78 protein-coding genes and 1 pseudogene are annotated in these 84,745 nt (G+C 66.2%); 26 read left to right on the top strand and 53 right to left on the bottom strand.

Annotated features, from left to right (window positions below; translation table 11 throughout):
- Together AC5Y5Z_RS19570 and AC5Y5Z_RS19565 are read right to left on the bottom strand one after the other, a co-directional pair.
- A partial coding sequence (locus AC5Y5Z_RS19570) for an RNA replicase (protein ID WP_499926960.1) occupies positions 1-931 on the bottom strand: 931 nt, incomplete at its 3' end.
- Between the two features lie 727 nt (positions 932-1,658).
- Positions 1,659-1,997 carry a hypothetical protein gene (locus AC5Y5Z_RS19565; RefSeq protein WP_205879616.1) on the bottom strand — a complete coding sequence of 113 codons (339 nt, stop codon included), beginning with the start codon at positions 1,995-1,997 and terminating at the stop codon, positions 1,659-1,661.
- A gap of 151 nt (positions 1,998-2,148) precedes the next feature.
- Between AC5Y5Z_RS19565 and AC5Y5Z_RS19560 the strand changes: the two genes are divergently transcribed.
- The 3 genes from AC5Y5Z_RS19560 to AC5Y5Z_RS19550 all read left to right on the top strand — a co-directional run bounded on the left by AC5Y5Z_RS19560 (position 2,149) and on the right by AC5Y5Z_RS19550 (position 4,969).
- Positions 2,149-2,715 (top strand): hypothetical protein, encoded by a 567-nt coding sequence (locus AC5Y5Z_RS19560; protein ID WP_133449276.1) that lies wholly within the window; start codon positions 2,149-2,151, stop codon positions 2,713-2,715.
- A gap of 587 nt (positions 2,716-3,302) precedes the next feature.
- Positions 3,303-4,235: a ParA family protein gene (locus AC5Y5Z_RS19555; RefSeq protein ID WP_133449275.1), complete on the top strand. Its 933-nt coding sequence runs from the start codon at positions 3,303-3,305 to the stop codon at positions 4,233-4,235.
- Positions 4,232-4,969, top strand: coding sequence for a hypothetical protein (locus tag AC5Y5Z_RS19550; RefSeq protein ID WP_499919588.1), 738 nt, complete (start codon positions 4,232-4,234; stop codon positions 4,967-4,969). The genes AC5Y5Z_RS19555 and AC5Y5Z_RS19550 overlap by 4 nt, the downstream gene beginning before the upstream one ends.
- A 16-nt stretch (positions 4,970-4,985) precedes the next feature.
- On the opposite strand, the gene AC5Y5Z_RS19545 is transcribed toward AC5Y5Z_RS19550, so the two are convergent.
- The 3 genes from AC5Y5Z_RS19545 to AC5Y5Z_RS19535 all read right to left on the bottom strand — a co-directional run bounded on the left by AC5Y5Z_RS19545 (position 4,986) and on the right by AC5Y5Z_RS19535 (position 7,687).
- Entirely contained in the window at positions 4,986-5,237 is a 252-nt protein-coding gene (locus AC5Y5Z_RS19545) for a 50S ribosomal protein L7ae (protein WP_205879839.1), read from the bottom strand.
- Complete coding sequence (locus AC5Y5Z_RS19540) at positions 5,230-6,099, bottom strand: ParA family protein (protein WP_133449273.1); 870 nt, start codon at positions 6,097-6,099, stop codon at positions 5,230-5,232. Before AC5Y5Z_RS19540 ends, AC5Y5Z_RS19545 begins: the two co-directional genes overlap by 8 nt.
- Before the next feature lie 130 nt (positions 6,100-6,229).
- Positions 6,230-7,687 carry a ParB/RepB/Spo0J family partition protein gene (locus tag AC5Y5Z_RS19535; protein WP_499919586.1) on the bottom strand — a complete coding sequence of 486 codons (1,458 nt, stop codon included), beginning with the start codon at positions 7,685-7,687 and terminating at the stop codon, positions 6,230-6,232.
- A 951-nt stretch (positions 7,688-8,638) separates the two neighbouring features.
- Here AC5Y5Z_RS19535 and AC5Y5Z_RS19530 point away from each other — a divergent pair.
- From AC5Y5Z_RS19530 to AC5Y5Z_RS19505, 6 genes are all read left to right on the top strand, one after another.
- Entirely contained in the window at positions 8,639-8,869 is a 231-nt protein-coding gene (locus tag AC5Y5Z_RS19530) for a hypothetical protein (protein ID WP_287035362.1), read from the top strand.
- A gap of 16 nt (positions 8,870-8,885) precedes the next feature.
- Positions 8,886-9,692, top strand: a complete 807-nt coding sequence (locus tag AC5Y5Z_RS19525; protein WP_499919583.1) for an ESX secretion-associated protein EspG — start codon at positions 8,886-8,888, stop codon at positions 9,690-9,692.
- 675 nt (positions 9,693-10,367) lie between these two features.
- A complete protein-coding gene (locus AC5Y5Z_RS19520; RefSeq protein ID WP_133437213.1) occupies positions 10,368-11,243 on the top strand; it encodes a MinD/ParA family ATP-binding protein in 876 nt (291 codons plus the stop codon).
- 3 nt (positions 11,244-11,246) lie between these two features.
- Positions 11,247-12,656, top strand: coding sequence for a type VII secretion integral membrane protein EccD (gene eccD, locus AC5Y5Z_RS19515; protein ID WP_499919581.1), 1,410 nt, complete (start codon positions 11,247-11,249; stop codon positions 12,654-12,656).
- Positions 12,656-14,035 (top strand): type VII secretion-associated serine protease mycosin, encoded by a 1,380-nt coding sequence (gene mycP / locus AC5Y5Z_RS19510; protein ID WP_133449270.1) that lies wholly within the window; start codon positions 12,656-12,658, stop codon positions 14,033-14,035. Before eccD ends, mycP begins: the two co-directional genes overlap by 1 nt.
- Before the next feature lie 55 nt (positions 14,036-14,090).
- Entirely contained in the window at positions 14,091-15,629 is a 1,539-nt protein-coding gene (locus tag AC5Y5Z_RS19505; RefSeq protein ID WP_133449309.1) for a hypothetical protein, read from the top strand.
- Positions 15,630-15,908: 279 nt separating this feature from the next.
- Here the strand turns inward: AC5Y5Z_RS19505 and AC5Y5Z_RS19500 are convergent, their stop codons facing one another.
- The 7 genes from AC5Y5Z_RS19500 to AC5Y5Z_RS19470 all read right to left on the bottom strand — a co-directional run bounded on the left by AC5Y5Z_RS19500 (position 15,909) and on the right by AC5Y5Z_RS19470 (position 24,130).
- Positions 15,909-16,727 (bottom strand): abortive infection family protein, encoded by an 819-nt coding sequence (locus tag AC5Y5Z_RS19500; protein ID WP_069432808.1) that lies wholly within the window; start codon positions 16,725-16,727, stop codon positions 15,909-15,911.
- Complete coding sequence (locus AC5Y5Z_RS19495; protein ID WP_443677828.1) at positions 16,724-17,326, bottom strand: recombinase family protein; 603 nt, start codon at positions 17,324-17,326, stop codon at positions 16,724-16,726. The genes AC5Y5Z_RS19500 and AC5Y5Z_RS19495 overlap by 4 nt, the downstream gene beginning before the upstream one ends.
- Before the next feature lie 678 nt (positions 17,327-18,004).
- Entirely contained in the window at positions 18,005-18,268 is a 264-nt protein-coding gene (locus AC5Y5Z_RS19490) for a hypothetical protein (protein ID WP_306238313.1), read from the bottom strand.
- A gap of 477 nt (positions 18,269-18,745) precedes the next feature.
- Entirely contained in the window at positions 18,746-19,972 is a 1,227-nt protein-coding gene (locus AC5Y5Z_RS19485) for a L,D-transpeptidase (protein ID WP_133449269.1), read from the bottom strand.
- Between the two features lie 1,035 nt (positions 19,973-21,007).
- Positions 21,008-21,961 (bottom strand): alpha/beta hydrolase, encoded by a 954-nt coding sequence (locus AC5Y5Z_RS19480; RefSeq protein ID WP_166460412.1) that lies wholly within the window; start codon positions 21,959-21,961, stop codon positions 21,008-21,010.
- Positions 21,962-22,607: 646 nt separating this feature from the next.
- Positions 22,608-22,736, bottom strand: coding sequence for a hypothetical protein (locus AC5Y5Z_RS19475; RefSeq protein WP_264916121.1), 129 nt, complete (start codon positions 22,734-22,736; stop codon positions 22,608-22,610).
- Positions 22,737-23,905: 1,169 nt separating this feature from the next.
- Complete coding sequence (locus AC5Y5Z_RS19470) at positions 23,906-24,130, bottom strand: hypothetical protein (RefSeq protein ID WP_133449267.1); 225 nt, start codon at positions 24,128-24,130, stop codon at positions 23,906-23,908.
- 158 nt (positions 24,131-24,288) lie between these two features.
- Here AC5Y5Z_RS19470 and AC5Y5Z_RS19465 point away from each other — a divergent pair, with 158 nt between their 5' ends.
- A complete protein-coding gene (locus tag AC5Y5Z_RS19465; protein ID WP_085087443.1) occupies positions 24,289-24,621 on the top strand; it encodes a four-helix bundle copper-binding protein in 333 nt (110 codons plus the stop codon).
- A gap of 535 nt (positions 24,622-25,156) precedes the next feature.
- The gene (locus AC5Y5Z_RS19460) at positions 25,157-25,744 is read left to right on the top strand and encodes an LOG family protein (protein WP_238306295.1); all 588 of its coding nucleotides are present in this window, start codon (positions 25,157-25,159) and stop codon (positions 25,742-25,744) included.
- Between the two features lie 216 nt (positions 25,745-25,960).
- On the opposite strand, the gene AC5Y5Z_RS19455 is transcribed toward AC5Y5Z_RS19460, so the two are convergent.
- The 4 genes from AC5Y5Z_RS19455 to lpqS all read right to left on the bottom strand — a co-directional run bounded on the left by AC5Y5Z_RS19455 (position 25,961) and on the right by lpqS (position 30,492).
- Positions 25,961-27,478, bottom strand: a complete 1,518-nt coding sequence (locus AC5Y5Z_RS19455; RefSeq protein WP_085087446.1) for a multicopper oxidase family protein — start codon at positions 27,476-27,478, stop codon at positions 25,961-25,963.
- Between the two features lie 82 nt (positions 27,479-27,560).
- Positions 27,561-28,862, bottom strand: a complete 1,302-nt coding sequence (locus AC5Y5Z_RS19450; protein ID WP_085087449.1) for an MFS transporter — start codon at positions 28,860-28,862, stop codon at positions 27,561-27,563.
- Positions 28,862-30,031 carry a PLP-dependent cysteine synthase family protein gene (locus AC5Y5Z_RS19445; protein ID WP_133449266.1) on the bottom strand — a complete coding sequence of 390 codons (1,170 nt, stop codon included), beginning with the start codon at positions 30,029-30,031 and terminating at the stop codon, positions 28,862-28,864. The genes AC5Y5Z_RS19450 and AC5Y5Z_RS19445 overlap by 1 nt, the downstream gene beginning before the upstream one ends.
- Before the next feature lie 101 nt (positions 30,032-30,132).
- On the bottom strand, positions 30,133-30,492 hold the full coding sequence (gene lpqS / locus AC5Y5Z_RS19440; RefSeq protein ID WP_238306298.1) for a putative copper homeostasis (lipo)protein LpqS: 360 nt from the start codon (positions 30,490-30,492) through the stop codon (positions 30,133-30,135).
- A 306-nt stretch (positions 30,493-30,798) separates the two neighbouring features.
- On the opposite strand from lpqS, the pseudogene AC5Y5Z_RS19435 reads away from it, so the two are divergent.
- Positions 30,799-32,216, top strand: a pseudogene (locus AC5Y5Z_RS19435) (IS4 family transposase).
- A gap of 351 nt (positions 32,217-32,567) precedes the next feature.
- Entirely contained in the window at positions 32,568-32,966 is a 399-nt protein-coding gene (locus AC5Y5Z_RS19430; RefSeq protein ID WP_133449265.1) for a hypothetical protein, read from the top strand.
- Between the two features lie 191 nt (positions 32,967-33,157).
- Here the strand turns inward: AC5Y5Z_RS19430 and AC5Y5Z_RS19425 are convergent, their stop codons facing one another.
- Both AC5Y5Z_RS19425 and AC5Y5Z_RS19420 read right to left on the bottom strand, forming a co-directional pair.
- Positions 33,158-34,039, bottom strand: coding sequence for an alpha/beta fold hydrolase (locus tag AC5Y5Z_RS19425; RefSeq protein WP_085087457.1), 882 nt, complete (start codon positions 34,037-34,039; stop codon positions 33,158-33,160).
- A gap of 1,615 nt (positions 34,040-35,654) precedes the next feature.
- Positions 35,655-36,107, bottom strand: a complete 453-nt coding sequence (locus AC5Y5Z_RS19420; protein ID WP_085087468.1) for an STAS domain-containing protein — start codon at positions 36,105-36,107, stop codon at positions 35,655-35,657.
- 443 nt (positions 36,108-36,550) lie between these two features.
- On the opposite strand from AC5Y5Z_RS19420, the gene AC5Y5Z_RS19415 reads away from it, so the two are divergent.
- Positions 36,551-39,583, top strand: coding sequence for a Tn3 family transposase (locus tag AC5Y5Z_RS19415; RefSeq protein ID WP_069432800.1), 3,033 nt, complete (start codon positions 36,551-36,553; stop codon positions 39,581-39,583).
- A gap of 270 nt (positions 39,584-39,853) precedes the next feature.
- Here AC5Y5Z_RS19415 and AC5Y5Z_RS19410 read toward each other — a convergent pair whose 3' ends face one another.
- The 26 genes from AC5Y5Z_RS19410 to AC5Y5Z_RS19285 form a co-directional block, all read right to left on the bottom strand.
- Positions 39,854-40,039, bottom strand: coding sequence for a YegP family protein (locus AC5Y5Z_RS19410; protein WP_133449257.1), 186 nt, complete (start codon positions 40,037-40,039; stop codon positions 39,854-39,856).
- A gap of 166 nt (positions 40,040-40,205) precedes the next feature.
- Positions 40,206-40,493 (bottom strand): WXG100 family type VII secretion target, encoded by a 288-nt coding sequence (locus AC5Y5Z_RS19405; RefSeq protein WP_133437124.1) that lies wholly within the window; start codon positions 40,491-40,493, stop codon positions 40,206-40,208.
- A gap of 58 nt (positions 40,494-40,551) precedes the next feature.
- The gene (locus tag AC5Y5Z_RS19400) at positions 40,552-40,872 is read right to left on the bottom strand and encodes a WXG100 family type VII secretion target (RefSeq protein ID WP_240743952.1); all 321 of its coding nucleotides are present in this window, start codon (positions 40,870-40,872) and stop codon (positions 40,552-40,554) included.
- Positions 40,873-40,924: 52 nt separating this feature from the next.
- Positions 40,925-42,241 (bottom strand): PPE family protein, encoded by a 1,317-nt coding sequence (locus AC5Y5Z_RS19395; RefSeq protein ID WP_133449256.1) that lies wholly within the window; start codon positions 42,239-42,241, stop codon positions 40,925-40,927.
- Between the two features lie 23 nt (positions 42,242-42,264).
- A complete protein-coding gene (locus tag AC5Y5Z_RS19390) occupies positions 42,265-42,582 on the bottom strand; it encodes a PE family protein (protein WP_133437126.1) in 318 nt (105 codons plus the stop codon).
- Between the two features lie 181 nt (positions 42,583-42,763).
- Positions 42,764-46,981, bottom strand: coding sequence for a type VII secretion protein EccCa (gene eccCa / locus AC5Y5Z_RS19385; RefSeq protein ID WP_499919680.1), 4,218 nt, complete (start codon positions 46,979-46,981; stop codon positions 42,764-42,766).
- Positions 46,982-46,999: 18 nt separating this feature from the next.
- Positions 47,000-48,511 (bottom strand): type VII secretion protein EccB, encoded by a 1,512-nt coding sequence (eccB, locus tag AC5Y5Z_RS19380; RefSeq protein WP_499919682.1) that lies wholly within the window; start codon positions 48,509-48,511, stop codon positions 47,000-47,002.
- Positions 48,508-50,352 carry a type VII secretion AAA-ATPase EccA gene (gene eccA / locus AC5Y5Z_RS19375; RefSeq protein ID WP_499919683.1) on the bottom strand — a complete coding sequence of 615 codons (1,845 nt, stop codon included), beginning with the start codon at positions 50,350-50,352 and terminating at the stop codon, positions 48,508-48,510. Before eccA ends, eccB begins: the two co-directional genes overlap by 4 nt.
- On the bottom strand, positions 50,349-50,663 hold the full coding sequence (locus tag AC5Y5Z_RS19370; protein WP_287035351.1) for a hypothetical protein: 315 nt from the start codon (positions 50,661-50,663) through the stop codon (positions 50,349-50,351). Before AC5Y5Z_RS19370 ends, eccA begins: the two co-directional genes overlap by 4 nt.
- A gap of 158 nt (positions 50,664-50,821) precedes the next feature.
- Positions 50,822-52,408 (bottom strand): Fis family transcriptional regulator, encoded by a 1,587-nt coding sequence (locus AC5Y5Z_RS19365; protein ID WP_499919684.1) that lies wholly within the window; start codon positions 52,406-52,408, stop codon positions 50,822-50,824.
- 31 nt (positions 52,409-52,439) lie between these two features.
- Entirely contained in the window at positions 52,440-52,913 is a 474-nt protein-coding gene (locus tag AC5Y5Z_RS19360; RefSeq protein WP_499919686.1) for a hypothetical protein, read from the bottom strand.
- Positions 52,914-52,981: 68 nt separating this feature from the next.
- Positions 52,982-53,221: a hypothetical protein gene (locus AC5Y5Z_RS19355; RefSeq protein ID WP_133437133.1), complete on the bottom strand. Its 240-nt coding sequence runs from the start codon at positions 53,219-53,221 to the stop codon at positions 52,982-52,984.
- Positions 53,222-53,230: 9 nt separating this feature from the next.
- Complete coding sequence (locus tag AC5Y5Z_RS19350; RefSeq protein ID WP_499919688.1) at positions 53,231-55,135, bottom strand: bacterial transcriptional activator domain-containing protein; 1,905 nt, start codon at positions 55,133-55,135, stop codon at positions 53,231-53,233.
- 20 nt (positions 55,136-55,155) lie between these two features.
- Positions 55,156-56,013: a hypothetical protein gene (locus AC5Y5Z_RS19345; protein WP_499919689.1), complete on the bottom strand. Its 858-nt coding sequence runs from the start codon at positions 56,011-56,013 to the stop codon at positions 55,156-55,158.
- Positions 56,010-56,204, bottom strand: a complete 195-nt coding sequence (locus AC5Y5Z_RS19340) for a hypothetical protein (protein WP_133437136.1) — start codon at positions 56,202-56,204, stop codon at positions 56,010-56,012. Before AC5Y5Z_RS19340 ends, AC5Y5Z_RS19345 begins: the two co-directional genes overlap by 4 nt.
- The gene (locus AC5Y5Z_RS19335; RefSeq protein ID WP_499926946.1) at positions 56,201-56,611 is read right to left on the bottom strand and encodes a hypothetical protein; all 411 of its coding nucleotides are present in this window, start codon (positions 56,609-56,611) and stop codon (positions 56,201-56,203) included. Before AC5Y5Z_RS19335 ends, AC5Y5Z_RS19340 begins: the two co-directional genes overlap by 4 nt.
- A gap of 10 nt (positions 56,612-56,621) precedes the next feature.
- On the bottom strand, positions 56,622-59,378 hold the full coding sequence (locus AC5Y5Z_RS19330; RefSeq protein ID WP_499919648.1) for an FtsK/SpoIIIE domain-containing protein: 2,757 nt from the start codon (positions 59,376-59,378) through the stop codon (positions 56,622-56,624).
- On the bottom strand, positions 59,378-60,004 hold the full coding sequence (locus tag AC5Y5Z_RS19325; protein ID WP_499919649.1) for a hypothetical protein: 627 nt from the start codon (positions 60,002-60,004) through the stop codon (positions 59,378-59,380). The genes AC5Y5Z_RS19330 and AC5Y5Z_RS19325 overlap by 1 nt, the downstream gene beginning before the upstream one ends.
- Before the next feature lie 22 nt (positions 60,005-60,026).
- Positions 60,027-61,163, bottom strand: coding sequence for a C40 family peptidase (locus tag AC5Y5Z_RS19320; protein ID WP_306255841.1), 1,137 nt, complete (start codon positions 61,161-61,163; stop codon positions 60,027-60,029).
- Between the two features lie 16 nt (positions 61,164-61,179).
- A complete protein-coding gene (locus tag AC5Y5Z_RS19315) occupies positions 61,180-62,973 on the bottom strand; it encodes a hypothetical protein (protein WP_240743949.1) in 1,794 nt (597 codons plus the stop codon).
- A complete protein-coding gene (locus tag AC5Y5Z_RS19310; RefSeq protein WP_499919651.1) occupies positions 62,970-63,578 on the bottom strand; it encodes a hypothetical protein in 609 nt (202 codons plus the stop codon). The genes AC5Y5Z_RS19315 and AC5Y5Z_RS19310 overlap by 4 nt, the downstream gene beginning before the upstream one ends.
- A gap of 19 nt (positions 63,579-63,597) precedes the next feature.
- A complete protein-coding gene (locus AC5Y5Z_RS19305; protein WP_133449242.1) occupies positions 63,598-66,096 on the bottom strand; it encodes an ATP-binding protein in 2,499 nt (832 codons plus the stop codon).
- A 38-nt stretch (positions 66,097-66,134) separates the two neighbouring features.
- Positions 66,135-66,644 carry a hypothetical protein gene (locus tag AC5Y5Z_RS19300; protein WP_133449241.1) on the bottom strand — a complete coding sequence of 170 codons (510 nt, stop codon included), beginning with the start codon at positions 66,642-66,644 and terminating at the stop codon, positions 66,135-66,137.
- Positions 66,645-66,652: 8 nt separating this feature from the next.
- Positions 66,653-66,967 carry a hypothetical protein gene (locus AC5Y5Z_RS19295; RefSeq protein WP_133437145.1) on the bottom strand — a complete coding sequence of 105 codons (315 nt, stop codon included), beginning with the start codon at positions 66,965-66,967 and terminating at the stop codon, positions 66,653-66,655.
- Entirely contained in the window at positions 66,964-67,989 is a 1,026-nt protein-coding gene (locus tag AC5Y5Z_RS19290) for a hypothetical protein (protein WP_499919652.1), read from the bottom strand. Before AC5Y5Z_RS19290 ends, AC5Y5Z_RS19295 begins: the two co-directional genes overlap by 4 nt.
- Positions 67,983-68,180, bottom strand: coding sequence for a hypothetical protein (locus AC5Y5Z_RS19285; RefSeq protein ID WP_133449239.1), 198 nt, complete (start codon positions 68,178-68,180; stop codon positions 67,983-67,985). The genes AC5Y5Z_RS19290 and AC5Y5Z_RS19285 overlap by 7 nt, the downstream gene beginning before the upstream one ends.
- A gap of 603 nt (positions 68,181-68,783) precedes the next feature.
- Here AC5Y5Z_RS19285 and AC5Y5Z_RS19280 point away from each other — a divergent pair.
- From AC5Y5Z_RS19280 to AC5Y5Z_RS19260, 5 genes are all read left to right on the top strand, one after another.
- On the top strand, positions 68,784-69,503 hold the full coding sequence (locus AC5Y5Z_RS19280) for a hypothetical protein (protein WP_133437148.1): 720 nt from the start codon (positions 68,784-68,786) through the stop codon (positions 69,501-69,503).
- Complete coding sequence (locus AC5Y5Z_RS19275; RefSeq protein ID WP_499919654.1) at positions 69,500-70,867, top strand: cutinase family protein; 1,368 nt, start codon at positions 69,500-69,502, stop codon at positions 70,865-70,867. Before AC5Y5Z_RS19280 ends, AC5Y5Z_RS19275 begins: the two co-directional genes overlap by 4 nt.
- A gap of 71 nt (positions 70,868-70,938) precedes the next feature.
- Positions 70,939-71,214 carry a hypothetical protein gene (locus AC5Y5Z_RS19270; RefSeq protein WP_499919655.1) on the top strand — a complete coding sequence of 92 codons (276 nt, stop codon included), beginning with the start codon at positions 70,939-70,941 and terminating at the stop codon, positions 71,212-71,214.
- A 148-nt stretch (positions 71,215-71,362) separates the two neighbouring features.
- Entirely contained in the window at positions 71,363-71,716 is a 354-nt protein-coding gene (locus tag AC5Y5Z_RS19265) for a hypothetical protein (RefSeq protein ID WP_499919656.1), read from the top strand.
- Positions 71,713-72,630: a discoidin domain-containing protein gene (locus AC5Y5Z_RS19260; RefSeq protein WP_499919658.1), complete on the top strand. Its 918-nt coding sequence runs from the start codon at positions 71,713-71,715 to the stop codon at positions 72,628-72,630. Before AC5Y5Z_RS19265 ends, AC5Y5Z_RS19260 begins: the two co-directional genes overlap by 4 nt.
- Before the next feature lie 31 nt (positions 72,631-72,661).
- Here AC5Y5Z_RS19260 and AC5Y5Z_RS19255 read toward each other — a convergent pair whose 3' ends face one another.
- The 7 genes from AC5Y5Z_RS19255 to AC5Y5Z_RS19225 form a co-directional block, all read right to left on the bottom strand.
- The gene (locus AC5Y5Z_RS19255; protein ID WP_499919659.1) at positions 72,662-72,862 is read right to left on the bottom strand and encodes a hypothetical protein; all 201 of its coding nucleotides are present in this window, start codon (positions 72,860-72,862) and stop codon (positions 72,662-72,664) included.
- Between the two features lie 5 nt (positions 72,863-72,867).
- A complete protein-coding gene (locus AC5Y5Z_RS19250) occupies positions 72,868-74,118 on the bottom strand; it encodes an RNA-guided endonuclease InsQ/TnpB family protein (RefSeq protein WP_499919660.1) in 1,251 nt (416 codons plus the stop codon).
- Between the two features lie 3 nt (positions 74,119-74,121).
- Positions 74,122-74,520, bottom strand: coding sequence for an IS200/IS605 family transposase (tnpA, locus tag AC5Y5Z_RS19245; RefSeq protein WP_499919662.1), 399 nt, complete (start codon positions 74,518-74,520; stop codon positions 74,122-74,124).
- Between the two features lie 131 nt (positions 74,521-74,651).
- Positions 74,652-74,921, bottom strand: a complete 270-nt coding sequence (locus AC5Y5Z_RS19240; protein ID WP_499919663.1) for a hypothetical protein — start codon at positions 74,919-74,921, stop codon at positions 74,652-74,654.
- A complete protein-coding gene (locus tag AC5Y5Z_RS19235; protein ID WP_499919664.1) occupies positions 74,918-75,508 on the bottom strand; it encodes an ArsR family transcriptional regulator in 591 nt (196 codons plus the stop codon). The genes AC5Y5Z_RS19240 and AC5Y5Z_RS19235 overlap by 4 nt, the downstream gene beginning before the upstream one ends.
- A gap of 113 nt (positions 75,509-75,621) precedes the next feature.
- Positions 75,622-76,344 (bottom strand): WXG100 family type VII secretion target, encoded by a 723-nt coding sequence (locus AC5Y5Z_RS19230; protein WP_499926939.1) that lies wholly within the window; start codon positions 76,342-76,344, stop codon positions 75,622-75,624.
- Between the two features lie 177 nt (positions 76,345-76,521).
- Positions 76,522-76,833, bottom strand: coding sequence for a hypothetical protein (locus tag AC5Y5Z_RS19225; protein WP_499919347.1), 312 nt, complete (start codon positions 76,831-76,833; stop codon positions 76,522-76,524).
- A 29-nt stretch (positions 76,834-76,862) separates the two neighbouring features.
- Between AC5Y5Z_RS19225 and AC5Y5Z_RS19220 the strand changes: the two genes are divergently transcribed.
- From AC5Y5Z_RS19220 to AC5Y5Z_RS19190, 7 genes are all read left to right on the top strand, one after another.
- The gene (locus tag AC5Y5Z_RS19220; RefSeq protein WP_499919348.1) at positions 76,863-77,225 is read left to right on the top strand and encodes a hypothetical protein; all 363 of its coding nucleotides are present in this window, start codon (positions 76,863-76,865) and stop codon (positions 77,223-77,225) included.
- Positions 77,226-77,240: 15 nt separating this feature from the next.
- Entirely contained in the window at positions 77,241-77,846 is a 606-nt protein-coding gene (locus tag AC5Y5Z_RS19215; RefSeq protein ID WP_499919349.1) for a hypothetical protein, read from the top strand.
- 104 nt (positions 77,847-77,950) lie between these two features.
- Complete coding sequence (locus AC5Y5Z_RS19210; protein ID WP_499919350.1) at positions 77,951-78,484, top strand: hypothetical protein; 534 nt, start codon at positions 77,951-77,953, stop codon at positions 78,482-78,484.
- A 41-nt stretch (positions 78,485-78,525) separates the two neighbouring features.
- Positions 78,526-80,859 (top strand): hypothetical protein, encoded by a 2,334-nt coding sequence (locus tag AC5Y5Z_RS19205; RefSeq protein WP_499919351.1) that lies wholly within the window; start codon positions 78,526-78,528, stop codon positions 80,857-80,859.
- A gap of 15 nt (positions 80,860-80,874) precedes the next feature.
- Positions 80,875-81,687, top strand: coding sequence for a hypothetical protein (locus AC5Y5Z_RS19200; RefSeq protein ID WP_499919353.1), 813 nt, complete (start codon positions 80,875-80,877; stop codon positions 81,685-81,687).
- A 277-nt stretch (positions 81,688-81,964) separates the two neighbouring features.
- Complete coding sequence (locus AC5Y5Z_RS19195; RefSeq protein WP_499919354.1) at positions 81,965-83,080, top strand: hypothetical protein; 1,116 nt, start codon at positions 81,965-81,967, stop codon at positions 83,078-83,080.
- Positions 83,081-83,610: 530 nt separating this feature from the next.
- Complete coding sequence (locus AC5Y5Z_RS19190; protein WP_499919355.1) at positions 83,611-83,979, top strand: helix-turn-helix domain-containing protein; 369 nt, start codon at positions 83,611-83,613, stop codon at positions 83,977-83,979.
- Between the two features lie 52 nt (positions 83,980-84,031).
- Here AC5Y5Z_RS19190 and AC5Y5Z_RS19185 read toward each other — a convergent pair whose 3' ends face one another.
- Complete coding sequence (locus tag AC5Y5Z_RS19185; protein WP_499919356.1) at positions 84,032-84,292, bottom strand: hypothetical protein; 261 nt, start codon at positions 84,290-84,292, stop codon at positions 84,032-84,034.
- Positions 84,293-84,520, bottom strand: a complete 228-nt coding sequence (locus AC5Y5Z_RS19180) for a hypothetical protein (RefSeq protein ID WP_499919358.1) — start codon at positions 84,518-84,520, stop codon at positions 84,293-84,295. It abuts the gene before it with no gap.
- Positions 84,521-84,745: the final 225 nt, after the last annotated feature.

Raw genomic sequence — 84,745 nt, 5'->3', positions numbered from 1 at the left:
TGGCGGCGGTGACCTGGTCGTACCAGCGTTGGGTGTCGGTGTGGGCGGTGGTGGTGGCGGTGTTTTGGGTGCTGGGCTGAGCCTGGTGGGCCTGGCTGTTGGCCGGGGTTGTGGTGTCGGGGTTGGGGGTGGTGGCGCCGCTGCTCTGGGTCGGCCCGGTGGGCCGGTCGGGCAGGGCGCGCAGGCGTGAGGCGAGGAAGGCGCCGGGGCGGTCGATGTGGTCGGGCCAGGTGTAGCCGGTGGTGCGCATGTGGGTGTTGAGGGCGTCGGTGAGTTGGTGGGCGGTCCAGTGGGTGGGGTCGATGCCGGTGGTGATCAGTGCGTCGCAGATGGCGCCGATGTGGCCGTGGGCTAGGCCGTGGCACAGGGGTGTGCGGCCGTAGCGGTTGCCGGTGAGTTGGTCGGCGAGGCGTTGGATGGCAAGGGGTCGCGGCGCGCGTAGCGGGCGCCGCGGGGGTGCGTGTCGAGGAGTACCTGATGGGGGGTGCGGCGCGCGCTTGCGCGCCCTTGGTGAGGAAGTTCTTTCCAGAGATAACCGCCTATCACTACGTGATGGCGGTAGGTCGCAAACAGTGCTGTTGCGCACAGGCTGTTTGCGACTGATGAGGTGCCACACGGAGGGGCGACGGCGGTGCGAAGGTGTCCTGGGCGAGCCGGTGCCCCGGTACGCCTCGATCGCCCAACCGGCGGCGGCAAGGACTCGGCGGGCGGTAGTGACGCTGCGAGGCGAGCAGCCTGCTGCGGCGGCGACGGTGGCATTGGTCGCGGCGCAGTGCCGGCCGGTGCGGTGATCTGCGCTTACCGCCATCGCCTCGGCGACGCGCAGGAGCAGTTGAGCGCGTAGGTTGGCCGCGGTCAGCGCCGCGACCCCTTCATCAGCCGTCGTCCATGCGGCCAACCCGTCGAGCCATCCACGCCTACTGGTCCACATCGGCGTGCTGGTGGTTGTTACTGCCGCCGCCAGAATCCAGTGGCGACGGCTGTCGCGCAGGCGTTTTCGATGGGCGCGGGTGGTGCGTGGTGGATGAGCGTGTCGATCGTGATCATAAAGTAGCGCGCCTTCTGGTCCTGCTTGGGCGCATAAGCTACCGTGGTACCTGTCCATCGCGACAAGTCCCTTCGGGGATGGGTGCGAACCCACCGAGTCGAGGGCCAACTCGACTCGAACACTTCAGATACGAAGCCCTCGGTTGCCGCCGGGGGCTTCGTTGGTGTAGGCGGTGGATCCGGACCGATATTCAGCTGTGAATGTCGCCTGGCCGCGAAAAATGGCTCAACGCTTGGCGTTTGGGTGCTGCGGCCTGCGCGAGTGGTGCAGGGGTGGGAACCTCCTCCCGGTGCGCGTGGTTTCAGGGGTTATGGGTCAGGGCACGTCAAACAGACCCGAGTCATGTCAGAAGACACGGGCGATGACGAGTCAGGTTTCGCGGTAGCGAATTCGGTCGCGACTGTTGTGCGACGCGGAAAAGGATGGCGCGCGATGCGGTATTCGCGCTTCGGGTAGGCAACGTTATGGACCGTGCGGGCGCATGGCGACCTCCAGACTGTTAATGGTGTGCCTGGAGGGATCGTCGCACGAGACGCGCGGGTGTCCGCGCAGCGACACGCGGGCACCCGCGCGTCGCTCTCATCTCACTGTCGAACGACAGCGATGCCTGTTAGCAGGCCACCGGTGCCGATGAAGTCAGCGCACGCAGCAGTAGTGCCTGTGCTTCGGAAATTCCGTGTGCGCGCGCGAGGTCCTGCAGGGCGTCGCGATCGGCGGCCAAGGCGTCGAGCGCGCCGGGAGACATCAGGGGCTGGCACACATCGACGATCAGCGCCTGGACGCTCTTCATGTCGAACTGCGAGGCGACGGCCTCGGCGACCTCTTGCTCTTGCGGCAGCAGTCGCAACGTCATGTGCTTGGTACGCCGCCGGGTCTCGGTGCCGCGCCGACTCTTGCGGGCGGATTCGCCTGCGACAGGGGCCTGTGCGGTGTCCAAACCGGTTGTCATGGTGGTTCCCTCTCGCTGGTGCGCGGACATCCGCGCGCTATAGCGATACGGTAGCGCACAATGCGCCATGATGAGTGATATGTCTTCGCCCGGTTAGTGGTGTGTCGCAGAATGCGCCATTAAGCGTGAGGTGAGCTAGTAGATTGTGGGCATGACGACGCACGATGGCGCTTTCGACGCCGTCGACCCCGACGGGTGGCTGACCGCCGAGCAAGTCGCGGAGCTGTCCGGCGGCCGGGCAAAGGCGAACACGGTCCGTAGTTGGTGGAATGCGGGAACACTCGCTTTCAAGGTGTTCCCGGAACTCGGCGCCAAGTCGAACAAGAGGTCAAAGCGTGAGGATGCGGAGCGTTTTCTCAGCCGCAAGTTCGGTATCACGCCCACCACTCCCCTACCCGCCCCGCAGGCTGGGCGCCCCGCGCAGCCGGATCAGCGTCGGGTAACCGAGCTGCTCGACACGCTCACGTCCTTGAAGGCTGCGGCCGACGCCGCGATGCAGGCGCTTCTCGCAGAAGCTGAGCATCATGCCCAGACAGCCGCCGCGCAGGCAGCCATTTCGCGCGCCCAGGCCGACGCTGATGCCATTCGTGCCCAGGCCGATGCGAAACGCGTGGAGACACTGCGACACTTGCAGACGATGTTCCGCGGCTACGACTCAGCGCTGACGACGTTCCTGCAGCCCAGCACGCCTGAAGCTGCGTTTCTTCACGCAGACTGAACCGGAGCAAGGCACAAGACTCCCCCGCTTCCAGCGCGCGCGGCCCCCCTTTAGTTTCCGCCCTCTGCCACGATGGCGTTTTGTGCGGGCACGCTGCGGTGCCATGCCCAGTGACCTGCGATGTACGGATCAACGGCGGGGCTTTCACGGGCAACCGACAACCCGTTGCCGGATCAGTCGCGGGGTGACGACCCGTCGGTGTGACGGATGTTCGTGAGTCCTTCCGACGGAGAATGGCCTGCAGCATCGACGGGCGGTCGTCGGACGGCGTCACGGCCCACTGCCCGTGCTGGCGTACGGGCGAATGACGTACGAGCGATCGCGCGTGTCGCCGCGTGCCCGCTCGCACGTGCGCGCGGTCGGCGAGACGTCCAGGGCGCCGGCACGCGGCACGTCCGGGGGGCGGGACGGTGTTGCGGGAGTGGCACCGCCTACTCCGACGCCGGGTGCCACTCGCGGCTGTGTGGACGGTGGGACGGGCGGGACGCCGATTTACCGCACGTCCCAACAGCCACTTGTGTAACAGTTCAGTTTCACGTCAGTGTGCCGACGCGGATGCGAGTTCGCGTGCACTTACGTTGCAACGCGTGACAATGACTGGACCGACCCGAGTAATTCTCGTGGCTAATCAGAAGGGCGGCGTCGGCAAGTCGACGACCGTCGCGGCCGTCGCCGAGATGATCGCGACGGCAGGCAAGCGCGGACGCAGAGTGCTGGTGGTCGACGGGGACCCGCAGGCCAACGTCACCGTGGAGGATCTCGGCGTAGCGGGTGACCGCGGACAGTCACTGGCAGCGACCCTGCAGTTCGGGACGCCGTTGGTCCCGGTCCGCAATGTCCGCGACCATCTCGACGTCGTCGCGGGGGGACCACAGTTGGCGGTTGCCGGCGCGGCCGCTCACCTGATGGTCGACAACGGCATCGACATGGCAGCCAACCTGCAGAGCCAGCTCAGCGCGCTCTGCGACGCCGAAGGCTACGACGTCGTGCTCATCGACTCCGGCCCGGGCGACGTCCCCCTGCTGGACACCTACCTGTCGGTCGCCAACTATCTGCTCATTCCGACCCGCGACGATCAGGCCAGCCTCGGCGGCGTCGAACGGCTGGCCCGCCGCTTCTGGCGGGCCCGCAAGCACGGGGCTTCGATTCAGTTGCTGGGCGTGCTGCTGTTCGATGTCAACCCCCGCGCGACTAAGCGCAACGAGGAAGTTTTTGCCCAGGTCAACGACATGCTGGAGGGCAGCGGCACGACCCCCTTCGACATCACGATCCGCTCGGCATCTGCGGCTGCTGTCGACATGCGCACGATGCACAAAACGGCCGGCGAACTGGTCGCCCTGGCGCACGACGCGCGGCGCAGCAGGCTGTCGAAGTTACGGGACAAGCAAAGTCCCGAGCGCGCAATGTGGGCCAGCGATCCGTCTGGCCTGGCCGCGGATTACCAGGAGCTGGTGCGCCAGATCGTGGCGCGTCTGCTGCGCTACGAGGCGGCGGCGCCGAGCGCGGAGCGTGCCGGATGAGCACCAGTCGGCAAAAGCGCAAGGCCGTCTTCGATCCGTCGGCCCTCGACGACGAGATGGATGAGATGTGGCCGGCGCGGAGCAGTGCTGTGGCGAACCCGACCCAGACACCAATTGCGCCGCCGGCCACGCCTGCGCGGGAAGTGTCGCCCGCCACGCCTTCACCGAGACCGTCGACGCCGGCTGAACAACGGCAGCCGCACTCGGCGCCGCTGCAGCTGGTCGCCGAATCAGAGCCCGGACACCAGCGCGCGCACGCCCCGGTGCACACGGAGCTTGAGGTCGATCACCGGCGTCTACGTCCGACCGCCTCACCCGGTTCCGGTGGGGCGGCGAAGCGCGTCAGACCTCCGGAGGTGTTGCTGTCGGCCGAGGTGTATGACGAGCTGTATCGCGTGCAGATCGGCGAGAAGAAGCTGCGCCGGGGTCTGGCACGACCCATGGGCACGATCGTGATGGATGCGATCGAGGCGCACGCGCCGAGGTTGGCGACCACCTGGTCCACGGTCGCGTCGTCGACGATGGGGGAGGGGCAGCTGTTTGAGCGGCCATCGTCGAATGCGGTGCCGCGGCGAAGGCGTCATGTGACCGCTCCGCGCACGGTGGTCCTGTCCGGAGTGTCGGCCGCAAACGGTCAGCGGCTCGACAATCTGGTGTTGGCGTGGGGCGCGGGTACCCGGAGCGCCCTGGTCGAGCAGGCGCTGCGGTACGAGTTCGGCCTGCTCGGGGCCTGACGGTCCGAGGCCAAGATCACCGGCGTCCCGGTTCGAGCGGCTCGGTGTCGGGAACGATGGCGCGTCCGCTGTTGTAGTCGCGCGCGATAACGGTCAGCTGCGCGACGAATGCTTCGCGGACAAACTGCGCGAAGGTGTACCGGCGTCCGGTCACCCGTTCAACCAGCCGGACCGCGGCGCGCGCTTGCTGATGAAGGTCGATGGGAATATTGACCTTGCTGTTCTTGGTCGTCTCGCCGTGCCGTGCAGTGTCGTTCGAGTTAGGCATTGATGGGTACGGAGCAGAACATACCGAGGCGCTTCATGTGGCTAAGCACATTCTTGTAATCAGCGGTGATGTCCTTGGCCCGGTATCCATACAGCGGTACGGGGCGATAGTTGGTGTAGGCCTCGTCGACGATTGAGCTGCGCCGAATCGCCGGGGTCACCTTGTCGCCGAAGCCCTCCTGCAAGTACTCCATCTGCTGCTGGTACACCGCGCCGCTGGCGGGCACCGCGCAGGGGACGATCGCGAGCAGCGGGATGTCGATGCGGAAGGTCTTCTTGACGATGGCGAGTTCCCGAAGCAGGGCCTGGATGCCCTCCGATTCCTTTCCAGCGGGCTTGGTGCAGGTGATCAGGCCCCACGACCCCGGTGGCGCTGCCTCGTCAACTGACGAAGCGATGAGCGCAGTTGTGACCAGGGCGCTGTTCGAGCCGGGGGAGTCGATCAAGGTGACGTCAACCGGGGCAGCATTTTCGAGCGCGTCGCGCAGACGCATGACGCCGCCAACCACGGCCGGCAACTCGACCATGAGTTTGTCCAGTGTCGAGCGGGCGGCGGGCACGATGGTGAGGTTCTCGATACGCGCCTCGGGGGCGTCGCTGAGGAGGAGTTCGCCGTCGTCGGTGTAGTCGATGGTGCGGGCGGGGCGTTCGATGTCGTCGATCGTGGCGTCGAGGCGCAAGACGTCGGCGATCGTGGTGCCGGCGATGTCCGGATAGCCCAGCCAGGTACTGGCGTTGGCTTGCGGATCCAGGTCGATGACCCGGACGCGCAGGCCGGAGGCGGCCAAGAGTATGGCGGCGGTGACGACGGTAGTCGTCTTGCCGACGCTTCCGGACATGTTGGCGACGGTGTAGGTAGGCATGGCTGGCGGGTCTCCTATCGCGGGCGAGGTAATTGGGCGGTGATGCAGGCTGCATCACGGTGGTGGGGCGTGAGCGGTGATGCAGCCTGCATCACGCAATGTGGGGGAAGTCCGGACGTGCACGGTGACATCACCCTCGGGCCATCGATATCTGCTGGCTTTCCCAGTCCGTCGGCCGGTAACCAACCCGTTCAACGAGCACATCGAGGTGAGCCACGGCGTCGTCGTCGAAGCCTTCTTTGAGAGACGCGGTGTGCAGCTCGGCGGCGGCGATCGCATGGTGCCACGCGCGTGTGCAGCGAGCCTTCTCGCCGGTGCCGACAACCGTAGCGTCCCAGTCGCGCAGAAGAGCCTTGACTGCGGATGTCTGGCTGCGTGCGGCGACGCCGGACAGATATTGGCGGACCAGGAGTTTGAGCAGTTCGGCATTCGAGGGCTGATGGCCGATCAGCGTCGCGCACGCCTGCCGGCGCAGCGTCTGCGACGAGGCGGCGGCTCGCTGCTGCTCCGCGATCTCGGCGGCCACGGCGTCCGCCCCTGGATCAAGGTGTGCATCGCTGCCCTGAGCGCCGGCGCTGGCGGGGCCAACATCATCATCGGTATCCGGCCGGTGCGGGGGGACAGGATAAGGCGCGTCGTGCTCTGTATAGGCCGCTTCGGGTGCGGGGTCGGGTCGCGGCCGCGCGTAAAGGTCTAGGTGGCCGGTGTTGGGGTTCACCGCGCCCACGACCTGGGTGCCCGGGGACAGCTCGTCTCGGCCGATGCGGTGGTCGGTGTAGTGCTCGCCCACCTCGCTGCGCGGATCATCGGTGAGCGTGATACCTAGAGCGGCGGCCTCCGCGCGCGCGTCCCGCTCGGCGATGATGCGTTCGGCCGCGCGGGATGCCGACCAGTGGTGGCGCAGGATCAGTTGCTGGGCCGCCACCTGCTCGGCGCGGCGCAGCGCGGAATTCTGGTCCCGATCTCGCCCTTTCTGCCATCGCCGATGCGGCCCGTACGGCAGCTTGCCGGCCAGGGCTGCGGCCTCCGCGCTGGGCAGGCTTCCGGTCGCGACCGAGTCCCGAACCTCCGGTGCGAGCAGCAGCAGCGCTAACCGACGTGACACGGTGGCCTGGTCGACGCCAAGGCGTTCGGCGATCGCGCGCTGGGAAAGACCGATGTCCGCGTAGCGGGCGAACAGGTCCGCTTCGGCAAGGTCGGAGAGGTCCTCGCGGCCAAGATTCTCAGCCGCCATCGCATCGAGGTCGCCATCATCGGCCATGATCGAGTCGTCGACGACAGCTGGCACGGTGGCACGGCCGGCAGCAAGGGCTGCGGCTCGCCGACGGTGCCCGTAGACGAGGACGTAGCGGGCGTCGGCTGAGATCTGCTGCTCGGCTGACGGCCTGGCCGCGAGGAAGGCATCTCGCGGCACGGCAAGCACGGGCAGGCGGACCCCGCTGACGCGTACTGCGTTGAGCAATTCTTCCCACTTCGGCTCGCCGGGTTGGGGGGTGGAGCGCGACGAATCGTTGAAGGGGTGCGCGGCGATCTCGGCGACCGGGAGGTCGACGACGCGGTGGGCCTCGTCCGCGGCGACGGCGGTCATCCCGGCGATCAGACCGTTTTCGTCGGCCGTGTCGCCGGCGGGGGAGTGGGATTGGCCGGGTTCGGTGTCGCCGCCCGCGAGTCTGGCGAAGCGATTGGCGGTCTTGCGCTTGCCGGCGGCTTTGACTGGCCGGCGGGAGGTCCTGGTGGACGTGTCTGTCATGACGCAACTCCTTCTCAATACCGGTATTAGAGTATTAGGCCGGGGGGACACGAGCAACAACAGCGCGTTGCCGCAGGGCCGTCGGCTAGCGGGGTAACGGCGGCGGGGTCGATCGTGGCGGTCGTCGTCGCGGTGATGCACGCTGCATCACCGTTAGTCCAGAGTTGTGGCGTCCCACCAGGCATTCCTTGACTTTCGTCACGTGACGTATTTGGCGAGGGTAGATGGGTGGCGCAGTTGTAGGGCAGCGATGCGCGAAATGTCTTGCTCAGCGGGCTTGCTATCGCACGGATGTCCGTGGGCCGCGGTTGACCGATGTGCGGCAACTCGTGCTGCGCTCCACGAGCAGACCTATGTCTCGACCAACCCCCTCATGGTACCGGCGGCCAGGGACGCGACGGCGCAACCATGGCCGTCACCAACTGCTCGACCCTGGTCTCGCGACCTGTCAGTGCTGCTGGCCGCCGTTCGATATTCCACCTTTCGCCAGTACGTTGCGACAGGGCGCCGGTCCGTTCTCCGTGCGCGCGATCCGCAGTGGTTACGCCGAGTTCTGATGACATCGTGGTGTATGCCGTATGCGCATATGCGATGATGCGCGTCGCGCATCGCATCGTGTTCGGCAATTCCCTGAGGTGTGCTGCTGGTGTGTCTGCGGGCAGTACGTCTCCTACACTCACCGGCTTGCATCATGCGCTACGGCGGTAAGCAATCTATTTGCCGTGTCCACTTCGTGTGCTCTACTGCGAGCACGCACGGCAAGGATCCGGGTTTGGAGGGAAACCGTCGATGACTGAATCGAAGTTGGTGGACGAGCTCAGCGCTCGTCTGCTCAAGCAAGACGAGAAAGTCCCGACCACGATCCGCTTGAGCCGGCGGCTCCTCAAACGGCTGCGTGACCAGGAGAGACGCTGGTCGACGTCGATGTCGTTCATTGTCGAAAAAGCCCTAGAGCCCGTCCTTGCCGAACTAGAGCAAGCCAAACCACCAACTGAGGGTGCCGCCGATGACAGCGACTAAGCACCCGGCCATCGAGGTGACCGCGCAGCAGGCGTGGTTCCTCGCTGATCACCTCCGGGCCGGTACCTATCCGTGGATGTTGGCGATCACCGCCCCCTACGTCGACGCGGGGGAGCGGGCCCCTTTCAATCAACGCTGCAGGGACGAACTCACCGAATCCGGCGTTCTCGATGATCGGGGGCAGCTCAACTCGTCCGTCGCTGAGGCTATCCGGACCGCGTGCCATCCACGTCAGTGGCTGGAGTGGCTCACCATCCTTGGCCCGGACCAGATCTTGCGTGGAGTCTTGGCCCGCACTGAACCCGTACAGGCTGTGGCCGTGTTGCGCTACGCGCAGATGGTGACGTTCACCCCGCTGGAGCTCACTGACAGCGAAGCGATCGTGCCGATCGTCACTGCCGGACTGCCCCCTGACCAGCGGGCGGCGCGCTTCGAGGAGTTCTCGCTGTCGATGGACCTCGGCAAAGCGATCGATGCCCGGATAGGCCGCGGCGCAGATGTGTTCGAGACTCTCACCGACCTGGGTGTGGACGAACAGGCAGCCGAGATCATGACACTGGCTCGTGGTGGTGACCGCACGATCGTGGAGCTGACCGCCCATGAATCCACAGGCGGCGGCCACCACCACACTGACGTCAGCGTCAACGTCATCAGCACCGATATCGGGCTCATACTGGTCAGCCCGCCAGCTGGTGAGCCGCGAAAGGGCGGAAGGTCGGTGTTCGCCCCTGGTGATGCGTTCGCAGTGGCGATGGCCGTGCGTGACCTCACCGCCCGATTACCCTCTGGCACTTGGTTTCCCAATGAGAACTACAGCATCTGACATCTCCGATTCGAAAGTGAGACCGCATCGATGAGCGCTCCATCTGACTTCTCCGCCGCTGACAACGCCGCCGGCAACCTGCCAGCGCAGCGGCCGATCGAGACCCCGGCTGCCCCGCCGGACCCGTACCGTCCTCCCGGCCAGGCCGACACAGGGCCCCAGCGCCGCATCCAGTGGCCATTGCAGCAGGGCGTGGGACCGGGCGATGGGCAGCAGGACCCTCGCGCGGCGGCGCCGCTTCCCGCGACGGCACCCCGGCCGCCGGCACCCCCGCAACACGCCTCGGGTTCCGGCCGCCCTCAGTTCATCCCACCAGCTCCTCTGCGCCCCTCCTCCGTCGACCCGCAGAACCAGCAAGCCTTCAGGCCGCCGGGCCAGCCTGGCGAGCGCCCCACACCGCCCCCGCCGGCCTCGCACGCCGCCCCTGAGCCAGCCCCAGCAGTGCCCAACCTCCCCAGTTTCGGGGGATTCTTCGACGACACAGACCCATCTGATAGCGCGCCGCACACCGGGTGGGCGCCTGAACCCAATACCGCGGCGCCGCCACCGGCCAGCCACGTTGCGCGCGGTCACGACAGCTTCGCTGGCGCGGCCCCGCTGACTCAGGACAACCAGCGGGTCGTCACGACACGGCGACGCGCCAGCGGCACTGGCTGGCGCAAAGTCGTGGCGAAGATGACATTCGGGTTGATCACGCCGGGCCCCAGCGCCAAGCAAGAGCAGGCCGACGAGCTGAGCAGGCGGATCAAGAGCGCCCTGCTCGGTGTCCATGTCGTGGCTTTCGTCAACGCCAAAGGCGGGGTAGGCAAGACCACGATGACCGTCGCCGCGGGCAGCGCGATCGCCCGCGAACGCGGCGACCGCGTCATCGCCGTCGATGTCGACACCGACCTGGGCACCCTGTCGTCGCGCTTCGAACAGCAAGGCGGCGCCAAGGCGAACATCGAGGCACTCTCAGCACTGCAAGACGCCAGCAGCTACCCCAATGTCCAGGTATTCACCGTGCAGAACAACGATCGGCTGGAAATGCTTGGCTCCCAGAATGATCCGCGATCGTCCTACATCCTGAACAGCGCCGACTTCGAGGCCGCGATGAAGATCCTGAAGCTGCACTACAACATCATTCTGTTGGACTGCGGCACGGCGATCACCTCACCGCTGTTCGCCACCATCGCCGCCCACGTCGACAGCCTGGTAGTGGTCGCATCTCAAGATCCGCTCGGCATCAATGGTGCGTGGGCGACCGTAGAGTGGCTGCAATCCCACGGTTTCAGCCGGTTGCTACCCCGTACCGTGGTCGCGCTCAACGCCACCGCCAAAGGCAGACCACTGGTTGACGTCACTGACGCCGAGACACGGTTTCGTGAGCGCATTCCCGGCGTTGTGAAGGTGCCCTACGACGTGCACCTGGCCGAAGGCGGCGACATCGCGTTCGACGAGCTCAAACCACGGACCCGCAAAGCACTCATGAACGTGGCCGGGGCAGTGGCCGAGCACTATCCGGTCCGGCAACCACAGCAACACCGCCGCGATGTGGGCGGGAGTTTCTAAGCGATGGATCCCGCTGCTGCAACCGGACAAATCCGTGTCGCCGTCATCGGCGAAGACACCGCCGCGGATCTGGCATTGCCGACCAGTTTGGCAATCAGGGAACTGATCCCGCGCATCCGAGCCACGCTGGCCTCCAAACGCGACGACGACGACATCGTTGCCGACGCCGGCGACACAATGCGCCCGTATTCGCTTGCCCCACTGGGTGGTACACCATTTAGCCTCGATGCCACCCTGGGCACGCTGGCGATCGACGACGGCGAGCAGCTCTTGCTGTGCCGGCTACCACCGGGCCCGGCCGCGCCCCCAGTCGTCGAGGACATCGCTGATGCGTCGGCGATCCACTCGGCCAGCCAGTTCAAACCGTTCGAGCACCCGATGCTGCGCACCGCCGCTCAGGTCACGGTGCTGGTGTTCGCCACACTGGTCTGCGGCCTAGCTGTCTACGGATGGTGGCGCGGCTATCGCGGATGGGCCTCGGTGGGTTGCGGGGTGCTGGCCGTGACCCTCCTCGCCGCCACCGTGTGGCTGCACCGCCGCGGATCCACCGATGTCTCGACACGATTGGGTATCGCCGTCACGGTGCCGCTGGGGTTGGCCGCGGCCGCCGCATTGCCCGGTGACGCCAGCGCCCCGCGGCTGTTCTTGTCCGCAGCGCTGCTGCTGGCGTGGTCATTGCTGCTGTTGGCGCTGACCGACCGCTGGGCCGGCGTGCACGCCGCCACCCTGGCGATCAGTACCACCGTCGCGCTCGCAGCCGCAGTGCGCATTGTGTGGCATCTGCCCTTTCTGACGATCGGCTGCGGAGTCCTTGCGATCTCGCTGCTGCTGGCCAGCAACGCCCCGACGATCTCGGCTATGTGGGCACGGTTCCCGTTGCCCAATGTTCCGGCGCCGGGTGAGCCGACCCCCGCACCGTCCTCGCTCGCTGAGATCGAGGACCTGCCACGCAAGACCGCGGCGTGCAACGCCTATCAGAGTGGTTTGGTCGCCGCCTCGGTCATCCTGTCGGTCCTGGGCTCGGTGCTGGTCGTGTGGCTACCCGCAACGCCGTCGCTGCTGGCGTGGTGGCTGGTGGTCGTCATCACCACTGTCACCGTCCTGCGGATGCGGATCTGGGATTCCGCAGTTCCCGCCTTCTGGTTTTTGGCCACGCCGCTGCTGACCGCGGTCGCACTGAGCGTGTCCTTCGCCGCCACCGGACACCTGGTCGCCAGTATGTACGCTCTGGCCGTCGTCGCGGCGCTGACCGCGACCATTCTGATCGCGGCGGCGGTGCGGCCCAAAGAACTGTCGATCCCGCAGCGCCGCTGGCTCGATCTGGCCGAAAACACCCTGCTGGTCACGATCCCACCAGCCATGTTGTGGCTGATCGGATTGATCAGCATGATCCGTAACCGAGGAGCGTTGTGATGATGCGGCGACTGGCTCCCATCGCGGCGACGGCTGCGTTGTTGATGGTATGCACTCCCGCGCCGCCCGCTGCGGCACTGGCCTTTCCGATTGTCGATCCCGTGGCGCTGCCACCCGACGGGCCACCGACACCGGAGCAGGACATGCGCCAGAACGGGACGTGCGCGTTCTTCGGCGCGATGCCCGGGTTCGATCCAGCCGCGGTACCTCCAAGCCAGGCCATGTTGAACCTTCCCGAAGCGTGGAAAACCTCGCGGGGCAGGGGAGTGGTGGTCGCGGTCATCGACTCCGGTGTCACCCCTGGGCCACGGCTGCCCAACCTCACCGCGGGTGGCGACTACATCGATCCGCCCGCCGGCGGCCTGGTGGACTGCGATGGCCACGGTTCCGCGGTGGCCGGCCTCATCGCCGGCCAGCCCGGCCCCGACGGATTCTCCGGTGTGGCCCCAGAAGCGGCGCTGGTCTCCATCCGCCAAAGTTCCGCGCAGTGGTCCCCCAAGACCCCCTCGGGCCAAGATCCCCAACAAGCCAAGACAGCCGGTGATGTCGCCACGCTGGCGCGGGCGGTGCGTCACGCCGCCGACATCCCGGGAGTGCGGGTCATCAACATCTCGCTCACCGATTGCATCCCCACCTACAAGCAGGTCGAGCAAGCGGCCCTCGGTGCGGCGCTGCGATACGCAGCGATCGACAAGGACATCGTGGTGGTCGCCGCAGCCGGCAACACCGGAGAAAGTAACTGCACCAGCAACGCGCTGGCCGATCCCAATCGGCCCGATGACCCGCGCAACTGGGCGGGCGCCACGACCATCTCCACCCCGTCGTACTGGCAGCCCTACGTACTTTCCGTCGCCTCGCTGACTCCCGAGGGCCAACCCTCCAATTTCACAATGGCCGGTCCCTGGGTGAGTGTCGCGGGACCCGGTGAACAGATCGTCTCGCTGGGCAACGCCCCGAACTCGGGTCTGGTCAACGGCCAACCCTCGAGCAAGGAACCTCTGGTTGCCATCAACGGGACCAGTTTCGCCAGCGCGTATGTCTCTGGCGCCGCGGCGTTAGTGCGCTCGAAATTCCCCACCTTGACCGCCCGCCAGGTGGTGAACCGGTTGGTGTCCTCGGCGCACAATGCTGCGCGCGCCCCGTCGAACGTGGTGGGGGCCGGGGTCATCGACCCCGTCGCAGCCCTGACCTGGGACATTCCCAGCGGCGAGGCGCTGCCGACGCAGATGCCGGTGGTGCGTGTCGCCCCGCCAGCACCTCCCGCACCGGATCACCGACTCCCGCGCTTCATCGCCTTCGGCGTCGGAATCCTCGCCGTAACGCTGGCCATCATCTTCGTGACCGTGATTGGAATGCGCCGTGACCGCCGCGACAGCTAGCCGCCAAACTCGCTTCTCCCCAGCCCGGGCGAGCTGGCGGCGGCTCACCGTCTTCGTGACCCTGTTGGTGCTGGGGTGGGCGCTGGCCGTTCCCGTAGGGCACACGCCCCGCTGGTGGCACTACCTCGTGGGGGCGGCGCTCGCCCTGGCGCTTGTGGGGTCGTGGCACGGCCAGCACGTCTCCACCACGATGGCTCGCTGGACGCCGATGGTGTGGCGCAACCAGCGCCTGCGGTCACGCGGGTCCGGCGAACCCGTCCGCCGGCGGCACCGCACACCCCACAGCCCAGGGCCTGCCGGTTCCACAGCCCGGCTCCACGCTCAGATCGTGGTGCACGTGCGCCCACAGCCGCACGCCTTGATCACCACCGATGACGACGATGACCAGCTGCCGTGGGAGTTCGTCACCGCCTGGCTGGACCGCTATGGGATCCGCACCGATACTTTGACGGTGTGCTCCGTGACCCGCACACCACCGGCCAGTGGGCTGCGCAGCGACGCGGCGACCCTGCTGGGCGGGCGCCGCACTCAGCACCACGACACATGGTTGACCTACACCGTGAGCGCACACAGCAACGTCGGCGCACTCGTGGCGCGCCACGGTCCCAGCACCACGAGCACCCTGCGAGCCGGGGACACCGACGCTGACGCGGACGGCCGCGCCACGACGCCCGGGCTGGCGTCGTTGGCCGACACCACCGCGCGCAGACTCATCGCCGAATTGCGGGAGAGAGGGTGGCTTGCCACCGTCGCTGATCAGACCCAGCTTCCCCAGTTCGTGCCGGCGTCAGTGACAGCGCGCCGCCACACCTGGACGGGCACAGAGTATTCCGACGGTTACCGCGCCGTATACGCCGTGGACCCCGCCGCGCTGGCAGACGTCGCCGAGGCCCTTCCCGCGCTGCCCACCAAATCCACCTGGTTGTCGCTGACCGTGCGGTCTCAGGGCCGTCAACCGGCCACCATCAGCGCCGTGGTCGGCACACTGACCACCACACGGCCCGCCCGGTGCCCGCTGAGCGGACTGCACGGGTTCCACGGATTGCACCACCAGGTTGCGCCAACGCTCACCGCGACCCACTTTGCCGCGCACACGCAACTTCCCCGCGGCCCCCTGGCGGCGAACGACCTGACGGCACTACGGTGGCCGACGACCGCGGCCGGTATACCGATCGGGTTCAACCGCGCGCGACAGCCGGTGTATCTGGGTTTGGCGTCCCCCGAGCCAGTGCGGATCACCGTCACCGGCACTCCACAGTTCCAAGTAGGAATCACCGCGCGGCTCGCGCTGTCAGGACTGACCCTCGCGCTCTACACCGCCGACCCGGCCCGCTGGGCTGCATTGGCCAATCATGCTGGGCCACAACAGTTCACGATCCAGCCCACCAGCGTTTCCCCTGAAGCAATCGTGGTCAGCGACGGCAGCTGCGATACGCCCGCCGGCGCGGGGATCACTGTGACACTGCGCCAGCCGCAGTTTACGCAGGCGCCGGCCACGACAGTTGTGATCACTCAGGATGACCGTCATCCCGACCTTTTCTACATCACCACTCCGCACGGCCGGCAATGGCTCAGCAGCCGACTTTCGGAATGAGCCCGCAGGTCATCGCTGCTGGAAAGCAGTGCATGCCCCTACCGTCAGGTGGCATTGGGCCGGACGATGTTCGGGTTTGACGGCTGGCTCACTGAACACCGAGCCCGGCGTCGTGGATACGGCGTCGGATTTGCTTGAGGCTGATCAGACGGTGGAAGTCGTCGCCTGCAAGGTTCGCCCATTCCTGCCAACCTTCGAGGGCTTCATTGACGGCGACCAGTAGGGGTCGCCTTAGTAACGGAACGAAACTGGTTGTTTTCGTGGTCGTTTGGCCGCGGCTTACGAATGACCTTTGCGCCAGGGCGCTTCGGGGTCGGCGAGGGTGTCGAGCATCAGTTGGCACCAGGTGAGCGCCGCGTTGACCGCGAGTTGTGCGTGCCGGACGCCGAGACCAACGCGTGCGGTTGCCGGACCGTGTCCGGTGCCCATCCCGCGGTTGCGCAGCTCGGCAAGTCCATTGGCGATGGTTGTGACCGCGCCCAGGATGCGCTTAACACCTTCGCTGCCATCCGGTCCGGAACCGTTCGAGGGGTCCAGTCCGAGCGAAAGCTGTGCTGCGCGCGCTAGTTTAGGTAGGTCGGACTTGTCGTCGAACGGCTGGCCACGTTCGCTGAGGACAATTTTGGCGGTGCTTTCGATCAGTTCCTTGGCGCTGCCGACCGCGAGCGCGGGATCGTCGCTGATCGCACGCCTGATGCGCTCGAAGCCCTCGCGGATGGCTGACGGGTCCGCGAGCCTTGCGATTGATTCGATCGAGAGTTGCGGCCCGACCGGCGTGATCTGGGCGGTCTGCTCATCGACCTGGTAGCCGTCGCGGCGTAGCGATTGGTGAAACTGGCTCAGGCCCTGAGGTTCCCAGCCATTGAATAATCGTTCGGCGACCCGGAGAAATCGGCCGACGTGTCGTGGGTCGGTCCAGTCGACCGCATCCAGGTACGACTGCGTCGTCTGGCGACGTACGCTGCTGTCTTCGTAGCGGCAGTCAGGGTCGGGCGCGAACCCTTCGTCCTGGAATGCAGTGCTGATCGCGCTGACCGTGCTGTCAGTCATCAAGTCGCGGAAGATGCCGCGCGTGGTACTTCCTACCAGATCGGTCATCGTGTTGGGCTCTGTGTTGTCGTCCCCATCGCTCGCCCACCCGCGCGCGCGACCGCCCGGTAGATTGTCGAGCGGGTGACCGGGAACAGTTCCTCGAGCTCGCCGATGGTGTGGGTTCCGGCGCGGTAGAGCTCGACGAGGTGCGCCTCCTGCCGTGGACTGAGCTTGGGCTGTTTGCCGCGCAGCCGCCCCTTGGCCCGGGCGACGGCCATGCCCTCCCGCGTCCGGGCGCGAGCAAGGTCGGCTTCAAACTCGGCGATCATGCTCAGCGTGGTGAACAGCAGCCGGCCGATCGGGTCTGTCGGATCGTGCACCGAGCCGCCAATGTTGAGACGCACGCCGTTGGCGGTGAGTTCGTCGACGATGTTGCGTGCGTCTGGAACGGAGCGGGCGAGGCGGTCGAGCTTTGTCACGACGAGCGTGTCGCCGTTGCGGCAGGCGGCGAGCGCTTGGCGTAATCCGGGTCGGTCTCGGTTCGTGCCAGTGAGGCCGTGGTCGACATAGATTCGCTTCGGGTCGACGCCGAGCGCCGCCAGCGCCTCCCGCTGCGCCGTGAGGTCTTGATCGACTGTCGATACCCGGGCGTAGCCGATCTTCAGCTCAGCCATGTAATAAGTATGCCGGTTAGCCCCCCTTTACCGGGAGGGACCACCGAACCAGTCTTACGGGACGTCGGCACTCCGGGCCGGCGGAGCCGCGCTCCCTTGGTGTCGGTGTGCCGTTGAGGGTTCGGCTATCGAGACCTCCTGCCCGGCATGACATCGCCTCCGGTGTCTTCGGAGACACCCTGACCTTTGGCCATTTAATCGATGAAACCAAGCACGCGGACTATCTGGTGGTGGCCGCCGTCGTGGTTGCGGGCGATTTGGGCGCCATTTAGAAGGATGTGGACGAGCTACTGCTACCGGGCCAGCAGCGTCTCCACATGAAAGCCGAAAAGGCTAACAGACTCAGACCGCAAGTCATGACCCAGCGAGGTCATTTGGGCGTGCGCCGGGTGAGAGACCGCCCCCGCATACGGCGCCTGGCCGAGCTCGAGCGGGATCGCCGCGACAACCGCCGCTTCGGATCGCCGGCTGAAGCAGTTTCTGCTTTCTGCCGCTGCCCGGAGGCAAGCCGCAGCGACCAACCTGATACCTCTAGCAATGTCAAGCACTGCAGACGTGGTGCGCGCGGCGATCAGGGTGGTGCGGGGCAAGAAGCGAGACACCACGAGCTGGGCTGCCGCCGCTCCTGGTGGACGCGATCATGGCTTCGGCGCGTCCCTTCCTTCACTTTCAGCAGCGTGTCCGCCACCGGGGTGTGATCCGTCGGGCCGGACGTGGTGGTGGGGCAGGCCTGCGCTCGTGACCCGGCAGGCTGTGGGAGTCGTCAAAGGCGTGGGTGGCGTCGTTGCTATCGATGTCGGTGATCAGTTGCTGGATCTGGTGGCGCGCTTCCTGCATGGTGCGCGCCACCGAGGCTGGAAATTTCGCTGCGCGGGCGGCGTTCTTCCGGTGTTGCGGGCAGCGGAGGATGCGGGCGGTACAGCGGTCAAGCATGCGCAGAACTCCTTGGTGGTGATGCTCACAGAGTTAGCGGCGCGAACGGCGCTATCCGCCGCGGACGGTAACTCTTTGATTGCAGCTCCTGTGTGCAGCCAGCGTGGGCTCAGCCGGGCACTGCACGCGCCGAACCGGCCACGCGGATGCGAAAACACCCAGAACAACCCGGTTCGGCCTTCCGCCAGTGTACCGGCGTGGGCAGGCGGGAAGGACGTTGTGGTGGCCAGCGGTGTCGTTGGCTGCGACCAGGTAGTCGGCGGTAACGTCGGCGCCGGGTACGACCGGCACGGATGAAGAAACCTTGGGCGCGGACCGCCAACCTAAACGGCCCGGTGCGACGGGATCGGATTCTTCTTGTTTCTCGACTCAAAGGAGACAGCGGAAGAGAAAGCTGTGAGTTCGTGGTGACCCCAGCCTTGCCGTCAATCACCCGGGCACCGCAAGGCGTGGGCCTTCGATTGTTTGCGGCTCAGGCTAGGGCAAAGCTCTCAGGGCGCTTCCGGCCCGCCATTGCGTCCACGGCACACTCCAGTCACCGTTGTTGCGCAACGACAGTGGCGGGCCGCCGGTGTTGCGGATCTCGACGATATCGCCGGGTTGAGAAAAGCCGAAGAACCATCGGGCGTTGTCGCCATTGAGGTTCAGACAGCCATGGGAAGTATCGGTGTTGCCTTGGGCCCACACCGTGCTGTCGAGTTGGTGAAGATAGATGCCGTCGGGGCTGATGCGGGTGGCGTAGTTGATGGTCTCGCGGTAGCCGAGGCGGGAATTGACGGGCAAGCCGTAGGTAGACGAATCCATCACGACCGGATTGGCCTTATCCATCACTGTGTAAACGCCGGGCGGGGTCCAAAACGTGAGGGTCTGGCCCGCGACGGTCTGGGTGCCGCCCATGCCCATGGAGGTGGGCATGGTGCGCACCAGAACGCCGTTGTTGTACACGTTGACCTGTTTGGTGCTGTCGTCGGCGATAGACACGTGCGCATCACCGATGCTGAAGGATGCCTGCTTGTCCTCATTGCCGTACAGCCCGCTGCCCAGCGGCGCACCATAAATGTTGGCCGCCACGGTGATTTTCGTGCCCGCTGCGTAGTAGTGCTCAGGGCGCCAATGGGCGTTTTGGTCATCGACCCAATACCAGGAGCCTTCGACGGCCGGAGCGGTCGTCACGGTCAGTCGGCGCTGCGCGGCCGCGCGATCGGTGATGGCCTCGTCGAAGTGGGCGACAATGACCGTTCCCACCCCGTAGGTGCCGCCGTCGTGCAGCGCCGCCCCCGAGGTGGTGGTCAGCGACACCGCGGCCTGATTGCTCGGTGTGAGCGTGGTGAACCTGGACATCTGCGACGCGGGGGTTCCCGTGGGCCCGCGACTGCCCACGGTGAGGGTGTAGGTGCGGCCGTAACCCAGCGGCACGCGGGGCTTCCACACCAGATGATCGGGAGTCATGACACCCGGGATCGGCGTGTTCTGGTCGTTGACCAGCTGTACGTCGGTCAGGATGCCGTTGGCCGCGCTCACCGTGACCGCGCCGAGCGGGTCGACGTTCACCGCGTCAGGACCTGGGGTGACGGTGATGATCGCGGGCGTTTCACGGAGCGGAGCCGACTCGGTGGGCAGCACACCGTTATGGCCATCGCCTCGCCCGATCACCACCACGGCGACCACCACCACACTGATCACGGCGACCGCCATGAGGCCCATGCGAGTTCGTCGACCGATAGGCACCAGACGCCTCCTGTCCTTTCTCCACCTTCGTTATCACCGCCGCCAACTCCATGTGGCCGGCAACCAGACCAGCAACACCGTGGCACCGAGTCGAGCAAAGCGGTCCGCGAACCTAGCGCCACTGTCGTCTATTCAAAGTGTTAGGGTATTCCGTCCGCTCGAGTGACTGCTCATCGTGATCGCCGGAGCGTTGACTGCGGCGACGGCCCGACAGCACGATTGACCTCGGCCTGCTGTTCGACACTCTGGTCGTCCGCTCCATGGCGCCATTCTAGCTGGGGCGGCCCCGCCTGGGGCGCTGGTCGCTGGCCGGCGCCGATCTCCGAGCCCGGCATGAACTTTCGCAACGGCTCGTCGACCGCGCCAAAGCCGAGGTGGACCGGGGACGGCTGCTCGATGGGCCAGCCGGCGCATCTCGGAGAGCGCCCACGGCGAGTGCTCGCGAGGCGGGCGGTGAAGCGCGCCATAACCTGGTCAAGTCCGGCCTGGGCGATAAGTTCGGCGGCGCTGCTGTTCTCGATCAGCGTTTGGGCCGGACCGGAGGCTGCGGGCAACAAATTCCAGCAATAACGCCTCGGTGCCGCGCTCGTGTTTGGTGCGGTAGCGCTGCCCTTGCTGGGATCGGCCGGTGGCTGTGGCCATCGGGAACGGGCAGAATCCGCATGCTGATTTGGGGATCGCTTCACCCAGGATGTCGAGCACGAAACGATGGCAATCAGCCCTCGTCCAGCCCCACTGCAGCAGCGGATACCAGCCGGTGCGGGTAGCGGTATGGTAGGTGCTTTGTGCGGCCCGCCGTGAGGACTGCGCGTTGCGCCAGGCGTGCCAGATGTCGGGGTGTAGGCGGCCCCGGTCGGGCACGGCCAGAGCGGTTGAGCATGTTCATGTGCGCACCTTGGCGGTCGACGGTGATGCGGCGTCCGGCGCGGTCGCGGTTTCGGTGGCCTCGACTGGAATGCCAACGCGATCAACGATGGCCGGTGACTAAGCGTAGGTAGTCTCATCGCGCTTTTATGGCATTTGCGGGTCGTGCAAAGCATCGCGCACAATGGCGTGAACATCGGTATGGGCCTGTGCGGCACTGGGCATGTGGTCGGGCAGGTTGAAGAAGCCGTGAAACATGCCGGGGTAGCGCCGCGCGGTGGCGGGCACCCCGGCGCTTCGCAGCAAGTGCGCGAACTGTTCGCCTTGGTCGCGTAATGGGTCGTTCTGCGCGGTGACGATGTGCGCGGCAGGCAACCCGGCCGGATCGGCCAGCAGCGGTGAGACACTCGGCTGGAGTCGAGTACTTTCAGGGCCGAGATAGTGGTCGCTGAACCATCCGAGCTGCTCGATGGTGACCACGTCGCGTGCCGAGCGGGCGGGGGCGGTCGCGGCGGGGATGCGCTGATCGAGGACCGGATAGATCAGCAGTTGAAAGGCGATCGGTGGGTGCTGGTGATCGCGCGCACGCAGGCACACAGCCGCGGCGAGGTTACCGCCGGCGCCTTCTCCGGCCACCGCCAGGCGAGTGGGATCGCCACCAAGCACATCGGCGTGGGCGGCCACCCACAGGGTTGCCGCCCACGCATCGTCGAGGGCGGCGGGAAAGCGGTGCTGCGGTGCCAGGCGGTAATCGACGGAGACCACCACCGCGCCGACCCCGTTGGCAAGCCGCCGGCAACACGCCTCACACGATTCTTCGTCGCGCAGCACAAAGCCACCGCCATGCAGATACACCATCAGCGGAATGCGTGCGGGCCTGCCCACCGCAGTAGGCAGCCAGGGCTGATAAATTCGCAGCCGGATTTCGCCGTGCCCGCCCGCGCCGGGCATACCGCAGGTATGCACCCGTGCCAGTGGTTCGCGGCGCGGCGGCGGGCAGCGACCGCGCAGATTGCGGCGCAGCTGCAGCGCATCGGCGCTGGTGTCGAACATCTTCGTCCAGTACTGTTTCGTCTGCTGCACAAAGGCTTGGTCGGCCACTCGGCAGGCATCCTGGGATCGGCTCATCGCGGTCGTGCGGTGCAGCGCCGGCCACACCGGACAGTGACAGTAACGCCGGGTGTCAACACTTTGGCGGCGGCCTGCACGGCATCAGCCCGAGGACGCGGCGCTGTGCTGGGTGTCCGACGCCGCGAGTCAGGCACTGTTGCCCTTGGGCAGGCGCGGGCCCGGAGATCGATACGACCGGTGAGCTGCTGAGGGCCGGCGCCGGGCCAAAAGCTGTTGTAGCCTAAGCCGTCAGGTGTCCGCTCCGCGGCCGGTATTCGTGTCGTCCCCGCGACAATCACACCCCTGCACATCGGCCCCTCCGTTGAACTCTCAGCGCACCTGCCGCCCTAACTGCAGCTACCCACTGCAGACCCGAGCGTAGCGCCGCCATCTGCGGGAGGTTCAGGGTTTAACGGAAACTGTTCGCCGCAGGTGCTGACATCGCTGCGACGCGAACTGCAACCCTGTGCACACCACCGGGACCAGCGGCTTGCTCGACCCTCACGGGTACACAGCATTTCACTGCTATTTGCTGATGGGTGTGTGCGACGGGCGCCGACACGGTCTTGGAATGACCGTCGGTAAACGATCTGCGGGGTCGCTGAGAGGATGCCGGGCAACGACCGCGCTGCGGGGCTTAGGCGGGTTGGATCGCCGCGAGCAGAGCCCGCAGTCGCGGCTCTTCGGGACTGCCCACGTAGTGATTCAGCCAGGTGTTCAGCGTGTCCAGCAGCGCGGCGGGCAGCGGTATGCGGTGATCACCCATCCCGTCAGGATGCGTTGGACCGCAAGATGGTTATCGCCGGCATCTAAGTCGATGAAAACCTGGGTGCGTTCCTCTGCGATCAGGTCAGGTTCTGCGGCGTCGGCGAGCAGCCAGGCTACCTGCGCGTCGCAGTCCACTACCGGGTCTTCACCGTGGCCGGGCAACGCCGCCGAAGCCGTGACCAGCAGCCCTCATCGCCGGCGACCTGCACCCGACACCGCACGCGTGGGCTCGTTGCGTGATCAAGGTGGCGGCGTCGGGCGACCGGCGGCTCGAGGCGAGCACCAGATCGGGCCGCGCGCACCGGCACACTGACTACCGGAGTCGTGCTGCGATAACTTTCTCGGTGCTGTGTGAGCATTCTGGGTCGACCGCGGGCTGGTGTGCCTAGAACCATTTTCGGGCGTGTGTTGAATTGGGCCCGATCGCCCGCTGACTTTTGTTGACCGCGCCCGGTCGAGGGCGCCGGCAGCCAACGCTGGCCGGGCCGGCCGGCGTGGCGGCTGCGGTCGGCGGCATCGAGCGCCCGAATCGGGCAGTGCCGAGGCCGGCGCTGGACGCCGCGGTTTACAACTCCTCGCCCAGCCCGGCCCACGTCGCAACCCCGCCCGGCAGTTCCCGCGCGGCCCGGGACCGGCGTGGCGGTTGGCCGAATTGATTTTCGGGGCGACAGCAGCGGAATCCATGACATGGGCCTTGGCCTGCTCACACTGCGGTCACCGCGTTGCGGCGGGGCCATCGACCGATCCCACCCGGCGGCCCGTAAGAGAGGGGTCCACGACGTGACGTCAACCGCTGCCATCGCCGCCGGCAGGATGACAATGGTGTATCTGCATGGCGGTGGTTGTGCGCTGACCGGCATCGCAGACCTCCAATCCATGCGCGACGTCGCATCGCAGCTGCAGGTTCTGACCATTGCTCCCCTTGTCATGACTCTTTTCTCGAGGTCTGCTGAAGGAGGGCGATTCGCCGGACGTGATCATGGGACCGTCCCGTGTCGTTCGCGCCGACTCCCCCCAGCCGCGGCTCACCGCCCAACCGTGAGGACGCCGGCCTGCCCGCCTGGCGCCGGCGTGCGGAAGACCCCACGCATCAGCTGTTGATCAGCCCGGGTTCCTCACCCCCACTCTTACCGTTGTAAGCCTCCGTCGATCAATGGCGAATTCCGCTCACCTCGGGTCCGGCGGCGCGTGGCCGCCCCAAACACCATGCGGCGCCAGGAAAAACCCCGCGAAAAAGATCAGGGTCACGATGAGCACGAGGCCAGCGATGATGCCCACCAGCGCCAGCAGAACATCCACCCTCGTCAGCTCATCACCGCGGTTTTCGGCCCCGGCCTGGCCGGTCGAGCGCGGGTCGTGGTTTTGGGGTCTCGCAGCGGCGGGCTCATCCATCACCGAATTATTCCATTTTTATACCCAACACCGGTAGGGTTCCTTGACACGATCGACTAGGGTCGAGGGTGCCCGCGGCTCAAGCCGGTGCGGCGGCGCGAAACGCGGGCATGTTGTGTGGTGATTTTCAACAACGATGCCGCGAAGGAGTAAAAGTCATGGCAGCAGAGACCGTGTTGAAGGAAAACCAGGGCTGTGTGGATGCCTGCACCGAGTGTCAGCAGGCGTGCGAAGCGTGCGCCCGCAACTGCGCTCAGGACGCCCACATGGCCGAATGCACGCGGCTGTGTCTGGATTGCGCGACGATCTGCGCGGCCTGTGTGACCCTGTTGTCACGCGGATCGCAGTGGGCCGCCCAGCTGTGCCAGCTGTGCGCTGAGGTATGTGAGGCGTGTGCAGCCGAATGTGACAAGCACGACAACCCGCATTGCCGCCAGTGCGCCCAGGCCTGCCGGCGCTGCGCTGAGCAGTGCCGGGCAATGGCCGGCTAAGCCTGTATTTGTGAACCGAGGCCAAGACCTGCCCGCGTAGCGGCACGTCGTGGCCGTTTACCGCGTGCCGGCCGCCTTGGGGGTCAGCGACTCTAGGCCCCGGGTGGTCGTTTGCCTGGCGCCTGATTTAGCCAGTCGTCGGAGGTGGTGGGTGCGTGGCCCGGTCAGACGGCGCCAGCCCCCGGTGCTGCTGTCACATCTCGTGTGAGTGCCGACAAGGGGGCTTTACGGCGTCATTATCTGGGGGCTGATCCGGCCCGACGGGGTCGGGGCCACCGTCCGCGGCTACTGGTCGGCCGCTGAAAGTTAGCCCCCGGTGCAGGTTTGGGGTACGGCATTGTCCGCCCCGGCGCGGATGTGCCCGACCACCTGGTGCAGGGAGATGACGGTGAGACCTCAATCCAGTCCGGGACCGCCGGTGACTTGTGATGAGGAGTTGTTGTGTTGCCTGGGGCCCGATTTCCCGCCGTTGGGGGGCACGGATCCCGAGCGGGTGGCCCGGATTCGTGATGAGGTAGCGCGTGGGTTTGCCGCGTTGAGCGACGTCGCGCAGGCCGTGACGATTTTCGGCTCGGCACGCACCCCAGCGGATCATCGGTATTACCGGCTGGCCCGGGTGTTGGCCGCGCGGCTGGGGGCACAGCGGTTCGACATCATCACCGGTGGCGGAGCAGGAATTATGGAGGCCGCCAACCGGGGTGCTCGCGACGCCGGGGTGCGCTCGATCGGGTTGGGCATCGAGCTTCCTTTTGAACAGACCACCAATCCGTATGTGGATGTGTCGCTGCGGTTCAACTATTTTTTTGCCCGCAAACTGATGTTCATCCGCTACGCGTCGGCGTTTGTGGTCTTTCCTGGGGGTTTTGGCACCCTCGATGAGCTGTTTGAGGCGTTGACGCTGATCCAGACCGGGAAAACGCCGCACTTCCCGGTCGTCTTGGCTGTATCGGAACACTGGAAAGGCTTGGAGCAGTGGATTCGTGCCCGGCTGCTGGAGTCACAGCTGGTGGCCGCCGATGACTTGAAACTGCTGGTCCTCGCTGATGATCCCGATCAGATCGTGCAGATCATCGAGGCGGGACGCGATCAGCAACGGCGCACCTACCGGACAACGCCATTATGAGCACGGTGACGCTCGCGGGAACGCCGCGCCCAAGATTGACCGCCGAAGGGTCCTGATGGTTTATAACCACCCGAGGGGATCATCGCGATCGTTTCTTCGAGCAACCACGTTTTTTCGACCTGCCCGTAGCGAGCGGATTGCGAACAGATGATTGGCCCACTCCGCTATCAACTGTTCTGGCAGATACTTCCAGCCGTCATCTGCCTTCGAACTGTGTCAGGTTGAGTATGAGGTGTAGTTGAGCATGGTCATCATGCCGGCTTCTAGGTGGTAGCCGTGGTGGCAGTGGATCATCCAGGTGCCTGGGTTATCGGCGATCAGCACAGCGTTGAGTTTCTGGTTGGGCAACACGATGACGGTGTCTTTGCGGGCGCCTAGTCGGCCGTCGGGTTTGATGACCTGGAAGGTGTGGCCGTGCAGGTGCATGGGGTGGTACATCGCCGTCGAGTTGGTGAAGGCCAGGGTGGCTCGTTGGCCCTGTTTGACGGTCACCGGCGTGCTGTCCGGATAGGGCTTCCCGTTGATCGCCCAGTCGTACTTCGCCATGGAGCCGGTGAGTTCCAGGGCCAGGTTCGCATCCGATTGCACTGACCCCAAGCTGGCGGACGATGGGGCGGTGAACGTGTCGACGGTGCCGATTCTGCCGTTGAGTTCGGGAGGCGCGAAGTTGACGTCGGGTGGGCTGCCGTCGGCGGTCTTCAGCAGTGCGCGCCCGGGTGTCGCCGGTTTGCCTTCAGGCATTGCTACCAGCGGGAAGACCCCGTCGCCGGCGGTGACGACGACGTCATAGCGTTCGGCCATGCCGACCAGCAAAGCGTCGGTATCGGTTGGCGCAACCGGGAAACCATCGGTGTGGGTGACCGTCATGACGTGGCCTGCCAAAGCGACGCGGAAGGCGGTGTCGGCGCCTGCGTTGATGATGCGGATGCGAATGCGCTGGCCCGGCTTAGCGTCAAAGGTGGTTGCCGCTGCCGCAACCCGTCCGTTGACCAGATAGAAGGGGTAATCGATGTCGCCGGAATCACCACCAAGTAATGCACTGCTACCCACGGCGGACATTCCGGGCATCTGCTGCTGGCTGGGCCCGTGGGCCGGCATCTGGGAGCCCTTGAGCTCATCGAAAATCTGTTGAGGATTTTTCCCGACGCCGTCGGTCCAGTCGTCGAGGACCACGATCCATTCGGCGTCGTAGCGGCCGGGGTCCGCGGGGTCGTCGATGATCACCGGCAGGTAGAGCCCGTAGTCGGTCTGCATTCCGACGTGTGGGTGGGCCCAGTAGGTGCCGGGGTGCGGTGAGGAGAACCGGTAGGTGAAGTCACTGTTGGCGCCGATATTGGGGGTGGAAGGGAAGACACCGTCCATGTCGTTACGCAGCGCGATGCCGTGCCAGTGCACCGAAGTGGCGTCGCCGAGCCGGTTTCTGACCGTGACGGCCAGTTCGTCGCCGACGTTGGCGCGGATCAGCGGGCCGGGCAAGGCGTCGCCATAGGCCAGTGTTCTCGCGACCGGACCGCCGAGGTCTAGGGACGCCGGTTGGGCGGTAAGGGTGGCGGTGACGGTCCGTCCCGTGTGTGGTCGGGCTTTTTCCGCGGCGTCAATGGCCTGCTGCAGGTTGGGTGCACGATCGCTTCGCCCGCATGACCCGAGCGCAAGCCCGGCCGCGCCGGCGATTGAAGCGGTGACGAACGTGCGCCGATTGAGTGAGATGTGATTCCGCACTGCCTGCACTACCATCCTTCGTCAGTCGGTTGCCGCGGGCGCTGCCGCGGGTTAATTCGTGGCTACTGACCCCGCGGTGTGGCGAGGCGTCGTGCTCTCAGGATCGTCCCCGCTGAACTTCAGGGGATTGCCCAGCGCCGGTTGATCCGGTGGGGCAGTGTTGAGTAGCGCGCGGCTGCAGGTGCTGGTGGCGGTCAAGGACGCGCAGAGCCAAAGCCGCGAAGACACCGATGATGAACAGCCCGGCCCATACCAATTCGTCGGCTCCGGCCTGCCGCGCTGCGCCCATTGCCCAACCGGTAGCCAGGTTGCCGGCGAGGATTCCCACTCCGACGATCGTGTTGTAAAAGCCGTAATGCGTAGCCACGAGCCGGCCTCCGGCCAGAGCCATGACGGTGTCCATTTCGAACGGGAAGACCGCGGCCGAGCCGACGGCCAGCATGGCGGCTGTCGCCAGCAGCGCGGCGGCAGCCGCGACGATCCCGAGTCGAGAGCCGTCGGGGACGGCTATCAGCGGCAAGAACGAGGCCGCCAGGACACCCAACCCGATGGCCAGGCTGCGCCCCGGGCCCCACCGCGCGGCGAACCAACGGGTGATGCGCAGCTGTCCGGCGACCGCCACCAGACCTGAAACAACGAAGATCGCCGCCACCAGTAGCGTTTGGTAGCGCTTGGTCAACTGCGCCGCCTGCAGCGGCAGGGCGAGGTAGACCTGGAAGGACAACACGTAGGAGCCGATCATCGCCGCCGCGAACAGCAGGAAGGAACGGTTCCCGAGGACCACTCGCCAGTCATCGAGTATCGATGTTTTCTCCGGCGCCGGATCGGCGCTGTGCTGCGGCAGCGCCAGCAACTGCGCGACCGTCAGTACCGCAAAGACCACCGCCGCGCCTGCTGCGGTGATGCGGAAGTCGATGGCTACCAGCATGACTCCGACCAGCGGGCCCAGCAGAATCCCAGCCTGATAGAAGATGTTGAACACCGCGAATGCTTCCACACGGCGCTCACGTGAATCGGCGGCCAGGTACGCGCGCACCGCGGGGTTGAACAACGCTCCGGCGAAGCCGGTGGCAGCGGAGGCGATCAACACGACCGGTAATGAGTGAGCGAAGATCAGCAACGCGAAGCCGCCCGTTCGAAGCAGGCAGCCGGCCACGATCAACGGTTTGTAGCCGATCCGGTCTGCCAGCGTGCCGCCGACAATGAACATGCCCTGTTGGGAGAAGTTGCGGACACCCAAAACCAGCCCAACAGCCCACCCCGCCAGCCCGAGTGGGCCGGCGAGGTAGGCAGCCAGGTACGGCATCAACATGTAGAAACCGAGGTTGATGCCGAACTGGTTGATCATCAGCATCCGGCTGGGCCGGTCGAAGCTGCGAAATTGCGTCAGCAATTCCATTACTGCATCGCTCCGGTGGGATCCACGACGGTGGCGCACCGGGTCCAGGACTGCACGACCAGCTCGTCGGGGTGGGCGATGACGGCTGGCCCTTCGGGGGGAAGGTGGTCGAGCAGGCCGTGCTCGCGGCAGTAGTCGTCGTTGTAGATGGTGTCGAAATAGCGTTGCGGACCGTCGGGAAAGACCGCGGCGATGGTGGTCCCGGCGGGCATGGTCCGCGCGGCCCACCCGGCCACCAGGCCGACGGCACCCACGCTCCAGCCGCCGCTGGCGTGGTGGGTGGCCGCCAGCGCGCGCGCGGCCCAGACCGCCTCGGCGGGTGCCACCCAGTGCACCTCGTCAAACGCCGCATAGTCGACGTTGCGAGGGTAGATGCTCGATCCCAGACCGCGCATCAACCGGGTGGCCGCGGGTTGACCGAAGATCGTCGAGCCCACGGTGTCCACCCCGATCACCTTCAGATCCGAGTTCGCCTCGCGCAGCACCCGTGCCACTCCCGCCGAGTGCCCGCCGGTGCCCACCGAGCACACCAACACATCGATGCGACCAAGCTGGTCGAGCAGCTCCAGGGCCAGCGGACGGTAGGCGTCCACGTTCTCGGGGTTGTTGTACTGGTTGGGGCACCACGCGTCGGGGTCAGCGGCCAGCAGCTGTGCAATGCGGTCCTTGCGGGCCTGTTGCCATCCGCCGACCGGGTGGGGCTCGGTGACCAGGTCGACCTCGGCGCCGTAGGCGCGCAACATGTTCTGCACGATGGGCTCCATGCCTGGGTCGGTGACCACCGTGACCGGGTGCCGGTACACCATGCCGGCCAGCGCCAGCCCCAGGCCCAGGGATCCGCTGGTGGATTCCACGATGCGGGCCCCCGGACGCAGTTCACCGCGGGCCCGGGCGCGTTCAACCATGTGCACTGCGGGCCGGTCCTTCATGCTGCCGCCGGGATTGAAGCCTTCCAATTTGGCCCAGAAGCCGCGGTCTGCGGCAGTTAGCGGTTCTGAGATCAGCAGTACCGGGGTGTTGCCCACCAGCCCGGCCGGCTGACGGTGGCTTCCCGGCACGGGCGGGCATTGTGCGGGGCTGAGAGGCCGGTCCACCAACGTCAGCGACCGGGAACTGCAGGGCAGACGGGATTCCAGAGAGTTCGAGGAACGAGCAGAGTTGTTGTTCATGCGATCGTCGCTTTCTAGCAAGAGGCCGCTGGCGCAGCCAGTGACAAGGGAAGCGGCCACCGGCCGTCGTGACAGTGCACAGACGACCTGGCGCTACCCAGTCAGCGACGAGAAGAGCACAACCGCGTCAAGAGCTCTTGACCGGTCAATACAGCACCGATGCTACGCGGCGGACCACGACCGCCCAAGATCACATGCCGCCCGAACAACCCCACCGCGCCGATCACCGCTACCACCACGCTCAGAGCCGCCACGGTAGTGACCGGGGCGTTAGGCAGCACGGCGGTCATGAACGCCTCGTGATGGGCAACTGACGGAGTTCCGATGTGCGCGTGATTGCTGCTGATTGTGAATTCGCCACCCAGCGAACTCACCAGAACATGAGCGGGATGGGGTGCAGCAGGCTCATGCCGCACCTCGGCGTGTCCGAGAATGAGGATCCACACCGCGACCGCGGTCACCGCAGCAGCCAAGGCCGCGGTGAATTGCCACCACGGCCGCGGGCATGCGTTCGATCCGCTCACAGTACTTACAGCGTACCAACGGGATCGGGATAGCGTCGACGACAGGCGGCCATGCTGGGACATCACGTCCGCCTCCACCGTTCCGTACCCCATACCCCCTGAGGGTACAGGCGAGCGGAGTGGGTGGCAAGGGGCGACAAGGTCACGAAAAAACTGTCGAACAACAGTGCTCCTCAGCGGTTAGAGGCAATGCCGCGCAGTTAGGCGTGTGACTCGTGATGCAAATGTGACACGCCGTGTGGGGTGCGGGTAGGGCAGCGGAACTCCCGGTATCGATGGATTGTCCGTGCAAAGACACCATCTCACCGGGGAGTTCCGCTGTCTGTTCAGTCTGTCATCTGTCCTGCTGGCTCGGCCCATGAGGGTTCGTTCGCGCCGGGCCATCTGGGCGAGTTGACCCGGATCGTGTCCGCCGATCTCGTTGATGCGGCGCTGGAGAGCACCGGCCGCGTGCAACGCCGAATTCGGGTGCTGCCCGCGCGGGTGGTGGTCTACCTGCTCCTGGCCGGGGCATTGTTCGCCGAGATCGGTTACCAGCAGGTCTGGGCGCGGCTGGTCGCCGGTCTGGACCCGACCGCGGTGGCCTCGCCGGGTTCCTCGGCATTGTCACAAGCCTTGCGCCGTGTCGGGGTCGCTCCGCTGCGCGAATTGTTCACCTTGGTACGGGGCCCGGCTGTCGGGGCCGCACGCTGGCATGGGCTGTTGGTCTGCGCGATCGACGGCACCTCGATGTTCGTGCCCAACAGCGCCGCCAACGCCGCAGCATTCGGGCGCCAAACCGGCCGCCCCGCCGCCGAGTCCGGGTATCCGATGCTGCGGTTGTTGACCATCGTGGCGTGTGGCACCCGTACCGTCGTCGATGCCGTGTTCGGCGCCTACCGTGTCGGGGAAACCACCTATGCACCAGACCTTTTGCGCTGCCTGAGACCCGGGATGCTGCTGTTGGCCGACCGCAACTTCGCCGTCACCGCCCTGGTCGAACAGATCGCCTCGACCCACGCCGCACTGCTGATCCGGTGCAAGGACGCCCGCGTGCTGCCCCGGTCAAGACGCTGCCGGACCGGACGTGGCTGGCTCGGATGGGAGCGGTGACCGTGCGGGTGATCGACGCAGCGATCACCGTGCGCCTCGACGGCGGCACAACCCGCTGTGGCCACTACCGTCTGGTCACTACCCTGCTCAACGAAAAGCACTACCCCGCAGACGAACTGGTTAATCTTTCCCATCAACGCTGGCAGATCGAAACCAGCTACCTGGAACTGAAATCGACCATTCTGGGTGGCCGCGTCCTGCGAGCAGCCACCCCCGCCGGCATCACCCAAGAGGTCTACGCACTGCTGATCACCTACCAGGCCTTGCGCATCGCCATCGCCGATACCAGCCTGGCCAACCCCACGATTAGCCCCGACAGGCTCAGCTTCACCGTCGCCCTGCACGCCGCCCGCGACCAAGTCGTTCACGCCGCCGCGGCCATCACCGAGACAACCACCGACCTGATCGGCCGCATCGGAGCCGCTGTCCTCAACCAGCCGCTACCAGCGCGGCGATCGCGCTCAAGTCCCCGAGTGGTCAAACGCGCCATCTCCAAACACCGCGCCAAAGGCACCATCGACCGCAGCAACCACACCACCACCATCACCATCGAAATCCTCGATGGTTGACAACACGCCACCGACGCTAACTGCGCGGCATTGCGGTTTGAGGAGGGCCGGCCGCCGGCTGGGTTGGTGTCAAAGTTGTATGCCAGTGCGTATCTCGAAGACTTGATCGATGTCCTCCAGATTGATTCGGCTGGCTGATGATCGAGCCATTCCACCACAGCTGGGTCCGGGCGAACTCGCCGATCAGCGTCGGGCCGCAGTGCGCCACGGTGTCGGCCTCGATCACCCCCGGCGCCTCGGGTGCTTCGTCGGCGCAGGTGCGGATGGTGGTCGAATTCCACAGATGTAACTTATTTCTGGCGCGGGACACTAGGCTAGCTAGCTAACAACGCCAACGACATGGAAGGGCCCGTGGATTCGCTTCCGGGTGTCCTCAACTTCGTCGGCAGCCAGCTCACGACGCACCAGTACAACGTCGCCGCAGGCGATTCGTTCCTGCAGCAGCAGCAGGTCTCCCTGATCCAGAACTCCACGGCATGGAACACGGCGGGTCAGCGCGACGCGATCATCATCACCTGGGACGAGAACTTCAACAATCTCGGACTGGGCATCGGCAACGAGGGCAACCACGTTCCGATGATCGTCATCCCCAACCAGGGCGCCATCACATCGGGCGGGAACGGTTTCAGCCCGCACCCTGGTATCTTGCAACGATTTGGACGGAGTGGGTGGCGACACGACGCACCAAGACGAGCCGCCCCCAGTTGGCGTTGGTCAGCCGCTCGACATCGCGCACTTCGCCAAGCATGAGGCAGTTCATGTGCAGATTCTCGTCGACCTGAGCTCGGCTTCTCACCCAAACTTCGACGGTGCGGAACATGTTGTCGCTCATCGCTGTGACCAGCTGCTACCGATGAAGTCTGATTGTCCCCGCATCCACGGCTGCCGCAACCCGACAACCTGGCCAGCAGAAGCGGGACGCGGCTTCCCGCGGGCAGACCCTAATGTGAACCGGCTCGCAGCACGTCACGGATCGCCTTAACAATGACATCGGGGCGTTCGACTGGCAGCCACGAGTGGCTTGTGCCGTCGGCGAATATTAGTTCGCCTCGCGGAAACCGTTTGACCAGAGCACGATTGGCGGCGTCCATTTTCGCATACGCAGCGCGCCGACGGGTCGGCGACCGCGGCATAATTATCCGCGTCGGCACGTCTGGCAGCGGCACACGTTCGAGTGCTCGCTTCATTTCCCGCAGATAACCAGCATGACGCGGCACAAGCCGTGCCGTCTGCAATCCCGCCCAAGGATGATTGTCGAGATAGCGGTAAAGCCAGCGCAAATTCGACTTCGTGACATCGTTGGGAGCCATACGTCGCACCATATGTCGGCCCATGCTTGTGCGGTGAAGCCTCAGCAGCTGGGCAGTCCCCATGATGAAAAGCCCTCCAGCCCCCATGGCCATCCCCAGCAACTCGAGCAGTCGTGATTCAGTGACCGGCGCAGAGGGATCGAGCAAAACCAACCCGGCCACTTCGTCTGGATGACGTAAGGAGAACATCTGAGCAACCAAACCGCCCGACGACCATCCCACCACGACCGCCGGTGTGGCGCAATGCAATTGCTGGATTACACCATGGAGATCATCAGCCATTTCAGCAACGCTGCGGCGGGGCGGACCTTCCGAGCCGCCACTACCAGCGCGGTCGTAGGTCAAGACGGTGGCAAAGGAGGCAATCCACTGTTCCAACAAACCACCGAACGCGTCCGTCGTTGCTTCACCTGCCCCGCCGGCTTCAAGGACCACCGTGGGCCCCCGACCAAGGACACGTGTACGAATGACCCGGTCGCCGAGGGAGACCGGCGTGGTGGTTTGCGTCGGCACCTATTTTCCACTCTCGTCCAGGGGCACATCGCCGCTTGTCGCTGCGGGGGCACCCGCACTGAGCGAGAAACCGCTTGCGCACACTCTAATCTGGCGCAGTGCTGTCGATGATCCGGTTGGTCCGGCTCGCCCGCAACGCCAGCGAGCGTGATGTGCGCCGATTCTCGCCGACCACCAATTGCCCCGCCGGAGTCGCAGGGGCATCACGCTGGTGCATATGGTCAGTCACAGAGCGGGCTGGTTGTGGCGACTGCATGCGGTACACCACAGCGTGAAACGGTTCGGGCACCTCGGGATCCGGACGTTGCGTTGCATCGTCAGCCACCCGACCAGGATCTTTCATCCCGGCCGCACAGGCCAACGTCGTCACCTTACTAGTCATTTCGTGGAATCTCTCCATCCCCACCCTCGGGTCACAAATTGTCAGGGAGCGGGTGCCTCAACCCAGGTTGACAGAGAGGGCGATGACGAGGGATTCGCGGGCGGCGTCGACGACTTCGCTTGTGACGGTAATGAGTTAGTTGATTTCCATGACGCGATGAATCTGAGCCATCAGTCGGGCGGTGGGCCGGAAATTGCCGCCAGTAATGCGAATGATGGCGGCGCGGTGGCGTGTTCCCCGTGATTGAGACCAGGCGACTCAATTCAGTGGGAACACGCCGGCACCGCGGCTTTCGGCCGCTAAGGCATTCCCGACTTCAGCGATAGCCGCCGACAACCACTGCGCTGCCTACGTTTTGGTGTCCCCACCTGCACACACCGACCTCACGAAGCACTCGTTAGACGTCAAAGCAGGAAACTCTTGCGCGGTGATCAGACGCTCACGATCGGCGGGGTACTCGCGGCTTCGTACCGGATGTCGAACCCACGACCAGGCGAGCCGCGCAATCCGCGACCGCGGTAGTGGCGTCAACTTACCCGTGCTCCGACGTCCCCTCACCGCATCACCGCGCTGGTCAGCAACTGGCGAGATCCGCTCACCACGGCCTTGCTCGACTGTTTTCGCCCGTGGGCCTCGTCGTGGTGCGTCTCGCCTTCTTCTTCCGCGCGCATGCATACTGCTCCGTTCTCTTTCCGGTATCAACCCGAGCCGTTCGGCAGCAAGTGCCGGTTGACCGCCAGCCCTGGAAGCCGCGCTCATCGCAGGGGTCCCCGCGCGGATCGGCCTCACCCCCGTCACCTACCCGCTCGCGCGGAGGATCAAAACGTCCTCTAGCAACGCGCGCATTCGCCCCCTAGAGACGAGGCGCCGTGGCGGACCTGCTTCGCGGCACGACTCCAGCCCACCGCCCGCCGCCTGCTGACAGTGCCTATATAACAGGCAGATCAGCGTGGCTCAGCTGATCCGGGCACAACAGCCAGACACCACCAACCAGCGCGGCGGCACCCACTTCCCCCCGAGCGGATTGGGTCTTCCATTCCGTCTCTGGCCAGCGCCAGCCCACCCGTGGAAACCCACCTGATATGCGGCATCCGCCGGCGGAAGACTGCTCGCCCAAAACCGCAGCGCGATAACAAGAGATAAGCGGCTCCGAGCTACCTACAGCCAGCCACTCTGCGTCAGACAATGCCGTAACCGACATCTGTTCCTCGACATCAGGCCGTTTGCAGCACATCATGAACTGCGCGGCGCGCGCAACAGCAACACTTCCAGCGCCGCACCGATCGATCCGCTCACCGGAAGAAAGTGATCACCAGCACCGACCCGCACCAGCAAACGGCGCAGCACCACATTAGCCGCCAAAGCCCATTGCGCGCCGACCCCGCCGCAGGCCGAATCCAATGCCATCAGTTGATGCATGCCGCGCGCCCCCAGAAACGTCACCGCGGTCAAATCGACTATCATAGGACGCGTCACACATACTACGCTGCGCAAATACCGCCCCACCGCCTCGGCGTTGGCGGCGTCGATCTCACCACAGATTGTCACCACCGCCACCGTGCTCCATACGGCATCAATTTGCACCCGCTTGGTATGCCCCCGGGCACCAAACCACAGCACCCACTCACTGACATCAGAATCATCCCGAGCTGTGGGTAAACCAGACGGTTGCCGATGAGTGTCCATTGGACCACCGAACTTTCAGGCGACCTGGTTCGACCGCCAATGCCACCAGAACCCCCGCCAAAAGCGGCCGCTGCCGAGGATATGACTACGCGCGAGTTGACCCGAAACTCCATCGTAAAGCCACCGGGGGCTCCATGAGTCGGATTACTGATTACTGCTCAATATCCAGCGTGGGAACCACAACCCTGCCCGCAGCAAATGTCGCACGGTTTGAAGTTGAGCAAACGGCGCACTAGGCGCGAGCGCAAGCGCGCCTGGGATGCACCACCTGCGCACCAGGCGGGCCCTCGTTGTGTCGTGCTCGGCATCCCCTGCACGCTGCCTATGGCGTGACCGTAGAGGGATCCCCATACGGGCGGTGCGCCGCGGCCCTTGCGGCCTCCACTGACCGTGGCTAGCGTCCTTGCGATGACGGCCTGAACCGCGGGCCGTTCGGAGGTCAGATGCCGGTCCGCTACCTGTCTGATCCCGAGCTTGCCCGGCTGAGCAGTTGGCCGGACGAGCTCGCAGTCGAGGATGCGGTCACCTACTTCACCCTGTCAGCCGACGATCTCTCGTGGCTGGCGGGCTTCAACCGCCAGCAGAACCGTCTCGGTGTCGCCGTTCAACTGTCGACGCTGCCGTGGCTGGGCTGGATTCCCGACGACCTGGCCGGTTGCCCGTCGCTCGCACTGGATCGGCTCAGGCAGGCTTTAGGTGTTGCGCCGGATATCTCGTCGGCATTGCTGGCGGGGTACGGCGGCTGGCAGGGACGAACCCGCCGGGAACACCGCGCACAGGTGCTGGCTCGGCTGGGTTGGCGGTTGTGCGCCGCCGGCGAACGCAAGCTGCTCGACGAGTTCCTGCTAGCGCGGGCGCTCGAACACGATGCTCCCGGCGTCCTATTGCAGCTGGCTTGTGACTGGCTGCGCGCCGAACGGATTGTCCGCCCACCAGTCGACAGCCTGACTCGTCGGGTGGCCGCGGCCCGCGACGCGGCTCGCGCCGAGACCTACCACCGGCTTGGGCCGCTGCTACAACCACCGCGGCCGATGCAGCTGGACGGCCTGCTCGATGTCGACCCCGACCTCGGCTTGACTCGCCTGGCTTGGCTGCGCCGCGGGGCCACCGTTGCAACGCCCGAGTTGCTCAAGGCCGAGCTGGACAAGCTGGAATTCCTGCGACGCCACGGCGCCGATCGCCTCGACTTGTCCCGGCTCCCGGTTGGGCGGCGACGCATGCTCGCCGAGATCGGCCGCCGCTCAACCAATCAGGCGTTGCAGCGCGCCGCGGTCGACCGGCGTCACCCGGTCCTGTTGGCAACACTGGCCGAAACCTACGTCGAGGTGCTCGACGAGCTGGTGCAGCTGCTCGACCAAGCGCTGGCCGGCGCGGATTCCCGAGCCCGGCATGAACTTTCACGGCGGCTCGTCGACCGCGCCAAAGCCGAGGTGGACCGGGGCCAGCTGCTCGACGAGATCCTCGATGTGCTCGCCGACCCGACCGTCCCCGACGAGCAGGCCGGGCGGGCTGTCCGCCAGCGGATCGGCATGCAACGCCTGATCGCCGCCCGCCGCCCACCTGAAGATCGCGGGCAGCGCGACCATGGTCACTTTGACCTGCTGGCCGCCCGCTACAAGTACCTGCGCACGTTCACCCCTGTGGTGATCGCCGCGCTTCCTCTGACCGGCAACACCGGCAGCCCGTCGGTCACGGCCCTGCTCACTGCCGTCGAGGTGCTGCGCGAGCTCAACACCGCCGCCCGCACCGCGGTCCCGGACGAGGCAACCACCGCCGCGGCGACGGTGTTTGTGCCGGCGCGCTGGCGTGGCTATCTCGACGCCGCGCGTGGTCAAGGCCGCGGCGCCGCCTACCGCCACTACTGGGAACTGAGCGTCCTCTACGGGGTGCAGGCCGGGCTGCGCTCCGGCGACCTATGGGTGCCCGGTTCACGCCGCTACACCGACCCGTCCACCCTGCTGCTACCGCCGGATCGGTGGACCGGGCACCGTGACGACTTCTGCACCGTCACCCGCACCGAGCCCGGCGCGTCCCGGCAACTCGAGCGCCTCGAGCATGAACTGCACGCGGCAGTCGCGGTATTGGAGACAGTCTTGACGGACCAAGGCGCCGAGAGACTCGCACGTCTCGGTGATGACGGTGAGCTGATCGTGTCGCCGCTACCTGCCGAACAGCTTCCGGCCGAAGCGGATACGCTCGCCGACGCCACGTCGGCCCGGCTGCCGCGCGTGCAATTACCGGCGCTGCTGATTGAGGTCGATGAGTTGACCGGGTTCAGCGAAGAGTTCACCCACGCCGGCGGCGCTCAACCACGCAACCCCGACCTCACCCGCAACCTGTACGCATCGCTGATCGCCTACGCTTGCAACCTCGGCTACGCCGGGATGGCCGACGCTTCGGGCATCTCCGAAGACGCCCTGGCCTGGACGTCGCAGTGGTACCTGCGCCAAGACACGTTGCGGGCGGCGAACACGCGCCTGGTCAACGCACACCACGCGCACCCGCTGGCCGCGCTGTGGGGCGGCGGGACGCTCTCGTCGTCGGACGGGCAGCGGTTCCCACAACGGGGACACAGCCTCACTGCCCGCGCGCTGTCACGGTATTTCGTTGACGAAGGCACCACCACGTATACCCATGTCTCCGATCAACATTCGACCTACGGCACCAAGGTAATACCGACCACCTGGCGCGAGGCGGTCGCAGTGCTGGACGAAATCTTCGGCAACCCAACGGATTTGCCGCTCGCCGAACACACCGTCGACACCGCCGGACAAACCCTTGCGACATTCGCGATCTTCCACCTGGCCGGGTTGCAGTTCTCTCCGCGCATCCGCGACATCGGCCGCCTACAGCTCTACCGCCTCGGAACCGCCTCAGCTTGGCGCGCTCAATACCCGCACGCCGGGCGGTTGCTCGGCCAGCCGATCCAAACCCAGCTGATCGCCGACCACTGGGATGATCTGCTGCGCCTGGTCGCCTCAATGAAGTTCGGGCACACCACCGCGAGTCTGCTCATTGCCAAGCTGCACGCCAGCAGCCGGCAGAGCACGCTCGCCAAGGCACTGCACGAGTACGGGCGCCTGATCCGCACGCTCTACGTATGCCGTTACGTCGCGGACGAAGAACTCCGTCGCCGCGTACGCCGTCAGCTCAACAAGGGCGAGAGCCTGCATGCGCTACGGCGCGACCTGTTCTTCGCCCATCAAGGCCACGTCCGCCGACGTCATCTCGATGACCAAATCGATCAGGCACTGTGCCTCACCTTGGTCACCAACGCCTGCGTCCTATGGACCACCACCTACCTCGCCGACACGATCGACAACCTGCGGTCAAACGGCATGGAGGTCAGCGACGAGACTGCGGCACACTTGACCCCTGCCCAGCACGATCACATCAACTTCTATGGCACCTACTCCTTCGACATCGACGCCGAGCAGCGCCGCGAAGGCCACCGGCCGCTACGCATCCCCGCGTAGCCATAGCGAGATCACAAAACAACCATATTCGTTCCGTTACTAAGCCGACCCCCAGTAGCACGTCAGGTCGGCTAATCGAGATTGCATCGGCGTTATCGGACCGGTGTTGATCGTCGATGACAGCCAGCAATTGGCCTGTGCCGTCGAAGGTTTGGCGATCGCCCGAGCCCCAGTTCCGCCGAAAGCGCAGACGCAGTGGCCGGCCAAGGTCGTCGATGAAGTCCCAGGCCTCGCCGTAGTCGATGTCGGCCATCTGACGGCACCGACAACTTAGTCGGCGGTGGTATCGACGACCGCAGCACCTGATGCGTTCGCTTTGACCGAATCGATACCTTTCTGAGCCGACGCCTTCGTCGTGTACCCCTGACTGCTGGCGATGACCTCTCCGTTGGCAGCCTTCAGGCGGAAGCGGAACTCGCCGGCCTTGTCTTGAAAGATCTCAAACTGTGCAGCCATCGGCGTCTCACTTTCACGTAGTTGGCAGAACAACACTAGTCCGCTTGCACGAACCCCTGTCGCCAACGGCTGGTAGCTCGGTTCGGAGTTTCATGGCAGTGGGGCGGGCAACCTGTCGGTGCCCGCCCCACAAGGGTGTGCTGTGCTTAGTGCACGGTTGCCGCGCTCACACCCATTTGGCTGCTTCGTTGCCGTCGGCGCCCATCATGTTCATGGTGTTGTTCTCATGCGCGTCGGTCATCTGCCGGTAGGCCGCGATCAGCTCTTCGAGGCCGGTGTTCCACTGGGTCTGCCAGCTCTGGTACGACATCCCGGTGTCGCCGGTCCAGCCGGCCGCCAGCGCGCCCTGTTCGCTGGAGATGCCTGCGCCGATGGTGTGCAGCGCACCGCTGTACCCGGTCATTTCTCCGGCGTGAGCCATCATGGCCGGGTAGTTGTAGAGAATTTGCGCCATCAGAGGTTCCTTCCGTTTGTGGTGTGGTCCGTCAAAAACGTGCGTCCGGGTTGCCGAACTACACGTTGTAGCTGGGTAGCGCGCCCAAGGCCGAGTTGTAGCCGGTAGCGCCTTGGCCGTCGTACATGGTGTAGGTGTTGGCGCCGTCGCCGATGTTCTGGCCGGCGATCGCCAGGAGCTGGTTCATCTTGGTGGCGACTTCCACGAACCGTCCATGGGCGACCTGGAATGCCTGTGCTGACTCGCCCTGGTGGGCGGCCTGGGAGGCGAGCGCCGATTGCTCAGCGGAGTGGACGGTGCTGGTGAACAGAGAGGCTTGATCGGAGAATGAGGCCTGTGAGGTGACCATCTGTGGAACGTTGGCGTCGAGCAATCCCATGGTGGTGTTTCCTTTCGTGAAGCGGTTGTTCGGGGTCAGTTATTCGAGGTGCTCATCGGGTCATCGTGTGCGCCCCCTCGTCGCTGCCGGCGTCCTCGGCAGTGTCGTCGGCGTAGCGGGACACCCGCTGGGGACGGCTGTTCTGGCGGTGCGCGCCGGTGCCCATCATGCCGCCGCCTGCGCCGCTGCCGCTGGCCGCGGATCCTCCGGACAGACCGGCGGCGGCCGGGCTGATTCCCCGGGCGCTTTCGCTCAGCGACTGCGCAGCGCTCGTGGGCGCAGCGCCCCAGGTGGAGGGCATCAGTGGTTTGCTCGGACCGGTTCCCAGGGCGCCCCCAGCCAGACTGGTCATGCCCGCGGGGTTGAAACCCCGCAGGGCGCCGGTGCCGGCGAAGCCGACCGGCATCGTGCTTTGCGGGGTGGAACCGCCGCTGCTGCCGGCGAATTGGGTCAGCATGCTGCTCAGCTGCTGGGGTGCCGAGGCGAGCTGTTGGGGAGCGGAGGTCAGCAGCTGCCCCGGCCCTTGCGTCGCCGATTGCGCGGCCGAGGGGCCGACGGACCCCATCTGTTGGAGCAGGCTGCCGGCCATGTTCTGCGGCTGCAGACCCTTCTCGGCGTTGTTGGGGTCGGCGGCGTTTTGCCCCTGGTTGGCGGGCACGCGGTCGGTGAACGACAAGGGGCTGGTGCTGGCTTTGCCGACCAGAAGTTTGTTGCTCACCATGTCCGCGCCGGTCATCGCGACACCACCGGTTTGCGCCTGGGCGAGGTTGAGGCTGGATGCGGCGCTGGCCGAGGCCAGACCTGCTTCACCGACGCCGGGCATCAGCGTCAGCGGCGACATCGGGGTAGGGGGCACCGAGTCGGCCGCGGTGGTCGAGACCGCATCCCAGCCGGTCATCACGTCAGCGGCCAGTTGCCACATCCGCTCGTAGTCGGCCTCGTTGAGACCGATCGGGATGGTGTTGACGCCGAAAAAGTTCGTGCCGATCAGAACGCCGTGCACGAAATGGTTCTCGAACAGCTCGCCCAGGCTGGGCATGGCCACGACAGCGCCCTCGTAGGCGGCGGCGATATCGGCGTGGGAGACGGCAGCGACCGCGGATTTCGCGGCCACATCAGCTAGCCACAACAGCATCGGCTGATGAGCGGCGACGAATTGTTCGGCGGCCGGTCCCTGGTAGTTGGCCTGAATCACCGCAATGATGCCTTCAAGCTCGGCCAGCGCCGAGACGTACTGGGCACCCAACTGCGTCCAGGAGGTGGCGGCGGCGGCGATCCCCGCCGCCGTGGCGCCGGTGGTAAGCAGCGTCGAATGCACCTCGGGCGGTGCTGCCACCCAGATCGGAGGAACAATCGCGTCGACTGCCATAGCTGGTTGCGCTCAGTCCGTCTTTAGACGGCCATCCCGGCGCTGGCGGTGTAGGTGGCGGCCGCCGCGCTGTCGACAATGGTGTAGGTCAGGCCAGCCTGGTCGATGCCTTCTGAGCTCAGGCCCAGTTCGGTGTTGCCCATTCCGGCCATCGCTTGGTGGGTTGCCCCTTCAGCAATCAGACTTGCCGCGACCTTGATCGACGGCAAGTCCGAGCCCGGCGGCATGATCGCGCCGGTGGCCGCGGCGTGGACGGCGTTGCTGCCCATCAGTCGCCCGGTCAGTGCTGCGACCTGCGCTGAGGCGGCGGCCAAAGCTTCCGGTGTCACATCGAGTTGCATGCTATGCGCCCCCTAAATTCGTTTGTTTGCTGACAATGTGCGAGACGCGTTGCGCGTGGGCGCCCCGCCGCCCTGCTCCGCTGGTTGCCGCGCCGACGCGGCGATCTGGATAAGCGAACAGTACCGCCGGAGAAGGACACGTCGGCACATTGTTGCGGCGCCGCCTCCCGCCGCACCACCGCTATCGTGCACTTTTAACATGCCGGTTACATTCTTCGGTGGCGGCCAGCTGCACGTAGCCGGCGTTATCGTCGCTGGCGGCGAGCACAAATCCACGCCCTGGCGGCAACCCTTCTTCGAACTTCACTCCGCCCACCTTGTCGGTGGTGGTGCGCGAACCCAGCAAGATCCGGTTGGCGCTTTGGGCTGCCAGCTGTCCCGGCACCGAGTTGGGGGTGATCTCGATAGCGCCGATCCCCGCGGCGCGGTGGGTCATGATGACCCGTAACCCGACATCACGGGCATTGGCGAAGTGCCGGATCAACGGCTGCCAGACCTGCACGACCCGGCTCTTGATCTGCGGTGCGGCGGTGCCAGACCCGTCGCCGCCACCGACGCGCTCATGCAGTTGCACCTGGACAGGGATGGCATCGAGGTCATCGACGAACAGGTAGATCAGCGGCCCCTGGATGCGCCACGCCCGCTTTTCCTCCCATCCCAGATCCGCCGGCGGCGTCCTGCTGTCGAGCAGGCTCGCAATGGCCTCGATGCGTTGGGCCATGGTGCCGAAGTCAGTCTCGTAGTAGTCGTGTCCCTCGATCAGGTTCTCGGTTTCCCCGCTGAGCTTGCGGCTCTTGTCGAAGACACACACCAAGGCTTGGTCGGGGTGCGAGCGCCGGTTCACCACGGCACGCAGCAGGTGGGTGATCAGTGTGGACTTGCCGTGGTGGTCATCGCCGTAGACGCCGAGCAGGGGTTCTTGGGCGAGGTCGACCACCATCGGCGCCAGATCGCGGCCACGCAAACCGAGGGCAAAGCGTTCCCCGGTGCACGCATCCTGATTGAGGTCGCCGGTCTCCACCAGATGGGGGAGCAGCTGCGGGCTGGGGACCGGCCGCTGCCCGGCGTGGCGCTCGGCCAGCGTGGCCACCGTGCGGCGGACTTGGCCGTCGAGCTCGTCCATGGTCGCCTGGCTGTCCAAACGCCCGACGGCAAACCGGATGACGTCGCCGACGGCGTTGATCCCGCGCCCGGGCTGGTCGTAGGGAATGCGGTCCTGAGGGCGCACCAGTTTGTCGTCGACCTGCGCCCGCACCTGCGATTGGGACCCGGAGGCCAGTTTCAGTTCAAATTTGGTGTTGAGGTGGGTTTGCACTTCGTTGCCGAACTTGATCCAATCCGCGGCGCTGACCAGGACGTGTATTCCTCGCCCTGCACCGATGAGGCGTTCCACACTTTTCAGGTGCGGGTTCTTCGGGTGCATCAGCGAGGTGTTGTCGGTCAGGAAGTTCTCCCAGCCGTCGATGACCAGGAAGATGTCGGTGGGATAGCCGTCATCGAGTCCGGGGTGGTTGCCCAGCCTGCGCCGTTCGCGGAATTCGGCTACCGACCCAATGCCGTGGTGTTCGAACAACTTTCGGCGCCGCGCCGCCAACGCTTCGAGGTCACCGAACACGCGCAGATTCAGTTCCTTGCGGTCACCGCCGCCGAGCACACCGACGTGCGGGAGGTCTTTGAGCGGGGCCAGCGCGGGCCCACCGTAACTCATCACATAGAACCCGACCTCGCGCGGCGAATAGCGCGCGGCCGCAGCCAACAGGAACGTCTGCACTGCCCGGGACACATCCTCGACCTTCATTCCCAGGATCGAGACGTTGCCTCCGCCTTCCAAGCTGTAGGTGAGCAGGCCGTGGCTGAGCTGGCGAGGCCGGTCGATCTCGCCCAGCGGCCACCAGGGGGCCGATCCTGGCGGTGCGGGCATCGCCTCGGCTTGGGCCAGCACGGCGTTGAGTGGAATCGGAACATCGAGCGGCTCGGACCACAGTTGCGGTGCCCGTTTGCCGTAGGCGGCCGACAGCTGCGGACCCACGGTCAGCACCAGCGACCGCGGCGGGCCTTCAAGGACGGATTCTGCGGCGATCTGTTCCTCGATCACCGTGTCCGGGTCGGGCTGGACCCGCCCGGCGGTGAATACCCGCGCGCGTGGTTTGGCGCTGATCACCTTGCGGTTGATCGTTGTCGGCGGCTCGTAGCGGTCGGGCAGCAGGAATCCCCGGTACTTGACGGGCTGCGCGCCGGGCGCGCGCACGAAATAGCCGGTGCCTTTGGCGTTCTTTCCATCCGCGACGTGGTAGGCGTCGCCGGTGCCGATCACGCGCCGCGAAATCGATTCCGAGGCCACCTTCAACCCGATCCGGTACTGGGTGTTGTTCGGGATCTGCTTGATCGCGCCCTCGTCGAGGGTCTGGCTGGCGAACAGGAAGAACACCCCTTGGGAGCGTCCTTTTCGGGTTACCCGGTCGAACACGTCGGCCATGGCGGGGTGATCTTTGAGCAGCAACGAGAACTCGTCAACGATGATGAACATGAACGGGATGGGCGGGAGGTGCGCGCCGGCGGCAGTCGCGCGGGCTTCGTTGTATTCGCGCAGGCTTTCAAACGCCGCGCCCTTGATCTGATTGCCGGCGCGGTGGAAGGCGCGGCCACGTTGGTCGAGCAGCCCCAGCAGCGTGTCCCCGAAACGCTCGACGAGTGACTTTTTTTCCTCCATGTTGGAGATGACGGCCACGGTGTGCGGATAGTCGGCGAACGCATCGAAACCGGCTTCGTCTTTGAAGTCGGCCAAGATGGCCTGCACGACGTCGGGGGAATGGCGCGTGAACAGCCCGAACACCAGTGTTTTGAGTTGGGTGGACTTCCCGGAACCGGTCATGCCGATCATCAGCCCGTGCGGACCGTTGCCGCCGTCGGCTTCGTCTTTGAGGTCGATGACCAGCGGCGCACCGCTGGGTTGTAGCCCCAGCGGGACCCGCAGCAGCGGTTCGAGATCCACGGGTTCACCGGTTCCCACCGGCAGCATCCGCGGCCCCCACACGGCGTTGACGTCCAGTTTGGCGGCGTTGGGGATTCCCAGCAGCGACAGCATCGTCTGGGCGGCCGCCGACTCCGCGTTCTGGCGGCTGGCCGGCGCGGCGTCCCACTTGGACAGTTGACGGGCCAGATGCCGCGCGATCGGCGTCGCTAGCAGGTCCGGTTCGGCGCAAAAGGTCTTCCACCCGTAGTTCTGCCACATCTGCATCCCCAGGGCCTGCTCGCCGCGATGCAGCCGCAACACCAGTTCCCGCGGGTGGGTGTCGTAGTCACGGTCGGGACCGGCGCCGTCGCGGTAGGCGATGACGGTGACACCATCGCGTGCGGCGATGCGCCGCACCAGAGGGGTGGCCGAGGCCGGGTCGTCGACGACGAGCACCACGTGGCGGTGGGACTTGGTGGCCTCGGCGGTCACCATCCCCTTGTCGTCGACGATGCGGTCACGCTGCTTGAGAAGTGCCTCCAGCACCGAATCGACCTCGGGCAGCGATGCCGCCAGGAAGCGCTGTGGGCCGGCGCCGTCGATCTCGTCGCCTTCGGTGTGGGGCAGCCATTTGGCCCAGCCCCACCTGGTTTCCAGATCCGGGCAGGCCACGGCCACCGCCGTGTCATTCGGGGAGTGCCAGCACACCAGTTGGGCCACCCAGGCCCGCACCGCGGCTTCGAACAGGTCCCGCTGCCCGTACACGGTGATCATGCCGACCCCGGCCAGGTCGATAGCCTTGGGGCAGTGGGGAATCGACTGCTGCACTGCCCGCAGGTGCTGCAAGGCGGTCTTGGTCACCGGCTCGAGATCCAGCTCGGAATCGGCTGCCTTGACCCGGATCTTGGCCGACAATTTCACTTCATCGCGGCCCACCCGCACGTGTAGGTAGTCGGGGTCGCTGGCCCCGCGTTCCCACATCCGTGGGGAGCCCAGGACGGCTTCGAGGACCTCGGGATTGGGGTGTGACCATTCGGCGATGGCTTTCTGGGTGCCGGCGGCCGCGCGGATCTCCTCAGCTTTGCCCGAGAGGTACCGAAGGTATTCCGAGCGCTCGGAATTGACCTCCGGCGTGGACATTTCGGCGTTTCCGCCTTGCTGCTGTACGGATTGGAACAGCCCGATCGCCATCATCGCCATGAAGAACAGGTACATCGGGTTCATCTGCCGGAACCCGGTCACGAACATCATGACCACCATCCCGACCATCGCCAGCCCGAACACCCAGGGCAGCGCTTTGCGCACCGCGGTCATTTCGACGGTGCGCGGCAACTCCGGCGGCGGATTGAGGGAGAAATCGGTCAGCACGTTGCCGGCGGGGCCCGACTCGGTGGCGCGGTCCAGGGGCCGCAGCAGGCGTCGCCGTTGGGGGAATCGTTGTCGCATTGAAGTGCCTCGTTCGTGTCAGTGTGCGACCAGCGCATCGGCTTTGGACAAAGTGGGGCCGGCGGCCAGCAGCGCCAGCACCGACCAGGGGATGGGCAATGGTTCAGCGGTCATGCCCAATGCTTGTGCGGGGGAGGCCGTTTCGTTCGCGCCAGCTTCTAGCCCGTAGCGCACACCCAAGTCGGACACCCAGAACTGGGATTCCTTGGTGGCCGATTGCGGCTGTTGACCGGTGACTTGCACGTAGAAGCCGACGCCGCGGGGTAGCACGGTCCGCGCGGCGGTGGTGGGCCCGGCCGCGGCCAGCGTGATCGGTGTGGCGTCGGGGGACGTCGGCACGCTTTGGCCCGCCAGCAGTCTCAGGCTGGAGGTGGGTGCCCCGCGCAGTTTGGTCCACTGCCCGCACAGCACGGGGTCGCGGGTGGGATCGAGCACGTGCACGGCGGTCGGGGGATAGTCCTCGACGGCGATGGGAGCCACTTTGGGCGCTTTGGCCACCTGGTCGGGGGTCAGTGCCGGCGGCGCGATGAGTCCGTAGGCGTTGTTGGCGCGCAAGATCGCGGCCAGCACTGGCGAGATCGGTTGCAGCCCTTCGCTGCTGACCGCGTAGTAGCGCAATTGGTTGTCTTCGGTGTGGTCGACGACGACGGAGCCGATGGGGGGCGGCTGCTGTCCGGGTACCGGCCAGACGAACCGCGGGGTGTCGCCGGCGTTGCCCAGGAAGGGCACCGTCAGGGGCGCTGACTCGGGGATCAGATTCAGCAGCGCCCGGTTGAGGGGACGCGGGGCCGGGGTGTCGACGGTGATGCCGACGGCGGCAGCCACCGCGGCGTTGGTCAGGTCGATCAGGCTGCGTTTGCCGCCCCAGATCAGCCACGTGGTCTTGCCGTTGTCGCTGGTGGCCAGGATCGCCGACGAGTCGGGCAGCGGCGCCGCGTGGCCGGATCCTGCAACCGGGTCTCCGAAGATGACGCTGGCCCCGACCTGGGGGCCGCTGGCGGCGTCGCAGACCATCCAGCGCGCGTCGCGGGCGCCGGACTGCACCATGCGTGAGGGCGCGTTGGCGATCCCCAGGGTGTTGCCCAGCGCGAACTTGTCGATCTCTTTGGCTTTGACCACGGTGGGGTCGGCGGGCTTGCCCACGATCAACCGCGCGCTGGCCAGGTTGAGGACCGGGTGCAGCTCGTCGTTGATGAGCACGTACAGCGCGTTGGTGGATCGCTCGGCAAGCACGGGCCGGTTCCCTGACACCCCTGCGGGTTTGAGCACCGACAGCACAAACGCTCCGACCACCAACACCGCCGCCAGCATGCTGCCGACGACCAGGGCGCGTCCTTGCCGGCGCAACGGATCGGTCAGCATCCGGGTGTCGCGCAGGGCGACGCCGTTGCTGATGCGGCGAATCAGAAACCGCCACCCCGAAATCTGGTGGCGAGTCACAAATCCCCACGGCCGGCTTCGTGTGGAGGTGGGCCCCAGCTTGGCGCTGCGGGACTTAAAGCCGCGCCGCGGCGGTAGTGGCGCGTTCATCGCGTCCCCCCTGCGTGCGCTGCGCCGCGGGACAGGCCGATGTGGCGCTGCGCCTCGGCAAGGTCGATCTCTTCGGCCACCGCGGCCTTCACATCCTCGGCGGTGAGGGTTTGCAGATCCTCGACAGTGGGGTTGTCCAGCTTCCCGCTCTCGTTGAGGCGGTGATCGCGGACCTCTTCGGCGGACTGGATCAGCTTCTCGCTAAACCGTGCGTGACCCAGCACATCGAGGGCAGGACGCCGCCGCCCACTGCTATCAGTGGCCGTCGACGCCGACAGCTCGGCGTAGGCCGCGCGCAACGGCTCGCTATCGGCCAGAACACTGCCGCCCTTGGCGGCCTTGCGGATCGAGATTTCGACCAACTCCTCGACGCTATAGGGCGGCAGGGTGATGCTGCGGGCAAACCGGGAGGGCAACCCTTCGTTGGAGTCGAGGAATTCCTGCATCTTGTCTGCGTAACCGGCCGCGATCACCATCAATTTGTCGGAGTAATTCACCATGGCCCGCAACAGCTCGGCGATGACGAGCGGCCCGAAGTCGTTGTCGGATCCCGAATCGGTCAAGGCGTAGGCCTCGTCGATGAACAACACGCCGCCGCCGGCGGCGACGATGCGGTCGATGACGGCTTTGATTTTGGCTTCGGAGCCTCCGATGACCTTGTCCACCAGGTCAGCGCGGCTGACCTCCACGAAGGTGTCCGACGGCAACGCCTCTGCGGCACACAGCAGCTTGGCGATCACCCGAGCGATCGTGGTCTTGCCGGTGCCCGGCGGCCCCTGCAGGATCAGGTGCAGCGACTTGTTGCGCACCGGCAATCCCAGCGCCTGGCGTTGCTTGTCGGCGCGCACACTGGATTCCAGCCGGGCGATCTGCGCCTTGACATCGGCCATGCCGACGAAGTCGGCCAGCTCGCGGGCCGCCTCGGCTTTGAGTTCGGTGCGGCGAGCCGCGCCGAGCTGGTGAACGAAATCGCGTTCCCCAGGCTCTGTGTGCGGATCCCAGTAGTCGCTGCGCGCATCGATACGCGCGGCGGTGGTGGGTTGGATACCGAACTGGGGATCACTGAGCGCGGTGCCGATCGTGGTCTGCACGTCCTGCGCGATCCCCACCACGGCGTAGGCCTCGTTGAGCAGCGAGGCGGCGAGCTCGGTGCGGTCCAACGCGCGCGCACACAGACCCGCCCCCAGCAGCGCCTCGGCGCTGGCCGCGGCGATGGGGCCCTGACTGTGGGCACGCAGCCGCTCAAAGGCCTGGTCCCACAAGCCCAGATACGCTTCGGCCAGCCCGTGGGCGACACCGACGGCCTGGCTCAGGAACGGGTCGGCCTCTACATGCGGTGACAAGGGGGCCAGGACGCGCCGCACGTCTTGCCAGCGCTTGGCCCGGTAGTAGATGACACCCAGCAGCCAGCCGGCATGTCCGGGCTGGGCGGCCAGGAGCGCGTCGTCGATCAACTCGCGGGCCGCTGCGTAGTCGCCAGCGGCTACGCGCGCGGCCGCGCAGGCCAGGATGACGCCGTCGGACCCGTGGGCATACAGCTGCACATACATGCCGGTGTCGAAGGGGAAGTCGACGGCGTCCTCGGCGACATCGGCCACCGACAGCAGATCCCCGCAGGTGCCTAGCGTGCGGTAGGCGCTCTCGATGATCTGCGGGCCGTCGGCTCCGCTGGCGGCAAGCCCGCGCCAGCCATCGCACTGGTCGGGATAGGCGGCGGTCAACTCCTCGAAACCCGCGCGCGCGGCACGCTTGTCGGCCACTTGCCGACGACCGTAAGCCTCCACACCCAGGGCTGCGCAGCTGCTGACGAACAGCTCCAACGCGTCGCCGTCGGTGCTCATCGCTGCTCGTCGAGGATCGCGGCCACTTCGGCGCTGACCTTGGCTGAGACTTCACCGAATCCTTCTTCGCACATGGCCAGCAGCAGTTCGCGGAGTGTGTCGCCGGGGTAGCGGTCGAAGAGGTCCTCGGTGAACGCGGCGTCGATGACCATGCCGTCTCCGCCGAACACGATCTGGTTGTCGCCGTCGGGGCATGCCGTGGTGACTGTCAGCCGCTCGATATTGCGGCGCGCGGTGCTGAGTTGGTCGAGAAATTCACGTCCTCGTGCCATCTCTGCGATGACAGCGGGATGCAAGGGGATCTCCGTCATGCGGGGCCTCTCACTGTGGCGGCGACCCAGACGGTGCGCGGTGACCGCGACGGCACCGCGTGTAGCGCCGGTGGCCTGGCGCTGTGCTCGATCATGAGGATCAGCCTGGCATACAAGGTGGACACGGGGGTCAAATGCCGGGACGGTCCGGCGACTGGTCAGGGCTGTCCGGCGGCGTCTTTCTTACGGGCGGCCAGCCGCTCTTGGACGGCGTTGCGGGCTTCCGGTTTGACCTTCGGTGCGGGGTTGGTGGTATCGCCGACGACCCCGGGACGGCCGCGATCCTCGACTTTGGGCAGCGGCTGCTCGTAGCTGGTCACCGGTTTGACGGACTTGTCGCCGGCCTGATGGCCCATGGGCATCATGCCGCCCATGCCGCCGGCCTGGCTTGCCGTGGCTCCCTTGCCTGCGGCCGCAGGTGCAGCGGGGGTGGCCGGCCGGGAGGTGTCCGGAGTTCCGGTCAACGAGGCGGGGTGCACCGAGGAGCCCAACCCACCCGACGGCTTGATCGAACCGCCCCCACCGCCACCGCCTTTACCGGCGCCGGCATGGGGGTGGGCCAGCGCGGCGGGTTTGATCGCCGAGCTGGCCGGTTTGGCGCCCGAGGCTAAGCCGCTGGCCTGCTGCCCCAGTTGCTGGCCGATCTGACCCAGCGATTGCAGCGGGTTGGCGCCACCGACGGACTGAAGCAACGGGCCCAGCGCCCCCATCAGTGGGCTCAGCATGTTCTGCCCAGAACCGTCCTCTGCCGATGCCAACGATGCGGGGTCCTTGTCGTCAAGCTTGTGCTCGACAGCCGAGGCGACCTCGGGCGGCACGGGCCCGGCAGCGGTCTCGCCGTTAGGTGCAAGACCGGGCTGCGGCAGCGATGGTGGCGGCGAGGTGGCCGTCTGGCCGCCGGTTTGATAGCCGGTCATCCCGATACCGGCGGACTGCTGCATGCTGGCCAGACGGGTCTTGAACGCACGCACTTTCGGGATACCGGCCGCACCGGTGAATTGTTGCTCCCACACGGCTTGTCGGTAGCCCGTCTTGACGGCCTGCCACTGTGTGGACGAGCCGACCGCCGCCTGGGCGCCGGTGTGCAGGCCTGCGGCAGCGGTGAACGCTGACGCCAGCGCACCGGCGTGGCCGGTGACTTCCTGCGCCCACACGATCGCGCGACTCAGGCGGGCCAGCAGCGGCGGACTCGCCGCGGATTCCCCGGCACCCAGCAGCTGGGTGTAGGCCGTGGTCAAGGCGGTGTGGGCGGCTTGGGCTTGGGCGGCTAATCCGGTCAGTCGGGCGGCTGCGGCCACGGCGGGAGCGGTTCCGGCGCCGGCCTCTAACGCCAACGCGAGGTGTTCGCCGTCTTGGCCGCTGATGTCGGGGATAGCCATCAACTCCGGCGGACCCACCGGGGCGGGGCTGGCCGGGGACGCCGGGGCCGCAGCGGGTGCGGGCGGCCCGGCTGCGCCGTGCCCGCCGCCGGGGTAGGAGGCGGCCGCGGCGAAATCCTGGGCTTCGTAGGCGGTGGCGGTGCCGGCGATGCCGGCCGCGGCTGCCGCGGCCTGCTGGGCTCCAGCACGCACGTGCTGCATCAGCCAGTCCTGCCAGGCGTTGAGGTTGGCCATGACGGCGGCTGAGACGGCGTCGCCGCCGCACGGTGGAACCGTCGGGGATTGCGGCGCGGCCAAGGCAGTTCCGGCGGTCTCGACATGCTCGCCGGTGCGCCGCACCCCGTGGGTATCGATGTTCAGTGCCATAGTCGTGTCGCCTTGACGTCGCCGCCGTTGGCTAAACCGCCCGGGCCGCGCCCGCGGTGGCGCCGGCGGCCGATCCGGTGTCGATTCCGCGGAGTTGCGCAGCGCCGGCCAGGTCCTGCGCACGGTAGGTGGCGGCGTGCTCGGTGAACCGGCGAGAGTACGTCGCGAAGTCAGCCGCTTTGGCCGCCACCGCGTCGTGGGCATGCGCCAGGGCCGAGACCACACCGACGGCGACCGGGTATCCCATCACACCGTGAGTGGCGATGACGCGCTGCACTTCATCGGTGGCCACCGGGCCAATCACGGTGGTGCGCGCTTGCAGCGCCGCGTACTGGTCGGCCACGACCTGCAACTGGTCGGGGTTGACCCTGAGTTCGGCGCCGCAGGATTGAACGGGTGCGGGTCCCAGGTAGCGACTGCCTGGGTCACGGGGTGGGGGCGGCCCTGGAAGAGGGGTTCCGGTGTCGGCAGGGGTGGGCGGGATCGGTGGGTTCGGTGTCGTCATGGGCAACAGTGGCGGCCAAAACCCCGGGGGGGGGTGCCGCAACTCCTTTCCACTGGGTGATCGGGACGCTAGTGCTGCTCGTCGAGCAGCGGGTCGTAGCGGTGAGCGAACGCGGCCTGCGCGCAGGTGACGAACAGTTCTTTGAGTCCGTCGGCGCCCAGGGGGCGCAGCCTGTCGACGTCGGCGTCGACGTCGACGATGGCGCCGGTGGTGCGCACTGACACCGAGATCGCCGCGGGATCGGTCTCGGCGGTGGTGATGACGTCGTCATCGTCGTCGGTGAATTGTGTGATGGTGATGGAATGCATCAGCTGCACCTACCCTGATCGTCCGGCGAGTTCGTAGACGGCCGGATCTCGGTCGGGCCCGGCGACCGCAGTCAAGTACTGCCCCCGCAATGCGCGGAGTCCGTCGTTGTCGTGGCCGTCCCGTGCTGATTGCAGCGCGATCTTCCACAGGTCCTGGCGGGCGTTGTCGTACCAGAGGCCTTTGCGTGCGGTGTCAGCGGCGGTGCGGAAGCTCTTGGCGCTGTAGTGGCGGTGCGCTAAGGCGAGCGCTACGGCGGGAACCCGGTCGCGCAGCTCTTCGCGCAGGTCGTTCGCCCATGCCCATTCTTTGGGGGGTATGCCGCCGAGGGGAGGGCCGGTGACCAGGTCCATCGCGGCCACCAGGTGCGCGGTGGAGGTGGTTTCGACGAGGATCTCCACGAGACGCTCGAATTCCATCCAGTCCGATCGCACCGCGTTATCGAGGTGGTAGCCGCCCTCTTGCATCGGCGGCAGCGCTTTGGGGCCACCCGGGCGGACAACACCCATTCGGCCGCGCAGCAGCGAAATCTGTTGTGTCACTGTCTTATCCGAGGCGGCGCCGCCGTAGACACAACGGATGATGTCTTCACTGCTGGCCCACGGGTGGTGCTGCAGGAACACCAGCAGCTCGTTGAGACGCTTTTCACGCGGGCCGGGCTGCTGACCCGGGGACGGGGGATTCAACGTGACCCTGCCGAGGATGCGATTCCATATCGGGGCCAGTGCGGGCCCCGCCGCCGCGGGGTCGACCGCCGCAGGTTCACCGGCCGCCGGCGCAGGTGTCACCGGGGCGTCCCCTCGTTGCGGGTCGGGGTCGGCGCCGTCGCCGAATGAGATTGCGGGCACGTCGGGGTCGGCATCAGCCCAGTCCACGACGCCCGCGGCAGCGGCCGGCGCGCCCGGGCTGCTCGCCGGCTCCGGTGACCCCGCCGGCATGGGGGTGGGGGAGGCGAAGAAGTCGATCGATTCACCGAGGGCATCGCGGTCGCGAGCGTCTGCCGGTGTGTCATCGTCGGAGTCCAGAGCGGAATCCCAGTCTGGCCCCAGATCCTGGCCGTCGGTGGCGCGAACGGCGGCTTCATCGTCGGCTACCGGGTCGTCGTCGACGCCAAGGCCCGATTCCTTGGGCGCGGCTGGTGGGGACGTGGGGCTGATCAGCATCTGGGCGCAACGGTCGACGATGTCGGCGCCGGGCACGATCAGCGTCGTGGTCATCGGCTTCGACGACGACCCGGACCGGCTGATGTGCCCCACCCGGTCCGGTCCGCAGGTGATGACCCACGCGGTGGACACGGCGGCGTCGTTGCCCAGGTCGAGCAGGATCGCGCTGGTGGACGCGGCGATGATCTGTGCGCGGTCGGCGTAGCTGACAGCGGGTCCGCAGACCAGGACGTCGACGTCGGGGACGCTGCCGGCCGCCACGGGCTGCACGCGGCTGGTCAGCGGTCCGTGCCAGGCATCGGCGGTGACCCCGACGGTGATGTCGGGGTGGGTGCACAGCAGTTCCAGCACCCAGCGCGCGATCAGCGCGGTGGCGGTGGCCGGGTCGCCTTCGACGCGGATGCGGGAGAACGCGGCCAGGTTCAGCCCGACCAGTGCGCCGTCGTCGGTGGTGCCCAACGCCACCAGATACACCGGATGTGCGGGGTCGGGGGTGGTGGCGGGATCGACGGCCTCCCAGCTGATGCGCGCTTCGCGGCCGGTGCCCGGCAGCCATGGTTGCGGTAGCGGCGCTTTGAGTCCGTCGACGAAGGTCACGGTCAGTTCGTCGCGGCGGGCGGTGACCACGCCGGCCGGGCCGGGGTTGGGCGAGAGCGCGTAGAGCGATTCCAGGCGCCGCACAACTTCCACCGCGCGCCCCTGCCCGTACCACCACGAGGTGACGGGGGCGCTGCTGACGGTAGCTGACTGCATGGGCTGCCGCTGTCGGTTGCCTATTTGCGGCCGGTGGTGGCCGGGTCGGCGGGCACACCGCCGCCGTCACCGCCGCCGAACGCGTCCAGGTCCAGGCCGCCTCCGCCACCGCCGGCGGCAGCGCCTTGTCCTTGGCCGCGGCTTGCCAGCGCGGGGGCTGCGGCACCGGCGCCGGCGCCTTGGCCTTCGGTGGCGCCCGCGGTGGTGAAGGGGTTGGGCGCGTTGTTGGGATTGCTGACCGGCACGGCCCCTGTACCCGTTGATGGTGCGCTGGCGAAGGGATCGCCGGCAGGGCTAGCGCTGGCCGCGGCGGCTGGTGATTCGGCGAACGGGTTGGCTGCCGGGCTGGCCGTGCCGACCTGCTGGGCGCCGTAGGGGTCTCCGAAGGGGTTGGACCCCGCCCCCATGGGGCTCATCCCTTGACCGAAGGGGCTCATTCCCTGACCGAAGGGACTCATCCCGGACAGACCTGATCCGCCGCCGCCCAGTAGTGAACTGAGCACACTCATCAGGCCGCCGCCGCCGGAATCGTCGTCGTCGTCGCCTTTGTGGTGGTGTCCTCCGCCGGAGCTGTCGCCGGCGGCCTGTGTTCCGTTGGCTTGTTGGGTGGCCGCTGACTGTTCGACGGTGCCGGCGCTGCGGCCCTGATACTTCTGGATGATCGCCAGGATGGCGGCTTGGCCGGCCGGTGAGGTCGGGTCGGGCACCGCGGCGATCTCTCTGGCTTCGGCCTCGGCGTTGGCGCCGACATCGTTGCCGCCGTTGACGTTGACCTCGGCGCTGTAGTCGGTGGCGATCGCCCCGGAGCCCGCTCCGGCGCCGAAACGATCCAGGGGATGGTGATCGGCATGGGTCACATGCCCGAAGGCGCCGGTCATCCGGTGATCGCTGTCGAGAAGTGCAGCGCCAGGACCTGTTCGCGGATATCGCGGGCCTGCTGTCCCACGTCGTGGGAGAACGCGGCCAGCTCACGCAGCCCATCGCCGCGCACCGGGTTGGCGCCGAACAGTTCGTAGTAGCGGCGGTGCTGTTCCTGAGACGCCGCGACCAGGGCGTCGATGGCACTCATGACTGGTCCTTCCCGTTGGCGCCCGCACCCAGTGTCACCGGCTCACGGTTGGGGGTTTCGCCGTTGGCCGTCGGCGCCACCCGCGGCGCCGACGACTCTGCGTTGCTGCGCGCCTGCGCCTCACCAGGCGGGGGGTTGGACGCGGCTTTCTTACCCGGTGCGGCGGGCAGTTTCGTCGTCTTCGGGTACCCCATCTGATCGAGCTGATCGTTGGTGAGCGCGCCCGCTTTGACGGCCGCCGCGCGCGCATCCTCGTAGCGCTCACGCGCGTGTGCGGCGTCGTCGAGGATGGCCAGGTAGGCGTCGAAAGTTTCTCCGACATTGCCGACCAGCATGGTGTTGTCTTTGAGCAGGTTCGCGTACGCCGCCTCAGCGGTCGCGCGTCCGGACTTTCTCTTGGCCGCCATCACCTCTCCTTTAGTGCATACGCAGTTTCCGAGCCTGCATCACTTCGTAGGGATCAACGTCGATGTCGCCGGCCTCGTGGCCATCGTCAAGATCCCGGTAGGGGATCACCAATCGCTCAATGCCGTCGACATCATCGGTGAGGTAGGGCTCAGCGTGAACGTACTTCCAGTCTGGGACACCGTCAACGCAAACGTCCACCAGGTCACCATGGTCGACTTCGTTGGCCGACACCGCTGCGGCGGGGCCGTATTCGTCCTCGACGGTGGGCAGGTATTCGTCGTCGAACCCGTCCACAGGCCCACCGAAGGCCGTTGCAGACACCGGGGGAGGCAGCGCTGCGCCGTCGGGGCCGCTGTCGGCCGGATGGTCGTCGTGGTCGTCATCCATCGTGGGAGAACGCACCGCGGTCATGGGCCGTACATAGTGGTCGCTGAGCGGGTCGAGGTCGGGTCGTTCTGAGGCCAGCACGATGGGTGATTGCCGGATCCGGGCGAACGACATCTCTTGCTGATCATCCTCGGGGTCATAACCGCGCAGCGCACTGTCGACGACGCGTCGCGGCCAGAAGCTGTCGACGTTGCGCAGCTCGGCGAGGATGGCGCGATCATGATCGGACAGCGCCGCCCATTGTTCGGCGGTCGCCGGAATCTTGGGGGTGTAGCAGGCCTGCATTTCCCGGAACGTCCCATCGGGCAGTTGCACGGTGCCGCGGCCCCGGATTCCCGGCTGCACCCGGGTGCCGGCCACCGCGTCGTTGAACATCATGATCGCGGCGTCTTTGGACCGCAGCCGCCCCATCGCCACCCGCAGGGCGGTGTTGTCGCGGGCCTCCCCGGAGATAAACATGGTGTCCGGTCGCTGGATCCCGATCGCCATGTGGATGCCGACCGCACGCGCGGTCCGCAACAGGATGCCGACGTCCTTGGTGGTGGGGGGAACGCCCTTTTCTTTGCTGGACTTGTAGGTGGTGAAGAACTCCGCCAGGGCTACCACCAGGTTGGAGAATTCGTCGGTGACGATGACGATCGGGTCGAAGTCATCGGCCCGGTTGGGGTTGATCTTGACCTGGGAGAGCCGCTCGCGCATGGTGTCTGCGATAAACCGCAGCGCCGCGGTGTGCCCGACCAAACCGTCCTCGTCAGTTCCCGCGGTCACCAGCGACACGTTGGGCCAGTCGCGAAGCCCGGGGGTGTCGAATCCTTTGGGGTCGATGAACACCAGGTTGGCGCCGATGCGGCGCGCCGCCTGGGTGGCCACGGTCATCAGCACCGAGGTTTTTCCTGAGGAGGTCTGACCGGCCACCAACATGTGCGGGGACTGCTTGAAATCCCACACGATCGTGTTCCCGTAGGCATCGACACCGAACGGGATGACTGTGTGCTTGTAGAGGGTGCGGATGCTCGCGCGCGTCACCGTGGCGAAGTCCAGCGGTGGGTCGACCATGGTCGGCAGCCCGGGGCTGCGCACGAATCTCACCCGCCGCGAGGCCATGCTCCATTCGGCTTCCCAGGAGCCGCCCAGCGCGTCGGCGACCATGCCTTCGATGACGCCGCGGCGGTAGGCGGAGCTGACGCGCAGGTTGTAGGCGAAACCAATGGTGAATTCCCGGATTCGCGCGGCGACCGCGTCGTTGACGGTGGACGCCGACCGCTGGGCTCGCTCTGCGTCGGCGCCGTGCACGGTATCGGCCGCCTCGTCCGTATCGGCGGTGTCGGTCGCTACAGCGGGGCGGGGCGCGGGTTCGTCGGTGACTGTGACGGCATGGATGTGGGCGGCGGCATCGAACCACGACGCCACCAGCGGGGCCAGAACGGATTCGGCGTCGACGACGGTGTCGGCTGCGGCGAGCACCGTTTCGGTGGCGGTCAGGGTGCGCGTCAGCGCGTCGTGGTCGAGCGTGTAGGTGCGTCCGGTGACCTGGTGCAGGATCGCGGCGAGCTCGGCGATCAGGTCCTCACCGATCGCGCTGGGATGCTGGCAGTAGAGCAGTGTGAGCACCTTCGCAAACGGTGCGCCGCCCCGCGGGTAACGCCGACGCGAGGGCCGCACCCGCCCCGAGCGCAGATCGGTCCACCCCAGCGCTGGGGAGACCAGGAAGGTGACCTCGTTGGTCGCTCGGGTGATGGCGCCCCGGGCACATGCCCACCGGGTGAACTGGACCAGCCCGTAGCCCGATGCGCCGAGCAGCGCCACGAGTACCAGGCGTCCGGCGATGGTGGCCGCACCGGGGGCGGCCAGGCGCAGCAGGGATCCCCAGGCCGCCAGGGCCACGGCTACACCGGCCAGGATCAGGGGCACCGTGGGGTGTTGCTGGCCGGTCCAGCGCTGCCCGGGCCGCACGTGACCCAAAAATCCGGTGCGGACGCGGTGGTTGTGCCAGGCCAGCGCAACCGACCACAACGCCGCCACCGCCGCAGCCAGCAGGGGTGCTGCCACAAACAGCACCCAGAACCAGCCCACTCCGACCCCGGCGATCACCGTGACCGGTCGCGGCGAGGGCGGCAGCAGATAGGTGCGTAGCGGGGAGGGGGTGTAGAGCAGCCGCGCGGCTGCGGGCCACAGCGTGGTGTAGCCGAACAATGCCGCAGCACCGATCCCGGCCAGCGCGAGCCACCGCCCCGATTCAGCGGCCTGCTTTTGCGCGGCGGCGCTCTCTGCGGGGATGTAGGGGCGGTTGAGTTCGGCGCTGCTGGTGGCCCACGCCCGGGTCGACGACGCAGCTGCCGGGGTGGACTTGGTTGCCCCGCCAACAGTTTTCGGCGCCATCACCGACCCCCCGGGCCGGGGGGCTCGGTCACCGCTGCGGCGGGCAGCGGGAGCACATTGACCACTTTCCAGCCTTCGGCGGACAACTCCAGCCGGATCTCGATGTGCGACTCATCGCTGTAGGTGGCGCGAAACGCCGCCGCCCCGTCGCGCGCACTGACCGGGCCCTGCAGTGAGGTGAGTGTGGCCTGGGTGAGGTTGCGGATGTCGGTGAGTCGGTACTGCTCCATCAGCTGAGCCGACACATCGCCGTCGATGCGGGCCAGCCAACTGTCGCGATCACCGTTGGGGGAGCCGAAATTGGTGGCGAAGCGTTGCGCGACCTCGCGGGCGGCCTCGATCGAGGCCAGTTCCGGCGCCACGGTGGGCGCGGCGATTTGACCCACGTCAGGGTCTTCACCCCATTCGGCGGCCCCGCCCGGGCGCGGCGCCACCGCCGTCGCTGAGGAGGGGGCCGCCGCCGGCGGTGCGCTGTGATCGGCCGCGCCGTGGTGGCTGCTGTATTGCCAGAGCAGTCCGGCCATCGCCATCACCGCGGCCGCAGCGCCGAGCCGGACCCGCGGCGGGACCCGCCGCAGCCATGCGCGCAGCCACCACCACCGAGCGGCCAGTCTTCGGGTAATCATTCAGATGATCCTTGTCTTGTTGTTAGAGAACACGTTTGATGACGACGAACCGGGTCGGAAACGGTGACAGCTTCACTGGGATACCAAAATCGGGTGCTTCGATGATGGTGCTCGGGTTAACCACCAGCGCGACGTGCCCAGGTCCTCGGGAGTCGGGATTCAAGAACACCACATCTCCGGGCTGCACCGCGGTGCGCGGCACGATCTGACCGAAATGGACCATGTCATAGGTCAAGTGCGGCAACACGATCCGATGTCCCGAACCTTGGTAGATCGCGAACAGCACCAGTCCCGAGCAGTCGAAGCCACCGCCGCTGGGCCCGTTGATGGTGCCGCCGCCCCACACGTAGGGCAGCCCGATCTGCGCCTCGGCCGCGCGCACCGCGGCCACTCCTGCGGCGGTGCCTGGCGCCAGGTTGGCCGGCGGGGCGGCCGACGGATTGCGTGCCACACCGCACACGTCACGGCCGCGGTCATCGGTGACGGTCCGCGGCGGCGCTGGCCGCCCGGAGGCGGCCTGGACCTCGCGCAGGTATTTGGCGTAGAAGATCTTGGCGCCGGCCACGAATTCGGCGTAGGCGTCAGGAAATGCCGAGCCCTGCACCGCCTGCGCGGCGACGGTAGGCGCCATGTTCTCCCAGCCGCCGATCTTGAGCAGCTTGGTGAAGAACTTCTGCGCAGCCACCCCGGGGGTCATCAGATCCCGCAGCGGACCCCACCAGGGCTGCTGCTGCATGATGCCCACCGAGAGGTGGTCGTGACCGACTCCTTCATGCGGAATCTGCAGCGACTCAGGCACATTGGAGTTCGCCAGGTTCCGCAGCCCAGACTCTTCCATGCCGACCGCCAGCCCGATGATGATGCCTTTTTCGGGCACTTTCATCTGCAGGCCGGCAGCGATGACGGCTTTGCCGTTGTTGACCGGCCCGGGCCCGAACGACACACCGGTGTCGGCGCTGATCCCCTGGGACTGCAGCTGCTGCTGGCACTGCGGTGTCTGCAACGCCGTCGCCGGCACCGCCGCACCCCCGGCGAACAGCACGAACAGCACCAGCAACCCCGTGAGCAGGAATGGCGCCAGCAGCGCCAACCCCGCATAGATCGTGCGCCGGCGCGCCCACACCGCCCGGATCAGGGTGACCCACTCCATCGGCTCCATCGCTGCAGCCCCGGGCCTAGGCGGCCTCAGAGAGCGCGTGGCGGCCCGAACCCGCGCCGCCGCCGTCGCCGCGGGCGGCCCGATAAATGCGCATCGCCTCAGACAGGCGGTCCGCAACGCGGCTGCGGTCGCTGTCTGTCGCCACCGGTTCGGCCGGTTGCGGTGCGCGCGGCGCGGAGGCCGCCTGGCCCGCCGCGTCACCACCCTCGGCGGATCCGCTCGCGCCGGCGGGAGATCCCGAGGCGGGATCATCGACGGACACCGGGCCCTGCGGGGAGTCGTCACCGCCGTCGCCGCCGTCACCGCCGGCCGTGCGGGAGGAATCCGATTCCGGGTCGATGCGGCCGGCATCGCGCTTGCTCGCGCCGCCGCCGCGGCCGCGCCCGCCGAGCAGATCGTTCTTCAGCCGCGACAGGTCGGCGCCTTTGGATAGCCAGCTACGCCCGGACCCGCCGGCAGCCCCGCCACCGATTTTGGCGGCCATCGTGTCGCGCTGGCGATCCAGGATGCGTCGCAGCGGCCCGAAGAACGCGAAACCCAGCGCGAGCACCAGCGCGGTCATGAACAGCGACTCGATGGCGTTGTTCGACTCTTTGAACACCTGATCCAAGATCGCGTTGTAGCCGCCGAAGGCCGCGGTGTAGATCACCATCGCCGCGTACGCCATTGCGCAGTCCAGCAACGTTTTCCAGGCGAAAGTCTGCGGCGCCCCCGGGATCACCCCGATCGCGAACGCCGGCGGCGCCAACGCGGCATACACCATGGCCTGCACCGCCGCCCGCACCACATGCCAGGCGAAATAGCAGGCGAAGGCCACCAGGATTGCCGCCAAAAGACCGCACACGCTCAACGACACCAAGAACGCCGCCGGGTTCCCCATCGACTTGTCGTGCATTTGCTTGCCCTTTTTGGCGTCGCACCCCTCGATATCGTCTTTGAGTTCATCTCCGCGGCCGGTCTTGATTCCTTTCGACCACGCTTCCTTGCATTTACGGGAAATGGAGTCGCTGACCACCCCGAAATTGATCATCTGCGTGGGTGACCGCAAGAATCTGTCAGCCAGCTTGGACACCATGTCGTCGACGTTGGCCTTACCGCCCTGATCTGCCATGGCCCCGTCGGACACCGTCGCGGCGATCTGCAGCCCGGTGTCGCGCCCCTTGGCCAACAACCCGTCCGACCCGATCAGCTCGGCCAAAGGATTAGCGAAAACCGTTGCCGCAATACCGATCATCAGCATCCCCATCGCAATGTTGGAGAAAGCCTTAGCGGTCCTACCGGCCAACGCCGTGCACACCACGATGATCGCGAGCACCGCGACGGCGGTGGCGGTCAGCCCGAATCGCTGCATCGCCGAATCCACCCCATGGCCGATCTTGGTGAAAGGGCCGGTGAACAGCGCGAGCCACGAAAATCCGAGCACCATTTTGATCAGCCACAGCGCGGTCGCGGTCACACACAGATACACCTCGTACGCGACGGAATCAACGAGGGCGAACATTTTCGCCGGCGGATCATCCCAGCCACCCTGATTAAGCGTCAGGGTGTATTTAGCGACCGGAACACCATCGGAATCTTTGATACCCATCCACGAGATCAGCGCATCGCCGCCACCGGTGTCAGCGCCAGTACCCGGGTCCGCGCCCGCCTGGGCGGCGCACACCACCACCAGCAGCAGACCGAGGACCACCAGGACGGTGAACCATCGGTGGCGCCCCATCCAGCGCAACGCCACCGCCGGCGTCCAGCTCCGCGCCCAGCACTGCCACAGCACCAAACGCTCTGCCGCGCAGGCTATCCCGGCGCTCACCAGCGCCCCTGAGCGTCACACATCGCCGCCGACGCTTCGCGGTGACGTTCGTAGAACCGCCGGGCCTCGCCCAACCGCCCCGCGTAGGTGTCGGGCAGTGCCGAATGCATCACCGCCGAGGCCACCTGCTGCGGCGCCATCGCCTGCCAGCCCTCGATCCCGCGCATAGCGGTGAACCACTTACGCGCGGCGACATCCGGCGACATCAGCTCGACCGCAGTGCCCCACTGCTCGTCGAGCGCCAGGATGCCCACCGCACGGTGATCGGCGGCAAGTCCATCGTGGGGCAGGCTCAGCGTCTCGGGCACGCTGGGATTGGCGAGGTTACGCAACCCGGTTTCCTGCAGGGCCACGGCCAAGCCGATGACAATGCCGTCGGCGGCAATGTCGAGCGCGGCGCCCGCGCGGATCACCGCTTCACCGTTGCCGTCGGGCCCCGCCGCGACGGAGCGACATCTCACCACACTCGACGCGGGGACGCCCGGCAACTCCCAGCTCGCCACCAGCAGCACACTGAGCACCACGGCCAGCACAGACATCCACACCACGACAGCCCGGCGCGACGAGCCGAATACCGGCGGCCGCGAAATCACGTGACGTTTCATGACATTGGTTCCCTGTGTCTCAGGCGACTTCGGTGTGTTCCGGGGGAGTGGTGCTCATCGCTTCGCGCCGCACCAGCGACGAGGGGCCAAGAACCTTGATCCGCCCGATCGCGCCGCGCGCGTCCTTCATGTAGCCCTCGCCCTCACGGCCGCGCACCACCTTGCTGTCGGCGCCTTTCGGTGAGGTGTTGGTGGTCAGATCGCGCACGATGTGCGGGTTCTTCTCCGGGTCGATGCCCAGCCATTTCAGGGACCGCTTGGCCAGGGTCTCGTCGCGGTGGCGCATCACGATCCGCATCGGGATCAGATCCAGCGCCGTTCCGGCGGGGTAGTCATTGACGGGGTCGTGGCTGCCCAGGATCAGCGAGATGTTGTCTTTGCGGCCGTCGCGGGCCAGCCGCGCGGTCCGCGCCAACCCGGTCGACGTCGAGGTGACGTGATAGGCCTCATCGAGGGCAACCGCGGCTGGGCGGGCCTTGTTCAGTTGAAACGCTTGGCGCCCCAACTCCATCGACAACCCGTAAATGGCGCGCCCGAACACCTTGCTGGGGCTCAGCGCTTCACGGCCCGCGACCTCCTCACCGGTGGGCACTTCGACCCGGTTCGTGCGGATGACGATGCCCTCGGTGTTCAGGTCCAGCGACGGCAGGTTGGGGTCGAACAGGGCAGCGGCGTAGCGCCGCCCCGACCAATACGCCAGGTGGCGGTGCAGCTCGTCCCACCCCGACGGCAACGCCTTCCCATCGGGCAGTGCCCCGCGGTCAGCTCCGCCCGCCAGCACCGCAAGCAGATCCGGGATCGACCGCACCCCCCATTCCGGGCGCAGCACCTCACCCAACGTCATGCCCATCGGCGAGTTGGCTTCGCATTCGAACAGCGGCGTGAGCAGCTCCACCGCGGCATCGACACCGATATCGGCGGCGAAAGTCCGCAACGGATCCATCGACCATTGCGGCCGCATCAAGTCGATGATCGCGTGGCGGGCCAACGTCGCCGCCGGGCGCGCGTATTCACCGGAGTCGGTGCGGTCGATGGCCAGAAACTGGCCGCCGATATCGACCAGGTGAAACAGCATGTACATGATCAGCCAGGTTTTGCCCGCCCCCAATTCACCGGCGATCGCGATCGCCGAGGACGCATCTTTGAGCGGCTCGCGCCACCACTCCAGATGCACGGGCTGGTTGCGCCGCCCCGACAAGTTCAGCGCGATGATCGGGCCCTGGGCATCACCGACCGCATTGGTCGCACACGGCACACTGGCCGCGGCGTACTCGCTGATGGTGACGTGGGAGAAGTCCGCGACGACCCGCAGGTTGGCGCCGCCAGGATTCATCGCGGCCCACAGCTCACGCTGCCCGCCCAGCGGCGCCACCACCTTGATGCGGTTACGTTCGAACGCCTGCACCAGCTTCAGGGCGCCGTCCTCGCATTCGGCGCGCGTGCTGGCCGCGATCGCGAACACCGGGCACAACGCCACCTCGATCTCGTCGTCGTTGGTTTCCAGGTGCGCGTTGTACTCCCCGAGCAGCAACGCCTGCTCGGACAAGGTGTCCTGGGCGAACGACACCTCCAGGTCACGCTCACCGACCTGCTCATTGAGCCGGCGCAGGTTCTTGGTGTTGCGGGCGATCGCCTGCTCGCGGCTGGTCTTATTCACCCGCACCGCCCAGTCGACATCGAATCCGTCGACACGATCAGCGATGGTGAAAAACTCCGAGCCCGGAAATTGCAGCCCCTCCAACGGCAGCGCTTCAATCGCCAGCAGCGTCTGCCACGATGCGCACGCCCCGACGTGAGCAAGACGGCTGATTTTGACCAGCGGCGCAAAGCTATTGGGCCGCCACCGCTTGTCAGGGCGGCGGCGCTCACCCTCGTCGAACTCGGCGGCCGAAAACGCCCCGGCAGCAGAGGCCACATTGGACAGCACCGGGGTCGGAAACACCTGGGGACCGGTGCCCCGTGACAGCGCGTGATTCCACAGCCACACCATCTGCGCCGCGGTCAACGGCTGCGGGGCAAACACCGCCGGCAGTCGCGACACGATCTGGGCAGCCAGCGCCGCTGCTTTACTCATTTCCGCGTGCTCGCGGTGCGTCGAGCGCCGACCACCCGCGCCCCAGCCGGTCAGGTCGGCCACCACATCGGCGTCGGTGACCGGAAAGGAGACAATGAAGATACGCTCCGAGGCGCGCACGGTGGAGGAGAAGAATTCGTGCTTTCCTTCGCACTCTTCGCGCCACATCGGATCAGTCGCCACATCGGTTCCCGACAAGGCCCGCGCCAGGATCTCGTCAGGGTTCATCGCCGCGACGATCCCGGCGATAACCGCGTTGTTGGGCAGCACCCGCAGCAGGTTCTTGTGGTGAATCAGGGTGTCGTACTTGCGTTCTTCGCTGGTGTATCCGTAGGCCAATCCGGCCAGCCGGTAGTCCGCCCAGATGGAGCCATCACGCATCCGGCGCAGGTTGCCCATCACCGACACCGTGGGCTGCAAATTGTGGTCGAGCTGACTTGCCATCAGAAGGTCTCCTCACATCGATCGCAGGGTGGTCGGCGTCAGCCGAACAGCTCGGCGGCAGTGCTGCATTCGCGGCCGAACAAGTCATCCCAGTCCCGCTCCATATCGCGCTGCGGGGCCGACGACTGACGTGCTGATCCCCGCAGCATCGGCGGGGGCATCGGATCTGCCAGAGCGTCGAGGATGGTGATGTCCGGGCGCACCGCGGACAGCGTCGTCATCGCCTGGTGCGCCTCGCCGCCACTGACACTGACCGGGCCGGTGTACAGGCGCATGATCCGGTGCACACGTGTACCGAACTTCACCGGCGAGTACGGCATCCGCCGCATCGCGGCCACTGCCACCGCCGTCGAGCCGACACCGACCAGTCCGGTCAGCAACGGCTGCCCCAGGCGCGGCAACATGAACAACGTGAACAACACACCGCCCACCAACGCCACCAGTTCGGGAATCGGATACGGCCCCCCGGGCAGCTTCCACCGGCCGTCGAACTTGGCGATGACAATGCGGACCCTGCTCGCCCGCGTGTACCACTTGGCGACAAACATCGAAGCCCTTATCGGGTTCCGTTGGTCAGGCCGCCGACAGTGTCTTTGGACACCACACCCAGCGACGGCAACGACCCGACCAGACCGATCAGCACCACACCGATCACGAGCGTCTTGAGCGCCGCGGTCTTGTTCCTGCCGACGAAATAATGGGCCGCCGCAACCAGCGCAGTACCGCCCATCAGCAGGTAGACCGCGAACGTGATTCCCTGGTTCTTCAGGTTGGCTCCGACATCCCAAATCGGGGCCGCAACCGTGCTCACATGTGCGGCCGCATTCGCGGCGACACCATCGAGCAGCATGGGCGTAATCGTGGTAATCATCTCTCAGTTCCTCCTACCGTGGTGGGTGCATAGATTCGCGTGGTCGTCGTCGTTGTCGGGGTCGTCTCCGCCGTCGTCGGCGAACCACCCGAGCCCGACTGGGCGGGTGCAGCAATACTGGGTGCGTCGTTGAGCCGATCGACCTGCCAATGCCCGGCCGCGACCGACATCACGAGCGGGAAATCCATCGGCAGCTCCACACCACTGGCGGTCTGCAAAATTGCGCGCGCGGTGACCTCGATACCGTCGGCCTTGGGAGGCACGGTCTGCGCCGTGGCCGCCTCGGAATTGGTCTGCATCTGCTCGATCGAGATCGCAGTGAACCGGGGTGGCCGCTCGGCGGTCAATGTCGATCCGGCCACCACGTACGGCGTGATATCTCCCTGGCCGGTCAACAGCGCGGCAAGGAACCCCGACACGGTCCGATACACCGGCCGATCTTCGGCCACAAGGGTCTGCGTCCCCAGCTGCACCGCGCGACCCGGCAACCGGTCGGGACGGGCGTGGGGGAGGGTGAATGCCCGCAACAAGTTCTGCTCGTCGGCAGAGATATCGACTTGCAATTTCACGGCCACCATCGACACCGCATTGGCCGCCTTCGGGATCTCGGCATCCACCAGAACCGAGTACGTCTGAAAACCGTCCCGAGACACACCGGGAAGACACGACGACGCCCGCAATGCGCGCCCACCGGCCGGCACCGCCGACGCCGGGAAGTCGCCGTCGTAGAACCGCTTGATCGCAGCCTTGTTGGTCGGGTCTTTCAGATACACGTCAACGTAGCGAGCCGCGAAGGCCGCCACATAGGTCAGCTGGTCACGCTCGGCCGTTGCATCGACCGCAGCAGGTCGGTTCGCGACGAGCACCAGCACCGCCGCGATCAGCGGCAGGTAGCTGATCATGATGAACCCCAGAAACTTCGCGGTGCCACGCGCGCGAAGCTCGTCGGCGCGCAGGGAATCCCCACGCGCGAGTCGCAAACACACCGACTGCAACAGCCGGTCCAGGGCGCGGCTCAGCACGCCGCACCCATCCCTGTTGCCAGGGTGTCCCACAGTTGGGCGGCGGCGGCACGGTTGCTGACGATGTGGGTGACCAGCGCCAGGGACTTCGCTTCATCCAAAGGGTCGGCGCGCAGCAGGTCCATGAGGTCGCGAAGCTGGTCGGCGTAGGCGCGCACTGCTGTGGTGGTGCGGCGGATCGGCTGCGCCATCGGCGGGGCCTCCTGAAGAGTGGCGTGGGGGACGCCCTCTTATGGGGGTAAAACACCGATTTCGCGACATCCGCATACATAACGAATTGGTAACGCATACGCGGTGATGCCCTCGCGATGACATTGCGTGTTCGCTGAAAGGCTTGACGCGGGAATTACGCTCGGTTTCGACGAGCCCCCCGGCGAGGAGAGGAAAACCGAGCGTCCTCCACGCTTCGCCTTAGCTTGACAACCTATGCGCCGCCCGCATCACCGCATATGCGCCGAGGGCACCAGGGGTCAAATCCCCTCCGCATCCGCCCCGACGCGCCTCCATCACACCAGCAGCACCCCGCCAGCGCACCAGGTGCACACCCGCAGCAGCGCACTCCACCCCGAATCGCCCCCGGCCAGCACCACAGCAACAGCCGACACCGCCACACACCCAATTCGTGACAACCCGGTTGTCAACCCCAAAAGCCCTGTTCGCCACTCTCAGATGTGATGCACATCACACTGCTGTAGGTGGGTCGACAACCCTCCCAGCAACCACTGCGACAACCACCGCAACAACACCCACCGATTCCATGAGCGCGTCATCCCCTCGCGACGCCAAGGAATCCAATGAACATCTGGGACCAACTCGCCCACCAAGCCCACACCCTGCTCACCCGCCCCCGCCGCACCGACCTCACCCCCGCGGTGACCCTCGTCCAATCCCTGCACCCACACAACCCGCACACACCCGCAGCGATCTGCGCCCACCTCGACACCGCCACCACCGTCCTGCCGACCCTCGCCCGCTACGCCCGCAACGGCGACCCACACGCCCTCCTGATGGCAGCAGTGCTCATGCGCCACCCCCTACGCCGCATCGCCGACCTCGCCGACCCCGACGGCTACCACGCCAGCGACCGCGACGCCCGCGACAACGACACCCTCACCATCTTCTTCACCCTCATCCGCACCACCGCCGAACCCCACATCCTCACCGCCCGCTACCTCTACAACGCCACCCTCAACAAAGTCCTCGCCGCCCGACCCCGCACCGGCACACCGGCAGCCGCAACCCGCGTCGACCCCCACGCCGCCATCCTCGACCGCACCGACCACGGCACCACCACCGACCGCACCGCCCACCTGCTAGCCCAGGCCCGAGACCACCGCATCATCACCGCCCTGGAATACCGCACCCTGGCCACGCTGTATCTCAACGCCGACATCTACAACCCCACCGCCGCAGCCCACGCCCTGGGCGCCAACACCGGCGCCGTCGAACGCCGCGCCCAACGGGCCATCCGCAAGCTGTGCACTCACTTCGAAACCGCCGCAACCGCAGCATGACAACCACCCGCCGCCGACTCGCAGCGTTCGCGGCATGCACCTGCCTCGCCATCCCCGCACCGGCAGCCGCCACCCCGAACCCACCGCCCTCCGATGGCTGTCCCGCAGTCGAAGCGATCGCCGTGCCCGGCACCTCCCAAACCAACCCACAGGCCGATCCCAGCAAGCCGGTCGGTGTCCTCGCCAACATCCTCGAACCGCTTCGACAGCACGTCCGCGTCCCGATGCTCACCTACTACACGCCCTACCCCGCCACCATCTTCGGCGGCACCGACGGCGGCGGCTACCTCGCCTCCAAACAAGCCGGAATCGACAGCACCAACAACCGACTCCGCGCCGAAGCCAACCGCTGCGCCAAGACCACATTCCTTCTCACCGGATACAGCCAAGGCGCCGACATCGCCGGAGACGTCGCCGCAACCATCGGCAACAACAAAGGCGTCATCCCACCGAGCCGACTGCTCGCCGTCGCCCTCCTCGCCGACCCCTCACAGTCACCCGTCGGACAACCCACCATCGGCCTCAACCAACCCGGCATGGGCTTCGCCGGAGTCAGGACCGGAGGCTTTGGAGCACTCACCCAACGCAACAGCATCCTGTCCATCTGCGCCCCCCTCGACTACTACTGCAACCTCCCACAAGCCGACCTCGTCATGCGGTTCATCGGCCACCTCGGATCCCATCTCGACGCCTCCGACCCCGCCGGATCCGCCCAAAAACTCGCCACCATGTTCATGGCCGGCCTGGTCGCCCCCGCCGCCGCCGCCATCAACCAAATCCTCCAACTCGTCAACGACCGCGACCTCATCCCCAACCTCATCCACCGCGGCATCGCCTTCGCCGCCGCGCTAGCCCAACAACTGTTCTGGCTCGCCGGCCCCCAAGTCGCCGCCACCGCCACCGACCTCGTCAACACCGCAACCCAAGTGATCAACCTCGTCCAATCACGAGCCTGGACCGCCATCCCCGCCATGATCACCGCCATCGCCACCAAAGCCGCCGCAGTCGGAAACGCACTGACCCAAATGCGCGACAAAACCTCCCAAATCAACGTCAGCGGCTTCGGCCCGCTCGGCACCGGACTGTCCCACCCCGGCCCCGACCAAGCCAGCCTGATCAACATCGTCATCAACGCCATCACTGTCGCCACCGGAGGGATCTCCACCGCCGCCACGGGAATCTTCGGCCCCACCTTCTCCCAATTCACCGCCGCCACCGTGGCCACCGCCCTCAAGCACTACGCCGAATTCATCAAGGGCGATTTCCACAACAACTACGACGCCACCCGCCTGGACTCCTCCGGCCACACCGGCACCCAACTCGTCCAGCGCTACTTCTTCAACCACGTCAGCAAATTGCTCTAACCCGCCACCCAGAACACCTGCTACGAACCCGCCCAAGCACCACACTTCAAACGGACAGGACACCCACCTTCATGGACTACCAACTCTGGCTGCAACGAGACGACACCGGAACCGTCAACCTCACCGGATGGTCAGAAAACACCGCCAGCAGCCACGTCGAACACTGGCCCACCTACCCGCTGTGCCAACACCTCGACCAACTACCCACCCGACTCACCGAACTCGGCCTGCAACCCGACATCGGCTACAACATCACCGACCTCGAGAAAAACTGGGACGTCTACCTCACCCACCCCAACCTCACCACCCTGCGCGCCACCCTCGAACACACCGCGGCACCCCGCTAAGACAGGAAAGAAGCCCGGTGTCCAAGAAGTGCGCGACAATGACTCCCGTGCATCTCCACCCAGACACCACACGGCACCCCAGCTCGCGGCTACACCCGCAAACCGCAAGTTCACCGCACACGGGCGCCACCCGCCCAGAAGGAACGCCGTGTTCCGAACCCTAATCACCGCGGCACTACTCACCGCAGCGGCCACACAGCTCCTCGGAACCAGCCCGGAGATCGCATTCGCCTACGCCCTGGTCCTCACCGCGACCCTCTGGTACCTCTGGCCGCTACTGCGCCTGGCCGCACGAACTCTCCGACGCACCCGCCGCCGCCCACACCGTTCCCCGGCCACGCCTGCACCCCGCCTGACGCAGATCAACCACCACCACCACTACTACGGCCAACTCCCAGTCCCGCAGCCGCAGCCCAACCACACATTCCTGGCCCTACCCCGAAGAAGCGAACAACAAATCGCCCACGACGCCATCTACAACACCATCGACGAACAACCATGACCACCGACCACAACCACCCCACCGATCACGGTTGGGAACATCGCCGGCTCATCCTCGCCTCGCTCGCGCCGCGCACCACCACCCGGCCCGCCCGACACAGCCAGCCCCAGCCCGATGACCCCGCCACCGACAACCCGGCCCCCAAACCCGGCCTACTCACCCGCAGCTTCCACACCTCAACACGAGCGGCTCTGGCCACCGGCCGCCAATTCAACAAGCGCGTACCACCCGACCGGCGCACCCACACCGCCGTCATCACCGCCGCCGCAATCGCCCTGCTGCTCGTCGCCCTCTCCGCAATCAACTACATCACCACCGACGTCAACCCGCCGCCGAATACCACCGCCGCCACCACAGCGCCGCCGCCACCAACAACCCAAACCCCACTACGCCGCGACACCATCCTCAACGGCGTCACCGCGACCGACCTATGCCCCCGCGACGCCAACTACGCCGACGCCAACAGAGCCTTCGACGGCGACTTCGCCACCGCCTGGATCTGCACGCGCGCCAACAACAAAGACGGACAAACCATTCAAGTCAACTTCGGCCGCCAGGTCACCCTCACCCAGATCCGGGTAATCGGCGGCTTCGACGCCACCGCTCCCGACGGCACCGACCAATGGCCCAAACACCGCATCGTCACCGAACTCGAAGCATGGTTCCCCAAAGACCTCAAACGCGACCCCGCCACCATCGACACCGCCGGAGCCCGCGACTGGCGCTACATCACCCTGAACCCACCCGCCACCGTAAGCAAGCTCCTGATCCGCATCAAGACAACCTCCGAACCACCACAACCACCCACCCCGACAAGCCAAACCGCAGCAGCAACCCCCGACGAAGTCACCACCGTCGCCATCAGCGAAATCCAATTCATCGGCACCGAAGCAGCGCCCAGCCCCGGACCATAACCGCCCGTAACTTCCGGCACTCACACGCGGGCTACTGAGAAGGCTCAGGTCGCCATATCTTCAGATCCGGCAGTAGCTGTTCAACGGCAGTGACGGTGCTTTCGGCATAGGAAAGAGCTTCAGCCACCGCGTCAGCATCGATCGCGACATCGCTGGGATCTTGCGGATATTCCAGCTTGTTGCGTCGTCGACGCTTGACGTCCTCCCCACGGCTGAAGCCGGGGGATTCCAACCCGTTCATGCTGCGTTAGCGGCGTTGGGGGTGTGGAGCAGTAATTCCTCACGGTTTCCTGCTGGTTCCTGCTTCGGTGACCGCGCGCGGCCCGCAGGCCGGGTTTGGTCTTCACAGGCGGTGACCGCAAGCCCTGCGGCCAGTATGTTGTTGGCGGCGTTGACGTCCGCATGCTCGCAATGCGAGCAGTGGGTGCACCGGAATACCGCTTGGCTCTCACGGGATTTCGGGTCCACATGGCCACACTGTGAGCAGCGTTGCGACGTGTAGGCCGCCGGCACCGCCACCACGGTGGTCCCGGTGTAGCGGGCCGCCGAGGACAGTGCCAACGAGAACTGATGCCATCCCTTGCTCAGGATGGCACGGTTGAGCCCGGACTTGGCAGCCACGTTGCGTCCGGGAGCTTGCAGTGTTCCTTTCGCCGAGCGGGTCATGTTGCGGGTCTTCAAATCTTCGACCACCACCACGGCTTTGACCGTTGCGAGCTGGTGGGCGGTTTGGGCACAGAAATCCAGCCGCCGGCGCCGCTCGCGCGCCCGCAGCGCCGCCAACGCAGCCCGGGCCTTGTCCCGGTTGGCCGAGCGCTTCGCACACCGCGACAACCGCCGCTGCAACGCCACCACACGTCGGCGCTCACCGGCGGTCGTGAACGCACGGTCGATCAACTCCCCCGCGCTGGTCGCGATCGCCGTGGCCACACCGCGGTCCACTCCCACCGCCGTGCCCGGAGCGCTGTGCTGGGCGGGCGTGCGTGCACCGTCGTCGACCAGCACCGAGATGAACCAGTGCCCGCCGTTGCGGACCACGGTGGCCGAGCGGATGGTTTCACCGTCCAAGGAACGCGACGCGCGGAACTTCACCCAGCCCAGCTTGGGCAGCTTGATCCGCGCATGCCGGCCGTTGAGCTTCTCGACGACCATCTTGTTGCCCTCGGGGAACCGGAACGACGGCGGCCACCGCCGGCCGGAGCGCCACCGCACCCGAAACGTGCCGTGAGTGCGGCACGCCTTGTCCAGGTCCATCAACGTCTGCTGCAGACAATGCCCCGGAACGTCTTTGAGCCACTCTTGCTCGGTCTTGGCTTCGGCGAGCTCCTTAGCCTGGGGTCGGTAGTTCATCCACGCTCCGCGCCGGCGGTACTCGCGACGCTGCTCAAGGCCGGTGTTCCACACCGCCCGGCACGCTGCCCCGATCTGCTCGGCGTACCGCGCCTGCTCCTGGCTGAATTCGACCCGAAACCTCCGCCCCGTCAACATGACTTAGCGGTCCTTCTGCGTTTCGACGTAGCGCTTAATTACCGACAACGGCGCACCCCCGACCGTGGCGACGAAGTAGGAGTTAGTCCACAGCGACGGCAACCGCGAACGCAGCCACGGGAATTCCTCACGCAACAGACGCGAGGACCGGCCCTTGAGGGCCTTGACCAACTTATGCACCCCGAACTGCGGATCCACTTCGACCAGCAGGTGCACGTGGTCAGGCATGGTCTCCAACTCGATCAACCACGCCCCCTTCTCGGTGATCACCTCGGCGATGATCTCCTTCAGACGCGCCTCCATCGGACCGCCAATGACCTTGCGGCGGTACTTCGGGCACCACACCACGTGATATGCGCACGCAAACGCGATATTCGCGTTCGTCCGCAACGTAACACCCACAACCGACAACATTAGACAAGTAGCGCCTATCTAATACAGCGGCACGCCCGAACACACGGTAATAGTGGCCACCACAGCACGAACCTGACGCGCTCACCCCCAGGGCTACAGCCCGGGGTCCGCCGCGCTACCTACATCTCAATCGCGATGATGTGGCCGCCTTCCACGCGCGGGTGCAGTCCTTGCTGGATCAGCAACGCGGTCGCGGCCTGGCGGGTGCCGTCGTAAGCGAGGTTGTAGGCGCTGATCGGATCGGTCTCAAGGATGGGTCGGGCAGTTGTAATCCGTTGTCGCGCTTGGCTAATTAAGTAGGTTCCGTCGGCCCCCTGGCCGCTGATCTGCTCAAGGTGACCCTGTTTGATCAAGTCCCTGATGGTTGCGTTGCCCGGTTGCCAGCTCATGCCGCGTCCTGATTCCGGTAGACCGTTGTATGCGGCCGGTTGTGGATTTCGATCATTAGTGGCCACTCGCCAGGATGGGCCCACTGCTGAGGCGTGGCGCGGACCGGATTGACCTCGATGCCGATCCGTTTCTGTGCTCGATCAGCGGCGGCGAACACGTCGAGTTCGCCGGCCGAGCCGACAACCAGGACGTCGATGTCTTTGGGTGGTGGACCCGGTTGATCGGCGTAGCGGGCAGCCCAGGATCCGAAGATGATGACCTGGTCGACCGCTTTGAGCGCGAATTCTTCGGCGATGATCTCGACGGGTCCGAAGCTCATCATCAGTAGCTGCGTGAGTGGTGCGGTGGCAGGGTTTGCGGGATTCGCTGAATAGAGCCGGGTGCGTCCTATCTTGCGGTCGTGGATCAGCTCGACCTCCGCGAGGCGTTGTGCTTCGCGCTGCAACGTTGTGGGGGGCACGTCGAGGTGATCGGCCAGTTCGGAAAGGGTGAACTCCTGGTCTGGGTGCAGCAGGAGCCGAGCCAGAAGTTGGGCTTGGTGCCGGGAACGAAAGATCGGCAATAACACCGGGGCATCACTACGCATAGCTATGAAGATATAACCCATCTAAAGGTAGTATTGCGTAGGAAGGGCACCGGAACTCCGTTCGGCGGCGACCGCGAACAAAGCACCCCACCAGTTCGGACGCCAGTGGCCGCTCAGGGAACGAGAGGCCCCAGCGGCGTCTGCCGAATAACCCGGATCGTGCCGCCAGGATCCAACTGTTCGGTGACCAGATAGCCACCGCGTGCGTAGGTCCAACGGGTGGCGTTCGGCCCGCAGATTGAGCGGTCAGCATCAGCGCTGCCCAGCCAACATTCATTTCCGACTTCAGAAATGGGGCCTGGCCGCATCATGACGGTGATCTCTCCGGTGCCCAGGTCTTTGGAGACGTAGTTGTTGTCTTTGTCGACGTAGGTGACCGTGTCGGTGTCGGGTGGGCACAAACTGGCAACATCTCCATTCTCGGTGCCGATCCAACAACACGTGCCCGCGGGCCTGCTCGGTGGAGGCTTCGGATCAACATGGGCCACAGGCACACCCGTGCCAGTCACCAACTCACGCAACCCCGCCGGCCACGCCACCGCCGCCAGCCGCACCGCCCCACGCTTATCCGCACGGCTATACGCCGCCGCATGCTCAGTCAAACGCTGCGAATACACCCCGAAATCCGCCACCTTGGCGGTCACCGAACCCTCCCGAGACGCCAACCCCGCCGCCACACCCACCGCCGTCGGATAACCCATCGGACCATGACTTTCCGCGATCCGCTGCACCTCCACCACCGCCTGAGGCGCAATCAACGCCGCACGCGCCGCCAACGCCGCATACGCATCAGCAGAACCCAACAAATCCGCCGGAGAAACATCCACACCAGCCATCTCGTCGAGCCCCCCTTCCTCCGCATAACGGCGAAGCGCGATCGAAGCTGAAACCGAAAACTACGTCCACCCCAAGACACCGTCAACGGCTACGTCACTCAGGGTCACGCGATATTCCACCCGCGCCTTCCAGAGCTCATTTGCGCGAGCCGTTCAACGCTGGTGTCGACGAAAGACTCACCGCCAAGCCGTTGCGCGATCTTCCATCTGTGCGGCCGCCAGCTCGTCGAGCGCTGCATTCACGTCGTCGTTGGTCGGCGTCGTTCCCGACTCCGTACGACCCGTACCGAGCGCGACCCCATCCATATCCATCGAGAGCTCAGCCACACCAGCAGTATGCCAACGGACGGATCGCCTGCCGCGCGCGCAGATACGTGCATCGCCGGCACAGATCGAGCAAAATTGAGAAAATCGCAATAGTGCAGGTAAATCACCGGGCGTCGTCGACGAGGCGAGCTTCGCGTCCTGGCTGCGGTAACCGGTTTCCAATGTCGCAAGATCCTGGGACAATGATGCCCATGGGGACGATGGGGACGAAATCGAAGCTGGATATCGAGACTGGCCAGCTTGCGTCAGCGGGCGGCAAAGCGACCTCCACGCAAGCAGGCAGCGCGACCACGGCCCCCCCTTCACCACCGTCGACGGTCACCTCCCAGCTCGACGCCGCCCTGGCGCTGTTAGCGACCAGCTCGACGACAGCGTTGACGGCCGCCGACACCGCCGACGCCGCCGCCGCCACCCGCCAGCAGGCTGCGCTGACCCAGTCACCGCCGGTGTTCGTCGCCCAAGACCAACGAGGCGCCCAGGACTACACAAGGGCCGGCGCCTCCATGCCCACCCCAGTCATGGGACGCGGATCTACGGGCCTGGTACCGAGCTAACAGGAGTTATTGGAAATGTCGATCGCGCCGCCGCCACCGGTACATCCGTGGCCCGCGCAGCCTCCAGCGCCACCGTCCCCGCGGCGTCGATGGATCGCGATCGCCGCAGCCGGGGTAAGCGGCGCCATCGTGGCGGCCGCGATCACCGCCGTCATCATGGTCGCCACCACCCCGAAGCCTGCAAAGCCCGTCAAGCCCGCCGCCGCGCCGACGATGACCGTCACCGCCGCCCCAGCACCCCCACCCGCACCCCTGCCGACCGAGCAGGCCGACGCACAAACCTGCCACAGCTGGGGGACCGCTGACATGCTGGTCAGCGCGGCCGGCGCCGCCCAGGCCATCATTCCGCAGGGGATGACGTTCACCGATCCCGCTATCCAAGACCACCCGGAGTGGAAAGCCGGCGTGCTGCGGGCCGCCGACCTTTACCAACAAGCTGCTACCGCACTTGCCCCGGCACCGGGCACCAGCTCGATGCTGGCCCAGTTCGCCGACACCACAGCCAGCGCATTGCGCACCATGTCGGAGGCCTACAAGACGTTCGACCCTGATTCCGGCTACCCGGTCGATGTGTTCCGCGCCGGCCAGAAAGCCCTCTACTTCCTCTGCGAGAAGAAATGACGCGCCACGTTGAGCACGCCTGGCCCCCGCCGCCGCCTGCGGGGCCGCCGTTCCAGCCGTACCCTCAACCGCCCACCGAGGGCCGGCGGCGGCGTGGGCCGGTCGTGGCCGCCGCCTTGCTCGGCGCGGTGATCGCCGCGGTCGCCACCGCCGCGATCGCGGTACAGTCCCGGCCAAATCCGGCCGCGGCGCCGGCAGCGCACGCCCCGGTCACCGTCACGGTGCCGGCACCGAAACCTGCCGCGCCATCGCCGCTACCCACCGAACAGGCCAACCGGCAGACCTGCGACCAAGGCTTGACCCCCGCCGAGAAGTACATCGACGAGGCGCAGGCCGCGCTGGCGACGCTTCCGACCGGGATCAAGGTCGGAGAAGGTGTCGTCCCCCCAAACCCAGCGTGGAATGCCGCAGTCCAACGAGCCGCAGCGGCCTACGAGCGGGCAAGCGAAGTACTGAACGCAGGAATCGCCCCCGGTACAACCCCGATGTTGGCCGAAGCAGCAGCTACTGACGTTAAGGAGCTGCGCCTTCTCGCTGAAGCAAACAGGACCGACAGCTTAGTGATCGGCAATGCCATCGAGATCGCGAACGCGTCGGCGAGAACGATTGCCACTCTGTGTAACCGGTTTGCCCCGTAGCCCGGAAGGGATTGTCGAAGTTCATGTTTGGTGACTTGGCGATGCCGACCACGGAGCATTCGGCCGCGATCCTGGCTGGCTCGTGGCCATCGCAGTCGGTAACGGCGTGGTCGGGCTACTCGACCACCCTCGACGCCTCGGCGCGAAACCTGTTCAGCCAGCTGGACATTCAGCACGACATCAGGGATCTCCTTGCTCCGATGGAGGGCAATTTCATCGACGCGGCCCGCGGACTGGAAGCCACGCGCGAGACCGCGCTGGAGAACCGGATCGAGGCCTACCGGCACGTGTCCAAGCAGGCGTTGTGGGGCGCCAACGAATTGCATGCGACGAAAGCCGATTTGGTGGAGATCGTCAATAAGGCCGAGGAGGACATCCACTCCGCACGCCAAGCCGCCGCACAGGCCAAAGCTGCCAACCCGCTGGCGACGCCGCAGATCGACAGCCAGCTCGCTTCCACCGAAGCCGCGATTGTTGCTCGCGCAACGGCATTGGCGCGCGCCCGCGATCTCCAAGGTGCGGGCACCGTCGCCGCGTTAGCCGCCGACATCGGGCGGTGGACCGCACCCCACAAAACGCCGAGCGCCGGCGGCACACCGTCCCCGCCCGCGCCGCCACACGCACCCCAGCCCGCCCCGCCCGCACCGCACGGCGGCGGAGCCCGCACCACACCGGTCGACCACCATGGCACGACCCGGGAAAACCCTGCGTCAGGGCATGAAGGACAGGAGGGTCAGCAGGGCCACCAGCCGGGTAAGCAGTACCAGGAAAGTACGTGGCGTAAGCCCGAAACCGGCACCCACGGCCCAGGTAGCCCGTCTCCGCTGTCCAACACTCCCGGGACCGGTTCTTCGCCGTCCCCTGGATCGAGTGCCGGTAGCGGTCCCGGCTCGATGATCAACAGCTTGATGAAGCCCATGACTGGCGGCTCATCGCCGGCATCGTCAGCTGCTCGTGGCGGTGGATTGGGCAACCCCGGTGCTGGCTCGGCGCCGTCGGCGGGCCAGCTGGGCAACGCCAACGCGGCCTCGCCCAGTAGTGCCGCTGCTGCGGGCCGTGGCGGCGGTGGCGCAAGTTTGGCCGGGTTGGGGTCTGGTATTGCCGAAGTGTCCGCGCGGGCCGCCTCGGGGGCGATCAGCGGGGCGGCCAACGGGCTGGGCGCGGTCGGCGCCGTCGGTAACCAGGTAGCGCAGAATGTGGCCGCTGCTGCCGCGCAAGCCCCGGCGGCGGTTCCTTCGGCCACGCCGCCTCCGCCGGCGCCGCCGGGAGGCGGGGCGGCAGGTCCTCCGATGGCGATGATGCCGCCGCCGGCCGGCGGCCCGGGCGCGGTGACTCCGGTCAGCGGTGGACCGGGCGGTCCCGCGTCGCCGCCGGCGCCCGCTCCACCCCCGCCGGGGGGTGCGGCGGTCCCTGGCGGTGGTTCGCCGGCGGGCCGGCAGGTGGCGCCGATGGTGCTGTCGCAGCGGGGGACTCGGGGTGTGGGCGCTGACGGCGCCAGCGGTGAGGCGTTGGTGGAGCAGGCGATGGACGTGGGCCAGGCGGTGATCGCGTCCATGTTGACGCAGACGCTCGGTGTCGGCTACATCGGCATCGACTACGCGGTGTCGCTGATTTCGGAGCGCACCGGGTCGGTGTCAGCCTGGCTGGCCACCAGCGAAGGTGCTTCCTACATTCCGTTGGGGGTGCGGGTACCCGCCGATGTGCGTTTGGCCTTGACCGACCCCGTGATTGGGCATGACCTGTTCGAGAAGGCCGAGGCCGCCGGCGGGGCCAACGCCCTTGAGATGGTGGTGCGCCACGCTGAGGCGCGTGAGATGGCCGCCCCGGGGACCCGGGTGTTGGCGATCGCGTCGTCGCTTCCGATGGAGCAGATGGTCGACTGGGCGGCCGCGGTAGGTGCGCGGCCGGTGTCGGTGCTCGCCGAGCAAGCAGGCTCGATTGCGCCGGTGCAGGCGCCGCTAATGCATCGGTGTGCTGTAGCGATGCCGTGGGAGTGGCGCCAGGCCAACGCTTTTAACGATCAGCAGCGCCTGCAGGTCGCGGCCCGGCACATGCACATGGCCGCCCTCGCAGGGCACCTGCATGGTGCGGCGTGTGAGAACGTGATGCGGCAGTTCGAGCTCCGTCAGCCGATCGCAGATTCGTTGTGGGATGACGTGCGCACCGAGCGGTTCATGGCGCTGGTCGATTACGAGTTGGAAATGCAAACCCAGGGGCAGGGCGGGTCGGATCCGGCGCGACTATTGGCGTCGGCACGAGCTGCCGAGGTGATCGAGTGTCTGCGTAACTACGACACAGCCGAAGGATGCGCGGATTTGTTGTATGCGGCCAGATTGGCGGGCGCACCGCTGAATCCGGTAGCAGCAGTCGTCTAAGAGGGGAAAGCTGTTTTGGCAAACGTCAACGTCAATCCCGGTGATCTGATCAGCGCCGCGGACTCATACGCCGCGCTGGCGGCGCGGGCGGCGCAGATCTCCCCGCAAGCGGGCGAAGAGATCCAGCGTATCGCCGCTACCCACGGTCCGATGGGATATCCCGTGGCGGTGGGGATCGCTGCCGGGCTGGCCGAGCGTGAGGGCCCGCTGATGGCGAAAGTCACTGACTTCGGGACATATTCGCAGCGATTCACCGAACATGCGGCCGCCTACACCGGCGCGGATGCGCGTGGGGCAGCGCAGATCAGGGCGGTGGACTTCACTACCGAAACACCGCGCACACCGGGCAACGGTGCGGCGGTGCCGTTGGATAACAACAGTCCGAAGGACTCGAACAAGCCTGGCTGGAACATCGGCGACCCGCGGCATTCGCCGTGGGTGGCAGGACCCAACGGGCCCAAGCCCCCGCAGGGACCAGGTGCCCCGCGCTGGATCGAGATCGGCCCCGGTTCAGGGACTTACGTGCGCGCTGACGAAGTCCCAGGTGCCATCATCAAGAATCCCGGTGAACTCGGACCGTCACCGTTCTACGACGATTCGGGCAATCCGGTCATCTATCTCGAGCTGGGACCCAATACCGGCGTGTGGGCGCCGATCACTGATTTCCCGGGCGCGCAGTTCCCGCCGCCGCACACGTTTGGGCCGCCGGGGACATCGGAATACATTCCTGGGTCAGGTGTTTGGGTGCCGCGTGACTCGTTGATCCCCGAGCCGTTGGCGCCGCAACCGGTTCCGCCGCGAACCGTCACTTCCGGGGCACCTCACTAAGCGAGGGCGCCCGCGGGTGTCACTTACCTGCTGAGGTCCGCGCGGGATTTCTGCGGTTCGGCTCGACCCGTTGATGACCGATGAGCCGGTGAATCGAGCATTGTTGGCGGTGTCGTCGTTCTGCACAGCTTCAGGTTTCGGCGAGATATCGAGTCGATGGCGGCGTGACCTGAACGTCCCAGCGTCCGTGACCAACTGAATAAGCATCCCACCGCGGCAGCGAAGCGTGCATCGAAAATGGCGCGACGTGCTTGTGCGGCATGGGTACGGTTGCCGAATGGCCGATGAGGAAGACGAGGTAGCCGACGACAACGAAGCTCTCCATCTGCAGTGGTGGTATGACCTCGATCGGCCATTCCTCGCCGAGGTCGGTCTACTTTCAGCGCGACCGAGCTACTCAACATTGCTGGTTACCGACGACGGCGTCTTCCCAGTCACCCTGCGTCTTCCGGAAACACCGGACGAAGAGCGAGGACTTGCGAATTTCCTTGCGCCTCCGCGCGATTGGCGGGTGACACCGCGCGAACCCGATGAGCGGTGGGGCACCCACTCCCGGCACGATGCGCTGGGTTTCAATGGCGTTGCCATCAAGCGGCTCGCGTTCACCATTGACGCCCACTCCGCGCTGGTGGATCCCGAGATACGCCGCGAGTGGGGGCAAGAGCTTCTAGCGCAACAGATCCTCCACCACATCGATGATTGGTGGGACAACGTCCGAACGTGGTTGGAGATCGCAACCAACCAGCGACTTGTACAAATTGGTCATGAAAACGACGACTGGCTAAACCCCCACAAAAGGACGTCGATATGGGCTGGCGGTGAAACCGGGCGACCGGATGAGTTGAGGGTTGGGGGAACAGTTATTCGGGGGCCCGAGCGTGTTATCGGTGTTACGGCGGAAATTCTGCAGGACTGCGCGGCGCTTGCGGCGACCCCACCGGCCCTGGCATGGAGGCTTTTACGCGACGCGCGCGCCCTCCAGAATGCCGATCAACTGCGCCGCGCCGTCATCGACGCCGCCACAGCGGCAGAGCTCGCCGCGACGAAACGGATAGATGACCTACTCGCCAACGAAGCCGATCCGAAACGGCAGGAGATTCTCCGGAAGGCCAAAACACTTGGCCGGAAGGCGAAAGCCCTGGAAAAAGTGGGCGAAGAGCTTCCGGCTAACTTTTACATCGATCTGGTGGACAGGCGTAATGATGCCGTGCACGAGGGCATCGAAGTGCGCTACCCCGAATGGGAGGCTGCGTTGCGCGCAGCCTTGGCGCTTGTCGAACGTGTCTTCCCGCTACCGACGGCGCCCGGTTCTAGCGGACCGCTGACTTGCAATTGGTCTCGCACCACACGACCAGAAACGTATGGCTCTCGTCCTGGCAGTAATCGGTTCTAGAGCAGACGATTCCGTGATGGTGCGTCAGCATGGTCGACCAGGTGGCGGTCTCGTCGAGAGGCAGCAGCGACGAAGCGGGCGTTTCGACGACAAGGCAATATGGATTTGACGCCATATGCTGTTGATGCCATACTGTGCCTGTGGATGTCGATGCTCCCGAGGAGTTCTTCGACTGGCTCGACCGGACAGAAGCCAAGGCACGCAGCGGAAACGAGCCCGCGCGGCGGCTCCTTGCTCGCGCCGTCGATGCCTTGGCACAACTGCGGGCCCTCGCCGCAGCGCCCCAGGCGGAAACGCCGGACCTAAAACGGGTGCGCCAATCTCGGCACTACCCCGTTTGGCGCACCTCTCACCCCTACGATCGCGACATCGCTTTTCGGCTCATATGTTGGTTCCCCCCGAGAGCTCCACAGTGGTGGTCGCTCTCTTCGGCGCCGATAAGGCGCAGATGGGGGATGTCTTTTACGACAGTGTCGGGGCCCGGGCTGACGCCGCGGTCCGGCAGTGGATAGTTCAGAAAGGAACAGATGATGAGTGATACCGCGCGCACCCGCTTTCGGCGAGCCAACGGACGTATCGACGAGCTGGTCAACGATCCACTGATCGCCGAGGACGTGGCCCGCTACGGCGCCGAACGTGAACACACCGATCGCGTCTACGCACGCGGCCTGGCCGAGATCCGTAAAGCCAGTAACCTCACGCAGCAACAACTCGCAGTGCTGCTCGAAACAGACCAGGGCACCGTCTCGCGGATTGAGCGACGAGACGACTTGCTGCTGTCGACGCTGCGCGACTATCTGGAAGCAGCAGGGGCCCATCACCCGCGGATCGTGGTGGAAAAGGACGGTGTCGAAATTGCACTGGACTTGAACACCTTCGACCGAGGGATGTCGACATAGCGTTAGTGCTAAGTGGCATTGGCCCGCCAGCGGTCAAGGGATAGCCACAGGGCTACGGGTGCGGAAAGATCGCTTCGATACGGGGGCCGTCCGAGGACCAGAACACCTTGTACGGCGGGTGAGCAATCACGGGCAGACGCAGACGGATTCCCTCTTTCGTGGTGATGGCGGTCGAAAGTGCGCGAGCTTGTCCGGGGAGCCTGAAGATTAGCTCGATCGTGTCGAGGACGGCGTTGTAGAGATCAGCGTCATGGTGCTGTTCGAGCTCATCGAGTTGGGAATCAGCAACTTCGGAATACTCCGCAATACTCATCTAGCGACGTTGGCGGGTCCGGCGAACCGTCGAGGATGCGGCCGCCCTGGTGAGCAAGTTGCGCAATTCCGAATCCGAGTCGTATTCCTGCTGTGCCTCGGTGATGATGCGGGCGGGTTGCAGCAAGATGCTGCCATCTTCGTTGACTCGCATCAGGAAGCGCTGATTTGGCTGGCCCGGTAGCACAGCGCGGCTTCGAGCATCGGTTTCGATCAGAGCTGGTTCCATACCAGTATCCTAATCCCATTTTCCCAAAGTGGGACTCTCGAAGCCAATCAATGTCGCAAGGCGGGCGACGGCCGCGATCAGCGCATCGTCGCAGGGATCACGATTTGCTCCATGCGCGCAATGATTTTCAGGTGAGTGATATCAACACGCGCTGGTTCGTTGCGCTTCGGTGCTCAGCTGGCCCTCGGTAGGCCAAAAACCTGCGCTGTCGTTGGAGTCGCGCCG

The organism is Mycobacterium sp. NGS29 (genome assembly GCF_059812965.1).
The sequence above is the reverse complement of the archived record's forward strand: the minus strand, read 5'-3'. Positions and strand labels throughout refer to the sequence as shown.

What these genes read in the sequence shown, in the direction of transcription:
- AC5Y5Z_RS19565 (WP_205879616.1), bottom strand. Translation starts at nt 1,997, where the DNA reads ATGACAACCGGTTTGGACACCGCACAGGCCCCTGTCGCAGGCGAATCC.
- AC5Y5Z_RS19560 (WP_133449276.1), top strand. Translation starts at nt 2,149, where the DNA reads ATGACGACGCACGATGGCGCTTTCGACGCCGTCGACCCCGACGGGTGG.
- AC5Y5Z_RS19550 (WP_499919588.1), top strand. Translation starts at nt 4,232, where the DNA reads ATGAGCACCAGTCGGCAAAAGCGCAAGGCCGTCTTCGATCCGTCGGCC.
- AC5Y5Z_RS19545 (WP_205879839.1), bottom strand. Translation starts at nt 5,237, where the DNA reads ATGCCTAACTCGAACGACACTGCACGGCACGGCGAGACGACCAAGAAC.
- AC5Y5Z_RS19540 (WP_133449273.1), bottom strand. Translation starts at nt 6,099, where the DNA reads ATGCCTACCTACACCGTCGCCAACATGTCCGGAAGCGTCGGCAAGACG.
- AC5Y5Z_RS19535 (WP_499919586.1), bottom strand. Translation starts at nt 7,687, where the DNA reads ATGACCGCCGTCGCCGCGGACGAGGCCCACCGCGTCGTCGACCTCCCG.
- AC5Y5Z_RS19530 (WP_287035362.1), top strand. Translation starts at nt 8,639, where the DNA reads ATGACTGAATCGAAGTTGGTGGACGAGCTCAGCGCTCGTCTGCTCAAG.
- AC5Y5Z_RS19520 (WP_133437213.1), top strand. Translation starts at nt 10,368, where the DNA reads ATGACATTCGGGTTGATCACGCCGGGCCCCAGCGCCAAGCAAGAGCAG.
- eccD (WP_499919581.1), top strand. Translation starts at nt 11,247, where the DNA reads ATGGATCCCGCTGCTGCAACCGGACAAATCCGTGTCGCCGTCATCGGC.
- mycP (WP_133449270.1), top strand. Translation starts at nt 12,656, where the DNA reads ATGATGCGGCGACTGGCTCCCATCGCGGCGACGGCTGCGTTGTTGATG.
- AC5Y5Z_RS19500 (WP_069432808.1), bottom strand. Translation starts at nt 16,727, where the DNA reads ATGACCGATCTGGTAGGAAGTACCACGCGCGGCATCTTCCGCGACTTG.
- AC5Y5Z_RS19490 (WP_306238313.1), bottom strand. Translation starts at nt 18,268, where the DNA reads ATGCTTGACCGCTGTACCGCCCGCATCCTCCGCTGCCCGCAACACCGG.
- AC5Y5Z_RS19485 (WP_133449269.1), bottom strand. Translation starts at nt 19,972, where the DNA reads ATGGGCCTCATGGCGGTCGCCGTGATCAGTGTGGTGGTGGTCGCCGTG.
- AC5Y5Z_RS19475 (WP_264916121.1), bottom strand. Translation starts at nt 22,736, where the DNA reads ATGGGTGATCACCGCATACCGCTGCCCGCCGCGCTGCTGGACACGCTG.
- AC5Y5Z_RS19470 (WP_133449267.1), bottom strand. Translation starts at nt 24,130, where the DNA reads ATGGATGAGCCCGCCGCTGCGAGACCCCAAAACCACGACCCGCGCTCG.
- AC5Y5Z_RS19465 (WP_085087443.1), top strand. Translation starts at nt 24,289, where the DNA reads ATGGCAGCAGAGACCGTGTTGAAGGAAAACCAGGGCTGTGTGGATGCC.
- AC5Y5Z_RS19455 (WP_085087446.1), bottom strand. Translation starts at nt 27,478, where the DNA reads ATGGTAGTGCAGGCAGTGCGGAATCACATCTCACTCAATCGGCGCACG.
- AC5Y5Z_RS19450 (WP_085087449.1), bottom strand. Translation starts at nt 28,862, where the DNA reads ATGGAATTGCTGACGCAATTTCGCAGCTTCGACCGGCCCAGCCGGATG.
- AC5Y5Z_RS19445 (WP_133449266.1), bottom strand. Translation starts at nt 30,031, where the DNA reads ATGAACAACAACTCTGCTCGTTCCTCGAACTCTCTGGAATCCCGTCTG.
- AC5Y5Z_RS19420 (WP_085087468.1), bottom strand. Translation starts at nt 36,107, where the DNA reads ATGGACACTCATCGGCAACCGTCTGGTTTACCCACAGCTCGGGATGAT.
- AC5Y5Z_RS19415 (WP_069432800.1), top strand. Translation starts at nt 36,551, where the DNA reads ATGCCGGTCCGCTACCTGTCTGATCCCGAGCTTGCCCGGCTGAGCAGT.
- AC5Y5Z_RS19410 (WP_133449257.1), bottom strand. Translation starts at nt 40,039, where the DNA reads ATGGCTGCACAGTTTGAGATCTTTCAAGACAAGGCCGGCGAGTTCCGC.
- AC5Y5Z_RS19405 (WP_133437124.1), bottom strand. Translation starts at nt 40,493, where the DNA reads ATGGCGCAAATTCTCTACAACTACCCGGCCATGATGGCTCACGCCGGA.
- AC5Y5Z_RS19400 (WP_240743952.1), bottom strand. Translation starts at nt 40,872, where the DNA reads ATGGGATTGCTCGACGCCAACGTTCCACAGATGGTCACCTCACAGGCC.
- AC5Y5Z_RS19395 (WP_133449256.1), bottom strand. Translation starts at nt 42,241, where the DNA reads ATGGCAGTCGACGCGATTGTTCCTCCGATCTGGGTGGCAGCACCGCCC.
- AC5Y5Z_RS19390 (WP_133437126.1), bottom strand. Translation starts at nt 42,582, where the DNA reads ATGCAACTCGATGTGACACCGGAAGCTTTGGCCGCCGCCTCAGCGCAG.
- eccCa (WP_499919680.1), bottom strand. Translation starts at nt 46,981, where the DNA reads ATGCGACAACGATTCCCCCAACGGCGACGCCTGCTGCGGCCCCTGGAC.
- eccB (WP_499919682.1), bottom strand. Translation starts at nt 48,511, where the DNA reads ATGAACGCGCCACTACCGCCGCGGCGCGGCTTTAAGTCCCGCAGCGCC.
- eccA (WP_499919683.1), bottom strand. Translation starts at nt 50,352, where the DNA reads ATGAGCACCGACGGCGACGCGTTGGAGCTGTTCGTCAGCAGCTGCGCA.
- AC5Y5Z_RS19370 (WP_287035351.1), bottom strand. Translation starts at nt 50,663, where the DNA reads ATGACGGAGATCCCCTTGCATCCCGCTGTCATCGCAGAGATGGCACGA.
- AC5Y5Z_RS19365 (WP_499919684.1), bottom strand. Translation starts at nt 52,408, where the DNA reads ATGGCACTGAACATCGATACCCACGGGGTGCGGCGCACCGGCGAGCAT.
- AC5Y5Z_RS19360 (WP_499919686.1), bottom strand. Translation starts at nt 52,913, where the DNA reads ATGACGACACCGAACCCACCGATCCCGCCCACCCCTGCCGACACCGGA.
- AC5Y5Z_RS19355 (WP_133437133.1), bottom strand. Translation starts at nt 53,221, where the DNA reads ATGCATTCCATCACCATCACACAATTCACCGACGACGATGACGACGTC.
- AC5Y5Z_RS19350 (WP_499919688.1), bottom strand. Translation starts at nt 55,135, where the DNA reads ATGCAGTCAGCTACCGTCAGCAGCGCCCCCGTCACCTCGTGGTGGTAC.
- AC5Y5Z_RS19345 (WP_499919689.1), bottom strand. Translation starts at nt 56,013, where the DNA reads ATGACCGGCGCCTTCGGGCATGTGACCCATGCCGATCACCATCCCCTG.
- AC5Y5Z_RS19340 (WP_133437136.1), bottom strand. Translation starts at nt 56,204, where the DNA reads ATGAGTGCCATCGACGCCCTGGTCGCGGCGTCTCAGGAACAGCACCGC.
- AC5Y5Z_RS19335 (WP_499926946.1), bottom strand. Translation starts at nt 56,611, where the DNA reads ATGGCGGCCAAGAGAAAGTCCGGACGCGCGACCGCTGAGGCGGCGTAC.
- AC5Y5Z_RS19330 (WP_499919648.1), bottom strand. Translation starts at nt 59,378, where the DNA reads ATGGCGCCGAAAACTGTTGGCGGGGCAACCAAGTCCACCCCGGCAGCT.
- AC5Y5Z_RS19325 (WP_499919649.1), bottom strand. Translation starts at nt 60,004, where the DNA reads ATGATTACCCGAAGACTGGCCGCTCGGTGGTGGTGGCTGCGCGCATGG.
- AC5Y5Z_RS19320 (WP_306255841.1), bottom strand. Translation starts at nt 61,163, where the DNA reads ATGGAGCCGATGGAGTGGGTCACCCTGATCCGGGCGGTGTGGGCGCGC.
- AC5Y5Z_RS19310 (WP_499919651.1), bottom strand. Translation starts at nt 63,578, where the DNA reads ATGAAACGTCACGTGATTTCGCGGCCGCCGGTATTCGGCTCGTCGCGC.
- AC5Y5Z_RS19305 (WP_133449242.1), bottom strand. Translation starts at nt 66,096, where the DNA reads ATGGCAAGTCAGCTCGACCACAATTTGCAGCCCACGGTGTCGGTGATG.
- AC5Y5Z_RS19300 (WP_133449241.1), bottom strand. Translation starts at nt 66,644, where the DNA reads ATGTTTGTCGCCAAGTGGTACACGCGGGCGAGCAGGGTCCGCATTGTC.
- AC5Y5Z_RS19295 (WP_133437145.1), bottom strand. Translation starts at nt 66,967, where the DNA reads ATGATTACCACGATTACGCCCATGCTGCTCGATGGTGTCGCCGCGAAT.
- AC5Y5Z_RS19285 (WP_133449239.1), bottom strand. Translation starts at nt 68,180, where the DNA reads ATGGCGCAGCCGATCCGCCGCACCACCACAGCAGTGCGCGCCTACGCC.
- AC5Y5Z_RS19280 (WP_133437148.1), top strand. Translation starts at nt 68,784, where the DNA reads ATGAACATCTGGGACCAACTCGCCCACCAAGCCCACACCCTGCTCACC.
- AC5Y5Z_RS19275 (WP_499919654.1), top strand. Translation starts at nt 69,500, where the DNA reads ATGACAACCACCCGCCGCCGACTCGCAGCGTTCGCGGCATGCACCTGC.
- AC5Y5Z_RS19270 (WP_499919655.1), top strand. Translation starts at nt 70,939, where the DNA reads ATGGACTACCAACTCTGGCTGCAACGAGACGACACCGGAACCGTCAAC.
- AC5Y5Z_RS19260 (WP_499919658.1), top strand. Translation starts at nt 71,713, where the DNA reads ATGACCACCGACCACAACCACCCCACCGATCACGGTTGGGAACATCGC.
- AC5Y5Z_RS19250 (WP_499919660.1), bottom strand. Translation starts at nt 74,118, where the DNA reads ATGTTGACGGGGCGGAGGTTTCGGGTCGAATTCAGCCAGGAGCAGGCG.
- AC5Y5Z_RS19240 (WP_499919663.1), bottom strand. Translation starts at nt 74,921, where the DNA reads ATGAGCTGGCAACCGGGCAACGCAACCATCAGGGACTTGATCAAACAG.
- AC5Y5Z_RS19235 (WP_499919664.1), bottom strand. Translation starts at nt 75,508, where the DNA reads ATGCGTAGTGATGCCCCGGTGTTATTGCCGATCTTTCGTTCCCGGCAC.
- AC5Y5Z_RS19230 (WP_499926939.1), bottom strand. Translation starts at nt 76,344, where the DNA reads ATGGCTGGTGTGGATGTTTCTCCGGCGGATTTGTTGGGTTCTGCTGAT.
- AC5Y5Z_RS19220 (WP_499919348.1), top strand. Translation starts at nt 76,863, where the DNA reads ATGGGGACGATGGGGACGAAATCGAAGCTGGATATCGAGACTGGCCAG.
- AC5Y5Z_RS19215 (WP_499919349.1), top strand. Translation starts at nt 77,241, where the DNA reads ATGTCGATCGCGCCGCCGCCACCGGTACATCCGTGGCCCGCGCAGCCT.
- AC5Y5Z_RS19205 (WP_499919351.1), top strand. Translation starts at nt 78,526, where the DNA reads ATGCCGACCACGGAGCATTCGGCCGCGATCCTGGCTGGCTCGTGGCCA.
- AC5Y5Z_RS19195 (WP_499919354.1), top strand. Translation starts at nt 81,965, where the DNA reads ATGGCCGATGAGGAAGACGAGGTAGCCGACGACAACGAAGCTCTCCAT.
- AC5Y5Z_RS19190 (WP_499919355.1), top strand. Translation starts at nt 83,611, where the DNA reads ATGAGTGATACCGCGCGCACCCGCTTTCGGCGAGCCAACGGACGTATC.
- AC5Y5Z_RS19185 (WP_499919356.1), bottom strand. Translation starts at nt 84,292, where the DNA reads ATGAGTATTGCGGAGTATTCCGAAGTTGCTGATTCCCAACTCGATGAG.
- AC5Y5Z_RS19180 (WP_499919358.1), bottom strand. Translation starts at nt 84,520, where the DNA reads ATGGAACCAGCTCTGATCGAAACCGATGCTCGAAGCCGCGCTGTGCTA.